Origin of the sequence: Kitasatospora sp. NPDC015120, from assembly GCF_043080305.1 — a bacterium.
In the GTDB taxonomy this organism is placed as follows: domain Bacteria; phylum Actinomycetota; class Actinomycetes; order Streptomycetales; family Streptomycetaceae; genus Kitasatospora.
The window spans coordinates 228430-343076 of record NZ_JBIBVJ010000006.1; the positions used below are offsets into that span (position 1 = coordinate 228430).

The following is a 114647-nucleotide window of genomic DNA, read 5'->3' on the forward strand; positions in this document are numbered from 1 at the left end:
ACGGTGAGGCGGCTCCGCGGTTGCTGCTGCTGGGCGGCGAGGCGGTCGGTCAGGACCTCTGGGACCGGCTGCGTGCGGCCCCGCGCACCGAGGCCCGCAACCTCTACGGCCCGACCGAGGCCACCGTCGACACCCTCACCCAGCCGTTCGCGGCCACCGAGCGTCCGTCGCTGGGCCGGGCCGTGCTCGGCACCCGGGCCTATGTGCTGGACGAGCACCTGGCCCCCGTCCCGCCCGGGGTCCCCGGCGAGCTCTACCTGTCGGGCCGCAGCCTGGCCCGCGGTTACCTCGGCCGCCCCGCGCTGACCGCCGAGCGCTTCGTCGCCGACCCGTTCACCCCCGGCGCCCGGATGTACCGCACCGGTGACCTGGTCCGCCGCACCCGCGACGGCGGCCTCGACCACCTCGGCCGCACCGACCACCAGGTCAAGATCCGCGGCTTCCGGATCGAACCCGGCGAGATCGAACAGGTGCTGGCCCGTCACGAGAGCGTCCAGCAGGCCGTGGTCACCCTGCACGAGGGCGCCGACGGGGACCGCCGGCTGGTCGCCCACTGCGCCACCGCCACCCCGCCGAGCCCCGAACTCGCCCTGGAGCTGCGCCGGTTCGCCGCCGAGGCATTGCCCGGGCACATGGTCCCGGCCGCCGTCGTGCCGCTCGCCGCGCTGCCGCTGACCGGCAGCGGCAAGATCGACCGCCGCGCCCTGCCCGCCCCCGACTTCGGCCTCTTCGGCGGCGGCCGCGCGGCCCGCACCGCCCGCGAGGAGCTGCTCTGCGGCCTGTTCGGCGACGTCCTCGGCCTCGACCGGGTCTCCATCGACGACGACTTCTTCGCGCTCGGCGGCCACTCGCTGCTCGCGATGAAGCTGGCCGGCCGGGTCCGCTCGGTGTTCGGCACCGAACTCGGCATCCGGGACGTCTTCGAGGCCCCGACCGTCGCCGGCCTCGCCCAGCGCCTGGACGGCGGCGCCGTTCGCGGGCCCGCCCTCGTCGCGGGACCGCGCCCCGAGCGGCTGCCGCTCTCCTTCGCCCAGCGCCGGCTCTGGCTGATCGACCGGATGGAGGGCCCCGGCGCCCTCTACAACCTGCCGCTCGCCCTGCGCGTCGGCGGCCCGCTCGACCCCGCCGTGCTCGCCGCGGCCCTCGGCGACCTGGTCGCCCGGCACGAGAGCCTGCGCACGGTGATCGCCGAGCAGGACGGCGAGCCGTACCAGCGGATCCTCCCGGCCGGCGAGGCCCGGGTCCCGCTCGACCACCGCACCACGGCGCCGGCCGACCCCGCGCAGGCGGTCACCGCCTGCGCGGAGGTCCCCTTCGACCTCGCCGCCGAACTGCCGGTCCGTGCGCACCTCCTCCCGGCGGGCGACGGCAGCGGTGACCAGCTGCTCGTCCTGGTGCTGCACCACATCGCCGGGGACGGCTGGTCGATGGACCCGCTGCTGCGCGACCTCGCCGCCGCCTACGCCGCCCGCCGCGACGGCACCGCGCCCGACTGGCGCCCGCTGCCCGTCCAGTACGCCGACTACGCGCTCTGGCAGCGCGGGCTGCTCGGCGACGAGGCCGACCCGCAGAGCCCGGCCGCGCGCCAACTCGCCTACTGGCGCGAGACGCTGGCCGGACTGCCGGAGGAGATCGCACTGCCCGTCGACCGCCCCCGGCGCGCCGACACCGGCCACCGCGGCGAGCGCGTCGTCCTGCCGCTCGGCGCCGAACTCCACCGCGCGCTCGTCGCGCTCTCCCGTGAGCACCGGGTGACGATGTTCATGACCCTGCAGGCCGCGCTCGCCGCCCTGCTCACCCGCCTCGGCGCGGGCACCGACGTGCCGATCGGCTCGGTGGTCGCGGGCCGCTCGGACGAGGCGCTGGACGACCTGGTCGGCTTCTTCGTCAACACCCTGGTGCTGCGCACCGACACCTCGGGAGACCCCGCCTTCGCCGACCTCCTCGGCCGCGTCCGGGAGAGTCAGCTCGACGCCCACGCCCACCAGGACGTGCCGTTCGAGCGGCTGGTCGAGGAGCTCAACCCGGTCCGCTCGCTGGCCCGCCACCCGCTGTTCCAGGTGATGCTGCTGCTCCAGGGCGGCACCCCCGGCGCCACCGGGACCGGCGACGCCCCGCCGGTCTTCGCCGGGCTCCCGGCCGACGTCGAGCCGGTCGGCGGGTACGCCGCCAAGTTCGACCTCTCGATCGGCATGGGCGAGTCCTTCGACGCCGACGGCACGCCCGCCGGGCTGGAGTGCGCGATCGACTACGCGACCGACCTGTTCGACCGGGAGACCGTCGAGGCGATCGCCGCGCGCTTCGGCCGGCTGCTGGCCGCCGTCGCGGCGCGGCCGGAGCAGCCGATCGGCCGGGCCGACCTGCTGGGCGAGGGCGAGCGCGCCGCACTCCTCGCCCCCGCCGTCCCGCTGCCCGCCGACGTGCCGCTGCTGCCGGCCGCCTTCGCCGCGCAGGCGGCCCGCACCCCGGACGCGACCGCCCTGGTCTTCGGTGACCTCCGGCTGGACTACGCCGAACTGGACGCCCGCGCCGACCACCTGGCCGCCCGGCTGCGTGCGGCCGGAGCCGGACCGGACACGGTCGTCGCCCTGGCCCTGCCGCGCTCGGCCGAGACGGTGGTCGCCCTGCTCGCCGTCCTCAAGTCCGGCGCCGCCTCGCTCCCGCTGGACCCGGAGTACCCGGCCGAGCGGACGGCCGCGATGCTCGCCGACGCGGCGCCCGCCCTGGCCGTCACCGGCGCGGGCTGGCCGCTGCCCGGCCTGCTCACCGGGCTGACGACCCTCCCGGTGCACTCCGGCGAACCGGCCGCCCCCGCGCCGGCCCCCGCCGCCGGCCCCGACCCGGCGCACGCCGCCTACGTCATCTACACCTCCGGCTCCACCGGCCGCCCCAAGGGCGTGGTGGTCACCCACGGCTCGATCGCCGCGCTGCTGGCCCACCACCGCGCCGAGACCTTCGCCGGCCCCGGGCGCGCCCACGGGCGGCTGCGCGCCGCCCTGACCGCCTCGCTCTGCTTCGACGCCTCCTGGGACAGCCTGCTCTGGATGATCGCCGGCCATGAGCTGCACCTCATCGGCGACGACCTGCGCCGCGACGCCGCCGCCCTCGTCCGCCACGTCCGCACCGCCCGGATCGACACCCTCGGCATCACCCCCGGCTACGCCGGACAACTCGTCGCCGAGGGCTTGTTGGACGGTGAGGCGGCTCCGCGGCTGCTGCTGCTCGGCGGCGAGGCGGTCGGCCAGGACCTCTGGGACCGGCTGCGCGCGGCCCCGTGCACCGAGGCCCGCAACCTCTACGGCCCCACCGAGGCCACCGTCGACACCCTCACCCACCCGTTCGCGGCCACCGAGCGTCCGTCGCTGGGCCGGGCCGTGCTCGGCACCCGGGCCTATGTGCTGGACGAGCACCTGGCCCCCGTCCCGCCCGGGGTCCCCGGGGAGCTCTACCTGTCGGGCCGCAGCCTGGCCCGCGGTTACCTCGGCCGCCCCGCGCTGACCGCCGAGCGCTTCGTCGCCGACCCGTTCACCCCCGGCGCCCGGATGTACCGCACCGGTGACCTGGTCCGCCGCACCCGCGACGGCGGCCTCGACCACCTCGGCCGCACCGACCACCAGGTCAAGATCCGCGGCTTCCGGATCGAACCCGGCGAGATCGAACACGCGCTCACCCGCCACCCGCACGTGCGGGCCGCCACCGTGACGGCCCGCGAGGACGGCGCCGGCGGCCCCCGCCTGGTCGCCTACGTCGTCCCCGAGGGCGCGACCGCGCCCGAGGCGGCCGAGCTGCGCGCCTTCGTCGCCGAGTCGCTGCCCGGCCACATGGTCCCGGCGGCGGTGGTCGCGCTCGACGCCTTCCCGCTGACCGGCAGCGGCAAGGTCGACCTCCGCGCCCTGCCCGCCCCCGACCTCTCCGCCTCGCCCACCGGCCGGGCCCCGCGCACCCCCCGCGAGCACCGGCTCCGCGCGCTCTTCGCGGACGTCCTCGGTGTCGACGGCGTCACGATCGACGACGGCTTCTTCGACCTCGGCGGCCACTCGCTGCTCGCCATGAAGCTGCTCGCCCGGATCCGCACCGCCTTCGGCGTCGAGCTCGGCATGCGGGCCCTGTTCGAGGCCCCCACCGTGGCCGGGCTGGCCCGCCGGCTGGAGACCGCCGGGGGCGGGCGCTCCGACGCCCTGGACGTGCTGCTCCCGCTGCGCGCCGGGGACGGCAGGGCCCCGCTGTTCTGCGTCCACCCCGCCGCCGGCATCAGCTGGGTCTACTCCGGCCTGCTGCGCCACCTCGACCCGGGGCGCCCGGTGTACGGCCTCCAGGCCCGCGGTCTGCGCGGCGGCTCACCGGCCGCCGTCGCCGAGATCGCCGCCGACTACGTCCGGGAGATCCGGTCCGTGCGCCCCCGGGGCCCGTACCACCTGCTCGGCTGGTCGTTCGGCGCGGTGGTCGCCCAGGAGATGGCCGTCCAGCTCCAGACGGCGGGCCAGGAGGTTGCCCTGCTCGCCCTGCTCGACGGCCTCCCGGCCGGGGCGGTCGCCGAGGAGCCCCCGGCCTCCGACGACCCGGTGGAGACCCTCGCCGAACTCCTCGTCTCGCTCGGCTACGACCCGGCCGACGGGCGTGGGCAGGCCGATCTGACCGCCCTGCTCGGCGAGGCCGCCGGCCTGCTGCCGGACGTCTTCGAACACCACCGCAAGCTGATGGCCGAGCACGTGCCCGGCCACTACCGGGGCGCGGCCGTCTTCGTCGGCGCCACCGCCGACAAGCCCGCCGACTGGCCCTACGAGACCGCCTGGGCCCCCTACCTCGGCGGTCCCGTCACCGCCCACCGGATCGACTGCGCGCACGGCGCCCTGACCCAACCCGAGCCCCTCGCACGGATCGCCGCCGTGCTGGCCGACACGCTGGAGAGTGACCCGCGATGACCACCACTACCGTCCCGGTCGAGCCGCCCGCGGTGGACGACGCACCCCGCCGCAGCCGCTGGGGCCTGTGGGCCCAGGCGGACTTCCGCAAGCTCTGGGTGGGTGAGACGACCAGCGGGCTCGGCACCGCGGTCGGCAACGTCGCCCTCGCCCTGGTGGCGGTGGTGACCCTGGACGCCTCGCCGTTCATGGTCGGCGTGCTCACCGCCTCCGCCTGGGTCCCCTGGCTCTTCCTCGGCCTGCTGGCCGGTGCCTGGGTGGACCGCTGGCCCCGGCTGAAGGTCATGCTGGTCTGCGACCTGCTGCTGCTCGTGCTGTTCGGCAGCGTGCCGGTGGCCGGCTGGTTCGACGCCCTGACGATGGCCCAGCTGATCCTGGTCGCCCTGCTGGCCGGGGCGGTGAAGGTGTTCTTCTCCACCGCCTACGGGGCCGTGCTGCCGTCGATCGTCGCCAAGGACGACCTGCTGGAGGCCAACGTCAAGCTGCGCTCGGGGGACTCGGCGGCGGAGATCGCCGGGCCCGGCCTGGCCGGACTGCTGTCCCAGGTGTTCGGCGCGGCCAGCGGACTGCTCGCCGACGCGGTGACGTACCTGGTCTCGGCGCTCTGCCTGGGCACCATCAAGGTGCAGGAGACCCCGCCGCCGGTCTCCGAGCGGCGCGGCATCCTGCGCGAGATCGGCGAGGGCGTGCGCTTCCTGGCCCACGACCCCCACCTGCGGACCCTGGCGGTCTTCGGGGCGGTCGGCAACCTCGGCCTCAACGGCATCCAGGCCGTCCAGACGATCTTCCTGGTCCGCAGCGTCGGGGTCTCGCCCGGCGGCATCGGCGCCGTCTTCGCGGTGGTCTCGGTCGGCGGCCTGGCCGGGGCGGCCCTCGCCGGGCGGATCGCCCGCCGCTTCGGCACCGCCCGCGGGCTGCTGCTCTGCGAGCTGGTCGCCGCGCCGTTCATCCTGCTGCTGCCGATGGCCGGCGCCCGGCTGCCGCTCGCGGTGAGCGCGGTCGCCTGGTCGGTCGCGGTCTGCGGGGTGATCGCCGGGAACGTCCTGGCCGGCAGCTTCTACCAGTCCTACTGCCCGCCCGCGATGATCGGCCGGATCCGGGCCAGCGCCGCCACCGTCAACTTCAGCGCCATCCCGGTCGGCGCCCTGCTCGGCGGCTGGCTGGGCGAGCTGCTCGGCGCCCGCACCACCATCTGGATCATGGCGTCCGTGCTGCTCTCCGCCGGTGCCGTGCTGCTGGCGAGCCCGCTGCGCGCCATGCGCGACTTCCCCGAGCGCCCCGCCGCCCGCTGAGCCGCCTCCCGCTGAGCCGCCGCCCCCGCTCCCGCCGCCCCCGCTCCTCCCGCCCCCGCCCTCTCGGAGCCCGCCATGACCCGCACCGCCCGCCCCCGCCGCTACCTGATGTGCCGTCCGACCCACTTCGAGGTCAGCTACGCGATCAACCCGTGGATGGACCCGGCCAAGCCGGTCGACACCGACCTCGCGGTGGCCCAGTGGGAGCGCCTGTACGAGCTGTACGTTGACCTCGGCCACCGCGTCGACCTCATCGACCCGCTGCCCGGCCTGCCCGACATGGTGTACGCGGCGAACGGCGCCACCGTCGTCGACGGCCGGGCGCTCGGCGCCCGGTTCCGCAACGCCGAGCGGGCCGCCGAGGGCCCGGCGTACCTGGAGTGGCTCCGGGCCCACGGCTTCACCACCCACGCGCCGGTGCACGTCAACGAGGGCGAGGGCGACCTGCTGCTCACCGACCGCTACCTGCTGGCCGGCCGGGGCTTTCGCAGCGTCTCCGCCGGGCACGCCGAGGCGCAGGAGTTCCTCGGCCGCCCGGTGATCGGCCTGGACCTCGTCGACCCGCGCTTCTACCACCTCGACACCGCGCTCAGCGTGCTCGACGGCGACCTGATCATGTACTACCCGGGCGCGTTCTCGGCCGGCAGCCGGGCGGTGCTGCGCCGGCTCTTCCCGGACGCCCTGCTGGTGGGGGAGCAGGACGCCGCGGCGTTCGGGCTCAACGTGGCCGGCGACGGCCTGAACGTGGTGCTCCCGGAGCAGGCCACCGGGGTCGCGGCCGTGCTGCGCGCGCACGGCTTCCGCCCGATCGGGATGGACCTGTCGGAGCTGCTCAAGGGCGGCGGCAGTGTGAAGTGCTGCACCCTGGAGCTCCGCGAGGCCGCCTGACCTGCGGCGACAGCGCTCAACACCCCGATCGACGCGGCCGGTCGACGCACGCTGCTCGTGCGTCGATCGGCCGTTGAACGCCCCTTGCCATGCTGATCACGTCAGCCGGGGAGAGCCCGGCACCCGCCTTCCCGGCAGGGAAGACCACCCGAGGAGCAGTCATGGCGAAGCGTTCGACGATCGGCACCGCCCGGATCAGCCTGGCCGTCGCGGGCCTCGGCCTCGGCGCCCTGCTCGCCCTCGGCGCGGCCGGCACCGCGATGGCGGACGGCGCGACCGGCACCGGCACCGGCACCACCGCCCCCACCGCCACGCCCACCCCGACCCCGACCGACGGCAGCGGCCACTCGGACTGGAACAGCACCGGCTCCTGAGCCCCGCCCGCCCGACGACCGCACGCAGAACCGTTTCTGCCGCCCCCGTACCACCCGCGCCTCAGGGATCCACCAGCGCGAACGCCGGCTCCGCGAGCAGCCCCGCCACCTCGGCGGCCTCCGGAAGCCCCAGCCGCCGGAAGATCGCGTACGCCTCCCGCAGCCGCGCCCCCGCCTCGGCCCCGCGCCCGAGGTCCGCCAGCGCACAGCCCAGCACCACCAGCGCCTGCGCCTGGTCCCGCTCCGCGCCCAGCTCCACGCAGAGCGCCAACGCCTGCCCGGCGTGGTCCAGCGCCTCGCCCGCCCGGCCCAGCTCGCGCAGACTGTCCGCCAGCCGGTAGCGCGCGTGCGCCGCCCGGTCCCGCAGCCCGGCCGCCACCGACACCGCCAGGCACTCGCCGAACCAGGTCACCGCCTCCTCGTGCCGCCCCAGCGCGTGCAGCGCCAGCCCCAGCACGTACAGCGTGTACGCCCGGCCCGGATCGTCCTGCCGGGTCCTCAGCTCGGCCAGCGCCTCGTGGCAGATCGCCACCGCCTCGTCCGCCCGGCCGCTGCGCACCCGCGCCAGCGCCGCGTTCACCGTCGTCACCAGCGCACCGGAGCGGTGCCCGAGCCGGTTCGCCAGCACCAGCGCCTCGTCGTAGTGGTCCACCGCCTCGTCGTAGCGGCTCAGGAACTGGCAGATCAGCCCGAGGTCGTTGAGCGCCTGCCGCAGCACCACCGAGTCCTCGGCCGCGCGCGCCGCGTCCACCGCCCGCCGGGACGCCGCCTCGGCCGCGTCCAGCCGGGTCGCGGCCAGCGCGACGTTGCCGCGCAGGAAGTGCGCCCGCCCCTCCGCCCGGACGTCGCCGTCCCGGGCGGCCGCCTCGGCCAGCGCGTCGGCCGTCGCGGCGAGCTGACGGCTCGGCGGGGTGAGCACGAACGGGGTGAGCGCGATCAGCAGGTCGATCGCCGCCCGCAGCGCCGGCCCCTGCCCGGTGGCGGGGTCGGCGGCCACCTGCGCCGCCAGCGCCACCGCGCCCGTCCCTTCGACGGCCGCCCACGCCCGGGCGGCCTCCCGCCCGGGCAGCGCGACGCCGGGGGAGTGCGCCGGCCCGAGCGCGCCCGCCGCCGGATCGCCCGGCACGGCGTGCTGGAAGGCGGTGCAGGCGGTGGCCAGCAGGTGGTCCAGCAGCCGGTCCCGGGCCGTCACCGCCTCCGTCACCGCCTCCGCCTCGCCGCCGTCCTCCACCCCCTGCGCCGGTCGTCGGCGCGCGAAGGCCCGCAGCAGGTCGTGGTACCGGTAGCGCCCCGGGAACGGCGACTCCACCATCGCCACGTCCACCAGCGCCTCCAGCAGGTCCTCGGCGTCGTACGCGTCGAGGTCCAGCAGCGCGGCCGCCGCCGGCAGCCCGATGTCCGGCCCGTCCACGGAGGCCACCAGCCGGAACGCCCGCGCCTGGTCAGCCGTCAGCTGGCGGTAGCTCAGTTCGAAGGCCGCCGCCACCGCGAGGTCGCCGATCCGCAGCTCGTCGATCCGCCGCCGCTCCACCTGCAGCCGGCGGCTGAGCGTCTCCACCGTCCAGCCCGGGCGCGCCGCCAGCCGGGCGGCCACGATCCGCACCGCCAGCGGCAGGTTCCCGCAGGCCACCACCAGCTCCCGGGCGGCGTCCGGCTCGGCGGCCAGGCGCTGCGCGCCGATCGTGCGGCCCAGCAGGTCCAGCGCCTCCTCCGGCTGGAACACGTCCAGGTCGACCTGCACGCTCGCCGGCAGCCCGGCCGGCCGGGTGCGGCCGGTGGTGAGCACCGCGCAGCCGACCGCCCCCGGCAGCAGCGGCCGGATCTGCGCCGCGTCCTTGGCGTTGTCGAGCACCAGCAGCAGGCGCCGGCCGTCCACCACCGAGCGGAACAGCGCCGAGCGCGCGTCCAGGCCGTCCGGCACCGCGTCCGCCGGGACCCCGAGCGCCACCAGGAAGCCGCTCAGCACCGCCTCCGGATCGGCCGGCACCGGGTCCGAGCCGCGCAGGTCCGCGTACAGCTGGCCGTCCGGGTAGGCGTCCCGGACGCGGTGCGCGACGTGCAGCGCCAACGCCGTCTTGCCGACCCCGCCCATCCCGACCACCGTCGCCACCACCAGCGCCTGCTGCGGCCGCCCCGGCGCCCCGCCGTCCTCCGGGGGAGCGGCCAGCGCCTCGCACAGCACCCGCACCGGCGCCGTGCGGCCGGTGAAGTCGGCGGCGTCCGGCGGCAGCTGGGCCGGGCGCGGCGGCGCGCCGGACGGCCGGGCGCCGCGGCCCGGTGCCCGGGCCCCCTCGGTGCCGCCCGGGTCCGTCGCACCGCCCTCGCCGTCCGCCGCCTCGGCGCGCTCCGCGGCCGTGCCCTCCGCCGCGGCCGGGCCCGGCGCCGCCGCGCCCGCGGCCCCGCCGCCGCCCGGTGCCTCCGGCGCGGCCAGGCCCGGGTCCCCCTCCAGTATCCGCCGGTGCAGCTGCTCCAGCTCCGCCCCCGGCCCCACCCCCAGCTCCGCCAGGAACAGCTGCCGCACGCCCCGGAACACCGCCAGCGCGTCCGCCTGCCGCCCGGCCTGGTACAGCGCGCGCATCAGCAGCCCGTACGCCCGCTCGTGCAGCGGGTGCTCGGTGGTCAGCGCGGTCAGCTCCGGAATGCACCGGGAGTAGCGGCCCAGCGCCAGATCCAGGCCGATCCGCTCCTCCAGCAGCGTCAGCCGCAGCTCCTCCAGCCGCTGGCGGTGCCGCTCCGCGAACGGCCCGGGGATCCCGGCCAGCGGCTCGCCCTGCCACAGCTCCAGCGCCTGGTTGAGCAGGTCACGGGCGCGCAGCGGCTCGGCGCGGGCGGTCCGCTCCGCCTCGGCGGCCAGCGCCTCCGCCTGCGCCGCGTCCACCGCCAGTTTGGGCAGGACCAGCCGGTAGCCGTCGCCCATCGAGACCAGGACGCTGCCCGTCGCCTTCTCCCCGGGCTCCCCGGGCTCCGCCGGGTCCACGGCGTCGAGCACCTTGCGCCAGCGCCACGCGTACGTCCGCACGGTGGTCATCGCCGCGCTCGGCGGCTCCTCGCCCCACAGCGCCGCGATCAGGTCCGTGGCGCTCGCCGAATGGCCGGGCCGCAGCAGCAGCACGGCCAGCATCGCCTGCTGCTGCGGGCTGCCCACCTTGAGCGCCGTCGCGCCGCGGTGAGCCCGCATCAGACCCAGTACGGAAAAACGGAGATCGCCCATCCTGCCCCCTGCTGCCCAAGGACAGTGCCCGCCCCGCTCGTGCACATGTCAGCTTCTCTGTGACGTAATCAACCACCAGGCCGTGCGCCGTGTCGAGGCTCCGTTGAGCCTGTGGTGACCGCGCGTTGAACCCGCCCGGCCAGAATCACCGTGCGGGGCCCTCCGGAGACGGTCCGGTCCGCCCCCCTTCACCTCCCGCGACCGGGTACCCCCGGTAACCGGTCGTGGTCGCCCCCGCCCTCGGCCGTCGGCGGCGTCGGGCGCCATGACGATACCTTCGGAGGCGGACGTCCGTGAACACCGCTTTGCTGTACGACTTGCTCGACGTCGACCCGGCCGACGGGCCGGCCGAACTGCTCCACCGCGCCCGCGGCAGCCGTCACCTGCCCCACCTCGTGCTCTCCGCCCTGGCCCGCGAGGACGTCCGGATGGGCGAGCCCGCCCGCGCCGAACTGCGCCGCGCCCGCGCCCGCGCCGACCACTACGCCCGCCTCGCCCACGACCTCGCCCGCTCCACCGGCGTGCGGGCGATCCACGGCATCCCGCTGGCCGGCTACTACCCGTCCGGCCTGCTCCGGCCCCAGGCCTCCCTGGACCTGGTCGCCCCCGGGGAGGCCGCGCTCTGGCAGGCCGTCGTGCGCCTGGTCACCGACCACCCCGTCGAGACCATCGACGTCACCCTCCTCGGCGACCGCCCGCACCACACCGCGGTCACCGTCCGCTGGCCCGCCGAGGACCCCCTGCTCGACCCCTGGTACCGCGTCGACCTCACCACCGCCGCCCTCCCCGGCGACCACGCCGGCGTGCCGGTCCGCCCCTACCTCGTCGCGGACGACCACGTCGAGTGCCTGATCGCCCTCGCCGAGGCCCACCTGCACACGCCCGCCGGGGCGGAACCCGACCCGCTCACCCTGCTCGACCTCTCCTGTCTCACCCGCCAGCCCTTCGAACCCGCCGAGACCGCCGCCGTCCTGGCCGCCTACCGGCTGGCCCCCGAGGCCGCCGCCCTGCTCGACCTCGCCGCCCCGCGCCTGCCGCTCGGCACCCTCGCCGCCGTCCGCACCGCCCTCACCCCGGAACTCGCCCCCGAACACCGCCGCCGCACCGACGCCGCCACCACGGCCCCCCGCCCGACCCCCCGCCACGGCACCCTGCTGCGCCGCACCGTCATCCGCCACACCTGGGACGAGGCCCGGCTGCTGCCCGCCCCCGGCAGCACCACCCTGCTGCTCACCCCGGTCGCCGACTACCTCCTCGGCCCGGCCGACCGCACCACCGCCCTCGCCGCCCTCCACGCGTGGGACGCCGTTCAGTAACCGATCTCCTCCGCCTCGCTCAGGTCCTCCACCCGCACCGGCCGCAGCCCCTCGAACCACACGGCCACCCCGAACGGATCACCGATCGGCAGATCCCCCTCCGCGAACCGCAGCATCCACCCGTCGGTGTAGACGTTCACCTCGGGCGAGTCCAGCGCCGCCTCCTCCTGCGTCACCCCCAGCTCGGCGCAGACGAACCGCCGCGCCCGCTCCACCACCTCGTCCAGGTGCGCCAGCACGTCCCCGAGCGCGTCCAGATCCACCGCCGCGACGTCCTCGCCCGCCTCCACCATGACGGTGACGTCCACCGCCCACCGCTCCGGCTCGGCGACCCCCCACACCACCAACCCACCCGGCCCGTCGCACACGTGCACCAGCGGTCCCACGGTCATCCTCCGCCCTCCAGCACCTTCCGCGCCGCCTCGTCGTCCCCGGCCCGTCGGTAGGCCTCCGCCGCCGCCTCCCGCACCCCGGCGGCATCACGCCCGGCCGCCTCCAGTGTGGTCGCCAACTCGCCCAGCGCCTCCCCGTGCCGGTGGTGGTCGCCCAACTCCGGGAGTGTCGTCACCGCCCGTTCGCCGGCCTCGACGGCTGCCGGGAACTCGCCGCGTTCCCGGAGCGCGGTGCCGAGGTTGTTCCACGAGATGGCCTCGCCATGGGCATCGCCGAGCTGCTGGAAGATCGTCAGGGCGGCACGGTGAAGGGCCTCGGCCTCCTCGTGGCGGCGCAACCGCTGGAGTGTGGTGCCCAGGCTGTCCGACACGGTGGCCTCCAGGTGCGGCTGATCCAGCCGTTGCACCATGGCGAGCGCGATGCGTTGGGCCTCCTCCGCCTCCTGGTGGCGGTGCAGCTGCTGGAGCGTGGTGCCGAGGTTCTCCCAGGCCGCGGCTTCGTGGTAGGCGTCCCCGAGGCGTTGGAAGATCCGCAGGGCGGTCCGGAACGCCGCCTCGGCCTCCTCGAAGCGTTGCTGCGCATTGAGAGCGACACCGAGGTTCCCCCAGGTGCCGGCGATGTGCGGGTCGGTCCCGGTCACCTCCGCTGCGGCGCGCGCGGTGCAGCACACGGCGAACTGGTCCGCGTGGAACCGGCGCAGGCCTTGGTAGCTGATGAGCTTGGAGGACAGGACGACGGCGACCTCGTGCCGGCCGACGGCGTGCGCGGTGTGAACGGCGGCGACGAGGTTGGGGTGTTCGGCATCCAGCCACTGGAGGGCCTGCACCCGGCTGCGGAACAGTTGCCGCCCCTCCTTCCTGCTGTGCTCCAGACGGATGTCCGCGTCCGTGGCGGTGCGTTCGAAGAAGCGGAGCAGCCGCCCCAGCGCCGCACCGGCCTCGGACGGGTGCTGCTGCGCCAGCTCCCCGGCGTAGGCCCGCACCAGGTCGTGCATGCTCCACCGACCGGTCCCGGGGGCCTGCCGCAGCAGGCTGGCCTTCTGGAGCGCGGCGAGCCGGCTCCGGACGTCCCTCGGCTTGCCGGTTCCGGCGAACGCCACCACCGTCTCGGTGGCCATGTCCGGCCCCGGGTTGACGGACAGCAGGCGGAACAGTTCCTCCTGCGGGTGCGTCAGCCGCCGCACCGACCGCTCCAGGACGGCCCGGACCGTCCGCGTGCCGTCGTCCAGCAGATCCAGCCGCTCCCTCGGATCGGCAAGCTCGTCCGCCAGCTGTCCCGGCCTCAGGCCGCGGTCGGCCACCAGCTGCGCGGCGGCGATCCGCAGCGCCAGCGGCAGGTACCCGCAGAGCTCGGCGATCCGCCCGGCGCCCCGGGGGTCGTCGGCGAGCCGGGTGTCCTGGGGGAGGGCCGTGCGCACCGTGACGTCCAGCAGCTCGACGGCCCGCTCCGCCGGGAGCACGTCCAGGTCGACCAGGTACGCACCGACGGCGGACAGGTCCTCCCGGGAGGTGACCAGCAACCGGTGCGGGCCCTCGCCGGGGCGCAGGCACTCGATCTGCTCCACCCGCGAGGCGTTGTCGGCGACCACCAGCACCCCCTCCCCGTGCCGCGCCCGCAGGGCGAGCTGCGCGCGGTAGACGGCGGCGCGCTGGTCGTGGTCCGGCGGGATCAGCTCCGGTTCCACGCCCAGCTGCCGCAGCACGCCGTCCAGCACCTGCCCGGCGTCCAGCGGCGTGTCGTCGTAGCCGCGCAGGTCGAGGAAGACGGCCCCGGCGAAGGCACCGCCGGCCAGCGCGGCGTGCGCGGTCGCCAGGGCGAGCGTCGTCTTGCCGATGCCGCCCATGCCGCGCACCGAGGCGACCACGACGGCGGTCCCGGCGTCCTGCCCGAGCAGGTCGAGCAGCCCGTGAAGGTCCTCCTCCCGTCCGGTGAACCCGGCCGGTACGGCGGGCGGCGGCGCGATCACCGGCAGCCCGGGCCTCGCCTCCGGCCGCTCCTCCTTCTCCTTCTCCGCCACCGCCCGGTCCAGGCGCTCCACCACGTTCACCAGCGCCGTGTACTCGCCCTTCCAGTGGGTGAGTTCCGTCCGCGCGGCGCTCAGGACGCGGGTGTTCCGCTCGTCGTACACCCGGCACGCCGAGACGAACGCCGACACGACCTCCCACGGGTGCAGCCGGTGGACACCGGACCGCCCCTTCTGCAGTTCGCTGACGACCGTCTTCGTGAGCCGCCCGCCGGCGTCGGCCTCGATCAGCCGGGGCCCGTCGGGATCACCCGCGTCCCTGCGCAACTGGTCGAGCCGCTGCCCGAACTCCCGCAGTGCCTGCTGCGCCTCCCGGCTCGCCCCTACGGCCACGCCCCGCCCCTCACCCGTCGCACCCGGTCCGCGATCCTCCGCCGGCCGGCCTCCCAGCGTAGTGCCGGGCGGCGACGACGGGCGCCCCGCTCCGCGATCCTCCGGATCCGTCCGCGACCGGCCTCAACCACCCCTCCCGGACGGGATCGTGACGTCCCGGCCGACCGGCCGGGACACCCACGCACCCACCAGGGAGACCCCGATGCCCCGCAAGCACCGCCCCACGCCCCCCGCCCCGCCGACTCCTCCCACCACCCCCGGCCACCACCCCGACCACCCCCACCCCCACTACCCCCACCTCCCCGCCGAGCTCGCCAAGGCCGCCACCGCCGGCACCGCCCGCGCCCTCGCCGCCTGGCTCCTGGAGCGCCTCGCCACCCTCCTGGACTGACCCCGGTGCGCACGCGGCCGGGCCCTCCCGGAAGGGCCGGGTCGTACGCTGAGGGTCACCAGGTTCCGGGCGACGGGAGGCGGGCGGCATGGCGGAGGAGCGGGCGGAGCTCGGGGTGATCGGCGGGTCGGGGCTGTACGCGCTGCTCGACGACGTGGCCGAGGTGGTCGTCGAGACCCCGTACGGGCCGCCCAGCGACTCGCTGTTCGTCGGGGAGGCGGGCGGCCGGAGGGTGGCGTTCCTGCCCCGGCACGGGCGGGGGCACGGGATCGCGCCGCACCGGATCAACTACCGGGCGAACCTCTGGGCGCTGCACTCGCTCGGGGTGCGGCAGGTGCTCGGGCCGTGCGCGGTGGGCGGCCTGCGGCCGGAGTACGGGCCGGGGACGCTGCTCGTGCCCGACCAGTTCGTGGACCGCACCGCCGCCCGGGCGCAGACCTTCTACGACGGCGTGCCGCTGCCGGACGGTCCGGTGCCGGGCGTGGTGCACGCGCCGATGGCGGACCCGTACTGCCCGGCGGGGCGGACGGCGGTGCTGGAGGCGGCGCGCGGGGCCGGCTGGGAGCCGGTGGACGGCGGCACGCTGGTGGTGATCGAGGGGCCGCGGTTCTCCACCCGGGCCGAGTCGCGCTGGTTCACCGCGAACGGCTGGTCGACGGTCGGCATGACGGGTCACCCGGAGGCCGTGCTGGCCCGTGAACTCGCGCTCTGCTACACCTCGCTGAACCTGGTCACCGACCTGGACGCGGGCGTGGAGAGCGGTGCGGGCGTCACCCACGCCGAGGTCCTGGAGGTGTTCGCCCGCAACGTCGACCGGCTGCGGACCGTCCTGTTCGCGGCCCTGGAGGCCCTGCCGGTCACCCGCACCTGCCCGTGCGGCCACGCCCTCGACGGCTTCACCCCCGGCCTGCCCGGCGTGCCGGGGGAGTAGTCCCCACAGCCCCCGACCGCGCCGCTCACGCCCCCGCGTGCACGTACGCCGCCCACAGCTGCGGCCGGCCCGGCAGCCGGCGCCGCAGCTCCCGGACGGTGTGGTGCAGGGCGAGCGCGCTCGCCGAGGGGCCGCCGTCCCCGGCGGTGACGCGCCGGTAGAAGGCGCGGGTGACCTGCTCCGCGTGCTCGCCGTCGATCTCCCACAGCGTGCCGACCACCTCGGGGAACCCGGCGAGCAGGAAGGCACCGGTGATGTGGATCGCCTCGTCGCTGAGCCGCTCCGAGCTGCGCGCCGTGCCGCAGGCCGTGAGGAAGGCGAGCCGGGCGGCGTCGGGCCGGGCGCGGCAGATCTCCAGGACGGAGAGCTGTTCGCCGCTCGGCAGGTGGAGCCGGGCGCCGGACGGCTCGTCGGGATCGGTGGCCGCGTGGCAGCCGAAGTGCGCCCACCGGGCCTCCCCGAGTGCGCCGAGCACGGCGGTGCGGGTGGCCGCCGCGCCGACCAGCGGCTCGGGCGCCCCGAGCAGCCCGGCCGCGTAGCGGGCCGCCGCCGCGACGCCGGGCACTTCGTCCTCGGGGACGGCGACCAGCAGCGCGCTCGCGTACCCGGCGTCCGTGTTCCCGGCGTCCGCGTTCCCGGCGGCCCCGCCCGCGCCCCCGGCCCGCGCCCCGGCCCGGGCGCGGGCGTACGCCAGGGTCTGGAAGCCGGGCACGTAGGACGACACGACCGCGTCCAGCGCGGCCCCGCAGCCCCGGCCGCCGCTCTCGCAGTCCGCCGACTCCGGCGCGCACTGGGCGGCGTGCAGCGGAAGGGCGTTGAACACTCCGGTCGGCACCCACCAGATCCTCGGCCACGCCCCGCCCTCGGGCGGCGCCCCGGCGATCCCGAGGTGGTCGAGCACGGGCCGGACGATGTCGTGCCACGTCCAGGACAGGCAGCCCCGCACGGTCGCCGAGGCGCGCACCAGCGCCGGCGGCGAGGGCCGGGCGCCGCCCCGGGCGTTGATCGCGTCGACGGCCTCGCGCAGCTGCCGGGCGCGCTCCGTGACTTCCGGCGTCTCCGGGGCGAGGAGCAGCGCCGTGATCCGCTCCCCGGTGACGACGATGGCGTGGCAGTGTCCGGGCCCCTGCTGGAGCAGCACCACCGGGCCGTCCGCGGCCAGCCGGCGCAGCCGCTCGGCGGTGAGCGGCCGCAGGAAGCCCTCGAAGCCGGGCAGCCGGCGGATCCGCCCGATGAGGTCGTCCAGCGCCCGCGAGGCGTGCAGCGCGTCCAGCCTGGCCTGCTCGGGAAGGACCTCCGGGTGCGGCCTGGCGAGCTCGTCGGTGATCCACTCGAACGCCTCGGCCGCCTCCGGGTGGGCGGCCCGCAGCTCGCTCACGTCCACCCGTGCCTCGATCCGCCGGGCCAGCAGCAGGCCGCGCCCGCGCTCCAGCAGCTCGACGGCCCGGTCGACCTCGGGACCGTCGATGACGCCGAGTCCGGTCTCCACCATCGGGTTCCGCTGCCCCGCGCCGCTCCACTGTCCGGGCACGCGGCCCGGATCCCTGAGGAGTTCCAGGAACCGCCGGGGCGCCCTTTCGAGGGTGATCGTCATCAGCACCAGGTCGGTGACGCCCCGCAGGTCCCCGTCGAAGGAGATCAGCGCGTGTTCCGCGGACTGCTGGTCGCTGCCCCGGTCGGTGATCCGGGGCAGCAGCTCGACGGCGGTCTCGATGTGGTCGAGGGCCGCGTCGATCCCGCCGCCCTGTTCCCGCGAGCGCCGTATCGCGCCGGCCGCCGCGCCGATCGCCTCGTGGGCCCCCAGCCAGGCGGGCATCGTGGGGACGCCCGGGAAGGAGGCGGTGTCGATCCCGGCCGAAGGGCCGAGGAAGTCGGCCAGTACGGACGGGAAGCGCTCCGCGGAGAAGATGGCCAGGGGGCCGCGCTCGGCCGCGGCGTCCAGGAGCCGCGGGAATTCCTCGGGACCGGCCCCGGCCATGGTGATGAACGAGCGCAGCCCCTCGGTGAGGGCCTCGGGAGCCTCCGGGGCGACGAGGTCGATGACCCGACGGGCCTCGTCCAGCAGCGGCGTCACCCCTGCCGGGTCCTGCCGGCGGACGATCATGGCCCGGTGGGCGAGCATCCTGGTGTACGTCATCGCGGCGTTCAGCCGGTAGCGGTGGCCGGGCGGGCAGGCCTCGAAGGCCGCCCGGCAGCGCTCCAGCTGGTCGTCGGTGACGGATCCCCTCGGGCCGCCGCCGGGCCCCACTCCGTCGAGCAGATTCAGATAGGTGTCGCCCGCCAGGTCCAGCCCGAGCCGTGCGGCGGCCGGGTCGTCGCCCGCCCGGGCGCCGAGCTCCTTGAGCCGCAGGGCCGCCTGCCGGGCCTGTTCGAGCTGGGCCGGCTCATGGCCCAGGATGTAGTTCTGCAGCGCACTGTGGAGCTCACTGATGGCCGCCATGGCCGCCGACTCGACGTCCGCGGGTGCGTCCCCGGCGCCGTCGGTGCCCACGGCGCCGGCGCCCCTCGCGGCCGCCTCGGCCCGCACCGCCGCCGCCTCACGGGCGGCCGCGGGGTCGAACCGCAGGGTCGAGATCAGCGTCAGCGTCCGGGCCAGGGCCTCGTCGGCCGCGGGGTCGCGCTCGGGGGAGTGCTCCCGGGCGTAGCGCAGGAGCGCCACGATCTCGTCGGCGGCCGCCAGGTCGCGCGAGGCCGCGCTGTGGGCGTACAGGGCGGTGCCGAGGGCGGCGGACAGCTCCGCGCGGTCCGGGGAGTCGCCCTCGGGGAGGCCGGCCAGGAGGTCCCGCATGACCGCGACGCCCTCGGCGAGGGCGTCGGGGTCGCCGGGACTGCGCTCGGTGCGGTCGGAGAGGTCGGTGATGCGGGACAGCAGGGCGGCCGAGGCGGCCAGCTCCGGATCGTCGAAGCTGCCGTCCGGTGCGGCGAGCAGGGCCATGGCGGCGGCGTAGGGCAGGGCGAGTTCGTAGCGGCCGGAGGCCAGTGCGGCGACCAGCGGGACTCCGGGCGGAGCCGCGGCCGCCGCCTCCCGGCCCAGCGTCCGGGCCTCGGCGTCCAGCCGCGCCGCCCGCCCGGGGTCGGACGGGTGCAGCTGCCCGGCCCGCAGGCCGAGCAGGGAGGCGAGCACGGCGTCGTAGGCGTAGCGGCGCGGGTGCTCCGGGACCACTTGGGCGAGTGCGGCACGGAAGCGTTCGATCCGCTCGTCGGTGGCCGGCTGTCCGTCGGGCGAGGCCGCGACGGAGAGCAGCTCCATCGTGATGACCGGCGGCCCGTCCGAGCGCTCGTAGGCGTCCCGCACGAACGCGAGCGCCTCCTCGGGCGACAGGTCCCCGCCCTGCGCCCCGCCCTGCGCCCCGGGCTCCCGGGCCCGCAGCTCGGCGGCCTCGCGGGCCGCCGCCGCGTCGCCGTGCACCCGGGCGAGCGTCTCCAGGGCCTCGGCCAGGACACCGGCGACGGCACCGCGCTGCGGATGCCCGGCCGGGGTGGCGGCGAGGGCCGCGCGCAGCCGCCGGACCGCGCAGGCGACCCGGCCGTGGTCGTCGTCGGCCGCGCCGCCGTTGGCGAGGGCGATCCCCATCAGCAGGTCGAACTGCCCGGGCCAGGCCGTCGCCCGGGCCCGCAGCTCCCGGACGTCGCGCAGCGCCTGCACGGCGGCGGGCGGCAGCGTCCCGGGCGGCGCCGCCGCGATCAGCCGCTCGGCCTCCTCGATCGCCGGTTCGCCGAGCATCCTGGCCGCGTCCGCCACGACACCGAGGGCGGCGCTCAGCACCGAGGCGCCGTCCGGGGGCAGCGGGCCGCCCCGCGCCTCGGCGGTCAGCGCCTCGCACACCACCCGCCCGTGACCGGCGGCGCGGGCCAGCGCGTCGGGATCGGCGGCCAGCTCGAAGCGGGCCGCCTCGAAGCGGAAGGCCTGCACCTGCGCCACGGGGTCCGACGCGTGCTCCGGCGGCAGCAGGCTCCGCGCCAGGCCGGACCAGGCGAGCGCGCGGTCCAGCGCGGCCCGCCGGATGTCCTCGGCGGTGTCCGGCGCGAGCGCGAACTCGCCGTGGGTGTCGGCCACCAGGAGTGCGAACCGCGCGTCGTGCAGCGGATCGGCGGGGTCGAAGGCGGCCTTGAACGGCTCGGGGAACACCGCCGACGCGGGCGCGCGGGGGTACAGGAAGCCGAAGGCGAAGCTCATGACGGCGGTGTTGCGGGCCGCGTCCGGATCGGCGGGGCCCGTGTGCCGCAGGCAGAACGTCCAGAAGACCAGGTTGACCGCCGCGAGGTCGACCGCGCCCGCCGGGTCCGCCGTCACCTCCCGCAGCAGCGCCAGTGCGTCCTGCGCGGCCTCGGGGAGCCGCAACGCGGCCGCGCCCGAGGTGCCCTGAGCCGCCGACAACCGTGCCGTCACCCGATCCCGGACCTCGCCCACCGCACCACCGTAGCGTGACGTATCGTCAGTTCGCAGGGGAACGCGGGGGAACGCAGGGGACCGACGGAACGTCCCGTGGACGAACGGAGTACGGGTGGGGAACGACGCCAAGGCCGAGCGGGTCCTCGCGGACGCCGTCGAGTACCTGTGCCGCAACGCGGGGGAGTTGCGCGACCTCCTCGGCCCCGCCGCCTGGGACGCGCCGTTCGCCGTCGTCCGTGACGCCGCACCCGCCGAGCCGGCCTGGCGCGACGCCCTGCGGGCCCTGCACGAGGCGGTGGAGGCGGCCGGAGTCCCCGGCGGCATCGGCCTGCGCGCCACCCTGGGCATCGGCGACTGGCCCGCCGGACCGCCCGCCCGCTCGGTCGGCCGGATCTGCCCCACCGGCCGCTGCGCCCGCGTCGACCTGCCGGGAGAGGCGCCCGCGGAGGGGCCCGACCCGCTCTGCGCGCTGACCGGCGGCCCGCTCCGCCCGGTGGACTGAGCCGCCGGTGGGCCTGCTCCTCGAACTCCAGAAACGCCTGCCCGACGGCTGGTTCCTGCGCCGGCTGCTCCCGGCCGCGCTGTTCGTCGTGGTGGCCGTGGTCGGCGGCGGACGGCTGGGCTGGGCGCACTGGTCCGACCTCGGCCGCGCCCGCGCCGGCATCGCCGGGGCGCTGCGCCTCGGCGAGGGGCCCGGCTCCGACGGCGCCGCGGTGCTGGTGCTGCTCGCCGCCGCCGCGGTGGCGGCCGCCCTCGCCGTGCCGTTCGCGGCGGGGGCGGCCGGCGCGCTGGCCTCCGGCGCGTGGCCCTGGTGGCTGTCACCGCTCGGCCGGCGGCTGACCGAGCGGCGGCGGCGCCGCTGGTCCCCGGCCGACGAGATCGCCCGGGAGGCCGTGCGGGCCCGCGCCGCCGGCCGGGAGACGCGCGCCGCCCGCCTGGACGCGCTGCGCGCCCGGTCCGCCCCCGCCGAACCGGCCGGGCCCACCTGGTGCGGGGACCGGCTGCGGGCCACCGAGCGGCGCGTCCTGGAGACGACCGGCACGGACGTCGCCGAGGCCTGGACCGGCCTGTTCCTCGGCGCCTCCGACCAGGCCCGCGAGGCCCTGGGCGCCGCGCGCGACGCCTACGACGCCGCCTGCGAGGCCCTGGTGTGGGCCGTCGCGTTCACCGTGCTCGGCGCCTGGTGGTGGCCCTCGGCACCCGCCGGGGTGCTGCTCGGCCTGGCCGCCTGGCGGGCGCTGCGCCGGGCGGTCGAGGCGCTCTGCCGCACCACCGAGGCGGTCGTCGCGCTCCCGCAGGCGCCGGACGACGGACCCGGCGCCCGCCCCTCAGCCGTCGAGTAGCGCCCGCAGCCACCGCTCCTCGCGCTCCTCGATGTACCCGGTGTTAGCGAGCCAGGTGTCACCGTGCCCCTCCTGCCACAGCCGCGTCCACGGCTGGACACCGCGGCCCGCCTGCTCGCGCAGGAAGTCGTGCATGGCCCGGGTGCGCCGCCCCAGCATCGGCACCAGCCGCCGCCGTTCGTCCTCGTCGAGCCCGTAGGCGTCGACGAACGCGCGCAGCCGCCCGGCGGCGTCGGCCCGCCGGAAGGCGGGATCGGCGGCCAGCGGGAGGAAGCCGTGGGCGGCGTAGGCGAGGTCCCAGAGCCGGGAGCCGGGCGCGGCGGTGTCCCAGTCGATGAACGCCCACCGGTCGGTGTCCTCGTCGACCACCAGGTTCCACGGCGCCAGGTCCTGGTGGGCGATGATCTCGCCGGCCGCCGCGGAGTCGTCCCGCATCAGCACCTGCCACCGGGCGCCGGCCGGCGGCGTGAACCCCGCCACCGCGTCGTGGAACTCGCGGATCAGCCGGGCCACCCGGGCGAGCCGGGGCACCGGGTCCAGCAGGGCGGACCGGTCCGGCCACACCACCCGTCCCGGCACGAAGTCCAGCACCTCCCGCCCCTGGTCGTCGATGCCCAGCGGCCGCGGCGCGGCCCGGAAGCCCGCCCCGTGAAGGTGCGTCAGCAGCGCGTGCACGGCAGGCGTCCACGGTCCGGCGGGCCGGCGCACCGTGTCCCCGATCCGCACGACGCTCGCGGTGGCGTTCCCGCCGGCCAGCCGCTCCTCCCCGCAGTCCCGTGCGTCCATGCAGCCCCGTTCCTCCCCGCAGACCCGTGCGTCCACGCGCGGACCCTATCGCCCCGCCCGGCCGGAAGCACCCGGATTTCCTTGCGGCCCGGCGGACTTGGCCCGAGACCCGCTGTCTCCCGCGCCGGGATTCTGTCAGCATCACCCCATGGAGATCCGCCGCGTCACCCGCGCCGAGGACGTCCAGGCCGCCGGGCACCTCTTCGAGTCCCCGCCGCTTCCCGAGGCCACCGCCCGCTTCCTCGCCGACGAGCGCCACCACCTGCTGGTCGCCTACGTCGACGACGCACCGGCCGCGGTGGTCACCGGGGTCGAGACCACCCGCCCGGACCGCGGCACCGGGATGTTCCTCCACGAGCTGGGCGTCGACGCGCGCTTCAGCGGGCGCGGCATCGGCCCGGCGCTGACCTCGGCCCTCGCCGACCTGGCGCGCGATCTCGGCTGCTACGGCATGTGGGTGGTCACGGAGGCGGACAACCCGGTGGCCCGCTCGGTCTACCGCAGCGCCGGGGGAGTGGCGCAGGCGGGGCCGCGGGAGGTGTTCCACTGGTCCTTCGACCTCCCCGGGGACACCGGCGCCGCCCCCGCGTGAAACCCGGTGGCGGCCCTGCCCCTCAGCAACGATCATGGCGCGCATGAGCGAACGACCCGCACGCTGGACCACGGCAACCGTCTACCCCGACATGTGGATGGACCCGGACGACGACCCGCGCGACAACGAAGGCCCGGCCCCCGACGGTGAACTGGCGACCCTGCGGGAGGCGATCACCAACTACCGCCTCACCCTGCGCCTGAAGTGCGACGGCCTGGACGCGGAGCAGCTGGCGCGCCGCTCGGTGCCGCCGTCGACGATGTCGCTGCTCGGTCTGGTCCGCCACCTCGCCGAGGTGGAGCGCGACTGGGACAACTGGCTCACCGACGGCGAGCCGCGGCCCAAGATCTACGGCCCGCGTGACGCCGACTTCGACGGGGCCGTCGCCGACCCGGCCGTGGTGGACGCCGCCTTCGCCGTCCTGGAGCGCGAACAGGCCGTCCTGGACGCCACCCTCGCCCGGCACCGCGAGGACCTCGGCGCGCGCCCGGGCCGGGAGAAGGCCGCCGTCCGCGAGGTGATGGTGCACATGATCGACGAGTACGCCCGCCACTGCGGCCACGCCGACCTGCTGCGCGAGTGCGTGGACGGCCGCGTCGGCCAGTAGGGCGCCGTAGGGCGCCGGACGCCGCCGGGGCCGCGCCCGAACGCATCGGACGCGGCCCCGGCGGCGGGGCGGGGCCGGCGCCTCAGCGCACCGGCTGCGGCGAGGGCCGGGCCGCGCGGGGCTTGCGGGCCACGGCGCCGGGGGTGCCGACGGCCGCGCCGAGCGCGGTGCCGCGGGTCTCCTCGGCCCAGAGCACGGAGACCAGCAGGCCGCACGCGGTGACGCCGGCGGCGATCAGCATGGTCGGTCCGGTGCCCATCCCGGTCAGCGACAGCGGCAGCAGGTAGGTGCCGACGGCCGCGCCGATCCGGCTCACCGAGGTGGCCACGCCGACGGCGGTGGCCCGGACCTCGGTGGGGAACAGCTCGTTGGGGTAGGTCCAGTCGAGCACGTTCGGCCCGCCGCACAGGAAGGCGTACGCGCAGAGCGCGACGACCACCACGGCGGCCGGGGCGTCCGGCCAGACGCCCAGCACGGCGAGCGGCACGATCATCAGCGCGAACGAGCGGATGATCACCGGGCGGCGGCCCCAGGTGTCGATCAGACGCAGCGCGGGGTAGCAGCCGAGCAGGAAGACCAGGCTGATCAGCCCCGTGCCGAGGGTTTCGAGCACGGTGCCGCCCGGCATGCCGAAGGCCTCCAGGAGCTGCGGCCCGAAGGTGAGCATCGCGAACAGCGGGCCGACCTGGCAGAGGAAGAACAGTCCGCAGAAGAGCGTGCGCCGCCGGTAGGGCGGGGTCATCAGCAGCCGCAGGCCGGTCGGGGCGCCGGGAGCGGTGGGCGCGGGCATCAGCTCGCGGCCGTCGACCTGGACGCCGAGGTGGCGCTCGACCAGCCGGACGGCCTCGCCGACCCGGCCGTTGGCGGCCAGCCAGCGCGGCGACTCGGGCGAGCCGCGGCGGATCACCAGGAACACCACGCACAGCACGGCGGAGCTGCCGAGCATCCAGCGCCAGCTGCCGGGGCCGCCGATCTGCAGGAAGAGGTAGCCGGTCACGTAGGCGAGCACGGCGCCGGCGTACCAGGCGACGATCTGCTGACCGAGCAGCCGCCCGCGGTGCTTGGCGGGCAGCCACTCGGCGAGCAGGGACGTCGCGATCGGGTAGTCGGCGGCCACCGCCATGCCGAGGACGAAGCGCAGCAGGGCGATCGCCCAGACCGCGTCGACCCAGAAGGACAGCACCGAACAGACGATCATCACGAGCAGGTCGGCGGTGTACATCACCTCCCGCCCGATCTTGTCGGTCAGCACGCCGAAGAGCGCGCCGCCGACGAACATGCCGACCAGCGCGGCCGCGCCGATCAGGCTGACGTCGGCGGTGGAGAGCCCCAGTTCGGGGCGCATGCCGATGAGGGCGACGCCCACGATGCTCAGGATGTATCCGTCGAGCAACGGTCCACCGGAACAGGCCAGCGCGAGCCTGCGGTGGAAGGCGGTATACGGGGCGTTGTCGATAGTGCGGGACATTCGTTCGGGTCCTCCGGAGCGCACCGCGTGCTGTCGCACCCGTGCGCCGCGTAGACGGTCGTGGCCGGCCCGCCGGGAGCGGAGGGCCGTCCGCCCGGAGTCCACCGGGCGACCGTCCAGGGTTGCCCGGCTCCGGAGGGTGTCCCCCGGGGGCGAAGGTCAGGGGAAAACAGGCCGGAGGTCCCGAATCGGACGGGCCCTCGGCCCGTACGGCAAGGCCTTCCGCCCCGCAATACCGGGCCGTCCCCGCCCTCGGGAGCGCCCCGCACCGCCCGATGTGACGCTGGGCACCCGCGCCGGACCGCTCGCCGTCGCCGCGGAGGGGGCCGTACGAGCGGCGCGGGGGCGGGCACGGGCCCCTGCCGCCGCCCTGCGGGACGGGACGGCCGCCGAAGGGCGGCACGGCGTTCGCCACCCGCCGCAGCGCGGCGGGAGTCCGTTCCCTCTTCGGCACCGCGCTCGCCGAACTGGGCGGCATCGACCTGCTGGTGAACAACATGGGCGGCGGAAGCGGCTCGTCCGTCGGCTTCCACGACGCCGACGACGCCGTGTGGACCCGCGCGTTCGAGATCAACGTGCTCAGCACCGTCCGCGCCACCCGGGCGGTCCTGCCCAGCCGCATCGAGCGCCGGGGAGCGATCGTCAACGTCTCCTCCATCAGCGCCCTGATGCCCGACGCCTTCCCCTGATCGTCTTCCTGCTCTCCGACGCGGCCGGCAACATCACCGGCGTCAACCACGTCATCGACGGCGGCATGTCCAAGAGCGTCTGAACCGCCGGCCCACCGGGAAGAACGGCCCCGCCCCGGAGGACGGAGGCCGACCGGGGTCAGTCGGCCGGCCGCTCGTTGATCAGGGAGCCCTCGCGCAGCCACCGGACGAACGCGAACAGCCAGGTCGCCAGCAGCAGGAGCGCCAGGACCAGCGCCAGGAGCCAGGGGGCGGGGCGCGACCAGCCGGCGAGGAGGGCGACGACGGCGGCCACGGCGAGCGCGGCCCGCACCGGCCGGTAGGCGCGGGCGTAGCGGCGGTAGTCCGTCAGGGTGGGCAGGAGCACCACGGTGGTGAGCAGCATGGCGCTCACGGAGCCGGCGGTCAGCCGGCTCACCGGCGCGGGCGTCCGGTGGTCGGCGGCGTGCTCCACGAGGGCGACCATGCCGGCGCCGGAGGCCGCGACGGCCATGGTCAGCGGGAGGTGGGCGAAGATCCACGTCGCCAGGCTCCGGCCGGTCTCGCGGGGCTTGCGCCCGGCCGCGAGGTCGGCGTAGTTCCACCAGAAGCCGAAGCCGACCGCGAGCCCGAGCAGGCCGGTGGCCACTGCGCGCGGACCGCGCTCGCCGGCGGTCAGGCCGTCCACGACACCGATGACGACCTCGCCGAGGACGATGATGATGAACAGCCCGAACCGCTCGACCATCGGGTCGGTCACGACGTCGTAGCTCGGCCCCCTGCGCCACACCGCGATGATGACGCACGCCACGGCGCACCAGGCGACGACGAACACCGCCCACACGACGAGCCGGGCATCGGGCGACAGCGGCGCCGACGCCGCGATCACGGCGATGCCCGCGGCCACGGCGGCCAGGTAGCGCCGGGGCGTCGCGCGCAGTTCGGGCGGGTCCTGCCGGTAGACGGAGTACCACTGGTAGCCCAGCAGCGCCAGCAGCACCGCGTACAGCACCGCCAGGGTGCGGCCGTCCCGGCCGCCGGCGTGACCGACGTACACCGCCATCAGCGCCAGCAGCAGCATCTGCACGAACACCAGCGAACGGGTGTGACCGTCCTCGCGGCCGTGCATCTCGTAGAACAGCGAGCCGTTCAGCCACGCGATCCACACCAGCCCGAACACCACCGCGAACGTCGCCGCACCCCGCCAGGAAAGATCCTCCGCGAGCGCGTGCGCCGCCTGGCCGACCAGGACCACGTAGACGAGGTCGTAGAACAGCTCCAGGAAGCTGACGCTGCGCCCGGTGTCCACCTCGCCGTGGCGGCGGGGCGGACGGAACAGCCACCGCCGGGCCCCGGTCCCCAGCGGTACCGCCTGCGGGTGGGCCGGGCGCGGCCGGGGGACACGGTCTGGCATCGGGGTCTCCCTGCATGAGGCGGCCGGACACGGGGCCAGGCGATGGTGACGCCCGCGCCGCCGCGCCGGTCGCGGGCGCGCCGCGCCGTGCCGGGAGGTTCGGCAGGGTGGAGCAGTGGGGCCGCGGCGGGGGGCTCGTACGCCACCGGCTTCGGCTCTCCCCGGATCAGGCCCTCGGCCGGCTCGGTGGAGTCGGCCCGGGACCAGGTCCTCTTCCTTCGGACCACGTCGGACGAGCGGGGTGCGTGCTCCGGCGGGCGACCGCCTGGCGTGATCCGGCAGAGAGGGCCTGGCTAGCGCGGTTGTCCGCTGCCGGGGTCGTGGCCGGGGCGGGTGAGGGTCCGGACGGCGGCGGTCAGGGCCGCGCGGTGGCGTTCGAGGCGTGCGGGGGCGAAGGCCTCCTCGGGCGCGGCGGTGCGCAGGGCCGGCGAGGCCGCGAACCACGAGGTCACCTGGCCGAGGACCAGGGCCAGCAGGTCGACGGCGTCGATGTCCGCGGCGACGGTGCCCCGCCGTTGGGCGTCGGCGACGGCTTCGACCTTGAGGCGGTAGGCGTCGGCCTCGACGGGGGTGGTCTCGGGCCGCTCCAGCTGGTGCCAGGCTGCCAGCCGGAGGATCTGCGGCTCGCGCACGAGGTGGTCGAACATGGCGCCGGCGTAGCCGGCCAGGTCGTCGGGGGTGAAGGGGACCGCGTCGGCGAGGACGCCCAGGTGCTCGGCGAGGACCGCGTCGAAGAGCTGTTCCTTGTTGCCGTAGTAGACGTAGATCAGCCGCTTGTTGCTGGCGGCCTTCTCGGCTATGCGGTCGACGCGGGCGCCCGCGAGCCCGTACTGGGTGAATTCCTCGAAGGCGGCCCGGAGCAGGCGGGCCTTGGTGGGGGCGGAGTCCGGTGGCATGGCATCACCATACCCGACACGGTAACTAACCGGTTATTGACGGCCGGCGTGAGCGGGCGTACGTTGTCCATAACCAGTTAGTTACCCCCTTTTGGGGTCGCGCTCCACCGAGAGGACCGGTCATGAAAGCCGCCGTCATCCCCGCGCTCAACGCCACCTGGGAACTGCGCGACGTCCCCACCCCGAAGGCCGAACCCGGCCAGGTCCTGATCAAGGTCCACGCCACCGGCATCTGTTTCACCGACATCTGGACCACCCGCGGCGCCGCCGGTGACCTCTTCCCCAACATCCCCGGCCACGAAGTCGTCGGCGAGGTCGTGGAGGTCGGCGAAGGCGTCCACACCCGCCAGGTCGGCGACCGGGTCGGGACCACCTGGGTGCAGTCCACCTGCGGGCGCTGCGCGTACTGCCGGGAGAACCTCCCGCTGTCCGGACAGGCCGCCGTCAACTGCCCGAACGCCCGGCTGACCGGCTTCACCGTCCAGGGCGGGCACGCCGAGTACATCGCGGTCACCGCCACCGGCACCGTCCTGATCCCGGACGGCCTCTCCTACGAGCAGGCCGCCCCGATCTTCTGCGCCGGGTACACCACCTGGAGCGGTCTGCGCGCCGCCGAACCCCAGCCCCACGAGAGGATCGCCGTGCTCGGCATCGGCGGCCTGGGCCACCTCGCGGTCCAGTTCGCCAAGGCGGCCGGCCACGAGACCATCGCGATCACCCACTCCCCGGACAAGCACGACCTCGCCCGCCGGCTCGGCGCGGACCAGGTCGTCGCCGACGGCGCCGAACTCCAGGCCGCCGGCGGCGCGGACGTCCTGCTGCTGTGCTCCAACTCCTACGACGCCGGAAAGGCCGCGATCCAGGGCCTGCGGCACAACGGGCGGGCGGTCCTGCTCGGCCTCGACCCCTTCGGCGAGTTCACCATCCCCACCAACCCCCAGCCGTTCTTCGCCCAGCGCCAGAAGTTCATCGGCGCCACCCACAACGGCCTCAACTACCTCACCGAAGCCCTCGACCTCGCCGCATCCGGCAAGGTCACCCCCATGATCGAGACCTTCCCCAAGGAACGGATCGTCGACGCCGTCACCAAGGTCACCGAAGGCAACGTCCGCTTCCGCGCCGTCGTCACCTACTGAGGCACACCCCGCCCGGGACTGGCTCGCCTGACGGCTCTCTGACGGTCCTGCCCGCCGTTCCGCCTGCGCAGGCGGAACGGCGGGCGTTGTGGCTATTCGGCGGGGGTGCCGCGGAGGAGGAAGGGGAGGTGGATGCCGCGGGTGAGGGCGGTGAGGGCGTGGGTGGTGCGGCGGTGCTGGTCGGGGGTCATGGCGTCGGGGAGGTGGTGGGGGTGGAGCCAGTGGACGGCGGTGATGGTGGCGGGGGGTCGGTGGCGGGCGACGATGTCTTCCTGGGCGGGGGTGAGGTGGCCGCCCCAGTAGACGAAGTTGATGCCTTCGGGGAGGCGTTGGGCGGGGACGTAGTCGGTGGCGAGGATGTGGCGCAGGGGGAGGGCGAGGCCGGTTTCGGTTTCGGTGTGGCGGCGGGCGGCGTGGTGGGGGAGTTCGTTGGCTTCGGCGCTGCCGCCGGGGAGTTGGAGGCCGGTTTTGTAGGCGGTTGCGACGAGGAGGATCGCGCCGTCGTGGTTGAGGACGAGGGCCTGGTGGCCGAGGCGTCGGCGGGGTGGGCGGGTGAGGAGGGTGGGGAGGGTGTGCGGCATGCGGGGGTGCTCCTGTTCGGGCGAGAGCCAGGGGAGGCAGGCGGGCAGTCCGGCGGAGATGCCGGCGGTGAGGATCAGCCCGGCTATGAGGAGTTGCGGTGCGAGCGGCCCGTGGTGGATGGGCCAGCAGGCGGTGGTGGCGGTGAGGGTGGAGAGGGTGGCGACGCCGAGGACGGCGGCGAGCAGCCTCACGCCACGTCGGCGGTGCGCGGCCGGCTGGGGTGCTGGACGGTGATGAAGCGGGGCGAGGCCAGGGCCTGGACGTGTTCGGGCTTGGTGGTCCACTCGCAGCCGCCGGCGAGGGGCCGGAGGTAGGCGAGCCCGGCGAGGGTGTCCATGTAGACGGCCTCGACGGGATCGCCGGTGAAGTCCCGGTGTCCGAGGTCCCGGACGACCTCGCCGACGGTGGGGGTGTAAACGGGCGTGCGGGGGCGGTTGGGCATGGGGGCTCCATTGGTTGCGCAGGGTCCCGGATCTCTCACGGGGCGTAGCCATAGTGGCCCGTTCCGGTTTACGATGGCCAGGGTCTGAACGTTGACCAATTGGGCGCGTGAAAGGTGCCAGCGTTCATGGATGAGCTCGTCGTTGACGCAATGTCATCTCCGGCTGTTCGCTTCGGTCAGGAACTTGCCAGGCTGCGACGGGCGCGGGGGTGGTCGCAGGTCGGGTTGGCGAAGCGCATGGGGTACTCCAACACCCTGGTCTCGTACGTCGAACGAGCGAAGCGTCCTCCAACAAGGAACTTCGCTGTTAAAGCCGACCAGGTATTCGAAACCGGAGGCACGTTCTACGAACTCTGGCGCCGGCATGCGAAGGCGAGCCTGCTGGAGGGCTTCCCGGAGTTCGCCGACGGCGAGGCGAAGTGCCGTCGTCTGCGCGAGTTCTCGATGATGATCGTCACCGGACTGTTCCAGGTGCCGGAGTACGCGGAGGCACTGGCATATGCGGCTGTTCAGCGAGGGGCGATTACTCAGCCCGAAGCCGAGCAGCGTGTCGAGTTCGTGTTGTCCCGCCAGCGCCTCTTCGACAAGAAGAACCCGCCGCTGATCCACCTGGTGATGGACGAGACTTGTCTGGTCCGATCGGTCGGAGGAGCACCTGTGATGGCGAAGCAGTTCGACCGCATCGCCGAACTGGCTAGCCGCCCGAACATCACCGTCCAGGTCGCCCCGTTCGCGCTGGGTGAGCACTTGCCATTCGCGCTGCCGGTGACCTTGCTCGATCTACCGGACGGCTCGGTCGTCGGCTACGCCGAATCACATGCTCGTGGCTATCTTGAGCGGGTTCGCGAAACGGTCAAGGCATGGGAGAGGCAGTACGATCAGTTGGTGGTGGAGGCACTGCCCAAGGCCGCCTCCCTGGCGCTGATCCACAAGGCTCGAAAGGAGCTAGCCCCATGAATCTCGACCTGTCTGGCGCATCCTGGGTTAAGTCGTCGTACTCCACGAACGGCGGTCAGTGCGTGGAGGTTTCCGCGAGCTTCTCGGGTGTCGTGCCTGTCCGGGACTCGAAGGACCCCTCCGGTCCCGCCCTCGTCTTCCCCTCCGACGCCTGGCGATCCTTCGTCGCCGCTCTCCAGGCGGGCGAGTTCGGCGCCGTCTGACGTGCTCTCATTTCGCGGGGCCCCTGCCGAGTCGGCAGGGGCCCCGCGTTTCTGCCTCGGCGTGGCTCTCCTGCTGGGGACTGGTCGCCGCTGCGGGGTGATGAAGGCGTGAAATCGTCTCGGTCTGGGAGGGAAAGTGTGGTCGGCTGGTGGTGGAAGCCCTGCCCAGGGCGGCATCCCTGGCACTGATCCACAGGGCTCGAAGGGAGCTCACTCCATGAACTCTGACGTGTCGAAGGTGTCCTGGTTCAAGTCGTCGTACTCCGGCAACGGTGGTCAGTGCGTGGAGGTTTCCGCGAGTCTCCCGGGTGTCGTGCCTGTCCGGGACTCGAAGGACCCCTCCGGTCCCGCCCTCGTCTTCCCCGCCTCCGCCTGGCGATCCTTCGTCGCTGCTCTCCAGGCGGGCGAGTTCGGCGCCGTCTGACGTGCTCTCATTTCGCGGGGGCCCTGCCGCTTCGGCAGGGGCCCCGCGTTCCTGTCCCGGCGCGCCCGCGGCGGATGTGCGGCGAGGGGTGCTCAAGGAGGAGGCCGCGGAGGGCTGAGTCTCCTACCTGCACCCTTATGCGGTAACCACCCGACCATCTGGTGGAGTTGGCGGACCGCCCTCGGACTATCATTCAGGTGGCGCCGTTCTCGATGGGCGAGCGTCGGTCCCTCGCGTTGCCGGTCGTTCTGCTGACCATGGCAGACCGCAGCATGCTGGGGTACACCGAATCCCAAGAGCGCGGTTTCCTCACCAGGGAGTCCCAAACGGTCACCCTGTGGGCCAGAGACTACGATCGGCTCCAGGTGGGATCCAGCTCGGATGTGGCATCCCTCGAAATGATCCGCGCAGCCCGGAAGGACCTCCGCCCATGAGCCGCACCGCCCCCGTAGACCTGACCGGCGCCGCCTGGCTGAAGTCCAGCTACAGCCAGAACGGCGGGAACTGCATCGAGGTCGCCCCAGACATCCCCGGCATTGTCCCCGTCCGGGACTCGAAGGACCCCTCCGGTCCCGCCCTCCTCTTCCGCTCCGACGTGTGGCGCTCCTTCATTGCTGCCGTCCGGGCCGGCGAGTTCGGAACGGTCTGACGCGTGCTACCTCGCGGGGCCCCTGCCATATCGGCAGGGGCCCCGCGATCACCGTCCGGCGCGGGTCTACTGCTGGGGGCCGGTCGCCGCTGCGGAGTGATCGCCGGCGGCTGCCGCGAAGCGGTGCCATGAAGGCGTGAAATCGTCTCGGCCTGGGAGAGAAAGTGCGGTCGGCTGATGATGGAAGTGCTGCCCAGGGCGGCATCCCTGGCACTGATCCACAAGGCTCGAAGGGAGCTCACTCCATGAACTCTGACGTGTCGAAGGTGTCCTGGTTCAAGTCGTCGCACTCCAACAACGGCGGTGAGTGCGTGGAGGTTTCCGCGAGTCTCCCGGGCGTCGTGCCTGTCCGGGACTCGAAGGACCCCTCTGGTCCCGCCCTCGTCTTCCCGGCGTCCGCCTGGCGGTCCTTCGTCGCCGCTCTCCAGGCGGGCGAGTTCGGAACCGTCTGACGGGATCTCCCCCCGCGGGGCTGGGGCCGGTCGCCGCTCAGGGGTGATGAAGGCGTGAAATCGTCTCGGCCTGGGAGGGGAAGTGCGGTCGGCTGGTGGTGGAAACGCTGCCCAAGGCTTGGCGTGATCCACAACGCTCGAAAGGAGCTAGCCCCATGAACCTCGACCTGTCTGGCGCACGCTGGTTCAAGTCCTCGTACTCCGACAACGGCGGTCAGTGCGTGGAGGTTTCCGCGAGTCTCCCGGGTGCCGTGCCCGTCCGGGACTCGAAGGACCCCTCCGGTCCCGTCCTCGTCTTCCCCGCCTCCGCCTGGCGGTCCTTCGTCGCCGCTCTCCAGGCGGGCGAGTTCGGCACCGTCTGACACACGCTCACCTCGCGGGGCCCCTGCCGTTTCGGCAGGGGCCCCGCGTTCATCGTCCGGCGCGCCCCCGGCGCAGGAGTCCGACGGCTCGATCTCCCCGGCGAACACAATGATCTGGTCGATGAGGTTCCGCCGCACATGGACGACGTCCGTCCCCGACAGGCGGGGGCCTCCGTCCGGCGTGGTGAAGACCCACCGGTACCGGGCCCACTCGTCCGGCATGTCCACCTCCGAGCAGCGCGCCATCGTGCCGGTCCCCGCCGGGTGGTGCCGGATGTCCAGCACGAACCGCTCGACCGCCGCGATGCCCTCGCTGCGGCCCAACGGCCCCCAGAACACCACGTCCGAGGTCAGGGCCTGGGAGAGCAGGGCCGTCACATAGCTGTCGTCCGAGGCGTTGAACGCGGAGATGAACGTGTCGATCGCGGAGCGTGCCGTCTCTTCCTGCATGCCCCAGTAATACCAGCCCTTGCGCGTGCGCTCCTCCCGACAGGGCCCTGCCGAACCGGCAGGGCCCCGCCCCCACGTTCACGCCCCGCCCGGCCTCACGTCAGATGCCGGGCGAAGAACCGGGCGCCCGCGTCGAGCTCGAAGTGCGGGACGCCGGTGTGACCGCCCGTGTTGGCGTGGAGCGTCTTCTCCTCGGAGCCGAAGGCGTCGAACAGGTTCAGCGCTGCCTGCCGGTCGTTCCCCTCGTCGTCCCACTGCAACAGGACCTGCAACGGGACGGTGACCCGGCGGGCCTCCTCGACGATCGCGGCGGGCACGAAACTCCCGGCGAAGAGGCCGGCGGCCGCGATGCGCGGATCGACCGCCGCCAGTCGCACGCCGATGGAGATCACGCCCCCCTCGTACCCCACCGGCCCGCCGATCTCCGGCAGCGCGAGCAGGGCGTCCAGGGCGGCCTGCCATTCCGGCACCGCCCTCTCGACGAGCGGGAGGACGAGCGCGTCGACGATCTCCTCGGTGACCGGCCCGCCCGCCGCCATCACCCGGCGCAGGTCGGCGCGTGCCTGCTCGGCGGCGTCCCACCGGGGCCGTTCGCCGCTGCCGGGGAGTTCGATGGTGGCCGCGGCGAAGCCGTACTCCGCCGCGTAGTACCGGGCCCGGCCCGCCACCCGGGCGTACACCTGGCGCAGCCCGAGCGGAGGAAGGCCGATCAGGATCAGCGGGGCGGGAGCGGAGGCGGACCCGGGGGTCCACAGGATGCCGGGGATCTCGCCGAGGGTGAATGCGCGTTCGAGGACGCCGTCGTCGAAGCGGTTCTCGGAGGTGAAGTGCACGATGGTGCCTTTCGGGAGTGCTCTGGAACGGCGCTCCCGGACGACCTATCGTCGCCCGACCGTGACCCCGGAGGGGAGCACCCATGTCGATACTGCGTTCACGGGTACCACCTCCTCGTTCTCTCGCACGGCCTCCGGCAAGTTAGCAGTGATCGCCGTGCTCCGCCAAACGATTTCCTGCGAGGGGCGGGATCCCCCGGGGATCAGCAGGTGACCGGCGCCGTGACGGTGGCGGTCAGGGGCGGCCGGCCCGGTGTGGTGACGCGGAAGACGGCCGTCACACTGGAGCCGCACGGGACGTTGCTCGCGACGGGGCCGACGGTGAGCCCGCCGACGGGCACGGTGGCGGTCACGTCCTCGCGCTCCAGGACGCCGCCGTCGGTGATGAGCGTTTCGAGGGTGTAGGAGACGGGGCGCGGGACTCCGCCGGAACCGGCGGAGAAACCGGTGGCGGAGGCGAGGCTGCCGTTGACCGTGAGGCAGACCTGGTTCCGGACGAACCCCAACGGCCCCCAGGCACAGGTGGTCGTGCCCGTGGTCCGGGCGGCGGCCTGACCGGCGCCCGCGACGCCGAGCCCGGCCAGCGCGGCACCGGCGACCAGGACCGCGACATGGCGCTTCATCGATTTCTCTCCTTCGAAGCCGACGGCAGTGAGTGAGGGGAACGCGAAGCCATGTGATATGTCACGCTTCACTCGCCCCATGCTTCCACAGCCCCCGCTCCGCCGCGCCCGCCCGGCCCCGAAATCCCGCGAGGAGTACCGGATTTGGCCTCCGGGTGGCTCGAATCCCCGCTCCCGCGGCCGCCGGTGGTCTCGGCGGGGCAATCATCCGTGGCACCCGCCCCGGTGGTCCGCCTGCGATCCGATCATGCTCCACGCCGAGTTCCGCGATCCCCTGCTCGTGGCCGTCTACGACGCCGAGTTCCCGTGGTCGTACCGGGATGTCGCGCACACCTGAGCGACCGGTCCCGGGCTCCCGGTGCGCGGCGGCGCACGGGTCGGAGCCGGCCGGTTCGCACCCGTAGACTGCGGGTCCGCGAGCCGGACGGAGTGAGGACCGGATGGACTACTGCCGCCACGAGTTGAGCAACTGCGCGGACTGCGCCCCGCGGGGAGAGGCCGGCAGGGGTGGCCTCGGCGCGGAGTGGGAGGGCTGGCCGCCGTCCACGATCATCGTGCACGGGAGCGGGAAGGCCCACCTGCCCGGCTGCATGCACATCGTCCCGGCCGACGTCCGGCCGCCCGTCTACGGCTGGGTGACCGACCCCGCGCCGGGCGCGTGGCGCCGGCTCTCGGACTCCAGCCCCCTGCGGGCGACCGGCGGCAACACCGAGCGCCTCGCGGTGAGCCGCTGTCAGAGCTGCGACGCCACCCAGTAGAGCCCCTTCGGCGCGGGCGGGCCGCCGCCCGCGACCGCCGGCCTTCGTCCCGGAGCGCGCCGCACCAGGCGTCCACAGGCTTCCCGGGCCCTGGCCGACGGGTGTGTACGGGCTGTTGACGTCCGCGTCGACCGGGCGTGCACGGGGCTGCGGAACAGTCCTCCTCGTGAGCCGGGGGCACCTCGGCGCGAAGGTTCGAGAGAGGACGGGACGACCGATGATCAAGCTCGTGCGCAAGGGGTACGTGGTGGGCGCGCTGGCGGCGGCCGCGATCGCCGTCACGGCCCTGCCGGGGACGGCGAGCGCCGTGACGACGAACAGCACGATCAGCGTGTTCAACCACAGCAAGTGCATGGACGTCCGCGGCGGCGACACCACCAACGGGACCCCGGTGCAGATCTACACCTGCAACGGCACGTACTCCCAGTGGTGGACCGGGACCGACAAGCCGGACGGGACCGGCATCACCCTCTCCGCGCTCGGCAAGTGTCTGGACGTCGCGTCGAGTGGCACCACCGACGGCACCCGGGTCCAGCTGTGGGACTGCAACGGCTCCGACGCCCAGCGGTGGGTCCGCTACCAGGGCGACGTCCTGATCAACCCGCAGTCCAACAAGTGCCTGGACGTCCCCGGGGGCGTCGTGCAGGACGGCAACCAGCTGCAGATCTACACCTGCAACTGGACGGCCTCCCAGCAGTGGTACTTCAGCCCGCCGCGCATCCCGCACGCGGGCTGACCCGACCCGCCGGCCGGCGCACGGCCGGCGCGGCACCGAGGACCGTCCGGCCCGCGCCCACGACCCCCGGGGGCGCGGGCCGGACGCCGTGCCCGTGAGCCGGCCCGGCGCCGGGCCGGCAGGTTCTCGGGGCGCCGACGGCCCCCGCTACGCTTCGCACAGCCGCGGTCTCGCTGCGTGAGAGACTGGCGCGGTCAGCGTGACCCGCGTGCAAGGAGAAGACATGGCCGAGCGCCAGACCGGCACCGTGAAGTGGTTCAACGACGAGAAGGGCTACGGCTTCATCACCCCGGAGTCCGGCCCCGACCTGTTCGTGCACTTCAGGGCGATCGAAGGGAGCGGCTTCAAGTCCCTCGTCGAGGGCCAGAAGGTGTCCTTCGAGGCGGTCCAGGGCCAGAAGGGGGTGCAGGCCGACAACGTCCGCCCGGAGGCCTGACGGAACCGGTCGGCGGCCGGGGTCCACGCGGGTGCGTGGGCCCCGGCCGCGTGTCTGCGCCCGGGAGCGGCCCTGCTGCTCGGCGGAGCGCCGTCCGACAGTAGCCATGAACATAGTAGCCATGTACGGTATCTGACGTGAGTTCAGCAGCGGAGCGCGCCACCGCGGGGTACCTGGTCTGGCGGCTGTCGATGAAGTGGCGGGTGGCGGTCGACCGGGCGGTCGCGCCGCTGGGGCTGACGCACGCCCAGTACGTGCTGGTGGCGTCGCTGCACGGCCTGGCGCGCTCCGGCGAGCAGCCGAGTCAGCGCCGGCTCGCCGACCACACCGGGCTGGAGCCGCTGTACGTCTCCAAGCTCGCCCGCACCCTGGAGGCCGCCGGCCTGCTCGCCCGCACCCGGGACCCCCGCGACCCCCGCGCCATGCGGCTCGCCCTCACCGAGCAGGGCCAGGACGTCGCCCGCCGCGCCATCGCCGTGGTCCAGCGGCTGCTGGACCAGCTGCTGGAGCCGCTCGGCGGCCAGGGGAGCGAGCGGACCCGGCAGTTCAAGGACGAGTTGGCGCTCCTGCTCGACACCCCCCTCGACCCGCGCACCGCCCACGACAAGGAGCAGTCATGACCTCCGTCGCGACCCCGTCCGCGCCCGCGCCCGCCGTCAACGGCCGCGTCATCGCCCTCGCGCACTACGCCGCCCGCGCCCTGCTGGAGGGCATGCTCACCCGGCACGGCCTCGGCTTCGAGCAGAGCGTGACGCTCCGCGCCGTCGTCCTCGCGGGCGGCTCCATCGGCCGGGACGCGCTCGTCGCCGACGTCCGCGGCTCGTTGAAGGCCCCCGAGCCGGACGTGCGCGCCGTCGTCGACGGGCTGACGGCCGCCGGCCTGCTGGGTGAGGACCCGGCGGAGGCGTCCCGGCTGCGCTTCACGGAGGCCGGCCGCGCGCTGGCCGACGCCACCGCCACCGAGAGCGCCGCGATCTCCGCCCGCCTCTACGCCGGCATCCCGGCCGAGGACCTCGCCGCCGCGGGCCGCGTGCTGGCCCTGATCACCGAGCGGGCCGACGCGGAGCTGGCGGCCGGCGCCTGACCGCGGCCGGCGCCCGGTTACGGCCGGCGCCCGACCGCGGGCGACGCGGAGCGCCGACAAGAATTTTTTCCTTGACAAACTTTTTTGTCGGCAGCACTCTGGAGACGTGCTGGACGTCGCTGTGATCGAAGAACCCGCCGCGGCCGAGGCGTCCCTGGACCCGATCCGGTCCCGGATCCTCGCCGCCCTGGCCGAGCCCGGCTCGGCGGCCATGCTGGCCGCCCGGCTGGGCCTGCCCCGCCAGAAGGTCAACTACCACCTGAAGGAGCTGGAGCGGCACGGACTCGTCGAACTCGCCGAGGAACGGCGCAAGGGCAACGTCACCGAACGGGTGTACCGCGCCACCGCCGCGTCCTACGTGATCTCGCCCGCCGTCCTGGCCGCCGTCAGCCCGGACCCCTCCCGCTCGCCCGACCAGCTCTCCGCCCGCTGGCTGCTGGCCCTCGGCTCCCGGCTGGTGCAGGAGGTGGGCACCCTGCTCACCGGCGCCGCCCGGGCCGGGCAACGGGTCGCCACCTTCGGCATCGACGCCCAGGTGCGGTTCGCCTCCGCGGCCGACCGCACCGCCTTCGCCGACGAACTCGCCCAGGCGGTGGCCGTGCTGGTCAGCCGCTACCACGACGAGTCCGCCCCCGGCGGCCGCACCCACCGGGTGGTCGCCGGGCTCCACCAGATCCCCGCCACGGACACCGGCGCCGAGCCGGGACAGGAGCACGCACGATGACCCACCCGTTCGAGATCGAGCTGGAGACCGTCCTGCCGGCGAGCCCGGACGAGGTCTGGGAGGCGATCGCCACCGGACCGGGCCTGGACTCCTGGTTCATGGGCCGCAACGAGCTGGACCCGCGCGAGGGCGGCACCGCCGTCATGGAGATCGGCGGCCACCGCGAGGACGCCGTGATCACCGCCTACGAGCCCGGCAAACGGCTGGCCACCCGCACCGCCACCGCCGAGAACGGCCGCTTCATGGCCTTCGAGTACCTCATCGAGGGCCGGGAGGGCGCCGCCACCGTGCTCCGCGTCGTCCACAGCGGCCTGCTCGGTGACGACTGGGAGGACGAGTACGACGCGCTGCGCCGCGGCTGGCCGTTCCACCTGCACACCCTGCGCGAGTACCTGGCGCACTTCCCGGGCCGCACCGCAGCCCCGGTCTTCGCCGTCGGCCCGGTGCCCGGACGGCCGGCCGAGGAGCTGCGCGCCGCGCTGGCCGGCGCCCTCGCCCTGCCGTCCCCGCCCGCCGTCGGCGCGCGGCTGAGTGCCGAGCCGGCCGGGCTGCCGGCCCTGGACGGCGAGGTGGTCTGGGCGGACGGCGAGCGCTTCTCCGTCCGCACCGCCGACGGCCTCTACACCTTCCACCACAGCGCCGGCCTGGTCCTGATGTTCCACCACCTCTTCGGCCCCCGGCCGGAGGGCGTCGAGGCCGCCTGGCAGCAGTGGCTGACCGGCGTCCTCGCCTGACCGCCGAGACCCACCCGCACCACCGATCGCACTCACCGCTCACCGAGGAACCATCATGCGCACCCTGATCAGCACCGCTTTCGTCTCCCTCGACGGCGTCGTCGAGGCCCCCGGCGGCGAACCCGGCTACCGCAACTCCGGCTGGACCTTCAAGGACATCGAGTTCGTCCCGGAGGCCTACGAGATCAAGGGCCGGGAGCAGGAGGAGGCCACCGCGATGCTGCTGGGCCGGGTCAGCTACCAGGCCTTCAGCCCGGTCTGGCCGGACATGGCGGAGTTCGCCCGCTACAAGGAACTGCCGAAGTACGTCGTCTCCACCACCCTCACCGAGGACGACCTGGTGGCGAACTGGGGCGAGACCAGCATCCTGCGCTCGCTCGACGAGGTCGCCGCGCTGAAGGAGACCGAGGGCGGCCCGGTCATCGTCCACGGCAGCGCGTCCCTCAACCGGGCGCTCTCCGACGCCGGCCTGATCGACCGCTACCACCTGCTCGTCTACCCGCTGCTGCTCGGCGCCGGGAAGCGCCTGTTCAGCACCGCCGACAAGGACGCCCAGAAGCTGGCGCTGGTCGAGCACGCGGTCTACTCCAACGGTCTGCAGAAGCAGGTCTTCGACGTGGTCCGCTGACGCCGCGCCGGGCCGGTTCCCGGAGGAGGACCGGCCCGCCGGCGGGAATGACCGGTCACGGACGTGTGAGCGGCCGGTCTGTCGGTGCCGCGTGCGATGCTGGGCCCGTGGTGTTCGATTTTGAGGCCGAGCTCTGGATCTGGGACGCCCGGCGAGCCGACAGCTGGACCTTCGTCAGCCTGCCCGTCGAGGCCTCCGAGGAGATCCGCGACGTGGCCGCCGGCCCGCGCCGCGGCTTCGGTTCGCTGCGCGTGCGGGTCACCCTCGGCGACAGCGCCTGGCAGACGTCGATCTTCCCCGACAGCACCCGCGGCTGCTACGTGCTGCCCGTCAAACGCGCCGTCCGCACGGCCGAGGGCCTGGAACCGGGCGACACCGCCGCCGTCACCGTCGAACTCCTCGACCTCTGAACCACGGACCCGGTGCGCTCCTGGAGCCGCTGGGGGGTACAGCTGGCTGTACCCCTCCTGGGCAGCTACCCGCAATGGCCCGGGGCCTGCGGGACGGAAGAGTCGATGCCGAAGGAAGCACGCGATCGAGCGGACCGGAGGCGGACGACATGCGGACAGAGACGGGCCTGGAGAAGGGGGAGCGCCGGGGACGGCGGCCGGCGTGGAAGGCGGAGGCGGCGGTGTTCCTCGCCGTCGCCTTCCCCGCCGCCGGAGCCCTGGGCGCACTCCAGCCGGCGACCGGGATCCCGGACGAGGTCCTCCAGCTCACCCAGTTCGGCCCGGCCGCCGGGGTGCTGGTGGCCGCCCTGGTGTGGCCGGAGCGGATCCGGGCGCGGCTGGCCGGGGCCGGCACCGGCGCGAGCGGCGCCCGGAAGGACACCGCGTGGGCGGGCCCGGGCCGCACCGGGCCGGCGCTGCTGCTCACCGCGCCGCTGATCATCGCCCTGGCCGCCGGTGCCTACGCGCTGCTCGACGGCGACGCCCGGCTCACCGATCCCCGCTCCCTCGCCCACCCGTTCACGCTGATCGTCCTGGCGCAGCTGCTCGGGGCCTGCGGGGAGGAGATCGGCTGGCGGTGCTTCCTCCAGCCGCTGCTGCGCACCCGCTTCGGGCCGGTCGCCGCCTCGGTCGCGGTGGGACTGCTCTGGGGCGGGTGGCACGTGCAGGTGTTCGCCCGGCGGCCCGCGTACGCGGCCGGGTTCCTGCTGGCCGCGGTGGCGATGTCGGTCGTCCTCGGGCTCGCCCTGGACGGCGTGCGGGCCGACCGGCTGCTGCTCTCGGGCGGCTTCCACACCCTGGTCAACCTGGGGATGCTGCTGACGATGGACGAGGAGGACGGCGCCGTGCCGCCCATGGTGCTGTTCGGCGGTGCCTGCCTGGTGGCGGCGGTGGCGTGGGCGCTGCGGTCCCGCCGGCGGAGCGGGGCGCGCCCGGACACGACGCAGCAGGACGGGACGCAGCCGGACGGGACGCAGCCGGACGGGACGCGTCCGGACGGGACGCAGCCGGCCGTGGCGTACCGGGAAGGGGCGTACCGGCAGGAGCCGGTGGCCGGGCCGGATAGGATCCCGGCGGCGCGGCACGGGGCGCGCTGAGGTGACGGAGCGACGGGCGGGCATGGCGACGGGGCAGGACGGCGCGGAGGCGGAGAACACGGCGCGTGCACAGCTGCGCGCGCTGGCCCGCTGTCAGCTGCTGTCGCTGCACTCCCTCGCGGTGAGCGCGGTCGGCGCGCTGGTGGTGGGGGCGCTGGTGCTGCTCCCGGTCGGGGTGGGCCGGCCGCTGCTGCCCGGCGCGGCGCAGGCGCTGCGCCGGGCGTCCGACCGGGGCCGGGCCTGGACGGAGCGCTGGACGGGGACCGGGATCAGCCCGCCCGAGCCGCTGCCGCCCGCGGACGGCCCGCGGAGCCGGCGGGCCGTGCGCATCCTCGGCGACGACGGCTTCTGGCGGGACCTCAGGTGGTCGTGGCTGGAGCCGTGGACCGGCGGGCTGCTGGTCGCGGTGCCGCTGTGGCTCGTCGCGTTCGGGCTGTTCGGCGCCGTCGTCCAGCCCTTCGTCTGGCCGTGGCTCGGCCCGGACAACTGGTACGCCTTCGTGCTCGTGGACTCCACCGCCTCGATGCTGGCCGCCGCCGTGCTCGGCCTGCTGTTCGCCGGGGCGGGCCTGCGGCTGGCGCCCGCCGCGCTGGACCTGCACGCCGGCTGGAGCCGCCGGGCGCTCTCCGCGCCGTACACCACCGAACTGGTGCGCCGGATCGAGCACCTGACGGACACCAGGGCCGAGGCGCTGGACGCGCGGGCGGACGAACTGCGGCGCATCGAACGGGACCTCCACGACGGCGCGCAGGCCCGGCTGGTCGCCGTCGGCATGGCGCTGGACGAGGCCACCCGGCTGCTGGACTCCGACCCGGCCGGTGCCCGCGCCCTGCTGCGCGAGGTGCGGGCCGGGTCGGCGCGGGCGCTGCAGGACCTGCGCGACCTGGTCCACGGCATCCACCCGCCGATCCTCACCGACCGCGGCCTCGGCGACGCCGTCCGCTCCCTCGCGCTGGACAGCTTCCTCGACGTGCACGTCACGGCCGAGCTGCCGGGGCGCCTGCCGGTGCCGGTCGAGACCGCCGCCTACTTCACCGTCGCCGAGCTGCTCGCCAACGCGGCCAAGCACTCGGGCGGCCGCGAGGTGACGGTCCGTCTGGCGCACGCGGACGCCACCCTGCGCGCCGTCGTCGTGGACGACGGCCGCGGCGGCGCCCGACCGGAGGGCGGCACCGGCCTGCGCGGCGTGGCACGCAGGCTGCGTACCGTCGACGGAACCCTCGCCCTGCACAGCCCGCCGGGCGGCCCGACCACCGTGACCCTGGAGATACCGTGCGAGATCCGCTCCGAGATCCCCTCCCCGGTCCCCTCCCGGACCCCCTGCGCGTCGTCCTCGCCGAGGACCTCTTCCTCCTCCGGGACGGCCTGATCCGCACGCTCCGGGAACACGGCTGCGAGGTGGTGGCCGCCGTCGACAACGGACCGGCCCTGCTGCGCGCCCTGCGCGAGCAGCGGCCGGACGTCGCCGTGGTCGACATCCGGCTGCCGCCGAGCTTCACCGACGAGGGACTGCGCGCCGCGCTGGAGGCACGCCGGGCGCGCCCCGCCCTGCCGGTGCTGATCCTCTCCCAGTACGTCGACCAGCTCTACGCCCAGGAGCTGCTGGCCGGCGGCGAGGGCGCGATCGGCTACCTGCTGAAGGACCGGGTCACCCACACCGCCCAGTTCGTGGACGCGGTGCGCAGCGTCGCGGCCGGCGGCACGGTGATGGACCCGCAGGTCATCGCGAAGCTGCTGGCCCGCAGCGACGCCCGGGGCACCACCGCCGAGCTGACCGCGCGCGAGCACGAGGTGCTGCGGCTGATGGCCGAGGGCCGCTCCAACGCCGCGATCATGAACACCCTGCACATCGGCGAGAGCGCCGTCGCCAAGCACACCGCGAGCATCTTCGCCAAGCTCCGCATCGAGGCCTCCGCCGACGACAACCGCCGGGTGCTCGCCGTGCTCGCCTACCTCAAGCGCTGATCCGTCGTCATCTTCGCCGCTTGACCTTCCCATTGGTGTGAGGGTCCAGGATGGCGCCATGACCGACGACCAGAACGGATCCCGCAACGCACCGGCGAAGGACACCCCCGTCGCCGTCCTCGGCCTCGGCCTGATGGGACGGGCCCTGGCCGGGGCGTTCCTGCGCGCGGGCCATCCCACCACGGTGTGGAACCGCACCCCCTCGAAGGCCGCCGCCGCCGTCGCGGCGGGAGCCCGCGCCGCCGCCTCGCCGGAGGAGGCGGTGGCCGCCGCCGGGCTGGTGGTGGTCTGCGTGGCGGACCACGCCGCCGTCCGCGGCCTGCTCGACCGCCTCGACGCCGCCGGCCCCGGCCCGCTCGCCGGGCGGGTCCTGGTCGACCTGACCTCCGGTACCGCCGCGCAGGCCCGGGAGAACGCCGCCCGGGTGGCCGCCGCGGGCGGCGGGTACCTGGACGGCGCGATCCTCGCCGTGCCGCCGGCCGTCGGCACGCCCGAGGCCGCCGTGGTGTACGGCGGCGCCCGCGCGGACTTCGAGCGCCACGAGCCCGCACTGCGCGTCCTCGCCCCCGACGCCACCGTCCACCTGGGGGAGGACCACGGCCTGGCCGCGCTCTACGACGCCGCCGTGCTCGGCCTGATGTGGAGCGTGCTCAACGGCTTCCTGCACGGCGCCGCGCTGCTCGGCGCGGCGGGCGTGGACGCGGCGGCCTTCGCCCCGCTCGCCGCCCGCTCGACCGTGACGGTGGCCGGCTGGCTGGCCGGGTACGCCGGCCAGATCGACGCCGGCGCCTACCCGGCCGACGACGCCACCCTGGAGACCCACGCGGCCGCGATGGACCACCTGGCCGAGCAGAGCGCCGACCTCGGCGTGAGCACCGAACTCCCCGACCTCATCCGGACCCTGGCGGGCCGTGCGCTGGCGGCCGGGCAGGGCGGCGCGAGCTACGCCGCGCTGGTCGAGCAGTTCCGCCGTCCTGCGCCCTCCGGCGGGGAGGGCGGCGGAGAATGACCGGCATGACGACGACCTTCGATCCCCGTACCCTGCTCGCCGAGAGCCGCCTCGGCGTGCTCGCCACGATCAAGTCCGACGGGCGGCCCCAGCTCTCGCCCGTGATGCCGTACTACGACCGGGCCGCCGAGCGGCTCTACGTGTCGATGACGGAGGGCCGCGCCAAGACCGCCAATCTGCGCCGCGACCCGCGGGCCGCCCTGGAGGTCACCCGCGCCGACGGCCGGGCCTGGGCCACCGCCGAGGGCACGGTCACCCTGGTCGGCCCGTCGGACGACCCGGCGGGGCCCGAGGTGGAGGTACTGGTCGACTACTACCGCCGCGCCGCCGGTGAGCACCCGGACTGGGACGAGTACCGCGCCGCGATGGTCGCCGACCGGCGGGTCCTCATGATCCTCGCGGTCGACCACGTCTACGGCGCGCAGCTCGGCTGAGCCCCGGTCAACCGCCGGGGGCGGCGACGCCCCCACCGCCCGCGCCCGGCCGCTCCCGGAGTCCTCCGGCGGGCGGCCGGGCGCGGGCGTCCGCCGGGGTGACCGGGCGGTGCATGGTGGTGACGGCACCGAAGCCCAGCAGCGTCCGCAGGTACGGGGTCCGCTCGGTGCGGGCGGCCGTGAAGCCGTGGCGCTCGTAGAGGGCGCGGGCGCGCGGGTTGACGTCGATGACGTCGAGGCGGATGCGGTGGCAGCCGTGCTCGGCGGCGACCGCCGCGACCTCGGTGAGCAGCAGTCCGCCGATGCCCTGCCCGCGCTGCCCGGAGTCCACGGCGATGCCGTCCATCACCAGTTCTCCCGGCTCGGGCCTGCGTTCGAACAGCGCGAGCACGGCCAGCCGGGGCAGGCCGCGGACCGGGCCGTAGGCGGCGAGCACGTCACCGGCGCTGCCGCCGGTCAGCCCGCGCCCGCCGAGCCGGTAGCCCGCGACGCCGACGACCTCCCCGCCCCGTACCGCGACGATCCCCCGGTCGTGGTGGAGGTGCCCGGCGATGAAGGCGCGACCGGCCTCGGGCGGGTCGAGCGCCGGGCCGAGCTTGCGGCCGAAGGCCTCCCAGTACAGCGCGGCGACCCGCGCCTCGGCACCGGCCGGCACCGCGCGCAGCAGCGCGGGCCCGCCGTCCCCGTCCTCGTTCCCCATGGTGGTGCGCCCCTCTCCTCGCGTTCCGGATTTGCATGGTCGACCATACAACGTTCATTCTCTGAACGAGAGTTTTCCTTGCAATAGTTCTTGGAGGGGGTTCCATGGAGCAGACCCGGACGGGGGCGGCCACCGCCGCCGCACCGCGCGAGGGGGCCGGTGCGGAGCGGCTCGCGGACGTCGACGCCCTGCGCGGCTTCGCGCTGTTCGGCATCCTGACCGTCAACATCACCTACCTCGCCTCCGCCTACCACGGCACCGGCGTGGACGAGCCGGGCTTCGGCTCACCGCTCGACACCGCCGTGCGGGCCGTGGTGGCGCTGCTGTTCGAGGCGAAGTTCTTCCTGCTGTTCTCGTTCCTCTTCGGCTACAGCTTCACCCTCCAGCTCGACTCCGCCGAACGGCGCGGCGCCCGCTTCACCCCGCGCTTCCTGCGGCGCCTGGCCGGCCTCTTCGCGCTCGGGACGCTGCACGCCGTGCTGCTCTTCCCCGGCGACATCCTCACCACCTACGCGGCGCTCGGACTGGTCCTGCTCGCGCTGCACCGGATCCGGCCGCGCACCGCGGTGCGCACGGCCCTCGCCCTGCTCGCGGTCACCGCCGCCGCCTACGGACTGCTCGCCCTGGCCCTGCGCGGCGCCGACGGCGGGGACCCGGCCGCCGCCGCGGCCGACGCGCAGCGCGCCACCGAGGCCCTGCGCGGCGGGTTCGGGGCGGTCGTCGGGGCACACCTCGACCAGCTGCCGGACGTGCTGCTCCTGCTGGTGTTCTTCCAGGCCCCGGCGGCCCTCGCGGCCTTCCTGCTCGGCCTGGCGGCCGGCCGGCACCGGGCCCTGGCCGACCTCGCCCGCCACGACCGGACGCTGCGCCGGCTCCAGGCCGTCGGCTTCCCGCTCGGACTGCTCGGCGCCGGCGTCTACACCTGGTCGGCGCTCGGCCACCCCGGCCCGGCCGCCGAGGTGTTCGCGCTCGGCGTGGACGTGATCACCGCGCCGGCGCTGGCCGCGGCGTACGCGGCGACCGTGCTGCGCCTGGCCGGCGGGCGGCACGGGCGGCGACTGGTGGCGGTGCTGGCGCCGCCCGGGCGGATGACGCTCACCAACTACCTGACGCAGTCGCTGGTCTGCGTGCTGGTGTTCACCGGCGTGGGGGCCGGGCTGGTCGGGCGGGTGGCGCCGGCCGGGGTGGCGCTGATCGGTGTCGCGCTGTTCGCGGCGCAGGTCGTGTTCTGCCGCTGGTGGCTGGCCCGGCACCCGTACGGCCCGGTGGAGTGGCTGCTGCGCGCGCTCACCACGCTCTCCCTGCCGCGCTGGCGCGGTGCGGCCGGCGGAGGAGCGACGCGCCCGGGCGGCTGAACCGTCCCGGTGGGTGACGCGTCGTCAGTGCCCCTGTGGGGCAGCCTCACCCTCACTGCTGATTGCCCTACGCCATTCGAGTGAATTCACAGCTCCTGATGTTTCCGATCATGGGCGGCTATGCTGCCGCCCGGTCAGGCCCTCGCGAAAGCCCTCGCGACGGGCGCTTCAGGACGAGGGCGGGAGCCGACAAGATGATGGGACCGGCGCATTCGCTGTCGGGCGCGGCGGCGTGGCTGGGCGTGGGAGCGATCGCGGAGGCCATGGGCGAACCGATGCCCTGGCCGGTACTGCTGACAGGGGCGCTGATCTGCGCGGGCGCCGCGCTGGCGCCGGACCTCGACCACAAGGCGGCGACCATATCCCGGGCGTTCGGCCCGGTGTCGCGGGTCCTCTGCGAGGTGATCGACCATCTCTCCTACGCCGTGTACAAGGCGACCCGCAGCCGGCACGACCCCCGGCGCTCCGGGGGCCACCGCACCCTGACCCACACCTGGGTCTGGGCGGTGCTGTGCGGCGCGGGCGCGTCGGCCGTCACCGTGTGGGGCGGCCGGTGGGGCGTGCTGGTGGTGCTCTTCGTGCACATGGTGCTGGCGATCGAGGGCCTGCTGTGGCGCCAGGCCCGGGTCTCCAGCGACGTCCTGGTCTGGCTGCTCGGTGCGGCCTCCACCTGGCTGATCACCGGGGTGCTGGACAAGCCGGGCAACGGCGCGCTCTGGCTGTTCGACCAGCCGGGGCAGGAGTACCTGTGGATCGGCCTGCCGATCACCCTCGGCGCGCTGGTGCACTGCCTGGGCGACGCGCTGACCGTCTCGGGCTGCCCGGTGCTGTGGCCGATCCCGATCGGCCGCAAGCGCTGGTACCCGCTGGGCCCGCCGAAGGGGATGCGGTTCCGGGCCGGCAGCTGGGTGGAGCTGAAGGTGCTGATGCCGGTGTTCATGGGAGCCGGCGGACTGTGCGCGGTGGGTGCGCTCGGCTACTTCGGCTGATCCGGCGGGCCACCCGCGAACGGGCCCCGCACCGGGAGGAGTTCCTCCGGTGCGGGGCCCGTTCGCGTGGTCGGGGGGTGCTCTCAGTGCTGGTGGCCCGCACCGCCGTGCCCGGCCGGTGCGGTGGCGGTCTCACCGGCGGGACCGGCGGCGGGTGCGGTGGCGGGCGGTTCGGCGGCGGGCGCCGCGGTGGCCGGCGCCGGGGCGCCGCCGACGGGGAGGGTGAACGCGGCGGTGTGCACGGTGCCCTCGTGCCGGAAGTCCAGGAACAGCCGGTACTCACCGCCGCTGGGCGCCGTGGTGGTGAAGGCGATCGCCGGCCCGCCGGCCGTGGCGGCGCCCTCGGGCAGGTGGCCGTCGGGGTGGACGTGCAGGTAGGCGAGGTCGCCCGCGCGCAGGGCGACCAGGTGGCCGGCCGCGCCGAGGTACGGCTGGAGGTCGGTCACGGGCCGCCCGTCCCGGGCGACGTTCAGCGTCAGCTGCCCGGCGCGGCCCGGGGCGAGCTCGCCGTCCAGGGTGACGGTGTAGCCGTCGACGGTGACGGTCCGTCCGGTCTGCGGCAGCGGAGCCGGGCGCAGCTCGCCGGCGACGTGCAGGTCCGCGCCCAGGGTCAGGCCCTCGGTGGCGTCGGCCGGGGTGAAGTCGGCGAACACCCGGTACTCCCCGGCGGCCGGCAGGGCGGCGGTCGCGCTCCAGGTGCCGTCGGCGGCCCGGACCGGGTGGAGGTGCTGGAAGCCGGAGAGGTCGCGCGGGGCGACGATCAGGTGCAGTTCCTTCTCGTGCGCCGGGCGGTAGCCGGTGACCGGTCGGCCGTCGGCACCGAGGACGCGGAACCGCAGCTCGGCCGGGGCGCCGGCGGTGACGAAGGGGTTCTCCAGGGCGAGCGTGTAGCCGCGGTCGGAGATCTGCAGGCCGCCGGGAAGGCGGTCGGCCGCGTCCGCCGCGGTGTCCGCCGCCGCGTGCGTTCCCGCCGTGCCGGTGTCGGCGGGGGCCGGGGTCCGGCCGGTGTGCGCGGCATGCGCGGGGCGCGCGGCGGGCGTTCCGTCGCCGGTGAGGTGGCCGACGCCGTACGCGGCGCCGAAGGCGGTGGTCACACCGGTGGCGAAGGCGGCGATCTTCAGGGCGGTGTTCATGGCGGACTCCTCGGTGCGCGGGCGTGAGCGGGTGGGGGCGGGCGGTTCAGGCCCGCATCAGGCGGGCGATCGCCTGCGAGGCCTCGGTGACCTTGGCGTCGGCGTCCGCACCGCCCTTGGCGATGGCGTCCTGGACGCAGTGGCCGAGGTGGTCGTCCAGCAGCTGGAGCGCGACCGACTGGAGCGCCTTGGTGACGGCCGAGATCTGGGTGAGCACTTCGATGCAGTAGCTGTCCGACTCGACCATCCGCTGCAGTCCGCGGATCTGGCCCTCGACCCGGCGCAGCCTGCGCTGCACCTGGTCCTTCTCGTGGTGGTAGCCGGGCATGGGGATCTCCAGGGGTCGTCGAGCTGGTCCTCCGACGCCCCGATTAGATACCCCCAGGGGGTATGGAGTCAAGGAGGACCGATCTCGGGCGAGGGGTTGCGGCGCATACCCCCCAGGGGTATAAATGGACTCACCGCGAGCCGATACCCCCACTGGGTATCGGAACCCTGCTACCCACGGAGGACCCCATGTCCTGCTGCTCCAGCGACGGCACCTGCTCCACCGGTTCGACCGCCACCGTCGACCCCGCCACCACGGCCGTCACCACCGTCTACGCCGTCGCCGGGATGACCTGCGGCCACTGCGAGCAGGCCGTCGGCGCGGCGGTCTCCGCCCTCCCCGGCGTCACCGCCGTGCGCGTCGACGTCCCGGCCGGCCTGGTCACCGTCTCCGCGGCCGCGGAGCTGGACGAGACGGCCCTGCGCGCCGCCGTCGACGACGCCGGCTACGAGCTCACCGGCCGGGCCTGACCGCCCGGCGGGTCCGGGGCCCGGCCCCCGGCCGGCGCCGCCTCCCCGAACCCCCCAGGGGTATCGGGCCCCGGATCCCGACCCGCCCCACCGCCCCACCGACGACCCACGAGGAGCCCGAATGACCACCCAGGCACCCGCCTCCACCGAGGTGGAACTCCAGATCGGCGGCATGACCTGCGCCTCGTGCGCCGCCCGGATCGAGAAGAAGCTCAACCGCATGGACGGGGTCACCGCCACCGTCAACTACGCCACCGAGAAGGCCAAGGTGAACGTCACCGGCGCCGTCGAGGTCGCCGACCTGATCGCCACCGTCGAGGCCACCGGCTACACCGCCGCCGTGCCCCGCCCCGCCGCCGGGTCCACCGGCCCGGAGGACGGCGCCGAGCCCGCCGACGAACTCGCCCCGCTGCGCCAGCGCCTGATCACCGCGCTCGCCCTGGCCGTCCCGGTCATCGCCATGGCGATGGTCCCCGCCCTCCAGTTCGACAACTGGCAGTGGCTCTCGCTCACCCTCGCCGCCCCCGTCGTCACCTACGCCGCCTGGCCGTTCCACAAGGCCGCCTGGACCAACGCCCGGCACGGCGCCGCGACCATGGACACCCTGGTCTCGCTCGGCACCGGCGCCGCGTTCCTCTGGTCCCTGTGGGCGCTGTTCCTCGGCCACGCCGGGATGCCCGGCATGCGGCACGGCTTCGAGTTCACCATCGCCCGCTCCGACGGCTCGTCCAACATCTACCTGGAGGCCGCCGCCGGGGTCACCGCCTTCATCCTGGCCGGCCGCTACTTCGAGGCCCGCTCCAAGCGCACCGCGGGCGCCGCGCTCAAGGCGCTGCTGCAACTCGGCGCCAAGGACGTCACCGTGCTGCGCGGCGGCGCCGAGGTCCGCGTCCCGGTGGCCGGCCTGACCGTCGGCGAGCTGTTCGTGGTCCGCCCCGGCGAGAAGATCGCCACCGACGGCGTGGTGGTCGAGGGCGCCTCCGCCGTCGACGCCTCGATGCTGACCGGCGAGTCCGTGCCCGTCGAGGTCGGCCCCGGCGACACCGTCACCGGTGCCACCGTCAACGCCGGCGGCCGCCTGGTCGTCCGGGCCGCCAGGGTCGGCGCCGACACCCAGCTCGCCCGGATGGCCAGGCTCGTCGAGGACGCCCAGAGCGGCAAGGCCGCCGCCCAGCGGCTCGCCGACCGGATCTCCGCCGTCTTCGTGCCGATCGTCATCACCCTGGCCCTGGCCACCCTCGGCTACTGGCTCGGCACCGGCGAGGGCTGGACCGCCGCCTTCACCGCCGCCGTCGCCGTGCTGATCATCGCCTGCCCCTGCGCCCTGGGCCTGGCCACCCCGACCGCCCTCCTCGTCGGCACCGGCCGCGGCGCCCAGCTCGGCGTCCTCATCAAGGGCCCCGAGGTGCTGGAGAACACCCGCCGCGTCGACACCGTCGTCCTCGACAAGACCGGCACCGTCACCACCGGCCGGATGACCCTGCTCGCCGTGCGCACCGCCGAGGGCGTCACCGAGGACGAGGCGCTGCGCCTGGCCGGCGCCCTGGAGCACGCCTCCGAGCACCCGATCGCCGCCGCCGTCGCCACCGCCGCCGCCGAGCGGCTCGGCACCCTGCCCGCCGTCGAGGGCTTCGAGAACGTCCCCGGCCTCGGCGTCCAGGGAGTCGTCGACGGCCACGCGGTGGTCGCCGGCCGCGAGTCCCTGCTCGCCGAGTGGTCGCAGCACCTGCCCGCCGCGCTCGCCGAGGCCAAGCGCGCCGCCGAGGCCGCCGGCCGCACCGCCGTCGCGGTCGGCTGGGACGGCGGCGCGCGGGCCGTCCTGGAGGTCGCCGACGCGGTCAAGCCCACCAGCGCCGAGGCGATCGCCGAGCTGCGCGCCCTGGGCCTGCGGCCGGTGCTGCTCACCGGTGACCACCGGTTGGTCGCCGAGGCCGTCGCCGCCGAGGTCGGCATCCCCGCCGAGGACGTGATCGCCGAGGTCCTCCCGCAGGACAAGGTCGCGGTGGTCCAGCGGCTGCAGGGCGAGGGCAAGGTCGTCGCGATGGTCGGCGACGGCGTCAACGACGCCGCCGCGCTCGCCCAGGCCGACCTCGGCCTCGCCATGGGCACCGGCACCGACGCCGCCATCGAGGCCGCCGACCTCACCCTGGTCCGCGGCGACCTGCGCGCGGCCGCCGACGCCATCCGGCTCTCCCGCAGGACCCTGGGCACCATCAAGAGCAACCTCTTCTGGGCCTTCGGCTACAACGTCGCCGCCCTGCCGCTGGCCGCGGCCGGCCTGCTCAACCCGATGATCGCGGGCGCGGCGATGGCCTTCTCCTCGGTCTTCGTGGTCGGCAACAGCCTCCGGCTGCGGACCTTCCGCTGACCCTCCCGGCCGCCGATCCGTGAGCCCCCGGAACCGCCCGGTTCCGGGGGCTCGCGCGTGTCCGGCCGCACTGGCCCGATGAGGGGACACCGCCGAGGCGTTCCCGCAGGTCGGCGGCCCGGTGGCATAACCTGTCGCCTTGCCGCCCCGCCGTCGGCCGGACGGCTCTCGGGACCGTGGACAAGGGGTGCAGGGTGGCTTCCTCGGCGACGGAGGGCCCGGGCGAAGGCGCCCCGGGGCACGGCCGGCGGTTCCGGTCCTGGCTGCTCGAAGGCCTCTCCGACATGGCCAAACAGCACCCGGGACCGCACGCCCAGGCACCCGCCGAACGCGGCCGCCCCTGGTGGCGGGTGATGTGCCTGACCGGCCTCGACTACTTCTCCACCCTCGGCTACCAGCCCGGCATCGCCGCCCTCGCCGCCGGCCTGCTCTCCCCGGTGGCCACCGTCGTCCTGGTCGTCGTCACCCTCTGCGGCGCCCTGCCCGTCTACCGCCGGGTCGCCCGGGAGAGCCCGCACGGCGAGGGCTCGATCGCGATGCTGGAACGCCTGCTCTCGTTCTGGCAGGGCAAGCTCTTCGTCCTCGCCCTGCTCGGTTTCGCCGCCACCGACTTCATGATCACCATCACCCTGTCCGCCGCCGACGCCACCGCCCACCTGGTCGAGAACCCGCACCTGCACGACGCCCTGACCGGGCGCCAGGTCCCCATCACCCTGGTGCTGATCGCCCTGCTCGGCGGCGTCTTCCTCAAGGGCTTCAGCGAGGCGATCGGGCTGGCGGTCGTTCTGGTCGGGATCTACCTCTCGCTCAACGTGGTCGTCGTCGTCACCGGCTTCTCCCACGTGCTCCGGTCCCCGCACGTGGTCGGGGACTGGGCGGACGCGCTGACCGCCGAACACGGCAACGTCCTCGCGATGGTCGGCGTCGCCCTGGTGACCTTCCCCAAACTGGCGCTCGGCCTCTCCGGCTTCGAGACCGGCGTCGCCGTCATGCCGCACATCGAGGGCGACCCCGACGACACCGAGGAGAAGCCGGCCGGCCGGATCCGCGGCGCCCGCAAACTGCTCACCACCGCCGCCCTGATCATGAGCGTCTTCCTGATCACCACCAGCCTCATCACCACCCTGCTGATCCCGAAGGAGGCCTTCGAGAAGGGCGGCCAGGCCAACGGCCGGGCGCTCGCCTACCTGGCCCACGAGTACCTCGGCAACACCTTCGGCAGCGTCTACGACCTCTCCACCATCGCCATCCTCTGGTTCGCCGGCGCCTCCGCGATGGCCGGCATGCTCAACCTGCTGCCGCGCTACCTGCCCCGCTACGGCATGGCCCCGCACTGGGCGAAGGCGGTCCGGCCGATGGTCATCGTGCTCACCCTGATCGCCTTCCTGGTCACCTGGATCTTCGACGCCAGTGTGGACGCCCAGGGCGGCGCCTACGCCACCGGCGTCCTGGTGCTGATCAGCTCCGCCGCCATCGCCGTCACCATCGCGGCCCGCGCCGCCCGCCAGCACCGCTGGACCCTCGGCTTCGCGGCCATCGCGGCCGTCTTCCTCTACACCACGGCCCTGAACATCGCCGAACGCCCCGACGGCGTGAAGATCGGCGCCTGCTTCATCGCCGCCATCATGCTCGTCTCCTTCCTCTCCCGCCTCAAGCGCGCCTTCGAACTGCGGGTCACCGACATCGTCTTCGACGAGGCCGCCGAGCGCTTCGTGCGCGACTACACCCACCGGCCGCTGCGGCTGATCGCCAACGAGCCGAAGCGCCGCGACCTCGCCGAGTACCAGGCGAAGAAGCACCAGATCCGGGCCGACAACGACATCCCCGCCGAGGACGACCTGGTCTTCGTCGAAGTGACGGTCCGTGACCCGTCCGAGTTCGAGGCGGTGCTCACCGTGCACGGCGAGGTCCTGCACGACCGCTACCGGGTGCTGTCGCTGGAGAGCTCCAGCGTCCCCAACGCGCTCGCCGCGCTGCTCCTCACCGTGCGCGACCGCACCGGCCAGCAGCCGCACATCTACTTCGAGTGGACCGAGGGCAATCCGTTCGCGCAGTTCCTGCGGTTCTTCCTGTTCGGGCAGGGCGAGGTCGCGCCGGTCACCAGGGAGGTCCTGCGCGAGGCCGAGCCGGACCGCTCCCGGCGCCCGCGGGTGCACGTCGGCTGAGGGGTTGTGCCGACGGGGCGTCAGGTGCCTACCATGGCGGCCCGCCGGCCCCGTTCCGGCCCCCTCGTCCCGTCGTCCCGCCGTCCCGTCGTCCCGTCGTCCGCAGAGGAGCAACGTCCGTGCGCCGTCGCAGGTTCGGTTCGATCGCCCTGACCGGGGCCCTCGCCCTCGCCGCCCTCGGCGCCGCCCCGGCCTTCGCCGCCTCCCCGGCAGGCCCGCGGCACGGTGTCGAGGTGTTCGGCGACGACGGCTCGATCGGCCGGGCCACCGTGCCGGCCGCCTCCCCGTACCTGACCGGGGGCCGGCCCGGACTCGCGCCGGCCCCCGGGGACGGCGAGGTCACGCCGGTCCTGCGCGGCGGCGAGCCGGCGGACAAGGTCGACGTGGTCGTCATCGGCGACGGCTACACCGCCGCCGAGCAGCAGAAGTTCCGTGCCGACGCCCTCGCCAAGTGGCAGGAGCTGAGCGCCGTCGAGCCGTACGCCACCTACCGGGGCCTGTTCAACGTCTGGGCGGTCGCCACCGTCTCCGCCGAGTCCGGCATCACCGGCGACCCGGACCGCGCCACCGTCCGCGACACCGCCCTCGGCTCCTACTTCTGGTGCGAGGACATCGAACGCCTGCTCTGCGTCGACACCGCGGCCGTCGAGACCTACGCCGCGAAGGCCCCGCAGGCCGACCTCGTGCTCGTCGTCGCCAACACCGCCAAGTACGGCGGCGCCGGCTACAACGTCGCCTCCCCGCTCGGCTACGACGGCATCGCCACCGTGGCGGGCGGCAACCCGAGGGCCGGCCAGATCGCCGTGCACGAGACCGGCCACTCGCTCGGCAAGCTCGCCGACGAGTACTTCTACGACGGCGACGACGTCTACCCGGCCGAACTGGGCGAGCCGGACGAGCCCAACATCAGCATGTCCACCGCCGACCGGCTGGCCCGCGACCGCACCAAGTGGTACCGCTGGCTCGGCCGCACCTCGCCCGACGGGGGAGTGGTCGGCAGCTACGAGGGCGGCGGCTACTACCCCAAGGGGCTGTACCGGCCCACCGAGAACTCGATCATGCGGTCGCTGGGGCGGGAGTTCAACCTGCCCGGGCGCGAGGCGATGATCGCCGGCTTCTACCGGCACGCCGTCCCGCTCACCAGCCCCACCCCGGCCGGCACCCCGCTCACCCGCGCCGACCGCCTCACGGTCGGCCTCCCGGTCGCCGGCACCGTCCTCCGCTGGGCGGTGGACGGCCGCGAACTCCCGCAGTGGCGCGGCCGCACGACGGTCAACCTGGCCACCGCCCCCCTCCCGGGCCCGCCCGGCCGCGTCCACACCCTCACCGCCACCGCCACCGACCCCACCCCCGCCGTCCTCGACCCCACCCTCCGCCCCCGCCTGACCACCACCCTCACCTGGCCCCTCACCCGCTGACCCCGCCCGCCCTCGGCGCGGGAAAGTCGGCGGGTCCGACGTCCTGCTCCGCGCCGGGGCGTCAGGCCGCCGTGAGGACGGTCTCGTCGTAGGGGGTGACGGGGGTGAAGCCGAGGCGGCGGTAGAGGGCGAGGGCGGTGGGGTGGTCGGCGCGGACGTTGAGGCCGATGTGGTCGGCACCGCCCTCCGCGAGGAGTTCGCAGAGGCGGGCCGTGCAGGCAGCGGCGAGGCCCCGGCCGCGGGCGTCCGGGTGGGTGGTGACATTGCCGATCACCGCCACCCGCCGTTGCGGCGAGGAGACGTGCACCCCGGCGGTCGCGACCAGCCGGCCCGCGTCGTCCCGGATCCCGACGTACGGGCCCGCGGTCAGCATCCGTTCGTCGAACCAGTTGCCCGGGTACCCGGCGGCGAACAGGGCGAGCAGGGCCGGCAGGTCCGCCGGGCCGAGCAGCCCGGCGCTGCGCCCGAGGTGGGGCACGAGGGCGGTGCGGTCGGTGAGCGTCATCCGCAGCATCGCCGTCCGGTGCTCGGCGCGGTAGTCCGGTGCGAGGGCGTCCACCCCGCCGGCGGTGAGGTGGGCGAGCAGACGCCGGGGCAGGACCGGCCGCATCGCCCGCAGCAGTCCGGCCAGTTCGCCGGCACGCTCCGGCCGGGCCAGTCCGAGCAGGGTCGGCACCTCCCCGACCGCGTACAGCAGCTCCACCGGGCCGTCCGCCGAGGCGGTGTACCAGGCGGTGTGTGACCAGAACGGCTCGTCCAGGTCACCGAGTTCGAAGAGGTGCAGCTCCGGGTCGCGGCCGAACCGGTCGGCGAGCACCACCCGGTCGTGCAGGCTGGTCAGCGAGGCCGACGGGGCGGAAGGGGAGGAATCGGGGGACACCCTGCCGAGCCTACGCCCGCCCGTCCGTTCCCCGGTCGTCCGTTCCCCGCCCGCCCGTTCCCCGGTCGGCCGGGCCGAGGAGCGTGCGCAGCCGGCCGGGCGGCAGGCCGGCGGTCCGGTGCATCACCCTGGTCAGGTGCGCCTGGTCGCTGAAGCCCAACTCCTGTGCCAAAAGCGCGAGTCGTGTCTCACCCTCGGTCAGCCGCTCCAGCGCGAGGGCGACCCGCAGCCGGTTGCGGTAGCGGGCGATGCCCTCGCCCGTCGCGGCCCGGAAGATCCGGCTCAGGTGGTACGGCGAACAGCCGACCGCCCGCCCCAGCTGGTCGAGCCCGAGCCCGAGGTCGGCCGCCAGGGCCGCCCGCGCGGCGTCCACCAGCCGTCGGCGCGCGGCGTCGCGGACCGGACTGCCGCTCTCGACCCGCGCCGCCGGGGCCAGTGCCGACAGCACCTCACCCGTCAACGCCAGGGTTCGTTCGGCCAGTTCGAAGGAGTCCGCGCCGTCGCGTGCCCGGGCGGTCAGCAGCCGGTGGGCCACCGCCATCCGGGCCGTGGTGAACACCAGTCCCTGCGGCACCTCCGGGTCGCCGCCCAGCAGGGCTGCGACCTGGGGCTCGGAGAGCAGCACCTCGGTGTAGACGTCCCCGCCCCGTGGATGCGCGAACTGCTGCTCGCAGCCCATCCGTTCGACGTACACACAGGCCGGGTCCAGCACCTGTTCGATTCCGTCGGCGCGCCCCTGGAACATCCCGCGCCGCACCAGCGCCAGCCCGAACACCGGCGCCGGCCGCAGCTCCGTCCAGCCGTGCGGCGGATCCAGGCAGCTCACATCGGCGACGTACAGGTCGCCCTCGTCCAGCAGGCACGCACGCTCCACCGCCATGTCCGCACCCTACCCGCTCCCTCCCGGCGGTCACCCTCCGGCTCAACCAGGATGCAGGCTCCGGGAGTTGCCCGGACGGCCGTACCCGCTGCCGGTCCGCGCCGGGGGAGCGCGGCACGTCTGCGAGGGCCGCGAGGGACGGTGCAGCACCGCCGGCTCCGGGGCATGGGCCGGCAGAGGCAGGGCCGTCGCGCAGGCAGCCGCGTGGTTCCGCGAGCCGTGGGACCGCACGGGAGCGGATCGCGCAAGAAACGACAAGCCGCGGGGGCGGACCAGGCGGGAGAGTGGAGGCGGCCGGCGCCCCGGACGGGGGTCGGGGCGCCGGGCCGGTCCGTCGGCCCCCGTGCAGTCCACTGCCCCGCCCGAGGAGTCCCGGTGAACGATCCGACCGTCCCTTCCGCGCCGTCCGCGCCGTCCGCGTCGTCCGCGTCGTCCGCGTCGTCCGCCGCGCCCGGCCGGCGCCGGGTGCTGCGCGGGGCGCTCGCCCTCGCCGGCGCGGTGGCGCTCCCGCCGCTGGTCGCGACGGGGTCCGCCGTCGCCGCGCCGCCCACCGGGTCCGCCGTCGCCGTACGCCGGTTCGGCCGCTACGAGGTGCTGGCCCTGCTCGACGCGCACGGTCCCTTCCCGGGGACCCGCCAGGCCGCGTTCCCCGGCGCGACGGCCGCCGACTGGGAGCGCGCCCGCCGCCTGGACCCGGCGGCGTTCGGCACGGGCGACACCTGGGAGCTGGACTTCCGCTGCTACGCCGTCCGCCGCCCCGGCGGCCGGGTCACCCTGGTCGACACCGGCATCGGCCCGGTCGGCAGCCCGGCCTCCGGCTGGGCGCCCGTCCCCGGCAAGCTGCCCGCCGTGCTCGCGCGGGCCGGGATCGCCCCGGCGGACGTCGAGGCGGTGGTCCTCACCCATCTGCACGAGGACCACTACGGCTGGTCGGTCACCCCCGAGGGCGTGCCGGTGTTCCCGAACGCCCGGTACCTGGTGCAGCACGCCGAGGTCGCGGCCCTGGGGCCGACCCGGACGGCCCGCACCTACGTCGTCGAGCCGCTGCTCGGAGCCGGGCGGCTGGACGAGGTGGACGGCCGCACGGTGCTCTCCGGGCGGGGCCGTCCCGGTGGCGCCGTCACCCTGCTGCCGACCCCCGGGCACACGCCGGGCCACCAGTCGGTGCTGGTCGAGGGCGGCGGAGACCGGCTGCTGGTGACCGGGGACGTCCTGGTCCACGCCGTCCAGCTGGCCTCGCCCGCCGTGGGCTACCGCTACGAGGCCGACCCCGCGACGGCCCGCCGCAGCCGCGAGCAGCTCCTCGACGACGCGCGCCGCAGCGGGGCGGTGCTCGCCACCGCGCACCTCAACCGGCCCTTCGTCCGGCCGTGGGCCGTGGAGGCGGCCACCGGCTGACGCCGCTCCGGCCCGCGGTGCCGTGCGGCGCCCTGGCGCGACGGGCGGGGGTGTGGTCCCATCGCGAGGAGGGGCGGGTGGGGGCCTGCCGGAGCCGAGAGGGGCCGGGTTCGCATGGACGAGCAACCGTTCCGCACCGCGCAGGCCGGGGACGCCCCGGTGGTCCTGGCCCCGGACGGCGCCGACGTCCGGCCGCTGCTGGCGCTGGACGGCCTCGGCAGCCAGGCGGTCTTCGAACTCGCCCCCGGCGCGGTGACCCGGGCGGTGTCGCACTCCACGGTGCGGGAGCTCTGGTACGTCACGGCCGGTCGCGGGCGGATCTGGCGGCGGCAGTCCGGCCGGGAGAGCGTGGACGCGCTGGGCGCGGGGACGTCGGTCTCGGTGCCGCTGGGGACGGCGTTCCAGTTCCGCGCCGACGAGGACAGCCCCGGCCCGTTGCGGATCGTCGCCGTCACCATGCCGCCCTGGCCGGACGGCTCGACCACGGAGGCCCGCCCCGAGCGCGGTCCCTGGCAGCCCACGGTGGGCTGACGGGGGCCGCGGCCCGGGGCGGGCCGGGGCGCCGTCGCAGCGGCTGGCAGCGGCTCGGACGGCTCAGAGCGGCAGGACCAGGTCCTGGCCGGGCTGGATGAGGTCCGGGTCCTCGCCGAGCAGGGCGCGGTTGCGCTCGTACAGCACCGGCCAGCCGCCGGGGATCCCGAACCGGTCGGCGATGCCCTCCAGGGTGTCGCCCGGGAGCACCGTCCAGGCGCCGGACCCGTCGGCCGGGGGAGGCGCGGCGGAGGCCTCCGCGGACGTTCCGGCGGCGGGTGCCGCGCTGGGGGCGGTCGTGGTGTCCTCCTTCTCGACGGGCGCCTTCTTCCCGGGCGGCGCCTTCTTCTCGACGGGTGCCTTCTTCTCGGCCGGCCGGGTCTTCACCGGCGGCCGCTCGCTGGTACGGGCGGCGCGGGTGCCGCAGACCGGCCACGGGCTGAGCCCGCGCCGTGCCGCGAGGTTGTCGGCGACGGCGATCTGCTGCTCGCGGCTGGCGAGGTCGGCGCGCGGCGCGTAGGCCAGGCCGCCGTTCGCCCGCCAGGTCGGCTGGTCGAACTGGAGACCACCGAAGTAGCCGTTGCCGGAGTTGATGCGCCAGTTCCCGTTGCTCTCGCAGGCGGCCACCCGGTCCCAGTCGATCACGGCCCCCCGATCGGTGCCCGCCCCACCCCCCCGACCCGGTGGCGCGGCGTGTGCCGCGGGAGCGGCGAGGACGGCTGCGGCCAGGGTGCAGGCGGCGGTGGGGAGCAGGCGGCGCAGGTGCGCGGTGGGGGGCATGGGCGGCTCTCAGGTCCGGAGACAGGGGCTTGCGCCGCCCGGGAGCGGCGCGTTCCCACCGACGCACACCGGGGGCGCGGTTTCGCCGCCGACACGTCGGGCGGGTCACCCGCCCGGCCCCGCGCCGCCACCCGGCCGGCCCCGGCCGTCGCCCGCGCCGAGTCCGTCTCGCGCCCGCCTCCCTCCCGTCGTCCGGGACAGACGACGGCCCCCCGGCGCGACACGCCGGGGGACCGGGGGAGAAACGTATTCGAACGTGCGGTGAACCCGCAGGTCAGCAGGCCTGTCGGCGTCAGCGGGCCGACTGGCGCTCGGCCGCGGCGGCCTGCTTGCGCCGCTTCTCCTCCTTCTCGTGCTTCTCCTTGACCCGGACGGTCTCCTTGCGGACCTCCAGCTGGATCGTGCGCTCGCGCTGGAGCCACTCCGGGTTCTCCTCGCGCAGCTCCTCGATCTGCTCGGTGGTGAGCGCCTCCGTGATGCCGCCGCGCGCCAGGCCGGACGCCGAGACGCCGAGCCGCGAGGCCACCACGGACCGCGGGTGCGGGCCGTTGCGGCGCAGGTCCTGCAGCCACTGCGGCGGCGTGGTCTGCAGGGCGGTGAGCTCCTGGCGGGAGATCACGCCCGACTGGAAGTCGGCGGGGGTGGCGCCGAGGTAGACCCCGAGCTTCTTCGCCGCCGTCGCCGGCTTCATGGTCTGCGTGGTCTTCTGCTTGAGCGATGTCATGGTCACCAGGGTAAGCGAGCGGCCGACGCTCCCCGTCACGGTCGGTAGCCTTGGTCGGGTGACAGAGATGCAGGTGACACCCTCGTTCCGGCTGGCGTACGTCCCGGGAGTGACCCCCGGCAAGTGGGCGCGCGTCTGGTCGGAACGGCTGCCGGACGTTCCGCTCGCGCTGGTCGCGGTGGAAGCCGCCGACGGCGAGCCGACGCTGCGCGCGGGCGGCGCGGACGCGGGCCTGGTGCGGCTGCCGGTCGACCGGACCGGCCTGAGCGCCATTCCGCTGTACACCGAGACGACGGTGGTCGTGTTCCCGAAGGACCACTGGCTGGCGGCGGCCGAGGAGGTCACCGTCGAGGACCTCGCGGACGAGGTGGTCTTCCACCCGCTCGACGACACCCTCGGGTGGGAGCAGCTGCCCGGCCGCCCGGCCATCGAGCGGCCGGCGACCACGGCGGACGCGATCGAACTGGTCGCGGCCGGCGTCGGCGTGCTCCTCGTCCCGCAGTCCCTGGCCCGTCTGCACCACCGCCGCGACCTCACCTACCGGACGGTGGCGGACGCCCCGCAGTCCCGGGTGGCGCTGTCCTGGCTGGAGGACCGGACCACGGACCTGGTGGAGGAGTTCATCGGCATCGTCCGCGGCCGCACGGTCAACAGTTCCCGCGGCCGCGGTCAGACCGCCCCCGCCCCGGCGAAGCAGCAGCCCGGCGCCGCCAAGGGCAGGAGCACGGGCGGCCGGCCGTCCCCGGCCCGCACCACCGGCACCGCCCGCTCCCGCGGCGCCTCCGGCACCTCCCCCCGCCGAGGCCGCCCCAAGCGCCGCGGCTGACCCCGACGCAGGGCTCGCCCGGCCGCCGACCGGGATCTCGGCCGACGGAGCGTCAATCCACCGTGCACGACGGCGCGTTGGCGGGCCCGCCGGGGACGGCACGGTCTCCCGGATGCTCCACGCGATCCAGGCGGGGAGGGCGCGGCGGGGGACATCGACTGCCGGCCTCCGTCCACTCCACCGTCGTGCGCGCCCCCAGGCCGCCACCGGCGGAGCATCCGCTACGGCTTCCCCCCGCTGTTTCTGACTCGCCTCCCTGGCCGGGGCCGCCGGAGCGTCCGGCGGGCCCCGGCCTGTCGCGTGCCTCAGCGCTGTCCGGCCGACTCCCGCTCGCGCCCGGGCGGCGGACCGTGCCGGGCGAGCAGTCGGCGGCGGCAGGGACGGTCTTCGACTGTGAAAGTCCTGCCGGAGCCGGTCACGGGTGCACGCCGGGACAGAAGACATGGACGTCCTGATCCCCTCGGATGTCTCCAGGCTGCCTGAGCCCGCGCGCTTCAGGCCGACCGGCCATGCCTCGGACCACCCCGACGGTGACGGTGGCCGGGTGGGACTCGCGGGTCTTGTCGTAGCGGGTGGCCAGGCCCGCCATTGCAGCCTTGTTGAAGCAGCGTTCGACGACGTTGCGAAGCCGGTGGAGGCTCCGGTCGAGGCCGGGCGGCAAGCCGCCGACGCACGCCCCGGGCGATCAGTCGCGCAGAGCACGGCGGGCGGAGGCGGTGAGAAGGGTCACCGCGAGCAGGGCCAGGGCCAGGGCCGCGACCAGGACGGGGGAGGGGCCGGCGGGGTGGCCGTCGCGGCGGACGGTGCCCATGAAGTCGAGGGCGGCGACCTGGTTCACGGCCAGGTACCACAGCGGGAGGTAGAGGGCCTGGAAGAGCCGGTGGCTGCGGGAGAGCGTGCCGAGGGCGAGGGCCAGCGAGGGGATGAACAGGGCGCCGGCCGACCAGGCGGCCGCACCGGCGGTGTCGCCGGCCGCCGCCAGGCGGACCAGGACGCCCGCGCCGAGCAGGGCGGTGAGCAGGACCCCGGCGGCCCATTCGGCGAGCAGCCGGGTGCGGGCGGCGGGGTAGGCGCCGAGCAGGGCCTCCAGGCCGTACTCGGCCGTGCGGCTGCCGAGACGGGACCAGAGCAGGACCGGCCAGATCCAGGCGGCGGGCAGCACCGCGCCCGCGCCGGTGTCCGGCGGGACGGCGAGACCGGCCGCGAGCAGGCCGGCGGCGGCGAGCCACCACCAGCGCGAGGCGTCGGCGCACAGGACCCGCGCCTCCCCGGCCAGCAGCCGGCCGAAGCCGAAACCGAAGCCGGAGCCGGAGCCGCGGCCCGGGCCGGAGCCGAGGCCGGGCCGCGGGCCCGCCGGGGCCGTGGCGAGCGGGGCGGGCGGGAGCACCGGGGAAGCGGTGGGGACCGGCGCCGCCCCGCCGGTGCCGGCCGGTGCCCGCCGCCCGGACGTGGCCCCGCGCGCCGGGTCGAAGCGGGTGAACCAGAGCGCGGGCAGCGCCGCGAGCGCCACCGCGAGCAGCACCAGCAGCAGCCGCTGGACGACGAAACCGCCCTCCAGGCCCGCGCCGTCCCACCGGAACGGCTCCAGCGGGGTGTCCACCCTGGTCAGGCCGAGGCTGAACTCGTCGCCACCGAGGCCGACCCCGCGCGCGGCCAGGGCGTCGCCCAGCGAGGCGGCCGCCGGGCCGAGGCCCAGCCCGCCGAACGGGGCGCCGGGGCGTTCGCCGGCGATCAGCAGGGCCGGGGCGCAGGCGAACCAGACGACGTTGCCCAGCCCGCCGCGCAGCAGCGGCACCGTCTCGAACAGGACCGCCAGCGCGGCCGTCGCCGCGAGCAGCGGCAGCGTCAGCACCAGGAAGGGCGTCAGCAGCGCGACCGGGTCGAGCGAGCGGTCCTCGCCCCGGACCAGTTGCAGGGCCGGTGCGGTGAGCGCGAGCACGCCCAGCATCGAGGCGAGGACCAGCAGATTGCCGAGGAACTTGGCGAGCAGCAGCTCGACGTTCCGCAGCGGCGTCGCGGCCAGGATCAGGCCGACCCCGGTCTCCTCGTCGCGCCCGAGCCCCTTGCGGACGGCGTAGAACCCGCCGAGGGTGAGCCAGAGCGCACCGGCCAGGGCGGTCGCGGTGCCGGTGTACGCGCTGTTGTACTCGCCCCGGTAGCGGCCGAGCGCGAGGATCGCCCAGTGTCCGTCGGCGGGCGGGACGGCGAGCAGGCCGAGGCCGACGGCGGCCAGCAGCGTCACCGCGTAGGCGGGGCGGCGGACCCGGTCCCGGAAGTCGCCGAGGGCGAGCCGCCGCAGGCGGGCGAGCACCCCGGCGCGGGTGGGCGCGGCGCCGGCCGGGCCGCCCGCCGCAGCGCCCGGCGGTCGGCTCGCGGCGAAGGTGTCCGCGCTCATCGCCGCACCTCCGTGCGCTCGCGCCCGGCGGCGGGCCGGACCAGGCCGAGGTACGCGTCCTCCAGGTCCGGTGCGACCGGAGCCGCGTCGGGGACCGGCGGGCCGTCGGCGAGCAGCCGCAGCCGCACGCGGCCGTCGCCCGTGCGCACCATCCGGCTGACCACGTACCGCGCCTGCACGGCGGCCACCGCCCCCGGGTCGGCCAGGACCTCCCACACCCGGCCGGCCTGGCCGCGCAGCAGCTCCTCCGGAGTGCCCCGGCGCAGCAGCCGCCCGTCGGCGACCACCGCGATGTCCCCGGCCACCGACTCGATGTCCGAGACGATGTGGGTGGACAGCAGCACCACCCGGTCCTCGGCGAGCACGCTCAGCAGGGTGCGGAAGCGCACCCGCTCCTCGGGGTCGAGCCCGGCGGTCGGTTCGTCGACGACGATGACGTGCGGATCGCCGAGCAGCGCCTGGGCGATGCCGACCCGGCGCAGCATGCCGCCGGAGTAGGCGCCGAGCGGACGGCGCAGGGCCTCGGTCAGGTTCACCAGGGCGAGCAGCTCGTCGATCCGGGCCCGGGCGGAGCGGGCGGACAGCCCCTTGGCGGCGGCCAGGTAGGCAAGGAACTCGCGCGCGGTGAGCTTCGGGTGGACGCCGAAGTCCTGGGGGAGGAAGCCGAGTTCGCGCCGGAGCTGCTCGGGCCGGGCGAGCGCGTCGGCCCCCCGGTAGGTGAGCCGGCCGGCGGTCGGCCGGGTGACGGTGGCGACGATCCGCATCAGCGAGGACTTTCCCGCGCCGTTCGGTCCGAGCAGTCCGAGCAGCCCGGGGCCGAGCCGCAGCGAGAGGCCGTCGACGGCGCGTTTGCCGCCCCGGTAGACCTTGCTGACGTCGGTCAGTTCGAGGAGGGGAGGGTCGGTGCGGCGGTCGCCGGGGCGGTCGCCGGTGGGGGCTTCGGGGCGGGTCTCGGGTCGGCTCATGCGCTCTGCTCTTCCGGCCGGTGCGTGGACGGTGCGGGACGTCGACGAGCCTCCCCGATCGGCGGACCGCTGCCATCTGCCGTTCGGCAGAGATCGGCCCTCGTCCTTCGACGGGCGGCCGACGGGCCGGGGCCCCGACGGCGGACGGGGGCGCGCTGCCCCTTGACAGGTGGTTCGGGTGCTGGATTACTTGGCCCTGTCCGAGGGGCCAACCGAATGATCGGTCGGCGTAGGCGGAGGGAGCCGCGATGAGCGACGGAACGGCTGCCGGACCGGGCGCAGCCCGGCTCGGCGAGGCGCCGCCGGACGGACTGCTGGACGCCGGTGAGCGGATGACCCGCGAGGACCTGCGCGCGCACCAGCTGAAGCACCTGAGGGCCACGCTGCGCCACGCCTACGACAACGTCGAGCTGTACCGCCGCAGGTTCGACGCGGCCGGCCTCGCCCCCGAGGACTGCCGTACCCTCGCCGACCTCGCCCGCTTCCCGTTCACCACCAAGGCCGACCTGCGCGACACCTACCCGTACGGCATGTTCGCCGTCCCGAAGGAGAAGGTCCGCCGGATCCACGCCTCCAGCGGCACCACCGGCCGCCCCACGGTGGTCGGCTACACCGAGCGCGACCTCGACGTGTGGGCCGATGTGGTGGCCCGCTCGATCCGGGCGGCCGGCGGGCGGCCCGGCCGCACGGTGCACATCGCCTACGGCTACGGCCTGTTCACCGGCGGACTGGGCGCGCACGCGGGCGCCGAACGCGCCGGCTGCACGGTCGTCCCCGCCTCCGGCGGCATGACGGCCCGTCAGGTCCAGCTGATCCAGGACCTCCGGCCCGAGATCATCATGGTCACGCCGTCCTATCTGCTTACCCTGCTCGACGAGTTCGAGCGGCAGGGCGTCGACCCCCGCACCACCTCGCTGCGGGTCGGCATCTTCGGCGCCGAGCCCTGGACGGAGGAGATGCGCGCCGAGATCGAGCGGCGGATGGACCTGCACGCCGTCGACATCTACGGCCTCTCCGAGGTGATGGGGCCCGGCGTCGCCCAGGAGTGCGTGGAGACCAAGGACGGCCTGCACATCTGGGAGGACCACTTCTACCCCGAGGTGGTCGACCCGCTGACCGGCGAGGTGCTGGCGGACGGCGAGAGCGGTGAACTCGTCTTCACCTCGCTCACCAAGGAAGCGCTCCCGGTGATCCGCTACCGCACCCGTGACCTCACCCGCCTGCTGCCGGGCACCGCCCGCCCCGCCTTCCGCCGGATGGCCAGGGTGACGGGGCGCAGCGACGACATGATCATCCTGCGCGGGGTCAACGTCTTCCCGACCCAGGTCGAGGAGGTCCTGCTGCGGGTGCCCGCCGTCGCGCCGCACTTCCAGCTCCGGCTGACCCGCCGGGGCCGACTGGACCACATGACCGTGCGGGTCGAGGCGCGCCCGGACGCCGCTCCCGACCAGCGGGACGCGGCGGCTGCGGCGATCGCGCGGGCGGTCAAGGACGGGGTGGGCGTGAGCGTGGACGTCGAGGTGGTGGATCCGTACACCCTGGAGCGCTCGGTCGGCAAGATCCGCCGGATCGCCGACCTGCGCGAGGGCTGACCCTCGCGAGGGCCGACCTGCGCGAGGGCTGACCTGCGCCAACCGTCAGAGGGGCGGGGCCGCTCGCCTCGACGCCCCCGGTGGTGCGCTCACCGTGCGGCGGAGGGCGTGAACCGCGCGCTGCGGACCGGGTGAACGGTGGTCGCGGGCCCTCTAAGCTGAGCCCATGAGCGGGAGCGTCCAGGTATCAGGTGCACACACGCCCTCAGGTGCACACAGGTGGCAGGAGCCCGGCGCGGACGAGCGGCTGGACGTGGCCGCCGGCATCCTCGCCCTGCTCGCCGACCGCACCCGGCTCGCGCTGCTCCAGCGGCTCGGCGAGGGGGAGGCGGACGTGACCACGCTGACCGAGGCGGCCGGAGCGGCCCGCCCGTCGGTCAGCCAGCACCTCGGCAAGCTGCGGCTCGCCGGGCTGGTGTCGACCCGCAAGGACGGCCGGCGGGTGGTGTACGCGCTGCGGCACGGGCACCTGCGGAGGCTGGTCCAGGAGGCGCTGAACGTGGCCGACCACCAGATCAGCGGGCTGCCGCCGCACGACTGAGGGCCGCGAACCCCCGCCCCGCCGCCCGGTCCGGACCGGGCGGCGCTTTTTCGGTCAACGCGTGCACACGTATGCACATGTTGCCCTAAGGTGGAGGGAAGGCGCCCGCCGGACGGGACGCCCCGGCCCGCGCCGAGTCCGAACGGAGTCCCCGATGTTCTCCGTCCTCCGCCATCGCACCTACCGGCACCTGTTCACCGCCCAGGTCGTCGCCCTCGCCGGCACCGGCCTGGCCACCGTGGCACTGGGCCTGCTCGCCTACGACCTCGCCGGCCCGGACGCCGGCTCGGTGCTCGGCACCGCACTGGCGATCAAGATGGTCGCCTACGTGGGGATCGCCCCCGTCGTCGCGGCACTCGCGCACCGGATCCCGCGCCGCCGGCTGCTGGTCGCCGCCGACCTGGTCCGCGCCGGGGTGGCCCTCGGGCTGCCGTTCGTGGGCTCGGTGTGGCAGGTCTATCTGCTGATCTTCGTTCTGCAGACGGCCTCGGCGGCCTTCACCCCGGCGTTCCAGTCGGTCATCCCCGAGGTCCTGCCCGAGGAGCGCGACTACACCCGGGCGCTGTCCCTCTCCCGCCTCGCCTACGACACCGAGAGCCTGGTCAGCCCGGTGCTGGCCGCCGGGCTGCTGGCGCTGACCGGCCACCGGTGGCTGTTCTGGGGGACGGCGGCCGGCTTCCTCGCCTCGGCGCTGCTGGTCGTCTCGGTGACCCTGCCCGGCAGGGTGGCCGGGGCGCCCGAACCGCCCGAGGCGCCTGGCGCGCGGCCGCGCCCGGCGCGCGCGCCGGCCGGGATCCGGCTCTTCCTCTCCGTGCCCCGGCTGCGGGCGCTGCTCGCCCTGGACCTCGCCGTCGCCGCCGGCGGCGCGACGGTGATCGTCAACACCGTCGTCTACGTCCGCGACCAACTCGGCCGGCCCGCGAGCGACGTGCCGCTCGCGCTCGGCGCGTACGGCGGAGGGTCGATGGTGGTCGCACTGCTGCTGCCCCGGGTCCTGGACCGGGCCGCGGACCGGGCGGTGATGCTGCCCGCCGCCTTCGCGGTCGCGGGACTGCTCGCCACCCTGGCGGCGGTCACCGCGGCGGGGCCGCCGGCCGGCGGCGGGTGGCGCTGGCCCGCGCTGCTCGCCCTGTGGGCCGGGCTCGGCGCGGCCGGCTCGCTGATCCTCACCCCGGGCGGGCGCCTGCTGCGCTCCGCCGTGCCACCGGCCGGCCTGCCCGCCGCGTTCGCCGCCCGGTTCTCGCTGTCGCACGGCTGCTGGCTGCTCGCCTACCCGCTGGCCGGCCGGCTCGGCGCCACCGCCGGCCTCCCCGCCGCCACCGCCGCGCTCGGCGCCCTGGCCCTCGCCGCCGCAGCCCTGGCCACCCACACCTGGCGCCCCCCGGCCCCGGCCCGCCGCCCCCTCCCCGCCCCGCCCGGCCGCCACCACCGCCCTGCGGCCCGCTGACGGCGCGGCCGTTCGCGGCGCCGCGCCGGCCCGTGTGCGGGCCGGCCCGCAGGGGCGGCTCAGTCGCCGGCCGGTGTGCGGCGGGGCGCCCAGAGCCGGTCGGCGTCACCGGCGGCGAGCCGGCCGCGGTAGACGTCGACCTTGCGCGCGATGAGGTCCAGGTTCTCCTGGAGTTCGGCGATCCTGGCGAGCACCTCGTCATGATGCGATTCGAGCAACTCCAACCGCTCGCCTTCGTTGCCCCGGCCCGCCACGACGAGTTCGGCGTAGCGGCGGATGCCCCTGATCGGCATGCCGGTCGCCCGGAGCCTGGTGCAGATGGTGATCCACTCCAGGTCGAACTCGCGGTAGCGGCGCCGGCCGCCGTGGGTGCGGTCGACGGGGGTGACGACCAGGCCGGCGCGTTCGTAGTAGCGCAGGGTGTGCGCGCTCACCCCGGTCCGCCGAGCAGCTTCGGCGATGCTCATCCCCGTTGCGGGCACGGGTTCGGGACGGTGCACGGATTCGGGACGGTGCTGGTTGACTTCGACCACGCTCCAGAACCTAGCGTCCCGGGCATGCCCGAACCTACGCCTGTACTCGGTCCTCGCCGTCGACTCCTGGTGCTCGCGATCTGCTGCGCCGGCGCGATCGTCGTGGTGATGGACATCTCCATCGTCAACGTCGCACTGCCGTCGATTCGTCGTGAACTGCACGCCTCGGAGTCCGGATTGCAGTGGACGGTCGACGCCTACACCCTGGTGCTGGCCGCCTTCCTGGTGCTGGCCGGATCCACCGCGGACCGCGTCGGCCGTCGGCGCGTCTTCCAGACCGGCCTCGCCGCCTTCGGGCTCGGCTCGCTGCTGTGCGGGCTGGCGCCGGGCATCGGTTGGCTGATCGCGGCGCGCACGCTGCAAGCCGTCGGTGGCACGATGCTCAACCCGGTGGCGATGGCGATCGTCGCCGACACGTTTCCCGAGCCGGCCGAACGGGCCCGGGCCATCGGCGTGTTCGGGTCGGCGACCGGCCTGTCCCTGGCGCTCGGTCCGATCGTCGGCGGCGCCCTGGTCGACGGCCTCGGCTGGCACTCCGTCTTCTGGATCAACGTACCGATCGTGGCCGCCGCGATCGTGTTCACCGCACTGTTCGTACCCGAGTCCCGCGCCCCCCGGGCGCGCCGATTCGACCCGGTGGGCCAGGTCCTGACGGTCCTGGTCCTCGGCAGCACCGTCTTCGCGATCACCGAATCCAGGGAGCTGGGCTGGTCCTCACCCGTCGTTGCGGGCCTGTTCGCCGTGGCCGTGCTCGGCGTGCTCGGCATCCTGGGCTACGAACCACGCCGGGCGGACCCGCTGTTGGAGCTGCGGCTGTTCCGCAGCGTGCCGTTCGGCTCGGCGATTCTGATGGCGCTCTTCGCGCTGTGGGGTTTCGGCGCGTTCCTGTTCGTGACCACCCAGTACCTCCAGGACGTGCGCGGCATGTCGGCGCTGGCGGCCGGGCTGTGCCTGCTCCCCGTCGGGGGGCTGGTCGTGGTGCTCTCCCCGTTCACGGGACGGCTGGTCGCCACCCACGGTCCCAGGCTGCCGCTGGTCGTAGCCGGGGGCGCGCTGGCGCTGGGCGGCGGCGCGTCGGTCTGGGTCGGACCGGCCACGCCGCTGCCGGCCGTGCTCTCGGTCCACCTGCTGTTCGGCATCTTCCTGGGCACCGTCAACCCGCCGGTCACCACCACGGCGGTGTCCGGAATGCCCCGGTCGATGGCCGGCGTGGCCACCTCGTTGGCCTCCGCCGGCCGGCAGACCGGCACCACCCTGGGTGTCGCGGTCGCCGGAACGATCGTGGGGTCGGCCCTGCCACGCGGCGGGGCGGCGTTCACCAGTGCGGAGCGCGGAGTGTGGTGGATGGTGGCCGGGTTGGGCCTGGGCGTGGTGATCCTGGGACTGTTCAGCACCGGGAGCCGGGCCCTGGGCACCGCAGGGCGAGCCGCGGCACTGTTCGAGGAGGTGAACCGCGGCCCGCTGCCCCGCGCCGCCTCCACCGGCCGCCGTTGACCGGCAGAGCGGCACGCCGCCGACCGGGGACCCCTGAGGCCGGAGGCTCGCCGGCCCCAGGGCGCCCTGTCGGCGAGGGCCGGGTGCGGGAGAGCGCCCGCCCGGTCGGCCATGGAGGGTGGGGTACTGGCCATCCTCCCTCCTCCCGCTTGTTTTCTGTGCATGCCAATGGACACGCTGGAGGTGTTCGGACGGCTGCCGTGCCGGCCGGCCACCGCTCCGCTGCGGATGCCGCCAGCCGGTCCTGCGGCCGGTCCGACCACCGTTCCGGTGCCCCGGGGCCGGCGCGGGCCGCGCCGCCGGGACGGCGCGAACGGCACCGAACCCACCGGAACCGCCCGAGAAGAGATGAGGAAGAAGCATGCGCAGGACCGCGATGGCCCTGACCGCCCTGTCACTCGCCCTGGGAACCGGGATCGCCACCGCCCCCGGCGCGGTGGCCGCGACGCCGTGCCCGACCGGAGCGGTCTGTATCCGCGAGTTCGGCGGCGACATCCTGAGCAAGAACATCTTCTACAGCTACGGCGCCCACAACCTCGACAACGTCACCGGGTACCACATCCTCGTCAACAGCCAGACCGGCCGCGCGGGTTTCCAGTTCTGCCGCGGCTACGACGGCACGGACTGCTCGATCACGTACCGCGACACGGGTCCCTACCCCGCGATCGACTTCACGCCGATCAACTCCCTCCTCCTCGTCCCGTAGCCGGCCCCACGGCGGGCGGGCGCGGGCCGGCGAGCGGCGGTACCGCGGTCACGATGCCGTCGCGCGTGCTGGACACGCCGACCGGACGGGGCCCGCGCCGGAGTCGCCGGGGGTGGTGGGGGCGGTTTCGCGGCCGCAGCAGGGCGCGTCTCCCCGGGCCTCGCCCGGGGCCGCGCGCCCCGGTTCCTGCCACCGGCCGGCGGTGTGCGGTCGCGCCCGGGGCGGGGGAGGCCCCTGTCCTCACCCCCGGCGGCTCCCGGGAAGGGTTTCGTCCATCCGTACGGCGACCACCACGCCGGCCGCGGCGGTGAGCGCCGCGACGGCCCAGACGGCGGTCGTCACGCCGTAGGCGTCGGCGAGGGCTCCGGCCAGGAGCGCGCCGACCGCGAAGCCGCCGTCGCGCCAGAGGCGGTAGACGCCGACGGCGCGGGCGCGCCAGGCGGGGTGGGCGACGTCGCCGATGACGGCGAGCAGCGTGGGATAGACCAGCGCGGTTCCGGCGCCGAGCAGGACCTGGGCGAGGGCCCACACCGGGAAGGTGGTGCCGGCGGCGACCAGGCCGATCGCGAGGGCCTGCAGGAGCATGCCGGCCGTGATCAGGTGCTTGCGGCCGATCCGGTCGGACCACCAGCCGGTGAGGATCTGGCCGAGCCCCCAGACCGCCGGGTAGAGGGCGGCAAGCAGGCCGATCCGGGCGACCGACAGGCCGTGGGCCGCGAACAGCAGCGGGAAGATCCCCCAGGCGAGGGCGTCGTTGAGGTTGTTGACCAGGCCCGCCCAGCTGGCCGAGGACAGGGCCCGGTCGGTGAGGCTGGTGGTGCGGGCGACCTGGCCGGTGGTGAGTTCGGCGTGGTGGCCGGGGTCGGCGGGGGCCGGGTGGAGGGCGGCCTCGGCGCGGGCGTGTGCGCGGGTCTCGCGCACGGCGAGCACGGACAGGCCGAGGCCGAGGGCGGCGTACGCGATGCCGAGCAGGAACGGCTGCGGGCGCAGGCCCCAGTGGGCGGCGATGGCGCCGGTGCCCATCGCGGTGGCGGCGACGGCGAGGTAGCCGGCGGCCTCGTTGAGGCCCATGGCCAGGCCCCGGCGGGCGGGGCCGGCCAGGTCGATCTTCATGATGACGGTGGTCGACCAGGTCAGGCCCTGGTTGACGCCGAGCAGGACGTTCGCGAACACCACCCAGCCCCAGGTCGGCGCCCAGATCAGCAGCAGCGGCACCGGGAGGGCGAGCAGCCAGCCGGCGACCAGGACCGGTCTGCGGCCGTAGCGGTCGGACAGCGCGCCGGCGAAGAAGTTGGTGACGGCCTTGGTCGCGCCGAAGGCCACGATGTAGGTCAGCGTGGCCGTGTAGGCGGAGAGGTGGAAGGTGCGGTCGGCGAGCAGGGGCAGGACGGTGCGCTCCTGGCCGAGCATGCCGCCGACCAGGGCGTTCACCGCGACCAGCAGGGTGAACTGGGCGAGGTTGGCGCGCAGCCCGAGCCGCAGGCCCGAGCGGCCCCCGGCGCCGGCTTCGGAGCGGACGTCGGGGCGCGCGGTGGACGCGGTGCCGGGCGCGGTGGCGGTCACGGGCCGTCCTCCAGAAGGGGCGGGATGTCCGGTCGGGGGACCGGGTGACAGGCGCACCCGGTTGCTTCTACAATATTCCATGGATTCATGGAGGATGCCCATGGGAGACCCCGCACGCAAGGCCGCGCTGTTCGATGCGCTGGCCGCCACCGGCAAGGCGCTGTCCAACGGCAAGCGCCTGGAGCTGCTGGACCTGCTCGCCCAGGGCGAGCGCAGCGTCGACGCCCTCGCCAGGGCCGCCGGGCTCGGGCTGACCACCGCCTCCGCCCACCTGCAGACCCTCAAGCGGGCCGGGCTGGTGGCCACCCGCCGGGACGGCGTGCGCATCCACTACCGCCTGGCCGGGGACGATGTCGCCGCCCTCTACGCGCAGCTCCAGCAGGTCGGGCTCGCCCACCTGGCGGCCACCGGCCGGGCGCGGGCCGCCTACCTCGGGCCGCAGGACACCGACCACCTCACCCGGGAGGAGCTGCTGGCGCGGGTGAGGGCCGGCACCGCGACCGTGATCGACGTGCGCCCGGCCGAGGAGTACGCCGCCGGGCACATCCCGGGCGCCCTGTCCGTCCCCCTCGACCAGCTGGAGGCCCGGCTCGCGGAGCTGCCCGCCGGGGCGGAGGTCGTCGCGTACTGCCGGGGCGTCAACTGCGTCCTCGCCCACGACGCCGTGCGGCTGCTGGCCGCGCGCGGGCGCAGTGCGAAGCGGCTCGCCGACGGCATGCTCGAATGGCGCCTGGCGGCCCTGCCGGTCGAGGCGGGTGCCGCATGACGGCCCCTGCCGCCGGAGCCGGCGGCGCGATCGTCGTGGACGGCACCGGCATGCTCTGCGTCACCCTGCTGCTGCATCTGCGCAAGCGCATCGCGGGCCGTCCCACCGGGACGACCGTGCACATCGTCAGCACCGATCCGGCGGCTCCGCTCGACCTGCCGGCCTGGTGTCACCTCACCGGCCACGACTACCTCGGCCCGGTGCCCGACCCCGAGGGGCGGGACGTCTATGCGCTGCGGCTCGCGGCGGACCCGACGCCGACCCGGCCCGACGCCCCGTGGCACCCGGTCGCCGGGTGATCCCGGCCCCGGCGGGCCCGGCGTCGACGGCGCGCGGGGGCCCGGTGGCGTGCATGTTGATTCCTGTTCGATATTGTTTGGTCATGTGGTTGAAGGGAAGCCCCAGGAGAGGGAGCACGTCATGCCCGCGACCGTGACCGCCGCCGACCCGGCCGACCAGGCCGGGCCGGCCGGTACGACGACCAGGACCGTCACCGAACTCGCCGACGGCCGTGAGCTGATCTACTACGACCGGGGCACGCCGCCGGCCGGCCGCACGGTCGCCGACCGGCGGCCGCTGGACGCCGCCGCGCCCTCCTCCGAGGTGCGGCTCGACCCGCTGACCGGCGCCTGGGTGACCATCGCCGCCCACCGGCAGGCGCGCACCTACCACCCGCCGGCCGACGAGTGCCCGCTCTGCCCCAGCCGCGACGGCCGGCTCAGCGAGATCCCGGCGGCCGACTACCAGGTGGCCGTCTTCGAGAACCGCTTCCCCTCCCTCGCCGGCGAGCCCGGCAGCCACCCCGTGCCGGTCTCCGCCGACGACCCGCTGCTCAGCAGCCGCCCCGGCGTCGGGCGCTGCGAGGTGGTCTGCTTCACCTCCGACCACGACGCGTCCTTCGCCGACCTGGACGAGGACCGCGCCCGCCTGGTGCTCGACGCCTGGACCGACCGCACCGCCGCACTCTCCGCCCTGCCCGGCGTCGAGCAGGTGTACTGCTTCGAGAACCGCGGCGCGGAGATCGGCGTCACCCTCGCCCACCCGCACGGCCAGATTTACGCGCTGCCCTTCACCACCCCGCGCACCGCCCGGATGCTCGACCGGGCCGCCCGCCACCGCGCCGCCACCGGCCGCAACCTCTTCGAGGACCTCCTCGCCGCCGAGCGGACCTCCCCGCGCCTCGTCCTCGCCGGTGAGCACTGGACGGCCTTCGTGCCCTTCGCCGCCCGCTGGCCCTACGAGGTCCACCTCCACCCGAACCGCCGCGTCCCGGACCTCACCCGCCTCGACGAGGCCGAGCGCGCCGAGTTCGCGGGGATCTACCTCGACCTGCTGCGCCGGTTCGACAACCTCTTCACCGCCCCGGCGGACCCGGCCGCCCCCGCCGGGCAGCCCGCCGGCGGCGGGCGCCGCGTCCGCGCGCCGTACATCGCCGCCTGGCACCAGGCCCCCGCCGGGCAGGAGACCGAATTCGCCCTCCACCTGCAGCTGTTCACCGTCCGGCGGACGGCCGACAAGCTGAAGTACCTGGCCGGCACCGAGTCCGGGATGGAGGCGTTCATGAACGACGTCGCCCCGGAGGACGCCGCCCGGCGCCTGCGCGAGGCGGCGCCGGCCCAGGCGCCCGCTCCTGCCCCCGCCCCCGCGGTCGCCCCCGCGCCCACGCCCGCAGCCACCGACGGAGGACCGCAGGGATGACCACGACCGGAACCACTGCCGCCGCTACCTTCCGGGAGCTCTACGGCCACGCCCCCGAGGGCGTCTGGGCGGCCCCCGGCCGGGTCAACCTGATCGGCGAACACACCGACTACAACGACGGGTTCGTGCTGCCGATCGCGATCCCGCAGGCCGTGCGCGCCTACGCCCGCCGCCGCGCCGACGGCGTGCTGCGGCTCGCCTCGACCAGGGTGCCCGGCGCGGCCGTCGAACTGGACGTCGCCGGGCTCGCCCCCGGCGGGGTGGCCGGCTGGGCGGCGTACCCGGCCGCCGTGGTGTGGACGCTGCGCCGGGCCGGGCACGAGGTGGGCGGCGCCGATGTGCTGCTGGACAGCGACGTGCCCGGCGGCGCGGGCCTGTCCTCCTCCGCCGCGCTGGAGTGCGCCGTCGCCACCGCCTTCAACGACCTGTACGGACTCGGCCTGGAAGCGGGCGAGTTGGCCCTGATCGCGCAGCGCGCCGAGAACGACTTCGTCGGCGTCCCCTGCGGGATCATGGACCAGATGGCCTCGATGGTCTGCCGGGCCGGGGCCGCCCTGCACCTGGACACCCGCGACCTCTCCGCACGGCACGTGCCGCTCGACCTGGCGGGCGCCGGCCTCACCCTGCTGGTGCTCGACACCCGGGTGCAGCACGACCTCGCCGACGGCGCCTACGCCGCGCTGCGGGCCGGCTGCGAGCGGGCGGCCGCGCTGCTCGGGCTGCCCGCCCTGCGGGACCTCGCCACCGCGGACCTGCCCGCCGCGCTCACCCGGCTGCCCGCCGAGCTGGTCCCGTTGGTGCGCCACGTGGTGACCGAGAACGACCGGGTCCAGCGGGCCGTCGCCGAGCTGGAGCGGCACGGGCCCGCCGCGCTCGGCCCGATCCTCACCGCCGGCCACGCCTCGCTGCGCGACGACTACCTGACCTCCTGCCCGGAGACCGACCTCGCGGCCGCCACCGCCGTCGCCGCCGGGGCCCTCGGTGCGCGGATGACCGGCGGCGGCTTCGGCGGCTCGGTGATCGCGCTGACGGAGACGGCGAAGGCGCAGGCGGTGGCCGACGCGGTGGTGGACGCCTTCACGAAGGCCGGCTACGCCGAGCCGCACGTCTACCGGGCGGTCCCCGCGGAAGGGGCCCGGCGGGAGTCCTGACACCTCCCGCCCGGCCCGGTCAGCCCGTCCGGCCCGTCCGGCCCGTCCGGCCCGTCCGGCCCGTCCGGCCCGTCCGGTCCGGTCAGTCCGTCCGGCCCGGTCAGTCCGGTCGGTCCGGTCGGCCCTGATCGGCCGGGCGGCCGCAGAACTCGGCCTCGGCCAAGGGGAGTTTGTCGCGGAACCAGTCGGCGTTGGTGTTGAGCGCCAGGACGTGCCGCCCGTCCCGGGTGGTCAGCGCCAGCGTCGACGATCCGTGGATGCCGCCGTCGTGTCCCCAGAGGGTGACACCGCAGGAGAGCGTCCCGGAGCCGATTCCGAGGCCGCCGCTGCCGTGCGGTCCGGGGGCGGTCATCTCGTCCAACTCCGCCGGGGGGAGCAGCTGTCCGCGCATCAGGGCGGAGAGGAAGCGGGTCAGGTCGGCGGTGCTGGAGACCATCCCGCCCGCCGATCCGGCCATCGACGGGTTGAGCTCGGTGACGTCCAGCGGCGTCGCCGAGCCGCCGAACAGCGTCGAGTAGCCGCGGGCGTGCGGCCGGGGCAGGGCGGTCGTGGTGCCGGGCACGCTCGTCCCGGTCAGCCCCAGCGGCCGGATGATCCGCCGCTCCACCTCCTCGCCGTAGGGGCGGCCGGTCACCCGCTCGATGATCATCCCGGCCAGCAGGTAGTTGGTGTTGGAGTACTGGTACGAGGTCCCCGGTGCGAAGACCGGGGGATGGGCGAGCGCGATCCGCACCAACTGCTCCGGACGGTAGGTGTCGTAGCGCCGGGCGAGGAAGGCGGGGGTGAACAGGACCGCGCCCATCGCGGGATCGTCGCCGTAGTCGAAGACGCCGCTGGTGTGGTTGAGCAACTGGCGGACGGTGACGGCCGATCCGTCGTTCCCGTGGCCGCTCACCAGCCCGGGCAGCCACCGTTCCACGGTGTCGTCGAGGTCGAGCCGGCCCTCGGCCTGGAGCTGGAGGACCACGGTCGCGATGAACGGCTTGGTCACGCTGCCGATCCGGAACCGCTCCCGGGCCGACCGCGGCCGTCCCGTCGTGGTGTCCGCCACCCCGACGGCCGCCGACCAACTCCCGTCGGCGTCCACGGTGGTGGCGATCACGCCGGGCAGCCCCGAGGATCGGAGCGCCTGCTCCATCGCGGTCCGGGTGGCCGCGTGCGCGGGCCTGCCGGACCCGCCGGGCGTGGTGTACCCGCCGGGCGTGGCGGCCGCCGGTGCCGCTGCCACCGCCGTCAGGGCGCCGGCCACCGCGACCGCGCCCACCGTGCGTCGAACCGTCCTGCCGCTGTGCGTCATCCGTTCCTCCGAAGTCCATGACGCCCGCCCCCCCGGCCAAGCGTCCGCCCCGGCCGGGGCGGACCGGATCATCCTGCGGACTGATCGTTCCCGGAGATGACCCGGAGCGGTCCCGGACAGGCCCCCGCCCCCGCCGGGTCGGCGGGGGCGGGGGCGGGGCGGCGCGGGGAGGAGAGAGCCGCGGCCGTGCGGACCGAGTGCTCAACTGCTCTTCGCGGTACGGAGGGTGAGCGCCGAGACGAGCGCCCCGAGCGCGGCGAGGGCGGCGGCGCCGAGGAAGGCGGCGGAGAAGCCGTCGGTCAGCGCGACCGGGTCGCCGAGCTCCCGCGAGCCGTTGGCGGCGGCCAGGGCGGTCATCGCGGCGAGACCGAGCGCCGAGCCGATCTGGTAGCTGGTGTTGACGATGCCGGAGGCGAGGCCGCCCTCCGCCGGGTCCGGCACGGCGAGCGCGGTGCCGAGCGAGGGGATGAAGGCGAGGGACATGCCGACGGCGGCGAGCAGCGAGGCGGGCAGCACATCGACCGCGAAGGAGCCGTCGGGGCGGGCGAAGGAGAGCCAGACCATGCCGCCGGCGAGGGCGAGCAGGCCGGTGACGACGAGCGGCTTGGGGCCGAAGCGGGCGATCAGCCGGGGCGCCAGCACGATCATCATCAGCATGATGGCGGCGGTCATCGGCAGCAGCGCGGCCCCGGAGGCGAAGGCCTTCAGGCCGAGCACCTGCTGGAGGTAGAGGTTCAGGAAGAACCACATGGGGATCCAGGCGGCGGCCATCAGCAGCTGGGCGAGGTTGGCGCCGGCCAGGTTGGGGCTGCGCCAGATGCCGAGGCGCATCAGCGGCTCGCGCCGCTTGGCCTGGAGCGCGACGAAGGCGAGGATCAGCAGCACGCCGCCGGCCAGCACCAGCCAGGTGCTCGCGGAGCCCCAACCGGTCTCCGGGGCGCGGACGATGGCGTAGACGGCGACGGCGAGGCCGGCGGTGACGGTGAGCGCGCCGAGCCAGTCGACGGAGCCGCGGCGGGCGGGGGCGGCGGGCATCACACCGGGAGTGGCGAGCAGGACGCCGACGGCGACCGGGATGTTGACGTAGAAGACCCACTCCCAGCTGAGGTACTGGGTGATCACGCCGCCGAGGAAGACGCCGGCGGTGCCGCCGGCCGGGGCCGCCGCGCCGTAGAGGGCGAGCGCCTTGCCCAGTTCCTGCGGGCGTGCGCCGAACAGGCTGATCAGGAGGGTGAGCGCGGCCGGGGCGATCAGCGCGGAGCCGGCGCCCTGGACGGCGCGGCCGGTGAGCTCCAGCCCGGGGTTCCCGGCGAGGCCGGCGAGCAGCGAGCCGGCCGCGAGGACGGCCCATCCGGTGGCGAACAGCCGCTTTGCGCCGAACAGGTCGGAGAGGCGGCCGCCGAGCAGCAGGAGCCCGCCGAAGGCGACGACGTAGGCGTTGAAGACCCAGGACAGGCCTTCCTGGGTGAAGCCGAGCGCGGACTGCATCTCGGGCAGGGCGACCCCGATGATCGAGGTGTCCATGATCACCATGAACTGGGCGAGGGCGATGAGCCCGAGGGCCGTCCAGCGGCGGGGCGAGGGCGCCGCGGGCGGCGCGGCCGGTGCCGCGGACGCGGCGGTGAGGTCGGGCATGACCACATTCTCCTATACCAGGTGGGGGTATCTCTTCGGGGCGTCAGGAAACATACCCCCAGGGGGTATGGCGCCGCAAGGGTGGTCCTGCCGGACCCCGGGTCCGGGCGGGCCTGGTCCGGCCCGCCCCGCCGCCGCGAGGGTGGACGCATGACCACCACCCACGAGAACACCCCCGGCGGCGCCCGCGACTTCGACGGCCGGGCGGTGCTGATCACCGGCGGCACCAGCGGCATGGGCCTCGCCACCGCACGGCTGCTGCTCGACCGCGGCGCCGACGTCGTGATCACCGGCCGCGACGACACCCGGCTGCGCCGCGCCGCAGCCGAACTCGACGCCGGAGCGCGGCTGTTCACCGTCCGCGCCGACTCCGCCCGGCCTGCCGACCTGGCCCGGCTCGCCGCCCTGGTGGAGGAGCGCCACGGCCGCCTCGACGGCGTCTTCGCCAACGCCGGCGTCGGCGTCTTCGAGACCCCGCAGGAGGTCACCGAGGAGAGCTTCGACCGCACCGTGGACGTCAACTTCAAGGGCGTCTTCTTCACCGTCCAGCACGCCCTGCCGCTGCTGGAGAAGTCCGCCGGCGGCGCGTCGGTCGTCCTCAACGCCTCCTGGACGCTGCACCGCGGCCTGCCCAACGCCCCCGTCTACGCGGCGACCAAGGCCGCCGTGCACAACCTCGCCCGCACCCTCGGCAGCGACTTCGCCGGGCGCGGCATCCGGATCAACTCGGTCAGCCCCGGCTACATCGTCACCGAGATGTTCCACGAGGTGATCACCGAACCGGCCCAGCAGGAGACCGTGCGCACCCGGGTGCCGCTCGGCCGGCTCGGCGAGGCGGCGGACATCGCCGAGACCGTGGCCTTCCTGCTCTCGCCCCGCGCCTCCTACATCACCGGCCAGGACCTCGTGGTCGACGGCGGCGTGGTCGCCGTCGCCGACGGCTGGTGACCACCCCCCCCGCAGCCTGGTCCTGACAGGGCCAGGCAGCGGGGGCGCCGAACGGCGAGAATGACCGCATGAGCAGCCCGAGCCCGACCCGCGCCGCCGGCACCGCCGGCAGCCTCGCCGAGTTCCTGCGCACCCGCCGCTCGCGGCTGCGCCCCGCGGACGTCGGCCTGCCCGAGCTCGGCGGCCGCCGCCGCGTCGCCGGGCTGCGCCGCGAGGAACTCGCCCAACTCGCCGGCGTCAGCGTCGACTACTACACCCGCCTCGAACAGGACCGGGTCCGCAACCCCTCGGACTCCGTGCTCGACGCGGTCGCCCGCGCCCTGCGCCTCGACCCCGAGGAGATCGGCCACCTGCACCGCCTCGCCCGCACCCGCCCCGCCCGGGCCGTCGGCGCCCGGGGCTCCGGCCCGCAGAAGGTCCGCCCGGCGATGGCCCGGCTGCTGGAGGCGATGCCCGAGGTGCCCGCCGTGGTGATGGGCCGCAGGATGGACGTGCTGGCCTGGAACCGTGCCGCCGTCTCCCTCCTCGGCGACTACGGCGCGCTCGCCCCGGCCGAACGCAACATCGCCCGGATCACCTACCTCGACCCGGCCTCGCGCACCCTCTACGACGACTGGGTCGGCTGCGCCCGCGAGAACGCCGCCTTCCTGCGCCTGGAGGCCGGCCGCCGCCCCGACGACCCCCGCCTCGCCGAGCTGATCGGCGAACTCTCGGTGCGCAGCCCCGAGTTCCGCCAGTGGTGGGCCGAACACCCGGTGCGCGACAAGACCTCGGGACGCAAGGTGTTCCACCACCCGCTGGTCGGCCGGCTGGAACTGGTCTACGAGACGCTGCGCTCCGCCGACGACCCGGACCAGGCGCTGATCACCTACGCCCCCGACCCCGGCAGCCCCTCCGAGGACGCCCTGCGGATGCTGATCGCCTGGGACGCCGGCCGGACCGGCCCCGGGCCCTGCGCCGCAGGTGGCGGGTCGGTTACCGTCGGGCACTGACGCACCGCAAAGTGCGGTCTTCTGTACGGGAGTTCACCCGCTTACGGTGATCCGGTACCTCGTCGGACGACTCGGAGCGCCCATGCCCATCCTCAAGACCTATGCCCGGCTCTGGGCCGACGGCCTGGACCACTCGCTCCCGCTGCTGCGCACCCTCACCGGGGCCGAGCCGGACCTGCTGTTCCGCTTCCACGAGATCGAACTCGCCGCCATCGGCGACTTCCTGGTGATCGCCGGCCCGCCCTCCGAGCGCGCCAAGTACGCGCACGCCTCGGCGACCGTCGTGGTCTCCGACCTCGACGAGCTGAGCGAGGCCCTGGAGGCCGCGGGCGCCGTCGTCACGACCCCCGAGACCGCCTCGCCGACCGGCCGCTTCCTCTACGCCCGCCACGCCGACGGCGCGGAGGTCGAGTACGTCGAATGGGTCCCCGAACTGGTCCGCCGGATCGTGCACCGCTCCGCGTAGCCGCCGGTCCGGCACCGGCGGGGCGGGACCATGGTCCCGCCGGGTTCACCCGTCCGGCCCTGGCGGCCCGTGCGGCCGTGGCGTGGGATGGAGGTGAACGGGGTCCCGGAGGCCCGGGAACGGCCCCGCCGGTGCGAAGGGCAGGAGCAGAACATGAAGGCCGCCGTCGTCCACGACTTCACCCAGCCGCTCGTGATCGAGGAGCGCCCGGTGCCCGACCCCGGCCCGCACCAGGTACGGGTGCGGATCGAGGCCTCCGGCCTCTGCCACACCGACATCCACGCCGCGCACGGCGACTGGCCGGTCAAGCCCAGCCCGCCGTTCGTGCCCGGCCACGAGGGCGTCGGCATCGTCGAGGCGGCCGGTGCCGAGGTCCGCCACGTGCGGGTCGGCGAACGGGTCGCCATCGCCTGGCTCGCCGATGCCTGCGGGCGCTGCGACCACTGCGTCACCGGCTGGGAGACGCTCTGCACGCAGCAGCACAACAGCGGCTACTCCGTGGACGGCGCCTACGCCGAGTACGCCCTCGCCCACGGCGACTACGTCGTCCCGGTGCCCGACGGCATCGACCCCCTGGACGCCGCCCCGCTCTCCTGCGCCGGCGTCACCACCTACAAGGCCCTCAAGGTCTCCGGTGCCGGCCCCGGCACCCGCGTCCTGATCTCCGGCATCGGCGGCCTCGGCCACCTCGCCCTCCAGTACGCCCGGATCGCCGGTGCCGAGACCATCGCCGTCGACGTCACCGACGACAAGCTCGCCCTCGCCCGCGACCTCGGCGCCGACCACGTCCTGGACGCCCGCGTCCACGACGTCGCCGCCGAGGTCCAGAAGCTCGGCGGCGCCCACGCCGCGATCGCCCTGGCCGTCAGCAACGCCTCCTTCCGGGCCGCCTACGGGGCGCTGCGCCGCGGCGGCAGCCTCGTCCTGGTCGCCCTGCCCGCCGAGGGCAAGCTGGAGCTGCCCATCTTCGACACCGTCCTCAACGGCACCAAGGTCATCGGCTCGATCGTCGGCACCCGCGAGGACCTCGCCGAGGTCTTCCGCCTCCACGCCCTCGGCCGCACCCGGGTGATCCGCGAGACCCGCCGCCTGGCGGACGTCAACACCTGCTTCGACGAGGTGCTGAACGGCAAGGTCTCCGCCCGCCTGGTGTTCGACCTGCGCTGACCCGGGGAGCATGCCCCCGCTCCCGTCCCGCCCCTGCTCCCGCCCCGCCCCCGCCCCGCCACGACGGCGCTCGGCCCCGACCGGAACCCTCCGGCCGGGGCCGGGCGCCGTCGTCGACCGGCACGCCCGTGACCTGTGCCGTTCGCTCCGGCGGAGCGCGCGGAACGATCGTGGAAACCGGATTGCCAGCCCCCGTTCGCACACACTAGCGTTCGACCGCGCACCGATCCGTCGAAGTGAGTGTCTGTCACGTGACGAATGGTCGGAATGCGCGCCAATCGGACAATCGCCCCTTCATCCACCGGCCTTCGGCGAGGCGCCCCAAGGAGTGCCTGCGGCGAGGTGCCCGGCGGTCGGCCCCGGGCCGAGGGGATCCTGCTGCGAAGGCGAACGAACACATCATGCGAGAATCCCGTCCTCCCGGATGGCTGCGGGGCCCGCTGGCGAGACGCCTGGTCCCCCTGACCGCGGCCGGCCTGGTGCTGGCCGCTCCCGGAGCCGCGTTCGCGGACGGCTCCGGCCCGAGCACCCCCACCGGCATGTACACCACCCCCAGGTCCGTCAACCCCGAGGGCAGTGCCTGCGGCGGCGGCACGCCCGGCTGGATCGGCCGGACCACGGCGCTGGCGGACGGCACGTCCGACGTCCAGCTGTCCGCCTGGACCGGCGGCCTGCCCGGTTCCATCGTCACGATCGGCTTCCACGTGTGGGACGCCACCGCGGGCGAGAGCGCCGGGTCCGGCGCGACCTCGCGGACCAGCCAGTCGGTCTTCGGCGGCGGGTCCTGGGGCCAGGCCTACGTCGGCCGTGCGCTGGCGGACGGTCACCGGTACGGCTGGAACGCCCGGGTCACCGCCGGAGACGTGAACGGCCCCGTGTCGGCGGACTGCGCCTTCAACGTCGACCTCACCCCGCCGACCCAGGCGTCCATCGCGCCCTCCTCGGTGTTCCCGCCGCTGGGCAGCGGCGCCAAGCCCACCGGCCACGCCGGCGACACCGGCGTCACCGTCCGGGTCACCAGCAAGGACCCGGTCCCGGGCGGCTGCCCCGGCGGCGACTGCCTCTCCAGCGGCGTCCGCGCGTTCCAGTACGCACTCGACGACAACAGTCCGGCGGGCGGCGCTGCGAGCGTCCCGGCCTCCTTCGCGGCCGACGGCACCGCGTACGCCGACGTCCCGATCAGCGTCGGCGTCGGCAACTGGGGGAGCCACACGCTGTACGTGCGCGCCGTCGACGGGGCCGGCAACTCCGATCCCCAGACGTCCTCCTACTCGTTCTACGCGCCGTCGAGGACGACCGGTCCGGCCGTGCCGGGCGATGTCGACCTCGACGGCTTCGCGGACTACCTCACCCCCGCCGCCGACGGCTCGCTGACCCTGTTCCGGGGCGGCGACGGCAGCACGGTCACGGTGCCCGAGACGGCGTCCCCCGCGAGCCGCAGCCCCCGCCAGGACGACTGGAACAACTACCTGGTGGCCCACCGCGGTGCGGTGACGGGCAGCGGCGACTCGCTCTTCGCGTACAACAGGACCACCAAGCAGTTCTTCGTCTACACCAACGACGCGAACGGGTTCCCGGACGGCGTGGCGGGCCACTTCACCCAGGTGTCCGTGCAGCTGGGCACCGGCGGCGGGTGCCCCAAGGGCATCGACGGGACGTGGGACAACGTCACCCAGCTGACGGCCGTGCGCCGGGGCTCGGGCGGGGTCAACCTCGTCACCGTCGAGCAGGGCCACCTGCGCTACTACCCTGCCGAGAACGCGTGCTACATCGGCGCGGGCGTCGAGCTCGGCGCCGCCGGCGCGGACTGGAGCGGCTTCACCCTGATGTCCCCGGGCGAGGTCAACGGCGTGCCGACGCTCTGGGTGCGCGACACCGTGACCGGGGCCGTCAGCGCGCTGGCGCTGCCGCTGGACGCCACGGGCAAGCCCGTCAGCGGCTTCACGCCGCTGGCGCTGCCCGCCCACAAGCCCCTGGAGTGGAGCACCGGCACGGGCACCTGCGCGGACATCGACCACGGCTGGACCGGCAACGGCACCGCCGCCCTGGTGTGGACCTGCTCCGGTCCGGGCGAGAGCCCCAACCAGCAGTTCACCTGGGGCTCGGACGGCTCGCTGCACGTGCTCGGCAAGTGCCTCGACGTCACCGGCGCCGCCACCGCGAACGGCTCGCCCGTCAACCTGTGGGACTGCAACGGCAGCCCGGCCCAGCAGTGGATCTACGGCCCCCACCCGCACACCCTGAAGAACCCGAACGCGAACAAGTGCCTCGACGTCGCTCCGGGCACCGGGCCGGGCCGGCGCCTGATCATCCAGGACTGCGGCAAGAACGCGACCCAGGAGTGGTCGTACCCGCCCGTCCAGACCGTGCTCCCGCTCGGGCTGGCCGCGAGCTTCTTCCCGGCCGTGGACTCGCCCGGTGACCTGAACGGCGACGGCTACCCCGACCTGGTCGCCACCGCCGCCGACGGCCGGCTCGTCCGGTTCGCGGGCACCGCCCCGGTCGCGGGCCGGCCCGGCTTCGCCGCGCCGGTCGACGTCCCGTGGAACCGCTCCGCGGACGTCACCGTCCGCTCCGCCTACAACCCGAACCGCTGCCTCGACAACTACGGCGCGCCCGCCGGCGGCGCACTGCGCCTCTACGACTGCTGGGGCGGCGCGGGTCAGCAGCTCGCGTTCGGCTCCGACGGCACGCTGCGCACCGGTGGCCGCTGCGTGACCGTGCAGGGCAACGCGACCTCCTGGGGCACGCCGGCGGTCCTCACGGACTGCCAGGCCGGCACCGGCCAGATCTGGACGTACCGCGCCGACGGCACGCTGCACAACCCCGCCGCCAACGCCTGCCTGGAGCTGCCCGGCTGGAACGACGCCAACGGCACCGCCCTGGGCATCTGGGGCTGCACCGGCAACGCCAACCAGCGCTGGACCCTCCAGCCCACCACCGCCTGACCGGCTCCGCCCGGCACGCGCTCGGCCCGACCGGAGACTCCGGTCGGGCCGAGCGTTCTGAAGGGCCGTGACGGCGGCCGGTCAGGACTCCAGTCGTGCGGCCTGCTCCATCATCGCCTCCGCCCGGTCGTCCCAGTCGGGACCCACGAAGAGGATGTCGGCCGCCGCCTCGCGAAGCAGGTCCGGATCGTCGGGCCGCTGCAGACAGGCGAGCCGGTAGGCCAGGTTGCGGGCCCACACCGGGATCCCCAGAATGTCCTCCCGAAGAACACCCCGGAGCACCGTGAGGATTTCCTCGGGGCTCGCGAACGTGAGCTTCTCGATGAAATTCCTGGCGGCATCCGGAATGCTCTCCGACTTTTCTCCGTAGGTCGCGTCGATGAATTCCCCGGTCAACCTGTCGAGCCCTGACATGGTGTCGCCCCCTACCTCATTTTTCGAGCCAGTACGTGCCGATGCTGTACCGGTTCTCCCCGACCTGGACGGCATGGTGAGCATCTGGCGGCGCAACCGGGACGCGCCCACGGGAACGTCAACGCCAACCCGCGCTGGACGCCCTCCCTCAGGCCCGGGGCCGTTCCCGGAGCTCGCTCTCCGGGCTGCGGAGTCCGGCCGGGCCCCGGCACCGGCCTACGTCTCGGAGACCACGTTGTCCACCACCTTGATCAGCCAGCTCGTCCCGTCCTCCTCGGTGACCTTGATCTCCCCGTTCAGAACATGGTCGAAGGTGAACTCGTCGAACTCCGGTGCGTAGTCGCGCCCTTCCAGCCGAGCGGCCAGTTCGGCCTGCAGGGCGCATCCCGGGCGCCAGAAGGTGTCGATCAGGTAGCGGATCCAGGGCCCGCCGGAGTAGAACCTGCTGTGGTGATTCCAGGAGAGCTCCCAGCCGTCACTGCCCACGGCCCACTGGCAGCTGAGGCCGGGCTGCCCGGCGGGCGGCTCCGAATCATTGATCACGTCGGCGTCGGGAATCCAGAGCGGCTGTTCGGCCGGGGTCGAGTACGGGCCGGAGTGCCGAAGCATCCTGCGGGTTTCGATGAAGCGCTCATGGTAGGCGGCCTCTGCGGAATTCAGAGGGGGGTGGATCCTGATCGACCCCTGATATTCGGTGAAGTAGCCCATCGATTTTGCCTGTTCTGAACTCGGGCGGACGACTGCCCGCCGTGCTCGCCGGACGGCGGGGGCGGGTCCGCGCAGGACCGGTTGACAGGGGGCGGGCCGAGCGAATTCCTGTCGACCCGCCCCGGTCATGTTGCTTCCGAAGGGTAGCGCTACTGCACGGTTCCGAAGGTGGACACGTAGATGAGGAACCCGACGGCAAGGCCTGCCGCCGTCCCGACGGCTGTGGTCGTCTTGCGATCCCAGACCGTGGTGGTGACCGTGATGGGATGCGGAACCCAGTCGTCACCCGGCGGCTTGGCGTTCTTCCGATCCCACCAGCTGATCACACCGGTGGCTTTCTTCAGTTCTACCGGCTTACCGCGGGAGGTTGTGTACCTGTCCTTCTTGCTGGTCGACTGTGCCACCAGCACGCCATTGAGATTCATCGGGTCCGGGCCTACCAGCTGAGGTATTTCGAAACCCGGCTTGACCGTCAGGCTGCTCCCCTTCGCCTTCTGTATTTTCTGTTCCGCGGAAACGTAGTCCGTGACCTCACCGAAGGCCAATTTCTCATCCTTTCCGGTCAGTCCGGACTTGACCTCCCAGATGTGCATGACATTGTCTTCTATCATGACCAGGTCCGCGGAGCCGTTGATGGCTCCGTTCTTCCCGGCTCCGGGAATCACGTATTCCTTGGCCACCCACGCGTTGGGATGAGTGGCCTTCAGATACTCGTACGCCATCTCCTGCGCGGCGCTGTGCCGAAGGTTACCGGAGGCTCCCGGGCGCGGAGTGGGGCCCGAAACAGGTCCTATGTCGGCGGGAGACGGCGGCGCGGCGGGGAGCGGCCCGTACCACGTGTTGAAGTCGCGATGGGGACCAGGGCCCACGTCCTGCTGCGGAGTTCGGTGTCCTCCGCAGAGTCCGTCGTAGCAGTCGTGGTCGATGCGTCCGCTCGGGTCCATCCGGTTGACCGGGTCGTTGCTGCTGTACGTGTAGCCGCTCATCTGGTCGGGATTGCCGGGGGCGAGGAGCGGGTCGACGGTGAGGAAGCGACCGAGGACCGGGTCATAGTTGCGGGCGCCCAGGAGGTTGAGGCCCGTGGTGAAGTCGACCGGCTTGCCGAGGTAGCCGCGGTTGCCGGTCCACGCCGAGGGCTGGCTGCCGTCGCGGAGGTTGCCGTACGGGTCGAACGGACGGCGGGTGACGGCCTTCGTGGCCGCGTCGACCTGGATCGTCGCGGTGTTCTGCGGAGTGGTGATCTGGTAAAAGAGCGTTCCGCCGCTGGTGCGGACCGCGACCGATCCGTCCGGCTGCGGGAAGTAGCGCTCCCCCGTGACCGTGCTTCCGTCGGCCGAGAGGGTGATCTGCTCGGCGGCGGAGAACAGGTAGAGGATGGTGCCGGTGGGGCCACGCTGGAGGAGCAGGTCACCGTCGGCGTCGTACAGGTACCTCGACGTCGCGGTCCCCGATCCGCTCGGCGCGGTGACGGACTCGGTCCGGCCCTCCACGTCGTACACGAAGGTCTGGGTGGAGCCGGCGAGGGGCTGCGCCGTGGTGCCGGTGGACCACTTCTGGTTGGACCCCTGGTTGCAGTACCAGAGGGCGACGCGGGTTCCGGGGGTGCCGCTGCCCTGGGGGACGTCGAGGCACAGGCCGGACTGGTGGACGAGGGAGCCGTCGGCGGCGGTGTTCCAGCGCTGGCTCGGACTGCCGTCGCAGGCCCACAGTTCGATCTGCGTGCCCGGACCGGTCTGGCCGCCGGTCGGGCGGGCGCAGACACCGAGCACGCGCAGCGTGCCGTCCTTCCCGAGCGTCCACTGCTCGGCGCCGCCCTCGTGGCAGGTCCAGGTCTCCACCGGGGTCCCGTTGGCGCTGTTGGCGCCGGTGGCGTCCAGGCACACCGGGGTTCCGCCGGTGGCGACGCCCGACGTCAGGGTGCCCGTGCTGGTCGTGGTGCGCGAGGTGGTGTTGCCCTGGGCGTCGTACTGCGGCGTCAGGGTCGCGCTGTAGGTGGGCCCGCTCGGCGCGTTGACCGTGGCGGCCCACTGCTGGTGCGAGAGGCCGTTGCAGTACCACAGGCCGAGCTGGGTGCCCGGTGTCCGGTTCCCGCCGGGGATCTCCAGGCAGTACTGGGAGTCGTAGACGAGGGCGCCGTCCGCGCCGTCCGTCCACTTCCGGCTGCCGGCGTCACAGGCGGCCAGCTCGATCCTGGCACCGGCGTAGGCGTTCCCGCCGACCGGCCGGGCGCACTTGCCGAGGGCCCGCAGGGAGCCGTCGCCGGGGCGGGTCCATCGTTCGGATCCACCGCTGTGGCAGGTCCAGGTTCCGACGGCGGTGCCGTCGGACGTCCGGGATCCCCAGACGTCCAGGCAGAGCGCCGCGCCATCGGTCGTCGTCTGGCCCGAGGTGAGCCGCAGGGTCGCCTGGCCGCTGCGGGTGGTGACGCTGGTGGCGGTGTTCGGCTTGGCGGCGGGGGTGCGGCCCTCGCCGGGGTAGCTGCTGGTCTGCGTGACGTCGCGGGCGGTGTCGCCGGTGATGTCGTGCTTGACCTGCTGGGTCCGGTCACCGAGCTGGTTGTACTGGAAGCTCTGCCAGTACGGGGCGGGGCCGCCGATGTTGGCGGGGCCGGGATCGGAGTGGGTGCAGCGGGAGACCTGACCGGCCGTCGGGGTGGTGAAGCCCCAGACGTCGGTCCATGCCTCGGTCAGGCGGTTCAGCCCGTCGTAGCGGAAGCACTGGGTCTCGACGGCCATGTCCCCGCTGCCCGAGGAGTTCCGCTCCGAGATCCTCGCGAGCTTGCCGGCCGGGTCATAGCCGTAGGTGATGTCCGAGATCGGGTTGGTGTCGGCCTCCTGGAACTTGACGTCGGCCGCCTTCAGCCGCCCGGTGACGTCGTCGTAGAAGCGGGCGGTCCGCATGAGCTTCCCCGACTCGCCGTACTGGGACAGCAGCACGTGGCCGAGCTGGTCGTAGTTGGTCCGGGCCAGGATCTTGAAGTAGTCCGTGGACGTGGCCTCGACCTGGTCGGCGCTGTTGCGGTAGATGCTGAACGTCTCCTCGGGCAGACCGCCGTGCGCGTGGTAGCGCGGGCCCGTCGGCAGACCGAGTCGCTTGCTGTAGGTGAGGGTCTGGGAATAGCTGCCCGCGAGCTTGCCCTCGGCCGCCGGAATGGTGGTCGTGGTGCCGGTGGGCTGGTAGCGGACGTCGTAGCCGTCGACCGCCTGGACGTACGCGCTCCCCGAGGCGCCCCCGACGTAGCGGGTGGAGGCGGTCGGGTAGCCCTTGGCGAGGTTGTCGAAGGTGAAGGAGGCGAGCAGTTTGGCCGGGTTGTTGGTGTTGTCGCCCTCGTAGCGGCCGATGACGCGGCCGAGGAGGTCGTAGGCGAAGGCCATCCGCTTGCCGTTGCCGTCGGTCGTGGTGGCCACCCGGCCGAGGGCGTCGTACACCGTCGTGGAGGTGCCGGCGTCCGGGTCGCTCTGGGAGACGAGCCGGCCCTCGACGTCGTAGGAGTAGGTCCAGGTGTTCCCGGCGTTGTCGGCGATGGAGGCGAGCAGGCCGCGCGCGTCGAATGCGTAGCGGGTCGTCACATCACCCGTCGGCTCACCGCCGTGCAGCACCGAGGAGATGGTCCGGCCGAGCGCGTCGGTGATCACAGTGCTCGGTGTGCCACCGGTGGGAGGCGTGATGTCCGTCCGCTCGGCACCGGGGTAGGACGTGACGGTGCGCCACAGTTCGTGACCCCGGGAGAAGAGCTCCTCGGACGTCTTACGGCCGGTTCCGTCGTACGTGTAGTACGTCTGGGAGGGGGACTCGTCGTCCTTCTCCTCGAACAGGACCGTGCCCGGCTCCCCGTGGTCCTTGTCGTACCAGGCGGCAGTGGTCTTGGAGACCTGGCCGTGGCTGTCGTACCGGGTGTGCGTCAGGACCCTGCCGGGGTCGTTGTTGGCCGGAGTGGCCTGCGTCTGGCGTGACTTCAGGAACCCGTCGAGGATGTCGACCGAGGTCGACCAGGTCTGGTCCTCCCGGAGCGTGCGGGTGGTGACGCTGGGCGAGGTGACCCGCTTCTCGTCCCCGGCGAGCGCACCGCGCATGTCGTAGCCGAAGGTCTGGTTCGCGGGCCGGCCGTCAGCCCTGGCGTTTCCCGGCAGCCATACGGCGGTGCGGCGCCCGAGGGCGTCGAAGACCGAATCGGTGATCCGGTTGTTGGCGTCGACGGAGCGGGTCACCAGTCCGCGGGCCGGCGACACGGTGTCCGTGCTCTTCCAGCCGAGCGAGTTGGTCTTCGTCATCGTCCCGGGAAGGACGTCGATCGCCGGGCCGTAGCTCGTGTCCTCGGTGAGGCCCGCCTCATTGACGTTGCGTACGACGCGCCCGTAGCCGTCGAACGCCTTGGCGCTCACGGTCCGGTAGGCGGCCTTGCCCTGGGCGTCGTAGCCCGTGACCGTCTGGGTGGCGGTGGCGTAGCCGAAGGTCGTGCCGTTCTGGCCGAGGACCTTCGGGGCTCCGGGGCCGGCCGGGTCGGCGTTGCCGTCGTAGATCACCCGGCGGTCGCTGACGGTCCTGGTGGCGGAGGGCGGGGTGCCGCACGGCCCGGCGACGGTCTGTGTGCTGCTCGGGTAGGAGCGCATCATCGGATGGGCCGCCGGGGGATCCGCGTACTCGGTGGTGGTGCAGGTGCGGTTGTCGTCCGTGGTCAGGTCCGGCTGGCTTTCGGCCTTGAGGGGCTGGCCCCACTCGTTGCGCGTGGTGACGGTCCGGCCCGTGCGCCAGGTCCCGTCGGAGAGCAGGACGCTGGACCGCGTGCCCGACGTGACGGTGCGCAGGGCCTTCAGCTCCGGGAGCGGCGAGAGCGCCGGGGGCTTGGAACTCCATGCGGTGCGCGTCCGGGTGGCGGTGGCGTCCGAAGCCACGGACAGGTCGGAGAACTGCCTGGCGACGGCCGCGCCGCTCGCCGAGCCGTAAGTGACCGACTCCTGAGCCAGCCCGGCGAGCCAGGGACTGTCGGCGGTCTCCTCGCCGAGCGAGTTCGTCAGTCTGACGCTGCGGGGCGTGCGGTCGGCCTTGTAGTCACCGTCCATGCCGCGGAAGAACGAGACGCTGTTCTTGGTCACCGGGTCGTCGCCGGAGCCGCTCGTGGTGGTGACGGTGCGGTAGCCGCGGAAGTCGTTCCAGGTGCGGTACTGGTCGTCGGTCAGGTCGGAGTCGTCACGGTGCCAGGCGGCGCCTCCCTCGTAGGAGTACGAGGTCACCCGCGACGGCGAGGCGCTCGCGGTGCCGTCCCTGACGGTGACCTTCGCGACCAGGGTCTTGTGGAACCAGTCGGCGACCGGTTCCTTACTCTTCCCGGGGGACCAGTGGACGGGGTAGCACGCCATGGTGTTGTTGTCGGCCGAGGCCGGCATGGCGCCCGTGGTCCGCGAGCACTCCGGGTCGCGGTAGGTGACGGCGATCCGGGCACCGGACTCGGTGCCGATGCCGATGATCCGCGGCCGGTAGAGCGGCGTCGGCGGGCTGGAGCCGTCGACCCGGTTGTTCAGCTCGGTGCCGGCGAAGGTCACCGGGTCGAGCGTGATCGGGCCCGAACCGCCGGCCGAGGTGTCCAGGCCGGTGCGCTGGATCGAGGACAGCCACATCACCGACTGCAGGGAGCCGTCGCGGTAGTTCGCGTCCCCGGGACTGCCGGTCGCCGGGTCGATGACCGCACCGGCCTCGGAGAAGATGTGAGTGAGGTCGTAGCGGTCCAGGGCCTGCCAGCCGCCCTCGGTGCGCAGCTCCGTACCGATGCGCCGCAGGCGTTTGGTGGACCAGAAGGTGGGCGAGCCGGTGTAGCAGACAGTGCCGCCCGAGCCGCTGGTCGTCCACCCGTCCAGGCAGGCCAGGTCGTACGGGACGTCGGGCCAGTTCTTGGCGGTGGAGGCGGAGAGGTTCTCGGGCCGGCAGGTGGTGTCGGAGACCGTGCACCGCTCGGCGGTCTCGAAGTTCACCCGGGCGGAGGGCTCGCGGCCGGCGACGGCGTCGGCGAGCTTGTAGCCGTAGGAGATCCGGCTGAGCTGGCCGCCCCGGGTGTACGCGGTCAGCGTGCCGGTGCCACCGGCGGTCGCGGCCTGGCCGCCGCCCATGGCGTAGCGATTGGTCTCCGCCGCCCAGTCGTAGCGCTGGACGTTGCCGTTGGGGTCGACGACGAAGTCGAGGTTGAATCGCCAGCCGGGCTGCTGGTCGCACTGCGATCCTGCGCCCTTGGCGGCGTTGTAGCAGGGATCGCCGTTGTTCGGGTGGTAGACCGGCACGCCCCAGGCGCTGTTGGTGGCGGCGTCGGAGGCGGTGCCGGGGGCGTGGTTGAGACCGAGGTAGTAGGCGGTGCCGTCGGTCGTGGTGACCTTGAAGTACTCGCCCTGCCACAGACCATTGGCCGCGCCGGTCAGCCGCTCGACGCGGGTGCCGTCGTCGTTCTGGAGGTGGTACACGCCGTTGCCGTCGCGGACGAGCTCACCGCTGTGGGAGCCGAGCGACAGGGTGGCGTTCCAGCCGGCCCAGCACTGGTCGCCGGACTCGGCGACGCCCGCGTTGTTGCAGGTCTTGTAGAACCGCTCGACGAAGCCCGGGTTGTAGGACCAACCGTCGCCGATCCAGGAGGCCTGGGAGTTGCGGGCGGAGGTCTTCCCGTCAACGGACTGCGAATCGTAGGCGAGCGCCACGCCGGGTGCGTTGCCGGCCAGGGACGGCGGCACGGTGATCGGGTAGTCGTAGGTGAAGGCGCCCGAGGCGTTCTTCGACCAGGAGCCGGTGGCGGACAGGTCGGACGCGCGGTAGTCGCCCTGCGAGCCGCTCGTGCCGGACTCCAGCCCGAGGGCGATCCCCCCGGTGGCCGGGGCGGCCGGGGCGGCGGCCGTCGCCGGGGCGTGGGCCGTGGCGGAGGCGCCTGTGGCGCCGGGCAGGGTGACCGTAGCGGTGATCCGCTGGGCCGCGGGGTCGAGCGCCGTGTCGAGCGGCTGACGGGTGCGGCACGGCGCGAGTTCCGGCGTGGTGAGCGCGCAGGCGGGCATGGCGACCAGTCGCAGCCGGGAGGCCCATCCTCCGCCGAAGGCATCGGCGAAGGAGCCGTAGTCGAGGGAGACCTCTACGGCGGAGGGCGTCGGGACGCCGTCGGCGCGGTCGAGCGACACCAGGAGGCCGTTCACTCCGGCCTTCTCGGCCCCGGCCCGACCGGCGACCTTGACCTCGACGGCACCCGGCGCCGCGTCGGCGGCAGAGTCGTCACCGGAACCGCCCGCCCTGGCCGCGGCCGGTGCGCCGGCCGCGGTGCGCAGCAGCACCGGCGTCGAGCCCGCTCGGACGGCGGGCTGCTCGGGCTTGCCGGTGTCCCGCCGGGCGGCGACGAGGTCCGGTCGGCCCTTGAGGTCGACGGTGACCGTCGACTCGCCCGGCCACTGGACCGCGCCCGGCTTGTGGGCCTTCAGATCATGGGCGCCCCCGGGGTGGTGGAGCGGTTCCGACGGGCGATTGATGTCGGCGTCGTGGCCGCCGACCTTGGGCAGTTCCGGAAGGGGTTCCGGCTTCTGTTCGGCCGCCAGTGCGGTGTAGACGGTTCCCTCACCGACCAGCGGGACCACGAGGGAGAGCGCCGCAGTGAGGGCGCCGAGTGTCAGCGCCTTTCGCCAGCCGCTCCCTCCTCTTCGGGAATTTCGGACGGTTTGTCCAGGACCGGTTTGCATTCGATGTCTCCGCGTTAGCAAAATCGCAATGGGTTTGTGACCTGCGGCGATGTGTCGGACGCAGGTGTCCCAGGGTGATGGCGGGAACCGTATTGCCAGGCCGGTCGTGCACGCAATAGCGTTCGCCTGCCGCCCGACTGCAGGCAATTGAGGACCGATCAATTGACGGACAGTCGAAATCGGTACCAAGATGGACAAAGGCCGCCTTGCGTGGCGGCCGGTATGGCGTGCGGCATACCCGGCCTCCGGAGCAAGTCGAGCCCTGTTGCGAAGGCGAACTGAGACACCATGCGAGAACTCCCACCATCCGGATCGCGGAGACGGGGCCGGCCGGCGAGATACCTGGCCCCGCTGTGGGCCGTCGGCCTCGTCCTGGCGACCCCTGGGGGCGCGGTCGCCGAGACCTGGGCCCCGGCCGCGTCACCGGCGACGGGCCGCGCCGACACGGCATCGTCCCCGAGCGCCGTCGAGACCGCGCTCCAGCAGGCGAAGGCGACCGGAAAGCCGGTTCCCGTCGAGGAACTGACGACCGAGACCTCGCTCACGGTCGCCCTGCCGACCGGAAAGCTCAGCCTGACCAGCCATCTGCTGCCGGCCCGGGTGAAGCGCAACGGCGGATGGGCCGACGTCGACCCCGGGCTCGTCCGGGGTCCGGACGGAACCTACGCCCCGAAGGCCACGCCGTCCGGCGTCGCCGTATCGGGCGGCGGCAGCGGCCCGTTGGCGACCCTCACCGACCGGCAGGGGCGGAGCCTGGCGCTGACCTTCCCGGTGAGCCTGCCCGTGCCCGCCGTGGACGGCGACACCGCCGTCTACGCCGAGGTGATGCCGGGCGTCGACCTCCGGGTCGAGGTGGGTGACCAGGGCTCGGTCCGCGAGGTCCTGGTCGTCAAGGACGCCACCGCCGCCGCCAACCCGGCGCTGCGGTCACTGCGGTTCGGCACCGCCACGAAGGACCTGGTCGTCTCCGACGACGGTCGCGGGAACATCTCCGCCGGCCCCGCCGGTGGCGCACCCGTCTTCCAGGCGTCCGCCCCGCTGATGTGGGACTCCGCCACGGAGGCCCCCGCGGCCGCCGCCGCCCGGAGCGGGGCCGCCGCCGCGGTGCCCGCCGCCGGCGAGGTGCCGGCCGGCGGCACCCCGTCGGGCGCCGCCGGCAGCCCGTCGTCGGCCGACGCCCCCGGAGCGGGCGCGCACGTGAAGCCGATCGGCGTGAGCGTCGATCCCACGGCGCTGACCCTGACCCCCGATCCCGGGCTGCTCGACGGCGAGGGCACCGTCTGGCCGCTGTACATCGACCCGACCTTCCAGCCGACCCGGCCGATGGGCACCACCCACTTCGCCCAGGTGATGTCGGCCGCGGAGTGCGCGAACGTCTCGACCTACGACAAGCCCCAGACCAGGGGCCAGGGCGTCGGCTTCCAGCACTACGAGCGGCCGAACTGCTACGGCATGGAACGCTCGTACTTCGAGCTGGACACCAGCGCCGTGACGTCGCAGATGTACATCGACGAGGCCCACATGTACTTCTCCGAGTCCTACGCGGCGGCGCACGACTGCAACGCCACCGCGCCGGTCTGGCTGAAGTGGACCGGAGGCATCGACAGCGCGACCACCTGGAACCGGCAACCGCAGATCCTGCGGGGCATCGACGGGGAGAAGTGGCCCCGGAGCGCCTACGGCGGCTGCGGGGAGCAGCAGGTCGCGTTCACGGTCACGAACGAGCTGCGGGAGGTCGCCCAGCAGGGCATCCAGCGGTGGACGGTCGCCCTGATCGGTGACGAGAGCGGGTCGACCAGCGTCGACCACTTCATGCGGTTCTCCCCCAACCCGTTCATCCTGGCCACCTACGACATCGCGCCGTACACGCCCGACTCGCTGCAGGTCAGCCCCCAGCCCTCGAACCCCGACGACCAGGCCTGCGGCAGCAGCCAGCCCGGATGGATCGGCCGGACGGTGCCGGAGTCGAACGTCCGGCTGAGGGCCTGGGCCAGGACACCCATGCCCGGAACCAACATCACGATCGGCTTCCACGTGTGGGACAACATGACCGCCGGCGCCAACGGCGAGCCCGGCGGCGGAGCATGGCGGGCCAGCGAGACGATCGGCCCCGGCGGCGGCTGGGGCGAGGCCACGCTCGGATTCACGGTCCAGGACGGGCACCAGTACGGCTGGAACGCCTGGGCCACCGACGGCATCCTGGACAGCCCTCCGTCCGGATACTGCTACTTCAACGTCGACCTCAGCGCACCGACGCTCGCGAACATCGCCCCTTCGGCGGTGTTCCCACCACTGGGCAGCGGCATCAAGCCCGCCGGTCACGCCGGAGACACCGGGGTGACGGTCAAGGTCACCAGCATCGACCCGGTGCCGGGCGGCTGCACGCGCGGCAGCTGCATCTCCAGCGGCGTCCTGGAGTTCCAGTACGCACTGGACAACCTCAGCTCCCCGAACGGCTTCGGCAGCAGACCGGCCGTGGCCGGGCCCGACGGCAGTGCCTCCGCCGAGATTCCGATCGAGCTCAACCGCGGCAACTGGGGTACGCACCACCTCTACGTCCGCGCCGTCGACCGGGCCGGGAACTCCCAGTCGGAGTGGGCCGAGTACGAGTTCTACGCGCCTTGGAACCCGGCCACCAAGATCGTCCCCGGTGACGTGACCGACGACGGCACCCCGGACTACCTGGTGCCGACGGCCGACGGCAACCTGTCCCTGCTCGTCGGCAACAGCGACTTCACCGCGCAGCCGGGCGTCTCCTCCACCCAGGCCCGCAGTCCCCAGGGCGACAGCTGGAACAACTACCTGCTGACCCACCGCGGCTCGGTCAGCGAGGACCCCTACGACGACCTGTTCGCCTACAACAAGGCAACGAAGCAGCTCCACCTCTACCGCAACGACGCCAGCCACACCCCCCATGGCACCGCAGGCCACTTCACCTTCAACCACGGTGAGGTCGCCACGGCCGAAGGCCAGTGCGCCCGCGGCATCGACGGGACGTGGAACCACATCGAGCAGATGACGGCCGTCACGCCGTCACCCGCCAGCAAGGGGCGGCCCAACCTCATCACCATCGAGAAGGGCCACCTGCGCTACTACCCCGCCACCCTGCTCGTCAACTGCGTCTTCGGCGCCGGTGTCGAACTCGGCGAGAGCGCGGACTGGAGCGGCTTCACCCTGATGACCCCCGGCCAGGTCGCCGGCGCTCCGGCGCTCTGGGCACGCGACAGCGTGAGCGGCGCCGTCGTCAGCCTGCCCCTGCCGCTTGACTCCACCGGCAAGCTGGTGACCGGCTTCCAGCCCCTGAAGGCGCCCGTCCGCAAGCCCCTGGTCTCCGCGCTCCAGGGCGCCTCCGGCCAGAGCATGTGCGCCGACATCAACGGCGCGTGGACGGTCAACGGCGCCGCCGCCCAGCTGTGGGACTGCGCCCAGGGCGCGCGCTCCAACCAGGAGTTCACCTTCGGCACCGACGGCTCGCTGCACGTCCTCGGCAAGTGCCTCGACGTCACCGGCGGCGCCACCGCGAACGGCTCGTACGTCAACCTCTGGGACTGCAACAACACCCCGGCGCAGACGTGGGTGCTCGACTCCGGGCGGCTGGTGAACCCGTACTCGGGCCGGTGCCTCGACGTACCCGGGGCCAACGCGACCCAGGGCAACCGCCTGACGATCTGGGACTGCCACATGGGACCGGCCCAGCAGTGGACGGTCCCGGCCGCCCGCACGGTGCTGCCGCTCGGGGTCGCCTCGGACGTCTTCACCAACGTCGACTCGCCCGGTGACATCAACGCCGACGGCCACCCCGACCTGGTCCTCACCGTCGTCGACGGCCGCCTGATCCAGTACCTCGGAACCGCTCCGCAGGGCGACCAGCCGCGGTTCGGCGCGCCGCAGGAGATCTCGGGGGCGAAGCCCGTCAGCTACAGCATCGAATCCGCCTACCACCCGGGCCGCTGCATCGACAACTACGGTGCTCCGAACGGCGGCTTCCTGGGCTTCTACGACTGCTGGAACGGCACGAACCAGAAGTTCACCTTCGCCTCCGACGGCACCCTGCGCACCGGCGGTCGCTGCGTGACCGTCCGGGACAACCGGACCGACTGGGGCGCACCGGCCGCCATCGCGGACTGCCAGGGCACCAGCGGCCAGATCTGGACCTACGGCGACAAGGGCGAACTCGTCAACCCCGCCTCGAACGCCTGCCTGGAGCTGCCCGGCTGGAACGACGCCAACGGCACCGGCCTGAGCATCTGGCAGTGCAACCGGGACGTCTACGGGAACGTCAACGCCAACCAGCGCTGGAGGCTCTCCGTCAACACCGCCTGACCGGCGCCCCCATCAGGCCCGCGGGCCCGCGACGCACCACGCGTCGCGGGCCCGCGGCATCCGGCAACGGGAAACCGCGGCCCGGGCCGTCAACTCGCTGGCCGTCAACTTCTCGCCGGTCCTAGCATGTTGGGCGGGGAGCAAGGGGGAGCGATGAGCAACGACCTGTTCACGACGCTCGACCGGGCAGCCGGGCGCACCACCGCACAACCCGGTCTCGACGCGCTGGTGGGCGGTCTGCTGACGCAGGTCGCGCGCGGGACGCGGGTGCTGCGGGCGGTGGCCCACCCGCTCGGGTTCTACTGCCTGCCGGTGGTGCGCGACGGGGCGCTCGGCGTCTGCGTGCACGTGTTCGACCCGGTGACCGCCGCCGGGCAGCGGGAGATCCACTGCCACAGCTGGGAACTGAAGAGCAGCGTGCTCTACGGGCGGATCGGCAACGTGCGGATCGGGGTGTACGACGAGCCCGCCCGGCCCACCCACCGGGCCTACGAGGTGCACAGCGACGCCGCCGCCGGGGTGGACGAGGTGCGGCCCACCGCGCGGCTGGTGCGCTGGCGGACGCTGGCCGAGCAGACCAGCGGGCGCGGCGAGACCTACACCCTCGGGGCGGGGGAGTTCCACGCCACCGTGCTGCCCGACGGCACGCCCACCGCCACCGTCGTGCTCGGGCGCACCGTGCCGGGGCCGGTGGACGTGGTGCTGGGACCGGTGGACGGCGCCGCCCGCCGGGTGGTGCGGCGGCTGTGCGACGCGGACCGCACGGCCCGGATCGCCGACGAGGCAGTCAGGAGGATCGGTGGACGGTACGACAGCGGACCCGGGTGACGGCGCCGGGGCGTACGCCGAGGAGTGCCGGGTCGCGGTGCGCGCCGCCGAGGACGCGGGCGCCCTGCTGCGCGCCCGCGTCCAGGGCGCCTTCCGGGTGGACACCAAGGGCGCGCACGGCGACGTGGTCACCGAGCTCGACCTGCTCGCCGAGGAACTCCTCACCCGCCGGCTGGCCGAACGCTTCCCCGCCGACCGGATCCTCGCCGAGGAGGGCGGCGGGCGCCCGGGTGCGCCCGGGGCCCGGCGCACCTGGCTGGTCGACCCGCTGGACGGCAGCAACAACGTGGTGATCGGCCTGCCCGCCTACGTGGTCGGCATCGCACTGTGCGTGGACGACGAGCCGGTGCTCGGGGTGGTGCACGACCCGGTGGCCGGCCGCACCTGGCGCGCGGTGCACGGCGCCGGGGCGTACGGCCCGGCCGGGCGGCTGCGGACCCCGCGGCGCCCGGCCGCCGCCGCCCGCCCGGTGATCGGCTGGACCCAGGGCCACGGCCTGGCGCCCGGCGACCCGGTGGCGAAGGCGCTCAAGGACGGCCTGGAGAGCGGTGCGCGCCGGGTGCTCCAGCTGTGGGCGCCGCTGCTCACCTGGTCGCTGCTGGCCTGCGGGCTGATCGACGGCTTCGTCGGCTACCGGGCGGAGGAGATCGACCTGCCGGCCGGCGTCCTGCTCGCCACCGAGGCCGGCGTGGAGGTGCGCGCGCTGGACGGCGGACCCTTCGTCCCCCGGATCGGGCGGCCGGACACCGACCGCGGCTACGTCGCCGCCCGCCCCGAGGTGCTGCCGTACCTGCTCGGGCTCGTCGCCGGCGCCGCGCCGGGGTAGGGCCGCGCGGGGGTAGGGCCGCCCGGGCCGAGCCCGGCCGGGCTCATCCGGTCAGGGCCAGCGCCGCCGTCGCCAGCGCCACCGCGCCGACCGCCAGCACCGCGCTGGTCGCCGCCACCCCGCGCAACGGCACCCGCAGGCCCGCCGAGCGGCAGCGCTCGTACCAGAGCAGGGTCGCCAGCGAGGCCCACGGGGTCACCAGCGGGCCGACGTTGGTGCCGATCAGCAGGGCGAGCAGCTGGGTGTGGTTGCCCTCCGGCACCGCGGCCTCGCCCGCCAGGTACACCGGCAGGTTGTTCAGCAGGTTCGACAGGCCCGCGCCGACCGCCGAGGCCCGGAAGAGGCCGAGCGTGCCGCCGTCGGCGCCGACGGCGTCGGCCAGCAGCCGGTGCAGCCCGTGCGCGTCCACGGTCTGCACCACCAGGAACATGCCGGGCACCATCACCAGCAGCCGCCACGGCACCAGCGAGGGCCGCAGCGCCTGCGGGCGGCGCACCGCGAACGCCGCGACCACCACCGCCGCGGCCGCCCCCGAGGCGGCCCACAGCGGGACGACCGCCGCCAGGCTGGCCGCCAGGAACCCGGTGCAGGCCAGCGCGCAGATCCGGAACAGCACCCGGTCCCCGGGCCGGTGCGGCTCGGGCGGGGTGTAGACGGCCGCGCCGCGCCGTCCGCGCCGCCAGTAGAAGCCCCACAGGCAGGCCATGGTGACCAGCAGGGCGGCGAGCTGCGGCGCCCACATGGCACGGGCCAGGCCGGCGGGGGAGAGCGCGACCCGGTCGGCGGCCAGCAGATTGGTGAGGTTGGAGACCGGCAGCAGCAGGCTCGCCGTGTTGGCCAGCCAGACCGTGGTCATCGCCAGCGGCAGCGGGGCGATGCCCACCCGGGCGGCCAGCGCCAGCATGACCGGGGTGAGCAGCACCGCGGTGGTGTCCAGGTTGAGCACCGTGGTGGTGAGCGCGGCGAAGGCGACGCACAGCAGGAACAGCGCGGGGTAGCTGCCCCGGCCGGCCCGCGCCACCCAGGCCGCCACCACGTCGAACACCCCGGCGGCGCTCGTCAGTTCGGCGAGCACGATCACCGAGCCGAGGAACGCCAGCAGGGGGGCGATCCGTTCGACGGCCGCCCCGGCGGAGTCCGTCGGCAGCAGACCGGTGGCGAGGAGGAGCAGGCCGCAGGCGAGGAGCCCCGCGGCCAGCAGGTCCAGGGGGTGAAGCCGCTTGGCGGCGGCGGGCCAGTACGCGAACACGGACGTCAGGGTCGCACACGAGGGGTGGCCGGTCGAGGCCGAGGGTCGCACGGAAGGACGCCGTCCGTTCACACGTACGGCGGGCCGCGTCCGGAAACCACCCGGATCCGTTGCGGCGAAAGAGGGTTGAGCCGGTCCGGATCGGTCATAAGCTCCTCCCATGGGGGCTCTTGACGCGACCCCGGGTGGCCCCGGGCCGATCGACTTCTTCATCAGCTACTCGCCGGCCGACGAACGCTGGGCGGCCTGGATCGCCTGGACGCTGGAGGAGGCGGGCTACCGCGCCCTGCTCCAGGCCTGGGACTTCGTACCCGGCACCAACTTCGTCGACTTCATGGACCGCGGCGTGACCGAGTCCGCCGCCGTCATCGCACTGCTCTCGCGCAACTACGAGCGTTCGCGCTACGGCCGGATGGAGTGGCAGGCCGCCCTGCGGGCCGACCCCGACGCCCCGGAACGGCGGCTGCTGACCGTCCGGATCGAGGACATCCCGGTGGACGGCCTGCTCGCCACCCTCACCTACATCGACCTCGTCGGCGTGACCGAACCCGCCCGCGCCCGTGACCTGCTGCTCACCCGGGTCGGCCAGGCGCTGGAAGGCCGGGCCCGGCCCGACCTCGTCCCCGGCTACCCCGGCAACGGCAACGGCAGTGGCAGCGGCAACGGCAGTGGCAACGGCAACAGCCACAACAACGGCGGCACCGGCCCCGGCCCCGCCGGCCCCCCGCCCGGAGGCCCGCTCCAGGCCCAGAACCCCGTCCCCGCCCCGCGCCAGGCCGCCGGCACCGGCCGCGCCGGACGCCGCCGCCCCACCGTCCGGCCCGAATACCCCCAGGCCGCCGCCCGCCCCGGCGGACGCGAGGCCGTCACCGTCCTCCACCTCGCCGGCCCCGCCTTCGGCAGCGGCCACGACCCCGTCGCCCTCCAGGCCGCCATCTGGGGCGACCTCGTCGAACTCGCCGACGCCGGCGCCCCCGCCCCCGAACTCGTCGTCGTCACCGGCGACCTCACCGCCTCCGGCAGCCCCCGCGAATGCGAGCAGGCCCTCACCTTCCTCACCGGCATCCGCGCCCTGCTCGGCCTCGAACCGCACCGCGTCGCCGTCCTGCCCGGCGGCCAGGACGTCAGCCAGGCCGCCTCCCGCGCCTACTTCGCCACCTGCGAAGCCGACGAACTGCGCCCCGCCCCGCCCTACTGGCCCAAATGGCGCCACTACGCCCGCCTCTTCCAGGAGTTCTACCAGGGCCTGGACATCGTCTTCGACAGCGCCCAGCCCTGGACCCTCTTCCCCGTCCCCGAACTCGGCACCGTCGTCGCCGCCCTCAACTCCTCCATGGCCTGGACCCACCGGCCCGAGGACCACTACGGCTGGCTCGGCCCCGAACAGGCCGCCTGGTTCGCCCAGGCACTGCGCCCCTACGAGAACGACGGCTGGCTGCGGATCGGCGCCGTACGCCACCCGGTCACCCCGGGCTCCGGCGCACGCCCCGCCGACCCCGCCCCCGCCCGCGCCCCCCACGACCCGGCCACCGCACCCCTGCGCGACGCCGACCGGTTCACCCGCCTCACCGCACCCCGCCTCCACCTGCTGCTCCACGGCCCCGGCGACGGCCGCACCACCCCGCTCGCCCTCACCACCTCCGCCGGCGACCTGCCCCTGCTCGCCGCCGCCGCCCCCGGCGCCCACCACCTGCTGCGGCTCACCCGCGACGGCCTCACCCGCTGGCCCGCCCCCGCCACCGGACACCAACGCCTCACCATCCCCTGGCGCCGCGCCGCCCGCGCCTTCCCCGCCCCCGAACCCGCCCCCCAGGCCGGCCCGCCACAACTCGACGAGGTCCGCGAACCCGCCGCCACCGACCACGAGGCCCGCGCCCTCGCCACCCCCGAGGAAGCCCTCCTCGCCCGGGTCGCCGAAGTCTGCCGCACCCGCCACCCCGGCGCCCAGATCCGCCCCGTCGCCGGCACCACCGCCCAACTCTTCGTCACCTGGGCCGAATCCGGACTGGTCCGCCAGCAACGCGTCGCCGCCTGCGTCGGCACCCCCACCGAGGAAGAGGTCGAACGCTTCGCCGACGCGGTGCACGCCGACGGCACCACCCTCGACGCCGAACTCGTCCACGACGGCCCCCCGCCCGCACGCGAACTGCGCGACCGCGCCCGCCGCCGCGGCGTCAGGCTGCGCAGCTTCCTGGAGTTCCAGGGCCTGCTCGACCTGCGCGGCCACGTCGCCGCCCAGACCGAACGCCTCGCCACCGACAGCCAGTACCACCCCGGCCTCTACCTGCCCCAGCGCTACCGCGACGCCGAACGCCCCGGCGCCGAGGAACGCGACGGCCTCGTCGAGGAACTGCTGCGCCTCCTCGACTCCGACCACGGCCGCTTCGTCCTGCTCCTCGGCGACTTCGGCCGCGGCAAGACCTTCGCCCTGCGCGAGCTCGCCCGCCGGCTGCCCGCCGAACTCCCGCACCTGTCCCCGCTGTTCATCGAACTCAGCGCACTCGACAAGGCCCACTCGCTGGACGGCCTGGTCGCCGCCCACCTCACCGAACACGGCATCGACACCCTCGACCTGCGCGCCTTCCGCTACATGCTGCGCCAGGGCCGCATCGTCCTGCTCTTCGACGGCTTCGACGAACTCGTCAACCGCGTCAGCTACGAACGCGCCGCCGACCACCTCCAGGTCCTCCTCGACGCCGCCGTCGACAACGCCAAGATCGTCGTCACCAGCCGCACCCAGCACTTCAGCTCCCACGAACAGGTCCTCACCGCACTCGGCGAACGCGTCGGCCTGCTCCCGCAACGCCGCCTCATCGCCGTCCAGGACTTCACCCCCCACCAGATCCGCGGCTACCTCGGCAACCGCTACGGCGACCAGGAGGCCGCCGACCGCCGCATGCGCCTGCTCGAAGGCATCCCCGACCTCCTCGCCCTGTGCCGCAACCCCCGCCTGCTCAGCTTCGTCGCCGACCTCGACCACGACCGGCTGCGCGCCGTCGCCGGCGCCGGCCGCGCACTCAGCGCCGCCGGCCTCTACCAGGAAGTCTTCACCGCCTGGCTGCGCTTCGAGGAACAACGCGGCCACGGCGGCCCCGGCGCCGCCCCCGGCCTGCACCTCGACCAGCTCTGGCAGGCCGTCACCCTGCTCGCGCTGCGCCTGTGGGAGAGCGGCCGCACCTCCATCCCGCTCGACGAGATCGTCGACATCGCCGGCGTCCTCAGCGGCCTCGCCGAGAACCGCATGCCCACCCCGCAGGTCGCCCACGCCGTCGGCTCCGGCAGCCTCCTGGTCCGCTCCGACGAAGGCATGTTCCACTTCATCCACGGCTCCGTGGTCGAATGGCTGGTCGCCCGCGCCGCCGCCGAGGCACTGCGGGGCGGCGACGCCACCCTGCTCGCCCGCGGCCCGCTCAGCCGCCTCGCCGTCGAGTTCCTCTGCGACCTCGCCGACCACCACGTCTGCCAGCAGTGGGCCCGCTCCGTCCTGGACGCCGCCGAACCCGCCACCGAAGCCGCCCGGCTCAACGCCGTCAAGGTCCTCGACCGCCTCCGGGTGCCCGCCCACACCGACCTGCGCGGCGCCACCCTCGCCGGCGAGGACCTCTCCCACCGCGACCTGTCCGGCGTCGACCTCTTCGGCGCCGACCTGCGCGGCGCCCGGCTGCTCGGCGCCAACCTCTCCGGCGCCGACCTGCGCGGCGCCCGCCTCGCCGGCGCCCGCCTCGACTCCGCCGACCTCTCCGGCGCCGACCTGCGCTTCGCCGACCTGCACGGCGCCCGGCTGATCCGCACCGACCTGCGCGGCACCAAACTGCGCGGCAGCCGCTGGCAGCGCGCCGCCCTCATCTCCGCCGTCACCGACGACAACGTGCTCGCCGCCCCCGAACTGCGCGCCGCCGCCATCGCCCCCGGCCTGCCCGTCGAGGCCGGCTTCAGCCCCTCCGAGGTCGGCGTCCCCTACGGCTTCGACGTCCGCTCCACCCGCCTGCCCGAACCCGTCGCCTTCAGCCGCGACGGCCACCTGCTCGCCGTCGGCTCCGAGGACGGCAGCGTCCTCGTCTGCGACGCCGTCACCGGCACCGCGCTGCGCACCCTCAAGGACCACATCGGACGCGTCTACGCCGTCAAGTTCGCCGGCGACACCCTCGCCACCGGCAGCGCCGACGGCACCGTCCGGCTCTGGGACCCCGTCTCCGGCGAATGCCGCCACCGCCTCGACGTCCACCCCGGCGGCGTCTGGCCGGTCTCCCTCGCCCCCGACGGCCGGATGGTCGCCACCGGCGACCTCAACGGCGTCGTCACCCTCTGGGACACCGCCACCGGCGAACCCCTCCACCACCTGCCCGGCCACGCCGCACCCGTCTACACCGCCGTGTTCAACCCCGACGGCACCATGATCGTCACCGGGGACCAGGGCGGCGGCGCCCGGCTGTGGTCGACCGCCCACGGCCGCCGCCTCGCCGTCCTGCCCGGCCACCGCGGCACCGTCTACCGCTCCGCGTTCAGCCCCGACGGCACCCTGATCGCCACCGCCGACGGCGGACCCGACGACGGCACCGGCGGCACCGTGCGCATCTGGGAGGCGGCCGGCCGCCGGCTGCGCCACAGCATGCCCGGCCACACCGGACGCATCTACACCCTCGCCTTCCACCCCGACGGCGACCTGCTCGCCAGCGGCGACACCGAAGGCGAGATCCGCTTCTGGAACCCCCTCGACGGCACCCCCGCCGGCCGGGCCGAGGACTCCACCGGCAAGATCTACCAGGTCACCTTCGACGAGGCCGGCACCCGCTTCGCGGCCAGCGACAGCGACGGCGGCGTCCGCGTCTGGCGGGTCGGCGCCGCCGAGGGCACCGGCACTGTCGGGGTGACCGGCGGCCGCGAGATCGTGCCACTGCGCCGCCAGCCGCCCGAGCACCGCGGCTCGGTGTGGGCCTGCCGCTTCCGGCCCGGCGCCGGCCGCGGCGGCGCCGAGAGCGACCCGCTGCTCGTCACCGGCGGCAACGACGGCCGGGTCCGGCTCTGGGACCCCTCCAGCGGTCGCAGCCGCCAACTCCTGCGCGGCCACGGCCGGCGGATCGGCTCGCTCACCTTCAGCGGAGACGGCACCCTGCTCGCCGCCGGCGGCAACGACGGCGCGGTCCGGCTCTGGGAACCCTCCACCGGCCGCCGGCTGCGCGAACTGTCCGGCCGCAGCAGCCGGCTGGTCTCCGCCGTGTTCAGCCCCGAGGAAGCCGTGCTGGCCACCGCCACCAACGACGGCGACCTGTGCCTGTGGAACGCCCGCACCGGCGAGTACCTGCGCGAGATGGACGTCGAGACCGAACACGTCTGGGCGGAGGCGTTCAGCGCCGACGGCGTCCTGGTCGCCACCGCCAACGACGACGACACCGTCCGCATCTGGTACCGCCGCACCGGCGCCCACCTCACCACCCTGCGCGAACACCGCGGCCGGGTCCGCTCCATCGCCTTCAGCCCGGACGGGCGGCAGCTGCTCACCGGCTGCGACGACGCCAAGGTGCGCATCTCCGACATCGCCGGCGGGCGGGTCGAGGCCGAACTCGACGGCCACACCGACCGGGTGTACGCCGTCGCACCCTCGCCCGACAGCACCTGGCTGGCCAGCGTCTCCTGGGACGGCACCGCGATCATCTGGGCCGGGCGCGCCGTGCGCCACCGCCTCACCGGCCACGTCGGCCGGCTGTGGACCGCCGCCGCCCACCCCCGCCGCCCGCTGCTCGCCACCGCCGGCGACGACCGGGTGGTGCGGATCTGGGACCCGGTCGCCGGCACCGAGCTCGCCGGTCTGCGCGGCCACACCGGCCGGATCCTCGCCGTCACCTTCAGCCCGGACGGCTCACTGCTCGCCAGCGGCGGCGAGGACGGCACGGTCCGCCTCTGGCGCGTTCCCGCCGACGGCAGCCCCACCCCCCTCGCGACCCTCCTCGGCGCTCCCGACGGCTGGGCCACCCTGCTGCCCTCCGGTGCCTACAAGTGCGAGGGCGACGTGGCCGGCGAGTTCTGGCACGCCGTCGGCATGTGCCGCTTCGAGCCCGGCGAACTCGACTCCCACCTGCCCGGCGTCCACCGCCTCCCCCCGGAGGCCCAGCTGTAGCCGGGGCCGGCGGGCGGTCCTGTCCGGTCGTCGTGGAGCGGTGGTACGACGGAGGGCCCCGCCGGACGCACACCGGCGGGGCCCTCGTGTTCGGGTGGTGCTAGGCGTTCTGTGCACCGCTAGATGTTCTGTGCGGTGCTGGGTGTTCTGTGCGGTGCCAGGTGTGGCACCCGGTGCTAGGTGTGCTGCCCGGTGCTACTGGTACTGGACGGAGAGGGTGACCCCGGCGAAGTCCTGCTGCGCGGCGAGGCTGAAGTAGACCCAGCCGGAGGGCGGGTTGGTGATGGTCAGCGTCTCGCCGTTGCCGGCGTTGGTGGACTTGGCCAGCGCGTTGCCGGTGGTGGCCCAGGTGGAGCCGCCGTAGTAGAGGTCGGCGTTGCCGGTGCCGCCGCTGCTGGTGAGGGTCAGCTGCTTGACGCCGGCCGGCAGGTTGACGAAGTGGTAGCTGTAGTTGCCGGTGGTGGCGGTGAGGTTGTCACGGCGGCAGTTGTTGTCGAACTGGCGCGGGTCGGCGATGGTGCAGACCGGGGTGGTCGGGGTGACCGGACCGGTGGGCGCCTCCGGCAGCGGGCCGCAGTCGTTGGTGGCGCACTTGGTCAGCCAGGCGTCGAAGCCGGCGTCGTAACGGGTGCCGATGGTCTGCTTCAGGATGGTGCGGGCGCCGTTCCAGTCACCGGCGCGGTACTTGGTGAGGATGGCGTCCATGTCGGAGCGGTGCTCCTGGAGCATGTAGCGCGTGGCCAGCCAGCCCCAGCGGTAGACGCGGTTGGAGTTCTCGTCGGCATCGGCGGTCTGGCCGTAGACGGTGTCGAACAGCTCGCTGAGCTTGTAGGTCTTCTTGGCCGCCTCGTTGATCGCGTCGGTGTTGCGCTCGTTGCGGTAGCCGTAGGAGATGTTCTCCGCGATGCCCTCGACCCACCAGATGGTCGGGGTGGTCTGGCTGGCCTCGAAGTCGCCGGCCATGTTGTAGCGGCCGTCGAGGTAGTGGGTGTACTCGTGGTTGAGGTTCCAGATCGAGAACGACGGCCGCAGCCAGGACGCCTCGTGGGCGATGAAGCGCGCCTGGTTGCCGGGCACCGCGGGGTTGCCCTCCTCGTACATGCCGCCGTTGTCGACGTCGATGTCGTAGAAGGCCCAGGCGTACAGCGAGTACTGGTCGTAGTCGTCGAAGGCGACGACCTCCAAGTTGGTGTTCACGTCGCCCGGGATGGCGCCCTTGTCACCGATGATCTTGTGGAAGTAGGCGTCCTGGTTGATCAGGCTGGTGCAGGTGCTGTCCAGCTGGCCGGGCGACATGTCCTGGGCCTTGATCTTCAGGCCGTCGTTGCAGACGCGCTGGATCGGCAGGATCACCGGCATGAGGCGGGTGCCGAGGTCGCAGATGCCGTAGGCCGCGCAGTTGCCCTTGTCGAACTGGCGGGTGGCCCAGCCCAGGTTCATGGTGATCGGGGCGGTGGGGCCGACGTTCGGGTAGCGGTTGATCAGGTCCTTGAGGACCGGCCGCAGCGAGGTCCTGAGCTCCGGCACCTGCAAGGCGTAGCCGAGGTAGCGGCCGATGTTGCTGACGACGTCCCAGCGGTTGAGCTGCGAGTCGTTGCGGGTGATGAAGCCGGACCAGGTGGTGAGCAGGGAGGGGTCGGCCTTGAGGGCGGCCTTCCAGCCCGCGGCGTCGGTCTTGGACTCGTAGGCGTCCTTGAGGACCCAGTCGAACTCCGCCGCGGCGTTGGTCATCTGGGCGGGCCAGCTGCCGTTGTAGGCGGAGAGCAGCCACTTGAACACGCCGGCCTCGCGGCCGAGGGTGTCGCTCTGGCCGATCACCTTGACGACCTCGACGAGGAGCGCGCCGTTGGCGTCGGTGACGTCCTTGCCGTGCGGGGAGGCGAAGAAGGCGTCCAGCGCGGCGCCGGTCGCGCCGTTCACCGACGGGCTGTAGGCGCCGACGCCGGCCGGGTACTTCCACTGCACGTAGTAGCCGGCGCGCAGGAACAGGACCAGCTGGCCGATGTTGGTGCTGTTGTCGCCCGGGTAGGCGGGGGAGGCGTCGCGCAGGGCGTTGGCGACGGTCACCATGTTGGCCTCGCGGAAGGCCTTCACGCTGTCGCCGGTGAGGTTGAACAGCGGGTAGGTACAGTCGACCCGCGGCAGGGCCTTGAGCTGCTGGATCAGCGCGCTGCCCGTGGCGTTGATCACTCCGGAGAGGTCGGGACAGGGGTCGGCGGCGGCGGCTGAGAAGCCCTTGGCGGCCTTGGCCGGCGCGGTGGCCGGGGCGGCCGGCGGGGTGTTCGCCTCGGCGCCGTCCTGGGCGGAGAGCTTGAAGGGGCTGGTGCTCCTGGCGTCGGGCGACTTGGGCACCGGGATGGAGCGCGGCGTCGACGAGGCGGCGCTGGTGCCCGCCGGGGCCGTGGCGCCGACGGGGGCGGCCTGGCTCTGCGGGGTGAACAGCCCGAGGGCGATGAAGAAGGCGGCGCCGAGCGCGGGGAGCCTGCGCGCGGTGGCCGTTGATATCCGGGAGGGACGCATCTGTGGGGGCCTCCGGGGCCGTTCGGGGCCGCGGTATGGGGGGCGCGGCCTCTCGATGTGTGACATGTAAAATGGCACACGTCACAGTGCCCCGGGAAGGCCCCGGACTGAAAATCTGATCGCCGCAACCGAAACGTTGTCAGGCGGCCCGCCGCACCGCCGGGGTGAGCGCCGCGAACTCCAGCGGCGCCGACGGGTCGACCGACAGGTCCGCCGGGGCCGGTGCGGCGCCCGCGCGCACCAGCAGGTCGCCGACGGCCGCGATCATCGCCCCGTTGTCCGTGCACAGCCGCAGCGGGGGCACCCGCAGCGCGATCCCGGCCGAGGCGCAGCGCCGCTCGGCCAGCTCCCGCACCCGCGAGTTGGCGGCCACCCCGCCGACCACCACCAGCGTGCCGATCCCGTGGTCCAGGCAGGCCCTGACGGCCTTGCGGGTCAGCACGTCGGCGATCGCCTCCTGGAGCGCGGCGGCCGCGTCCGGGACGTGCGGCTCGGCGCCGGCCGCCCGCTGCGCCTCCACCCAGCGGGCGGCGGCGGTCTTGAGGCCGGAGAAGGAGAAGGCGTACGGGGGGTCGGCCGGGCCGCTCAAGGGGCGCGGGAAGCGCACCGCGCGCCGGTCGCCCTCGCGGGCGGCCCGGTCGATGGCGGGCCCGCCGGGGTAGGGCAGGCGCAGGATCCGGGCGACCTTGTCGAAGCACTCGCCGGCCGCGTCGTCCAGGGTGTCGCCGAGGTGGACGATCGGATCGCGGGCCAGGTCGCGCACCAGCAGCAGCGAGGTGTGGCCGCCGGAGACGATGAGGACCACGCAGGGGTCGGGCAGCGGCCCGCCGTCCAGCGTCGCGGCGGCCACGTGTCCGGCCAGGTGGTGCACGCCGTAGAGCGGGACGCCGAGCGAGAAGGCGTACGCCTTGGCCGCCGCCACGCCGACCTGGAGCGCCCCGGCCAGGCCCGGACCGGTCGTCACCGCGACGGCGCCGACGTCGGCGAGGGTGAGCCCGGCCCGGTCCAGTGCCTCGCCGACCACCGGTGCCATCGCGTGCAGGTGCGCCCGCGAGGCGATCTCGGGCACCACGCCGCCGTAGCGGGCGTGCTCGTCCATCGAGGAGGCCACCGCCTGCCCGAGCAGCACGCTGCCGCGCACCAGGCCCGCGCCGGTCTCGTCGCAGGACGACTCGATGCCCAGCACCACCGGCGTGTCGGTCATGGTCACTCACCCTTGTCGCTCATTACAGAGGCCGACGACCATTGTGCCCGACTCGCCGTGGGGAATATGCAGGAGCCCCTTGTGCGTTCCTGCAACTCATACGCAATAGTGTTGACCCGGCACGATCGTCACGTTGAACTCGCCGAAAGGGGCCGTGTCCTGATGGGCACCTACTCGCTTCCCGACCTGCCGTACGACTACTCCGCGCTGGAGCGCGCGATGTCCGCGGAAATCCTGGAGCTGCACCACTCCAAGCACCACGCCGCGTACGTCAAGGGCGCCAACGACACCCTGGAGCAGCTGGCCGAGGCGCGCGACAAGGAGCAGTTCGGCGGTCTGGTGGGCCTGCAGAAGACCTTCGCCTTCCACCTCTCCGGCCACGTGCTGCACTCGCTGTTCTGGCAGAACCTCTCCCCGGAGGGCGGCGACCGTCCCGAGGGCGAGCTGGCCGACGCCATCACCGAGCACTTCGGCAGCTTCGAGGCCTTCAAGAAGCAGCTCACCAACGCCACCACCGGCGTCCAGGGCTCGGGCTGGGGCATCCTCTCCTGGGAGCCGCTCGGCGGCCGCCTGATCGTCGAGCAGGTCTACGACCACCACGGCAACGTCGGCCAGGGCACCACCCCGCTGCTCGCCTTCGACGCCTGGGAGCACGCCTACTACCTGCAGTACAAGAACGTCCGCCCGGACTACGTCACCCGCCTGTGGGACGTCGTCAACTGGCAGGACGTCTCGGCCCGCTTCGCGGACGCCAAGCGCGCCTGACCCCTGCTGCAGGGTGAAGCACCCGCACACGCCTGACCCAGGGCAGGGCAGGTAGCGGAGGGCTCCCGGCCGGTGCGCACCGGCCGGGAGCCTCTCATCCGCTCGCCACCGGGATGGGCTGTCCGTCCAACACTCCTTCGCGTTGGCCCGCTCGGCGAGCTTCACCAGCTCCGGCGGTGCGCTAGGACCGGCGACGATGAGCTCGCGGATCGTGGCCCGAGCCGCCAGGTGGCTTCGGATGCTCTCCGGTGCCAGTTCCTCGGCCCGGAGGAGGCAGTCGATGGGTGGGCGACCCGGACGCCGAACGCCTGCCGCTCTTCAGGATCTACCGGGCAGCCGCGCCGTCGGACGTGCCGTTGCCGGAGATCTCGTCCAGGAACGTCACCTCGAACGATTCTCGGTGACGGCTCCGCTCGGCCAGGAGCCGGCGTGCGTGGGGCTGGCGTTCGTGCCGCTCGAACGCTGCGCGGTCCGCGAACAACTCACAAAAGATCAACGTTGAGCTCGTTCGGTACTGCGTGGTTGGCAGAGACGAGGGGGCTCGGCTCCTTGGCGCGGATTCCTTCGAGAGCTTCCGCCGCCAGTCGATCGAAGGCGCGCGCTGCTGCCGCGTCGTGGGCGACGAAGCGCACGACAGGACCGAATCCCGCGGCTCACGCGGCCTTCTGGCGAGCGACCTCCCGGGTGCGTTGGAGGAGCTGGCGGACCGCGCGGGTGGAGAGGTGCGCTGGGAGAGCATTGTTCAGGGCGCGGAAATGCTCGTCGCCACGGACAGAACTGATCGTGACGTAGTCGTCCAGGAAGGCGTCCCAGGTGGTGCAGGCGGCCTCGATGTGCCCGAGTTCCATCTGACGACGGGCCAACAGACCGGTCCCGTGCACGCGGCCCTGCTTCTCGTTGGCGGGGCGGGTTCGGTTGGACAGCTGGAGTTCTTTGATGGCTCCTGGGAGGTCACCGAGTTCGTACAGCACGTGCGAGACGTGGAAGTGGTAGGCGGCCTGGTCGTAGCCGCCGACGGCGTCGTTGCGACCCTCGGCCCGGGCCAGCGCGGTCTCGGTCTCGGCGAGGCGCGCGAAGGCCTGCCGCTGGTCCTTCACCATGGCAGCGCCATGCGCCTGTTGGCCGGTGAGGAAGGCCCGCAGTCGCGGACCGGAGGCCGGAGCGGCTTCGGCGGCCGAGTCGGCCAGCTCCAGCGTCTTCGGACCGTGGCCGAGGTTGGACGCCTGGAGCGCCATGCCGCGCAAGGTGCGGCAGTACGTCACATGGTCCTGGGCCTCACGTGCGAGCTTGAGGGCCTGGATGTAGTACCTCTGTCCGAGACCGTGGGCAGTCTCATACATCGCC

The 114647-nt window shown here is 74.4% G+C and carries 95 protein-coding genes and 1 pseudogene (2 of these 96 only partly in view); 62 read left to right on the top strand and 34 right to left on the bottom strand.

The features are described from left to right. From ACF1AK_RS17460 to ACF1AK_RS17475, 4 genes are all read left to right on the top strand, one after another. Window positions 1–4922, top strand: partial view of an amino acid adenylation domain-containing protein gene (locus ACF1AK_RS17460; RefSeq protein WP_391499629.1) — the 3' portion only. The gene continues 8491 nt to the left of window position 1, outside the view; only the last 4922 of its 13413 coding nucleotides appear in the window; its start codon lies off the left edge, out of view; the stop codon is at window positions 4920–4922. Beyond that, entirely contained in the window at window positions 4919–6214 is a 1296-nt protein-coding gene (locus tag ACF1AK_RS17465) for an MFS transporter (RefSeq protein ID WP_391499630.1), read from the top strand. Before ACF1AK_RS17460 ends, ACF1AK_RS17465 begins: the two co-directional genes overlap by 4 nt. A gap of 75 nt (window positions 6215–6289) precedes the next feature. Next, window positions 6290–7102, top strand: a complete 813-nt coding sequence (gene ddaH, locus ACF1AK_RS17470; protein ID WP_391499631.1) for a dimethylargininase — start codon at window positions 6290–6292, stop codon at window positions 7100–7102. A 161-nt stretch (window positions 7103–7263) separates the two neighbouring features. After that, window positions 7264–7476 (top strand): hypothetical protein, encoded by a 213-nt coding sequence (locus ACF1AK_RS17475; protein WP_391499632.1) that lies wholly within the window; start codon window positions 7264–7266, stop codon window positions 7474–7476. Between the two features lie 61 nt (window positions 7477–7537). On the opposite strand, the gene ACF1AK_RS17480 is transcribed toward ACF1AK_RS17475, so the two are convergent. Then, window positions 7538–10654 (bottom strand): BTAD domain-containing putative transcriptional regulator, encoded by a 3117-nt coding sequence (locus tag ACF1AK_RS17480; protein ID WP_391499633.1) that lies wholly within the window; start codon window positions 10652–10654, stop codon window positions 7538–7540. Window positions 10655–10980: 326 nt separating this feature from the next. Here ACF1AK_RS17480 and ACF1AK_RS17485 point away from each other — a divergent pair, with 326 nt between their 5' ends. Further along, window positions 10981–12003, top strand: coding sequence for a hypothetical protein (locus ACF1AK_RS17485; protein WP_391499634.1), 1023 nt, complete (start codon window positions 10981–10983; stop codon window positions 12001–12003). Here ACF1AK_RS17485 and ACF1AK_RS17490 read toward each other — a convergent pair. Continuing rightward, window positions 11997–12395 carry a hypothetical protein gene (locus ACF1AK_RS17490; RefSeq protein WP_391499635.1) on the bottom strand — a complete coding sequence of 133 codons (399 nt, stop codon included), beginning with the start codon at window positions 12393–12395 and terminating at the stop codon, window positions 11997–11999. The two genes, ACF1AK_RS17485 and ACF1AK_RS17490, sit on opposite strands and share 7 nt — an antisense overlap. Beyond that, a complete protein-coding gene (locus ACF1AK_RS17495; RefSeq protein ID WP_391499636.1) occupies window positions 12392–14752 on the bottom strand; it encodes a tetratricopeptide repeat protein in 2361 nt (786 codons plus the stop codon). Before ACF1AK_RS17495 ends, ACF1AK_RS17490 begins: the two co-directional genes overlap by 4 nt. A gap of 202 nt (window positions 14753–14954) precedes the next feature. Between ACF1AK_RS17495 and ACF1AK_RS17500 the strand changes: the two genes are divergently transcribed. Both ACF1AK_RS17500 and ACF1AK_RS17505 read left to right on the top strand, forming a co-directional pair. Further along, window positions 14955–15143, top strand: a complete 189-nt coding sequence (locus ACF1AK_RS17500) for a hypothetical protein (protein ID WP_391499637.1) — start codon at window positions 14955–14957, stop codon at window positions 15141–15143. 88 nt (window positions 15144–15231) lie between these two features. Further along, window positions 15232–16074, top strand: coding sequence for an S-methyl-5'-thioadenosine phosphorylase (locus ACF1AK_RS17505; RefSeq protein WP_391499638.1), 843 nt, complete (start codon window positions 15232–15234; stop codon window positions 16072–16074). 25 nt (window positions 16075–16099) lie between these two features. On the opposite strand, the gene ACF1AK_RS17510 is transcribed toward ACF1AK_RS17505, so the two are convergent. Beyond that, complete coding sequence (locus ACF1AK_RS17510) at window positions 16100–20485, bottom strand: CHAT domain-containing protein (RefSeq protein ID WP_391499639.1); 4386 nt, start codon at window positions 20483–20485, stop codon at window positions 16100–16102. A gap of 94 nt (window positions 20486–20579) precedes the next feature. Between ACF1AK_RS17510 and ACF1AK_RS17515 the strand changes: the two genes are divergently transcribed. Together ACF1AK_RS17515 and ACF1AK_RS17520 are read left to right on the top strand one after the other, a co-directional pair. Further along, window positions 20580–20969, top strand: a complete 390-nt coding sequence (locus ACF1AK_RS17515; protein WP_391499640.1) for a hypothetical protein — start codon at window positions 20580–20582, stop codon at window positions 20967–20969. A gap of 7 nt (window positions 20970–20976) precedes the next feature. Continuing rightward, the gene (locus tag ACF1AK_RS17520; protein ID WP_391499641.1) at window positions 20977–21810 is read left to right on the top strand and encodes a hypothetical protein; all 834 of its coding nucleotides are present in this window, start codon (window positions 20977–20979) and stop codon (window positions 21808–21810) included. Here the strand turns inward: ACF1AK_RS17520 and ACF1AK_RS17525 are convergent. Continuing rightward, window positions 21796–22596 (bottom strand): phosphotransferase enzyme family protein, encoded by an 801-nt coding sequence (locus ACF1AK_RS17525; RefSeq protein ID WP_391499642.1) that lies wholly within the window; start codon window positions 22594–22596, stop codon window positions 21796–21798. The two genes, ACF1AK_RS17520 and ACF1AK_RS17525, sit on opposite strands and share 15 nt — an antisense overlap. 148 nt (window positions 22597–22744) lie before the next feature. Between ACF1AK_RS17525 and ACF1AK_RS17530 the strand changes: the two genes are divergently transcribed. Both ACF1AK_RS17530 and ACF1AK_RS17535 read left to right on the top strand, forming a co-directional pair. Further along, window positions 22745–23188: a GNAT family N-acetyltransferase gene (locus ACF1AK_RS17530; RefSeq protein WP_391499643.1), complete on the top strand. Its 444-nt coding sequence runs from the start codon at window positions 22745–22747 to the stop codon at window positions 23186–23188. A 43-nt stretch (window positions 23189–23231) separates the two neighbouring features. Beyond that, entirely contained in the window at window positions 23232–23795 is a 564-nt protein-coding gene (locus ACF1AK_RS17535; protein ID WP_391499644.1) for a DinB family protein, read from the top strand. A gap of 82 nt (window positions 23796–23877) precedes the next feature. On the opposite strand, the gene ACF1AK_RS17540 is transcribed toward ACF1AK_RS17535, so the two are convergent. After that, the gene (locus ACF1AK_RS17540; protein WP_391499645.1) at window positions 23878–25263 is read right to left on the bottom strand and encodes an MFS transporter; all 1386 of its coding nucleotides are present in this window, start codon (window positions 25261–25263) and stop codon (window positions 23878–23880) included. A 359-nt stretch (window positions 25264–25622) separates the two neighbouring features. Here ACF1AK_RS17540 and ACF1AK_RS17545 point away from each other — a divergent pair, with 359 nt between their 5' ends. Next, entirely contained in the window at window positions 25623–25952 is a 330-nt protein-coding gene (locus ACF1AK_RS17545; protein WP_391499777.1) for an SDR family NAD(P)-dependent oxidoreductase, read from the top strand. A gap of 139 nt (window positions 25953–26091) precedes the next feature. Here the strand turns inward: ACF1AK_RS17545 and ACF1AK_RS17550 are convergent, their stop codons facing one another. Beyond that, entirely contained in the window at window positions 26092–27345 is a 1254-nt protein-coding gene (locus tag ACF1AK_RS17550; protein WP_391499646.1) for a low temperature requirement protein A, read from the bottom strand. 293 nt (window positions 27346–27638) lie between these two features. Further along, on the bottom strand, window positions 27639–28241 hold the full coding sequence (locus ACF1AK_RS17555; protein ID WP_391499647.1) for a TetR family transcriptional regulator: 603 nt from the start codon (window positions 28239–28241) through the stop codon (window positions 27639–27641). A 122-nt stretch (window positions 28242–28363) separates the two neighbouring features. Here ACF1AK_RS17555 and ACF1AK_RS17560 point away from each other — a divergent pair, with 122 nt between their 5' ends. After that, window positions 28364–29377: an alcohol dehydrogenase catalytic domain-containing protein gene (locus ACF1AK_RS17560; protein ID WP_391499648.1), complete on the top strand. Its 1014-nt coding sequence runs from the start codon at window positions 28364–28366 to the stop codon at window positions 29375–29377. Window positions 29378–29469: 92 nt separating this feature from the next. Here the strand turns inward: ACF1AK_RS17560 and ACF1AK_RS17565 are convergent, their stop codons facing one another. Continuing rightward, on the bottom strand, window positions 29470–30150 hold the full coding sequence (locus ACF1AK_RS17565; protein WP_391499649.1) for an NUDIX domain-containing protein: 681 nt from the start codon (window positions 30148–30150) through the stop codon (window positions 29470–29472). Further along, window positions 30147–30401 carry a hypothetical protein gene (locus ACF1AK_RS17570; RefSeq protein WP_391499650.1) on the bottom strand — a complete coding sequence of 85 codons (255 nt, stop codon included), beginning with the start codon at window positions 30399–30401 and terminating at the stop codon, window positions 30147–30149. The genes ACF1AK_RS17565 and ACF1AK_RS17570 overlap by 4 nt, the downstream gene beginning before the upstream one ends. A gap of 126 nt (window positions 30402–30527) precedes the next feature. On the opposite strand from ACF1AK_RS17570, the gene ACF1AK_RS17575 reads away from it, so the two are divergent. The 7 genes from ACF1AK_RS17575 (at window position 30528) to ACF1AK_RS17605 (ending at window position 33448) form a co-directional block, all read left to right on the top strand. Continuing rightward, window positions 30528–31358: a helix-turn-helix domain-containing protein gene (locus tag ACF1AK_RS17575; protein WP_391499651.1), complete on the top strand. Its 831-nt coding sequence runs from the start codon at window positions 30528–30530 to the stop codon at window positions 31356–31358. Then, on the top strand, window positions 31355–31561 hold the full coding sequence (locus ACF1AK_RS17580; RefSeq protein ID WP_391499652.1) for a DUF397 domain-containing protein: 207 nt from the start codon (window positions 31355–31357) through the stop codon (window positions 31559–31561). Before ACF1AK_RS17575 ends, ACF1AK_RS17580 begins: the two co-directional genes overlap by 4 nt. A gap of 217 nt (window positions 31562–31778) precedes the next feature. Then, on the top strand, window positions 31779–31985 hold the full coding sequence (locus ACF1AK_RS17585) for a DUF397 domain-containing protein (protein ID WP_391499653.1): 207 nt from the start codon (window positions 31779–31781) through the stop codon (window positions 31983–31985). A gap of 161 nt (window positions 31986–32146) precedes the next feature. Then, window positions 32147–32419, top strand: coding sequence for a Scr1 family TA system antitoxin-like transcriptional regulator (locus ACF1AK_RS17590; RefSeq protein WP_391499654.1), 273 nt, complete (start codon window positions 32147–32149; stop codon window positions 32417–32419). Then, window positions 32416–32634 (top strand): DUF397 domain-containing protein, encoded by a 219-nt coding sequence (locus ACF1AK_RS17595; protein ID WP_391499655.1) that lies wholly within the window; start codon window positions 32416–32418, stop codon window positions 32632–32634. Before ACF1AK_RS17590 ends, ACF1AK_RS17595 begins: the two co-directional genes overlap by 4 nt. A 245-nt stretch (window positions 32635–32879) precedes the next feature. Continuing rightward, a complete protein-coding gene (locus ACF1AK_RS17600) occupies window positions 32880–33086 on the top strand; it encodes a DUF397 domain-containing protein (RefSeq protein WP_391499656.1) in 207 nt (68 codons plus the stop codon). 155 nt (window positions 33087–33241) lie between these two features. Next, on the top strand, window positions 33242–33448 hold the full coding sequence (locus ACF1AK_RS17605; RefSeq protein WP_391499657.1) for a DUF397 domain-containing protein: 207 nt from the start codon (window positions 33242–33244) through the stop codon (window positions 33446–33448). Between the two features lie 75 nt (window positions 33449–33523). Here the strand turns inward: ACF1AK_RS17605 and ACF1AK_RS17610 are convergent. From ACF1AK_RS17610 to ACF1AK_RS17620, 3 genes and pseudogenes are all read right to left on the bottom strand, one after another. Beyond that, window positions 33524–33898, bottom strand: a pseudogene (locus ACF1AK_RS17610) (nuclear transport factor 2 family protein); the annotation flags it as partial. A 95-nt stretch (window positions 33899–33993) separates the two neighbouring features. Then, the gene (locus ACF1AK_RS17615) at window positions 33994–34731 is read right to left on the bottom strand and encodes an alpha/beta hydrolase (RefSeq protein ID WP_391499658.1); all 738 of its coding nucleotides are present in this window, start codon (window positions 34729–34731) and stop codon (window positions 33994–33996) included. 203 nt (window positions 34732–34934) lie between these two features. Next, window positions 34935–35354 carry a hypothetical protein gene (locus tag ACF1AK_RS17620; RefSeq protein WP_391499659.1) on the bottom strand — a complete coding sequence of 140 codons (420 nt, stop codon included), beginning with the start codon at window positions 35352–35354 and terminating at the stop codon, window positions 34935–34937. Between the two features lie 440 nt (window positions 35355–35794). Between ACF1AK_RS17620 and ACF1AK_RS17625 the strand changes: the two genes are divergently transcribed. From ACF1AK_RS17625 to ACF1AK_RS17690, 14 genes are all read left to right on the top strand, one after another. Continuing rightward, the gene (locus ACF1AK_RS17625; protein WP_391499660.1) at window positions 35795–36112 is read left to right on the top strand and encodes a hypothetical protein; all 318 of its coding nucleotides are present in this window, start codon (window positions 35795–35797) and stop codon (window positions 36110–36112) included. Window positions 36113–36329: 217 nt separating this feature from the next. Continuing rightward, window positions 36330–36848, top strand: a complete 519-nt coding sequence (locus tag ACF1AK_RS17630) for an RICIN domain-containing protein (protein WP_391499661.1) — start codon at window positions 36330–36332, stop codon at window positions 36846–36848. 223 nt (window positions 36849–37071) lie between these two features. After that, window positions 37072–37284 carry a cold-shock protein gene (locus ACF1AK_RS17635; protein WP_391499662.1) on the top strand — a complete coding sequence of 71 codons (213 nt, stop codon included), beginning with the start codon at window positions 37072–37074 and terminating at the stop codon, window positions 37282–37284. A gap of 137 nt (window positions 37285–37421) precedes the next feature. Beyond that, window positions 37422–37904 (top strand): MarR family winged helix-turn-helix transcriptional regulator, encoded by a 483-nt coding sequence (locus tag ACF1AK_RS17640; RefSeq protein ID WP_391499663.1) that lies wholly within the window; start codon window positions 37422–37424, stop codon window positions 37902–37904. Further along, on the top strand, window positions 37901–38368 hold the full coding sequence (locus ACF1AK_RS17645) for a MarR family transcriptional regulator (protein WP_391499664.1): 468 nt from the start codon (window positions 37901–37903) through the stop codon (window positions 38366–38368). The genes ACF1AK_RS17640 and ACF1AK_RS17645 overlap by 4 nt, the downstream gene beginning before the upstream one ends. Before the next feature lie 106 nt (window positions 38369–38474). Then, window positions 38475–39092, top strand: coding sequence for an ArsR/SmtB family transcription factor (locus tag ACF1AK_RS17650; RefSeq protein WP_391499665.1), 618 nt, complete (start codon window positions 38475–38477; stop codon window positions 39090–39092). Further along, window positions 39089–39826 carry an SRPBCC domain-containing protein gene (locus tag ACF1AK_RS17655; protein ID WP_391499666.1) on the top strand — a complete coding sequence of 246 codons (738 nt, stop codon included), beginning with the start codon at window positions 39089–39091 and terminating at the stop codon, window positions 39824–39826. Before ACF1AK_RS17650 ends, ACF1AK_RS17655 begins: the two co-directional genes overlap by 4 nt. A 55-nt stretch (window positions 39827–39881) precedes the next feature. Further along, window positions 39882–40454, top strand: coding sequence for a dihydrofolate reductase family protein (locus ACF1AK_RS17660; protein ID WP_391499667.1), 573 nt, complete (start codon window positions 39882–39884; stop codon window positions 40452–40454). Between the two features lie 107 nt (window positions 40455–40561). Beyond that, window positions 40562–40864, top strand: coding sequence for a DUF1905 domain-containing protein (locus tag ACF1AK_RS17665; protein WP_391499668.1), 303 nt, complete (start codon window positions 40562–40564; stop codon window positions 40862–40864). A 149-nt stretch (window positions 40865–41013) separates the two neighbouring features. After that, window positions 41014–42000, top strand: a complete 987-nt coding sequence (locus ACF1AK_RS17670) for a CPBP family intramembrane glutamic endopeptidase (RefSeq protein WP_391499669.1) — start codon at window positions 41014–41016, stop codon at window positions 41998–42000. A 22-nt stretch (window positions 42001–42022) separates the two neighbouring features. Beyond that, window positions 42023–43369 carry a sensor histidine kinase gene (locus ACF1AK_RS17675; RefSeq protein ID WP_391499670.1) on the top strand — a complete coding sequence of 449 codons (1347 nt, stop codon included), beginning with the start codon at window positions 42023–42025 and terminating at the stop codon, window positions 43367–43369. After that, a complete protein-coding gene (locus tag ACF1AK_RS17680; protein ID WP_391499778.1) occupies window positions 43321–43965 on the top strand; it encodes a response regulator in 645 nt (214 codons plus the stop codon). The genes ACF1AK_RS17675 and ACF1AK_RS17680 overlap by 49 nt, the downstream gene beginning before the upstream one ends. A gap of 58 nt (window positions 43966–44023) precedes the next feature. Beyond that, on the top strand, window positions 44024–44974 hold the full coding sequence (locus ACF1AK_RS17685; RefSeq protein ID WP_391499671.1) for an NAD(P)-dependent oxidoreductase: 951 nt from the start codon (window positions 44024–44026) through the stop codon (window positions 44972–44974). A gap of 5 nt (window positions 44975–44979) precedes the next feature. Next, window positions 44980–45408, top strand: coding sequence for a PPOX class F420-dependent oxidoreductase (locus ACF1AK_RS17690; RefSeq protein ID WP_391499672.1), 429 nt, complete (start codon window positions 44980–44982; stop codon window positions 45406–45408). A 7-nt stretch (window positions 45409–45415) separates the two neighbouring features. On the opposite strand, the gene ACF1AK_RS17695 is transcribed toward ACF1AK_RS17690, so the two are convergent. Continuing rightward, the gene (locus ACF1AK_RS17695) at window positions 45416–46108 is read right to left on the bottom strand and encodes a GNAT family N-acetyltransferase (RefSeq protein WP_391499673.1); all 693 of its coding nucleotides are present in this window, start codon (window positions 46106–46108) and stop codon (window positions 45416–45418) included. A gap of 104 nt (window positions 46109–46212) precedes the next feature. Here ACF1AK_RS17695 and ACF1AK_RS17700 point away from each other — a divergent pair, with 104 nt between their 5' ends. Continuing rightward, window positions 46213–47463, top strand: coding sequence for a DUF418 domain-containing protein (locus tag ACF1AK_RS17700; protein WP_391499674.1), 1251 nt, complete (start codon window positions 46213–46215; stop codon window positions 47461–47463). Window positions 47464–47657: 194 nt separating this feature from the next. Next, entirely contained in the window at window positions 47658–48452 is a 795-nt protein-coding gene (locus tag ACF1AK_RS17705) for a metal-dependent hydrolase (RefSeq protein WP_391499675.1), read from the top strand. Window positions 48453–48535: 83 nt separating this feature from the next. Here the strand turns inward: ACF1AK_RS17705 and ACF1AK_RS17710 are convergent, their stop codons facing one another. Both ACF1AK_RS17710 and ACF1AK_RS17715 read right to left on the bottom strand, forming a co-directional pair. After that, window positions 48536–49585 (bottom strand): hypothetical protein, encoded by a 1050-nt coding sequence (locus tag ACF1AK_RS17710; protein ID WP_391499676.1) that lies wholly within the window; start codon window positions 49583–49585, stop codon window positions 48536–48538. A gap of 46 nt (window positions 49586–49631) precedes the next feature. Further along, on the bottom strand, window positions 49632–49913 hold the full coding sequence (locus ACF1AK_RS17715; RefSeq protein ID WP_391499677.1) for a metal-sensitive transcriptional regulator: 282 nt from the start codon (window positions 49911–49913) through the stop codon (window positions 49632–49634). A 188-nt stretch (window positions 49914–50101) separates the two neighbouring features. Between ACF1AK_RS17715 and ACF1AK_RS17720 the strand changes: the two genes are divergently transcribed. The 4 genes from ACF1AK_RS17720 (at window position 50102) to ACF1AK_RS17735 (ending at window position 56334) form a co-directional block, all read left to right on the top strand. Continuing rightward, window positions 50102–50383: a heavy-metal-associated domain-containing protein gene (locus tag ACF1AK_RS17720; RefSeq protein WP_391499678.1), complete on the top strand. Its 282-nt coding sequence runs from the start codon at window positions 50102–50104 to the stop codon at window positions 50381–50383. 121 nt (window positions 50384–50504) lie between these two features. Next, complete coding sequence (locus ACF1AK_RS17725; RefSeq protein WP_391499679.1) at window positions 50505–52751, top strand: heavy metal translocating P-type ATPase; 2247 nt, start codon at window positions 50505–50507, stop codon at window positions 52749–52751. A gap of 284 nt (window positions 52752–53035) precedes the next feature. Beyond that, on the top strand, window positions 53036–54916 hold the full coding sequence (locus ACF1AK_RS17730) for an amino acid transporter (RefSeq protein WP_391499680.1): 1881 nt from the start codon (window positions 53036–53038) through the stop codon (window positions 54914–54916). Window positions 54917–55035: 119 nt separating this feature from the next. Further along, window positions 55036–56334, top strand: a complete 1299-nt coding sequence (locus ACF1AK_RS17735) for a M64 family metallopeptidase (protein WP_391499681.1) — start codon at window positions 55036–55038, stop codon at window positions 56332–56334. Window positions 56335–56395: 61 nt separating this feature from the next. On the opposite strand, the gene ACF1AK_RS17740 is transcribed toward ACF1AK_RS17735, so the two are convergent. Then, window positions 56396–57214, bottom strand: a complete 819-nt coding sequence (locus ACF1AK_RS17740) for a GNAT family N-acetyltransferase (protein ID WP_391499682.1) — start codon at window positions 57212–57214, stop codon at window positions 56396–56398. Between the two features lie 10 nt (window positions 57215–57224). Further along, entirely contained in the window at window positions 57225–58094 is an 870-nt protein-coding gene (locus ACF1AK_RS17745) for a helix-turn-helix domain-containing protein (protein WP_391499683.1), read from the bottom strand. Between the two features lie 375 nt (window positions 58095–58469). Here ACF1AK_RS17745 and ACF1AK_RS17750 point away from each other — a divergent pair, with 375 nt between their 5' ends. After that, entirely contained in the window at window positions 58470–59492 is a 1023-nt protein-coding gene (locus tag ACF1AK_RS17750; RefSeq protein WP_391499684.1) for an MBL fold metallo-hydrolase, read from the top strand. 114 nt (window positions 59493–59606) lie between these two features. After that, window positions 59607–60023, top strand: a complete 417-nt coding sequence (locus tag ACF1AK_RS17755) for a cupin domain-containing protein (protein ID WP_391499685.1) — start codon at window positions 59607–59609, stop codon at window positions 60021–60023. Between the two features lie 63 nt (window positions 60024–60086). Here ACF1AK_RS17755 and ACF1AK_RS17760 read toward each other — a convergent pair whose 3' ends face one another. Both ACF1AK_RS17760 and ACF1AK_RS17765 read right to left on the bottom strand, forming a co-directional pair. Then, window positions 60087–60668 carry a transglycosylase family protein gene (locus ACF1AK_RS17760; RefSeq protein WP_391499686.1) on the bottom strand — a complete coding sequence of 194 codons (582 nt, stop codon included), beginning with the start codon at window positions 60666–60668 and terminating at the stop codon, window positions 60087–60089. 427 nt (window positions 60669–61095) lie between these two features. After that, on the bottom strand, window positions 61096–61527 hold the full coding sequence (locus ACF1AK_RS17765; RefSeq protein ID WP_391499687.1) for a DUF5997 family protein: 432 nt from the start codon (window positions 61525–61527) through the stop codon (window positions 61096–61098). 58 nt (window positions 61528–61585) lie between these two features. On the opposite strand from ACF1AK_RS17765, the gene ACF1AK_RS17770 reads away from it, so the two are divergent. Further along, window positions 61586–62353 carry a LysR family substrate-binding domain-containing protein gene (locus ACF1AK_RS17770; RefSeq protein ID WP_391499688.1) on the top strand — a complete coding sequence of 256 codons (768 nt, stop codon included), beginning with the start codon at window positions 61586–61588 and terminating at the stop codon, window positions 62351–62353. Window positions 62354–63038: 685 nt separating this feature from the next. Here ACF1AK_RS17770 and ACF1AK_RS17775 read toward each other — a convergent pair. Continuing rightward, window positions 63039–64748 carry a hypothetical protein gene (locus ACF1AK_RS17775; RefSeq protein WP_391499689.1) on the bottom strand — a complete coding sequence of 570 codons (1710 nt, stop codon included), beginning with the start codon at window positions 64746–64748 and terminating at the stop codon, window positions 63039–63041. Then, a complete protein-coding gene (locus tag ACF1AK_RS17780) occupies window positions 64745–65713 on the bottom strand; it encodes an ATP-binding cassette domain-containing protein (protein ID WP_391499690.1) in 969 nt (322 codons plus the stop codon). Before ACF1AK_RS17780 ends, ACF1AK_RS17775 begins: the two co-directional genes overlap by 4 nt. A gap of 248 nt (window positions 65714–65961) precedes the next feature. Here ACF1AK_RS17780 and paaK point away from each other — a divergent pair, with 248 nt between their 5' ends. The 3 genes from paaK (at window position 65962) to ACF1AK_RS17795 (ending at window position 69293) form a co-directional block, all read left to right on the top strand. Next, complete coding sequence (gene paaK, locus ACF1AK_RS17785) at window positions 65962–67305, top strand: phenylacetate--CoA ligase PaaK (protein ID WP_391499691.1); 1344 nt, start codon at window positions 65962–65964, stop codon at window positions 67303–67305. Window positions 67306–67471: 166 nt separating this feature from the next. Continuing rightward, a complete protein-coding gene (locus tag ACF1AK_RS17790; protein ID WP_391499692.1) occupies window positions 67472–67846 on the top strand; it encodes an ArsR/SmtB family transcription factor in 375 nt (124 codons plus the stop codon). A gap of 154 nt (window positions 67847–68000) precedes the next feature. Continuing rightward, a complete protein-coding gene (locus ACF1AK_RS17795) occupies window positions 68001–69293 on the top strand; it encodes an MFS transporter (RefSeq protein WP_391499693.1) in 1293 nt (430 codons plus the stop codon). A gap of 59 nt (window positions 69294–69352) precedes the next feature. On the opposite strand, the gene ACF1AK_RS17800 is transcribed toward ACF1AK_RS17795, so the two are convergent. Next, window positions 69353–69760, bottom strand: a complete 408-nt coding sequence (locus ACF1AK_RS17800; protein WP_391499694.1) for a MerR family transcriptional regulator — start codon at window positions 69758–69760, stop codon at window positions 69353–69355. Window positions 69761–69850: 90 nt separating this feature from the next. On the opposite strand from ACF1AK_RS17800, the gene ACF1AK_RS17805 reads away from it, so the two are divergent. Together ACF1AK_RS17805 and ACF1AK_RS17810 are read left to right on the top strand one after the other, a co-directional pair. After that, window positions 69851–71320 carry an MFS transporter gene (locus tag ACF1AK_RS17805; RefSeq protein WP_391499695.1) on the top strand — a complete coding sequence of 490 codons (1470 nt, stop codon included), beginning with the start codon at window positions 69851–69853 and terminating at the stop codon, window positions 71318–71320. Window positions 71321–71681: 361 nt separating this feature from the next. Continuing rightward, on the top strand, window positions 71682–72026 hold the full coding sequence (locus ACF1AK_RS17810) for a hypothetical protein (RefSeq protein ID WP_391499696.1): 345 nt from the start codon (window positions 71682–71684) through the stop codon (window positions 72024–72026). A gap of 240 nt (window positions 72027–72266) precedes the next feature. Here the strand turns inward: ACF1AK_RS17810 and ACF1AK_RS17815 are convergent, their stop codons facing one another. Then, window positions 72267–73589 carry an MFS transporter gene (locus ACF1AK_RS17815; protein WP_391499697.1) on the bottom strand — a complete coding sequence of 441 codons (1323 nt, stop codon included), beginning with the start codon at window positions 73587–73589 and terminating at the stop codon, window positions 72267–72269. 100 nt (window positions 73590–73689) lie between these two features. Between ACF1AK_RS17815 and ACF1AK_RS17820 the strand changes: the two genes are divergently transcribed. The 4 genes from ACF1AK_RS17820 to galK all read left to right on the top strand — a co-directional run bounded on the left by ACF1AK_RS17820 (window position 73690) and on the right by galK (window position 77204). After that, on the top strand, window positions 73690–74355 hold the full coding sequence (locus tag ACF1AK_RS17820) for an ArsR/SmtB family transcription factor (RefSeq protein ID WP_391499698.1): 666 nt from the start codon (window positions 73690–73692) through the stop codon (window positions 74353–74355). Further along, window positions 74352–74654 (top strand): sulfurtransferase TusA family protein, encoded by a 303-nt coding sequence (locus tag ACF1AK_RS17825; protein ID WP_391499699.1) that lies wholly within the window; start codon window positions 74352–74354, stop codon window positions 74652–74654. Before ACF1AK_RS17820 ends, ACF1AK_RS17825 begins: the two co-directional genes overlap by 4 nt. 121 nt (window positions 74655–74775) lie before the next feature. Beyond that, a complete protein-coding gene (gene galT / locus ACF1AK_RS17830) occupies window positions 74776–76053 on the top strand; it encodes a galactose-1-phosphate uridylyltransferase (protein WP_391499700.1) in 1278 nt (425 codons plus the stop codon). Continuing rightward, a complete protein-coding gene (gene galK / locus ACF1AK_RS17835) occupies window positions 76050–77204 on the top strand; it encodes a galactokinase (RefSeq protein WP_391499701.1) in 1155 nt (384 codons plus the stop codon). Before galT ends, galK begins: the two co-directional genes overlap by 4 nt. A 100-nt stretch (window positions 77205–77304) precedes the next feature. Here the strand turns inward: galK and ACF1AK_RS17840 are convergent, their stop codons facing one another. Both ACF1AK_RS17840 and ACF1AK_RS17845 read right to left on the bottom strand, forming a co-directional pair. After that, the gene (locus ACF1AK_RS17840) at window positions 77305–78501 is read right to left on the bottom strand and encodes a serine hydrolase domain-containing protein (protein ID WP_391499702.1); all 1197 of its coding nucleotides are present in this window, start codon (window positions 78499–78501) and stop codon (window positions 77305–77307) included. 201 nt (window positions 78502–78702) lie between these two features. Continuing rightward, the gene (locus tag ACF1AK_RS17845; RefSeq protein WP_391499703.1) at window positions 78703–80136 is read right to left on the bottom strand and encodes an MFS transporter; all 1434 of its coding nucleotides are present in this window, start codon (window positions 80134–80136) and stop codon (window positions 78703–78705) included. A 150-nt stretch (window positions 80137–80286) separates the two neighbouring features. Here ACF1AK_RS17845 and ACF1AK_RS17850 point away from each other — a divergent pair, with 150 nt between their 5' ends. The 5 genes from ACF1AK_RS17850 to ACF1AK_RS17870 all read left to right on the top strand — a co-directional run bounded on the left by ACF1AK_RS17850 (window position 80287) and on the right by ACF1AK_RS17870 (window position 86657). After that, window positions 80287–81084, top strand: coding sequence for an SDR family NAD(P)-dependent oxidoreductase (locus ACF1AK_RS17850; protein WP_391499704.1), 798 nt, complete (start codon window positions 80287–80289; stop codon window positions 81082–81084). 68 nt (window positions 81085–81152) lie between these two features. After that, window positions 81153–82076 carry a helix-turn-helix domain-containing protein gene (locus tag ACF1AK_RS17855; RefSeq protein ID WP_391499705.1) on the top strand — a complete coding sequence of 308 codons (924 nt, stop codon included), beginning with the start codon at window positions 81153–81155 and terminating at the stop codon, window positions 82074–82076. Between the two features lie 82 nt (window positions 82077–82158). Continuing rightward, a complete protein-coding gene (locus ACF1AK_RS17860; RefSeq protein WP_391499706.1) occupies window positions 82159–82542 on the top strand; it encodes a VOC family protein in 384 nt (127 codons plus the stop codon). A gap of 153 nt (window positions 82543–82695) precedes the next feature. After that, on the top strand, window positions 82696–83709 hold the full coding sequence (gene adhP / locus ACF1AK_RS17865; protein ID WP_391499707.1) for an alcohol dehydrogenase AdhP: 1014 nt from the start codon (window positions 82696–82698) through the stop codon (window positions 83707–83709). A gap of 401 nt (window positions 83710–84110) precedes the next feature. Beyond that, entirely contained in the window at window positions 84111–86657 is a 2547-nt protein-coding gene (locus ACF1AK_RS17870; RefSeq protein ID WP_391499708.1) for a ricin-type beta-trefoil lectin domain protein, read from the top strand. 81 nt (window positions 86658–86738) lie between these two features. Here ACF1AK_RS17870 and ACF1AK_RS17875 read toward each other — a convergent pair whose 3' ends face one another. From ACF1AK_RS17875 to ACF1AK_RS17885, 3 genes are all read right to left on the bottom strand, one after another. Next, entirely contained in the window at window positions 86739–87071 is a 333-nt protein-coding gene (locus ACF1AK_RS17875; RefSeq protein ID WP_391499709.1) for a hypothetical protein, read from the bottom strand. 216 nt (window positions 87072–87287) lie between these two features. Continuing rightward, on the bottom strand, window positions 87288–87680 hold the full coding sequence (locus tag ACF1AK_RS17880) for a hypothetical protein (protein WP_391499710.1): 393 nt from the start codon (window positions 87678–87680) through the stop codon (window positions 87288–87290). A gap of 248 nt (window positions 87681–87928) precedes the next feature. Next, a complete protein-coding gene (locus tag ACF1AK_RS17885; RefSeq protein WP_391499711.1) occupies window positions 87929–95371 on the bottom strand; it encodes a ricin-type beta-trefoil lectin domain protein in 7443 nt (2480 codons plus the stop codon). A 390-nt stretch (window positions 95372–95761) separates the two neighbouring features. Here ACF1AK_RS17885 and ACF1AK_RS17890 point away from each other — a divergent pair, with 390 nt between their 5' ends. From ACF1AK_RS17890 to ACF1AK_RS17900, 3 genes are all read left to right on the top strand, one after another. Further along, a complete protein-coding gene (locus tag ACF1AK_RS17890) occupies window positions 95762–99796 on the top strand; it encodes a ricin-type beta-trefoil lectin domain protein (protein ID WP_391499712.1) in 4035 nt (1344 codons plus the stop codon). Window positions 99797–99949: 153 nt separating this feature from the next. Then, entirely contained in the window at window positions 99950–100624 is a 675-nt protein-coding gene (locus ACF1AK_RS17895) for a hypothetical protein (protein WP_391499713.1), read from the top strand. Then, window positions 100596–101450 (top strand): inositol monophosphatase family protein, encoded by an 855-nt coding sequence (locus tag ACF1AK_RS17900; protein WP_391499714.1) that lies wholly within the window; start codon window positions 100596–100598, stop codon window positions 101448–101450. The genes ACF1AK_RS17895 and ACF1AK_RS17900 overlap by 29 nt, the downstream gene beginning before the upstream one ends. Before the next feature lie 43 nt (window positions 101451–101493). Here ACF1AK_RS17900 and ACF1AK_RS17905 read toward each other — a convergent pair whose 3' ends face one another. Further along, window positions 101494–102699 (bottom strand): SLC13 family permease, encoded by a 1206-nt coding sequence (locus ACF1AK_RS17905; RefSeq protein WP_391499715.1) that lies wholly within the window; start codon window positions 102697–102699, stop codon window positions 101494–101496. A 160-nt stretch (window positions 102700–102859) separates the two neighbouring features. Between ACF1AK_RS17905 and ACF1AK_RS17910 the strand changes: the two genes are divergently transcribed. Beyond that, window positions 102860–108814 carry a TIR domain-containing protein gene (locus ACF1AK_RS17910; protein WP_391499716.1) on the top strand — a complete coding sequence of 1985 codons (5955 nt, stop codon included), beginning with the start codon at window positions 102860–102862 and terminating at the stop codon, window positions 108812–108814. Between the two features lie 195 nt (window positions 108815–109009). On the opposite strand, the gene ACF1AK_RS17915 is transcribed toward ACF1AK_RS17910, so the two are convergent. Together ACF1AK_RS17915 and tsaD are read right to left on the bottom strand one after the other, a co-directional pair. After that, window positions 109010–111334 (bottom strand): collagenase, encoded by a 2325-nt coding sequence (locus ACF1AK_RS17915; RefSeq protein ID WP_391499717.1) that lies wholly within the window; start codon window positions 111332–111334, stop codon window positions 109010–109012. Between the two features lie 139 nt (window positions 111335–111473). Next, a complete protein-coding gene (gene tsaD / locus ACF1AK_RS17920; RefSeq protein WP_391499718.1) occupies window positions 111474–112538 on the bottom strand; it encodes a tRNA (adenosine(37)-N6)-threonylcarbamoyltransferase complex transferase subunit TsaD in 1065 nt (354 codons plus the stop codon). 162 nt (window positions 112539–112700) lie between these two features. On the opposite strand from tsaD, the gene ACF1AK_RS17925 reads away from it, so the two are divergent. After that, window positions 112701–113303 (top strand): superoxide dismutase, encoded by a 603-nt coding sequence (locus tag ACF1AK_RS17925; RefSeq protein WP_391499719.1) that lies wholly within the window; start codon window positions 112701–112703, stop codon window positions 113301–113303. 482 nt (window positions 113304–113785) lie between these two features. Here the strand turns inward: ACF1AK_RS17925 and ACF1AK_RS17930 are convergent, their stop codons facing one another. Together ACF1AK_RS17930 and ACF1AK_RS17935 are read right to left on the bottom strand one after the other, a co-directional pair. Further along, window positions 113786–113935, bottom strand: a complete 150-nt coding sequence (locus ACF1AK_RS17930; RefSeq protein WP_391499720.1) for a hypothetical protein — start codon at window positions 113933–113935, stop codon at window positions 113786–113788. Between the two features lie 21 nt (window positions 113936–113956). Then, on the bottom strand, window positions 113957–114647 hold the 3' portion of the coding sequence (locus tag ACF1AK_RS17935) for a hypothetical protein (protein WP_391499721.1). It continues 650 nt past the right edge of the window; only the last 691 of its 1341 coding nucleotides appear in the window; the start codon falls outside the window, past its right edge — the gene reads right to left on this strand; its stop codon occupies window positions 113957–113959.

Bases quoted from the DNA above. Each gene is read 5' to 3' on its own strand.
- ACF1AK_RS17690 (WP_391499672.1), top strand. From the start codon at position 44,980: ATGACGACGACCTTCGATCCCCGTACCCTGCTCGCCGAGAGCCGCCTC.
- ACF1AK_RS17775 (WP_391499689.1), bottom strand. From the start codon at position 64,748: ATGAGCGCGGACACCTTCGCCGCGAGCCGACCGCCGGGCGCTGCGGCG.
- ACF1AK_RS17555 (WP_391499647.1), bottom strand. From the start codon at position 28,241: ATGCCACCGGACTCCGCCCCCACCAAGGCCCGCCTGCTCCGGGCCGCC.
- ddaH (WP_391499631.1), top strand. From the start codon at position 6,290: ATGACCCGCACCGCCCGCCCCCGCCGCTACCTGATGTGCCGTCCGACC.
- ACF1AK_RS17805 (WP_391499695.1), top strand. From the start codon at position 69,851: ATGCCCGAACCTACGCCTGTACTCGGTCCTCGCCGTCGACTCCTGGTG.
- ACF1AK_RS17695 (WP_391499673.1), bottom strand. From the start codon at position 46,108: ATGGGGAACGAGGACGGGGACGGCGGGCCCGCGCTGCTGCGCGCGGTG.
- ACF1AK_RS17715 (WP_391499677.1), bottom strand. From the start codon at position 49,913: ATGCCCGGCTACCACCACGAGAAGGACCAGGTGCAGCGCAGGCTGCGC.
- ACF1AK_RS17595 (WP_391499655.1), top strand. From the start codon at position 32,416: ATGAGCCGCACCGCCCCCGTAGACCTGACCGGCGCCGCCTGGCTGAAG.
- galT (WP_391499700.1), top strand. From the start codon at position 74,776: ATGCCCGCGACCGTGACCGCCGCCGACCCGGCCGACCAGGCCGGGCCG.
- ACF1AK_RS17720 (WP_391499678.1), top strand. From the start codon at position 50,102: ATGTCCTGCTGCTCCAGCGACGGCACCTGCTCCACCGGTTCGACCGCC.
- ACF1AK_RS17670 (WP_391499669.1), top strand. From the start codon at position 41,014: ATGCGGACAGAGACGGGCCTGGAGAAGGGGGAGCGCCGGGGACGGCGG.
- adhP (WP_391499707.1), top strand. From the start codon at position 82,696: ATGAAGGCCGCCGTCGTCCACGACTTCACCCAGCCGCTCGTGATCGAG.
- ACF1AK_RS17765 (WP_391499687.1), bottom strand. From the start codon at position 61,527: ATGACATCGCTCAAGCAGAAGACCACGCAGACCATGAAGCCGGCGACG.
- ACF1AK_RS17635 (WP_391499662.1), top strand. From the start codon at position 37,072: ATGGCCGAGCGCCAGACCGGCACCGTGAAGTGGTTCAACGACGAGAAG.
- ACF1AK_RS17600 (WP_391499656.1), top strand. From the start codon at position 32,880: ATGAACTCTGACGTGTCGAAGGTGTCCTGGTTCAAGTCGTCGCACTCC.
- ACF1AK_RS17860 (WP_391499706.1), top strand. From the start codon at position 82,159: ATGCCCATCCTCAAGACCTATGCCCGGCTCTGGGCCGACGGCCTGGAC.
- ACF1AK_RS17870 (WP_391499708.1), top strand. From the start codon at position 84,111: ATGCGAGAATCCCGTCCTCCCGGATGGCTGCGGGGCCCGCTGGCGAGA.
- ACF1AK_RS17810 (WP_391499696.1), top strand. From the start codon at position 71,682: ATGCGCAGGACCGCGATGGCCCTGACCGCCCTGTCACTCGCCCTGGGA.
- ACF1AK_RS17915 (WP_391499717.1), bottom strand. From the start codon at position 111,334: ATGCGTCCCTCCCGGATATCAACGGCCACCGCGCGCAGGCTCCCCGCG.
- ACF1AK_RS17490 (WP_391499635.1), bottom strand. From the start codon at position 12,395: ATGACCGTGGGACCGCTGGTGCACGTGTGCGACGGGCCGGGTGGGTTG.
- ACF1AK_RS17755 (WP_391499685.1), top strand. From the start codon at position 59,607: ATGGACGAGCAACCGTTCCGCACCGCGCAGGCCGGGGACGCCCCGGTG.
- ACF1AK_RS17725 (WP_391499679.1), top strand. From the start codon at position 50,505: ATGACCACCCAGGCACCCGCCTCCACCGAGGTGGAACTCCAGATCGGC.
- ACF1AK_RS17525 (WP_391499642.1), bottom strand. From the start codon at position 22,596: ATGGACGCACGGGACTGCGGGGAGGAGCGGCTGGCCGGCGGGAACGCC.
- ACF1AK_RS17645 (WP_391499664.1), top strand. From the start codon at position 37,901: ATGACCTCCGTCGCGACCCCGTCCGCGCCCGCGCCCGCCGTCAACGGC.
- ACF1AK_RS17505 (WP_391499638.1), top strand. From the start codon at position 15,232: ATGGCGGAGGAGCGGGCGGAGCTCGGGGTGATCGGCGGGTCGGGGCTG.
- galK (WP_391499701.1), top strand. From the start codon at position 76,050: ATGACCACGACCGGAACCACTGCCGCCGCTACCTTCCGGGAGCTCTAC.
- ACF1AK_RS17850 (WP_391499704.1), top strand. From the start codon at position 80,287: ATGACCACCACCCACGAGAACACCCCCGGCGGCGCCCGCGACTTCGAC.
- ACF1AK_RS17575 (WP_391499651.1), top strand. From the start codon at position 30,528: ATGGATGAGCTCGTCGTTGACGCAATGTCATCTCCGGCTGTTCGCTTC.
- ACF1AK_RS17730 (WP_391499680.1), top strand. From the start codon at position 53,036: ATGGCCAAACAGCACCCGGGACCGCACGCCCAGGCACCCGCCGAACGC.
- ACF1AK_RS17790 (WP_391499692.1), top strand. From the start codon at position 67,472: ATGAGCGGGAGCGTCCAGGTATCAGGTGCACACACGCCCTCAGGTGCA.
- ACF1AK_RS17700 (WP_391499674.1), top strand. From the start codon at position 46,213: ATGGAGCAGACCCGGACGGGGGCGGCCACCGCCGCCGCACCGCGCGAG.
- ACF1AK_RS17535 (WP_391499644.1), top strand. From the start codon at position 23,232: ATGAGCGAACGACCCGCACGCTGGACCACGGCAACCGTCTACCCCGAC.
- ACF1AK_RS17685 (WP_391499671.1), top strand. From the start codon at position 44,024: ATGACCGACGACCAGAACGGATCCCGCAACGCACCGGCGAAGGACACC.
- ACF1AK_RS17925 (WP_391499719.1), top strand. From the start codon at position 112,701: ATGGGCACCTACTCGCTTCCCGACCTGCCGTACGACTACTCCGCGCTG.
- ACF1AK_RS17840 (WP_391499702.1), bottom strand. From the start codon at position 78,501: ATGACGCACAGCGGCAGGACGGTTCGACGCACGGTGGGCGCGGTCGCG.
- tsaD (WP_391499718.1), bottom strand. From the start codon at position 112,538: ATGACCGACACGCCGGTGGTGCTGGGCATCGAGTCGTCCTGCGACGAG.
- ACF1AK_RS17795 (WP_391499693.1), top strand. From the start codon at position 68,001: ATGTTCTCCGTCCTCCGCCATCGCACCTACCGGCACCTGTTCACCGCC.
- ACF1AK_RS17475 (WP_391499632.1), top strand. From the start codon at position 7,264: ATGGCGAAGCGTTCGACGATCGGCACCGCCCGGATCAGCCTGGCCGTC.
- ACF1AK_RS17585 (WP_391499653.1), top strand. From the start codon at position 31,779: ATGAACTCTGACGTGTCGAAGGTGTCCTGGTTCAAGTCGTCGTACTCC.
- ACF1AK_RS17710 (WP_391499676.1), bottom strand. From the start codon at position 49,585: ATGAACACCGCCCTGAAGATCGCCGCCTTCGCCACCGGTGTGACCACC.
- ACF1AK_RS17910 (WP_391499716.1), top strand. From the start codon at position 102,860: ATGGGGGCTCTTGACGCGACCCCGGGTGGCCCCGGGCCGATCGACTTC.
- ACF1AK_RS17465 (WP_391499630.1), top strand. From the start codon at position 4,919: ATGACCACCACTACCGTCCCGGTCGAGCCGCCCGCGGTGGACGACGCA.
- ACF1AK_RS17655 (WP_391499666.1), top strand. From the start codon at position 39,089: ATGACCCACCCGTTCGAGATCGAGCTGGAGACCGTCCTGCCGGCGAGC.
- ACF1AK_RS17855 (WP_391499705.1), top strand. From the start codon at position 81,153: ATGAGCAGCCCGAGCCCGACCCGCGCCGCCGGCACCGCCGGCAGCCTC.
- ACF1AK_RS17625 (WP_391499660.1), top strand. From the start codon at position 35,795: ATGGACTACTGCCGCCACGAGTTGAGCAACTGCGCGGACTGCGCCCCG.
- ACF1AK_RS17540 (WP_391499645.1), bottom strand. From the start codon at position 25,263: ATGTCCCGCACTATCGACAACGCCCCGTATACCGCCTTCCACCGCAGG.
- ACF1AK_RS17560 (WP_391499648.1), top strand. From the start codon at position 28,364: ATGAAAGCCGCCGTCATCCCCGCGCTCAACGCCACCTGGGAACTGCGC.
- ACF1AK_RS17480 (WP_391499633.1), bottom strand. From the start codon at position 10,654: ATGCGGGCTCACCGCGGCGCGACGGCGCTCAAGGTGGGCAGCCCGCAG.
- ACF1AK_RS17705 (WP_391499675.1), top strand. From the start codon at position 47,658: ATGATGGGACCGGCGCATTCGCTGTCGGGCGCGGCGGCGTGGCTGGGC.
- ACF1AK_RS17630 (WP_391499661.1), top strand. From the start codon at position 36,330: ATGATCAAGCTCGTGCGCAAGGGGTACGTGGTGGGCGCGCTGGCGGCG.
- ACF1AK_RS17605 (WP_391499657.1), top strand. From the start codon at position 33,242: ATGAACCTCGACCTGTCTGGCGCACGCTGGTTCAAGTCCTCGTACTCC.
- ACF1AK_RS17890 (WP_391499712.1), top strand. From the start codon at position 95,762: ATGCGAGAACTCCCACCATCCGGATCGCGGAGACGGGGCCGGCCGGCG.
- ACF1AK_RS17675 (WP_391499670.1), top strand. From the start codon at position 42,023: ATGGCGACGGGGCAGGACGGCGCGGAGGCGGAGAACACGGCGCGTGCA.
- ACF1AK_RS17500 (WP_391499637.1), top strand. From the start codon at position 14,955: ATGCCCCGCAAGCACCGCCCCACGCCCCCCGCCCCGCCGACTCCTCCC.
- ACF1AK_RS17660 (WP_391499667.1), top strand. From the start codon at position 39,882: ATGCGCACCCTGATCAGCACCGCTTTCGTCTCCCTCGACGGCGTCGTC.
- ACF1AK_RS17745 (WP_391499683.1), bottom strand. From the start codon at position 58,094: ATGGCGGTGGAGCGTGCGTGCCTGCTGGACGAGGGCGACCTGTACGTC.
- ACF1AK_RS17845 (WP_391499703.1), bottom strand. From the start codon at position 80,136: ATGCCCGACCTCACCGCCGCGTCCGCGGCACCGGCCGCGCCGCCCGCG.
- ACF1AK_RS17620 (WP_391499659.1), bottom strand. From the start codon at position 35,354: ATGAAGCGCCATGTCGCGGTCCTGGTCGCCGGTGCCGCGCTGGCCGGG.
- ACF1AK_RS17895 (WP_391499713.1), top strand. From the start codon at position 99,950: ATGAGCAACGACCTGTTCACGACGCTCGACCGGGCAGCCGGGCGCACC.
- ACF1AK_RS17825 (WP_391499699.1), top strand. From the start codon at position 74,352: ATGACGGCCCCTGCCGCCGGAGCCGGCGGCGCGATCGTCGTGGACGGC.
- ACF1AK_RS17570 (WP_391499650.1), bottom strand. From the start codon at position 30,401: ATGCCCAACCGCCCCCGCACGCCCGTTTACACCCCCACCGTCGGCGAG.
- paaK (WP_391499691.1), top strand. From the start codon at position 65,962: ATGAGCGACGGAACGGCTGCCGGACCGGGCGCAGCCCGGCTCGGCGAG.
- ACF1AK_RS17800 (WP_391499694.1), bottom strand. From the start codon at position 69,760: ATGAGCATCGCCGAAGCTGCTCGGCGGACCGGGGTGAGCGCGCACACC.
- ACF1AK_RS17530 (WP_391499643.1), top strand. From the start codon at position 22,745: ATGGAGATCCGCCGCGTCACCCGCGCCGAGGACGTCCAGGCCGCCGGG.
- ACF1AK_RS17820 (WP_391499698.1), top strand. From the start codon at position 73,690: ATGGGAGACCCCGCACGCAAGGCCGCGCTGTTCGATGCGCTGGCCGCC.
- ACF1AK_RS17780 (WP_391499690.1), bottom strand. From the start codon at position 65,713: ATGAGCCGACCCGAGACCCGCCCCGAAGCCCCCACCGGCGACCGCCCC.
- ACF1AK_RS17880 (WP_391499710.1), bottom strand. From the start codon at position 87,680: ATGCTTCGGCACTCCGGCCCGTACTCGACCCCGGCCGAACAGCCGCTC.
- ACF1AK_RS17550 (WP_391499646.1), bottom strand. From the start codon at position 27,345: ATGCCAGACCGTGTCCCCCGGCCGCGCCCGGCCCACCCGCAGGCGGTA.
- ACF1AK_RS17580 (WP_391499652.1), top strand. From the start codon at position 31,355: ATGAATCTCGACCTGTCTGGCGCATCCTGGGTTAAGTCGTCGTACTCC.
- ACF1AK_RS17875 (WP_391499709.1), bottom strand. From the start codon at position 87,071: ATGTCAGGGCTCGACAGGTTGACCGGGGAATTCATCGACGCGACCTAC.